Below are 115343 nucleotides of genomic sequence, written 5' to 3'. Positions count from 1 at the left end.
GATCAGCAAGGGCGCGCGGGAGCTCCCGCCGAGCAGGCGGCCGATGACGGCGGCGGCGCCCAGGGCCAGCACCAGCGAGAGCAGGTAGATCGTCAGCATCATCAGCATGCCGACGCTGATCGGGCCGAAGACGCGCGCTTCGGCGGGGAAGAGGGTGCCGATCAGCAGCGTGTAGATCGGCAGACGCGCCGAGCAGCTAATCAGCGGAATCACCATCATCGTCAGCAGGCGGTCGCGCTGGCTCTCGAGGGTTCGCGTGGCCATGATGGCGGGAATGGCACAGGCGAAGCCCGAGACCAGCGGCACCACTGCCTTGCCGGGTAGCCCGAGCGCGCGCATCAAGCGGTCCATCATGAAGGCCGCGCGCGACATGTAACCCGAGCCCTCGAGCAGGGTCAGAAAGAAGAAGAGGATCACGATCTGCGGCAGGAAGACGATCACCGAGCCGACCCCGCGCACCACACCATTGGCCAGCAGGTCGGCAGCGATGCTGCCCGGCAGCCAGGACTCGAGCAGGTTGGCGGTGGCGCCCACCAGCCTATCGATGCCGTCCATCAATGGAGCGGCCCAGTCGAAGATCGCCGTAAAGACCAACGCGAGCAGGAGCAGGAAGACCGCCATGCCGGCCACTGGATGGGTCAGCACGGCATCGACACGGGGGGTCAGCGGGCGCCGTCGGGGGGGCCCTCTGGTGATGAAGCAATCGCGGTGGGCGTCGAGGCAGGCGTAGCGTGCGCTGGCTGCCTCGAGCGCGACATCGTGCCCCTGGGCGGTGAGGGCGGCCTGGGCCCTCCGTGTGGCCTCGCGGGTGGTCTCGCCGATGCCCTGGAGGTCGTCGTGCTCGCGCAGGCTCATCAGCAGCCAGAGCGCGTAGGCGCGCTGGCTGCTGGCGTGCGGAGGCTGCGCGCTGGCAGCGAGCGTCGCCGTGATCGTCTCGAGGGCGTGGTCGACGGGCGCCGACGGCTGCCAGCACCAGTGCGCGGTCGCCGCCCGCGCCTGGCGCTCGCGTTGCAGCAGGAGCCGCGCGAGCGCGTCCCGCAGCTGGTCGAGGCCAGCTCCCGAGCGCGCGCAGATCGCCACGAAGGGGGTCTCGAGGTGGGTGGCGAGGGCCACGGTGTCGATCGCCTGCCCGGCGATGGCGGCCTCGTCGATCATGTTGACGACGCCGAGCACCGGGATACCGAGCTCCTGCACCTGCAGCAGCAGGTAGAGGCTGCGCTCGAGGGCCCTCGCCGCGAGCAGCACGACGACGGCGTCGGGTCGCCCCTGGCCGTCGCTCCGTCCGAGCATGTCATCGAGCGCGAGCTGCTCCTCGTGACTGCGGGCGTTCAAGCTGTAGGTGCCGGGCAGGTCGATCAGCTGGACGCTGCCGGCGGCGCCGAGGCTGCAGCGGCCAACCAGCCGTTCGACGGTGATCCCCGGGTAGTTACCCACACGGGCCGAGCCGCCGGTCAGGGCATTGAACAGGGTCGTCTTGCCGGTGTTCGGATTGCCCGCTAGGAGCACGCGCCATGGCCGCGGCGATCGGTGAGGTTCGGCGCCGAGGCTGGTCGGCGCGACCACCGTCGCCAGCAGGTCGCGATCGCTGGTGGTGGGTCCAAGGGCGCGGGCGCAGGGCGCGGGCGCCTGCGCCCACCCGGAGGGTCCGTTGGCGTCGGCCGCGCCCTCGGCGGGCTCGACGCGGATCGACCGCGCTTCGGCGCGCCGCAGCGAGAGGTTGTAGCCGCGCAGCTGCGCCTCGAGGGGATCGCCAAGCGGCGCGCGGCGAATGGCGCGCACGGGCGTGCCGGGGGTCAGGCCGAGCTCGAGCAAGCGCTGGCGAAAGCCCTGCTCCCCCTCGACGGCGGCGATCACACCCAGCGCCCCGCTCTCCAGCTCGGCGAGTGAGCGGCGCGCGGGGGGCGTGCCCTGGCCCGACGCCGCTCCGGCGGCGTGCGGCCAGGGCGTTTCGGGCGCGCGCTGGGAGGTGAGGGGTGTGTGGGGCGAATCGCGCATCGAGAGGAAGCCGCTGGCCCGCAGGGAAAGCTGCGCAGGTGGGTTCGTAGCGCTCTCCCTGCCCTTGTGCAAGCCCGGCCAACAAAACATCGGCCCTGGCTCGTGGTCTCCTGGTGAGCGACCGCGGCGTGCGGTACGTTGGGCGCTCTGGTGGGATAGGGCAGCGGCGAAAGCGGCGCAGCGTCGCGGGAGGAAGTTGGGTGGCCGACAGCTCAGGGTCTAGCGTGGCGGCGGGTCCGATCGGGCCAGCGGGGCCAGCCGGGAGGGCGGCCGCGCTCGGGTTGGCCGCTGTCGACGCAAACTTCCTCGAGGCGATGCTGGCGCGTTGGGAGGGCGATCCGACGAGCGTCCCGGCGTCGTGGCAGGCTTTCTTCGAGGGCGTCGCCTTCGCCGGGGGGATGGCTCGTGCGGCGCCGGGCGGCGGAGCCGCGGCACAGGCGCATCGCGCACAGGCGCATCGCGCACAGGCGCATCGCGCACAGCCGCATCGCGCGCAGGCGGCGGTGGACAACCTGATCACGGCCTATCGGCGCAGGGGCTACCGCGTCGCCAACACCGATCCCCTGGGTGGCGGGGAGCCCGCGGTGCAGCCGGCCACCCTGACGCTCGAGCATTGGGGCCTCGGCGAGAGCGATCTCGAGCGTGGCTTCGACGTCGCCTGGGCGCGGCAGCCCGCGCAGCGGCTGCCTCTGCGCGAGATCGTCGCGGGCCTGCGCCAACGCTACTGCGGGGCGGTCGGCGTCGAGTACATGCACATCGAGGAGCGTGAGCCACGCGAGTGGGTCGCCGCGGAGATCGAGTCGGCGCAGGAGCGCAGCGGTCTTTCACCCGAGCGACGGCGCGCGATCCTGCAATCGCTGACTGATGCCGAGCTCTTCGAGAAGTTCACCCATAGTCGATATCCCGGGCAGAAGCGCTTCTCGCTGGAGGGCGGCGAGACGCTGATTCCCGCGCTCCATGCCGTGGTCGAGCTCGGGCCGACGCTCGGCGTGCGCGAGGTCGTGCTCGGGATGGCCCATCGCGGGCGACTCAACGTGTTGGCCAACGTCATCGGCATGTCCTACGAGACGATCTTCTCCGAGTTCGAGGGCAACTTCCTCCCGGAGTCCTTTCAGGGCGATGGCGACGTCAAATACCATAAGGGCTATAGCGCTGATTGGGTCACGCGGACGGGCGAGCGGCTGCATCTCAGCCTGACCGCCAATCCGAGCCATCTCGAGGCCGTCAGCCCGGTGGTCCAAGGGCGGGTGCGCGCCAAGCAGCGCAGGCGGGGCGACACGGAGCTGCGCACCAGCGTGTTGCCGCTGCTCTTGCATGGCGATGCGGCGTTCGCAGGGCAGGGTGTGGTCGCCGAGACGCTCAACCTATCGCGGCTGCCGGGCTATCGCACGGGCGGCACGCTCCACGTCGTGATCAATAACCAGATCGGCTTCACGACGACGCCCGAGGAGGGGCGCTCGACCCGCCAGGCCACCGACGTGGCGAAGATCGTCGAGGCGCCCACGCTCCACGTCAACGGCGACGACCCAGAGGCGATGGTCGGGGCGATCGAGTTGGCGCTGCGCTTCCGCCAGCAGTTCCATGCCGACGTGGTGATCGACATGCTCTGCTATCGGCGTCATGGGCATAACGAGGGCGATGACCCGGCGCTGACCCAGCCGATGCTCTACGCCAAGCTGCGCGAGCGCCCGTCGGTGCGTGAGCTCTATCTGCGCCGCCTGGTCGCCGAGGGGGTGCTGACCGACGACGACGCGCAGGCGCATGCGAGTCAGTTCCGCCAGCAGCTCGAGCAGGCGCATGAATCCGCGCGGCGGCGCAGCGTGACCGTGCAGGTCCAGGCCTTCGGGGGCGCCTGGGAGGGGTTCGATGCGCCCTTCAGCTTCGATCCTGTCGCGACCGGGGTCACCGCGCCGCTCCTGCAGGAGGTCGCCGAGGTCCTCTGTCGCGTGCCTGCTGGGTTTCGCCTCAATCCGAAGGTGGCGCGCCAGCTGCCCGCGCGCCTCCAGGCCAGCGCCGGCGACGGCGCGATCGACTGGAGCTTTGCCGAGCTCTTGGCCTTTGGCACCCTGCTGCGCGAGGGCACGCCCGTCCGTTTGAGCGGTCAGGACAGCGCGCGTGGCACCTTCTCGCAACGGCACGCGGTCTGGCAGCACATGGACAGCCCGCAGCACTACGTGCCGCTCAACGAGCTCCACCCGCAGCAGGCGCATTTCTGCGTTTACAACAGCACGCTGTCGGAGGCGGCGGTGCTGGGCTTCGAGTATGGCTACGCGTTGAGCGAGCCGGGTATGCTGATCCTCTGGGAGGCGCAGTTCGGCGACTTCGTCAACGGCGCGCAGGTGATCGTCGATCAGTTCATTCTCGGGGCCGAGTCGAAGTGGCAGCGTGGCTGTGGCCTCGTGCTGCTGTTGCCGCACGGCTACGAGGGTCAGGGGCCGGAGCATTCCAACGCCTATCTCGAGCGCTTCCTCCAGGGTTGCGCGCGGCAGAACGTCCAGGTTTGTGTCCCCTCGACGCCCGCGCAGTACTTCCACCTGCTGCGCCGCCAGGTCAGGCGCGCGATGCGTCTGCCGCTCATCGTGATGACGCCGAAGAGCTTGTTACGCCACCCGCGGGTCGTCTCGCCGGCCCGCGCGCTCTGCGAGGGCGGCTTCGCCGAGCTGCTGCCGGATCCTCAACCGCCGGCCCGCACGCGCAGGCTGGTGCTTTGCTGTGGCAAGCTGTTCTGGGAGCTCTTCGCCCGACGCGAGACCGATGGTGTGACCGATGTCGCGCTCTTGCGCCTCGAGCAGCTCTACCCGCTGAATGAGGCCCTACTGCGGCGCAGCGTCGCCGATCATGCTGAGGCGACGGAGCTGGTGTGGGCGCAGGAGGAGCCGCAGAATCGCGGCGCCTGGAGCTTTCTCGAGCCGCGACTGCGCGCGCTCTTTCCCGATCGACCGCTGGGCTACGTCGGTCGCGAGGCCAGCGCGAGTCCGGCCACGGGCTCGTTGCGCCGGCATCGGGAGGAGCAGGAATGGGTGATCAAGGAGGCGCTCTACGGCCGCGAGGCGGGCGTAAGGGCGGTGGAGGTGGCCGATGACCGTTGACGTCGTCGTGCCGGCGGTCGGCGAGTCGATTCGCGAGGGCGTGCTCGTCGCTTGGAAGGCCGCGGAGGGTGAGCTGGTCGCGCGCGACCAGCCGCTCTTCGAGCTCGAGACCGATAAGATCACGATGCAGATCGACTCGCCGGCGGCCGGGTGCCTGGGCATTCGCACGGCGGCCGGGGCCCAGGTGCGCGTGGGCGAGGTCGTCGGCGTGATCGACGAGGCGCAGCAGGCGGCGGCCCCAAGCCCTGCCACCCAGCCCGACGCATCTCCCGTGGAAAGTGCGCCGGCGGAGGCTCCTGCGCCGCTGCCGTCTCCCGCGGCGACCGTCCTCCCGCCCTCACTGCGCCGGCTGGCCCGGGCTCACGGCCTCGACCGCGCCCGTCTGGGGCAGGTGGCCGCTGAGGGGAGGGACGCGCGGGCTGAGGCGTCGCGGCTGATTACTGAGGCCACGGTCGGGTCGCAGCCGGCCTGCGCGCCTCCAGCGGCGCGCGAGACGCGCCGCACCCTGAGCAGCCTGCGTCGGCGCGTGGCCGAGCGCCTCGTACAGGCGCAGCAGCAGGCGGCGATTCTGACGACCTTCAACGAGGTCGACATGAGCGCCGTGCTGGCGCTGCGCGCGCGCCATCAGGAGGACTTCGTGCGGCGCCACGGCATCAAGCTCGGGTTGATGTCCTTCTTCGTCAAAGCTGTGGTCGAGGCGCTGAGGCGCGTGCCGGCCTTCAACGCGCGGCTCGATGGGGACGAGCTCGTCGAGCAGCACTACTACGACCTCGGTGTGGCGGTGGGCAGCGAGCGCGGGCTGGTCGTCCCCGTGCTCCGCGACGTCGATCGGCTCGGCTTGGCGGCGATCGAAGGTGGTATCGCCGCGCTCGCCGAGCGCGCCGCCACGGGACGGCTCGAGCTCTCCGAGCTGCAGGGCGGCTGTTTTACCCTCTCCAACGGCGGTGTCTACGGCTCTTTGTTGTCGACGCCGATCCTCAACCCGCCGCAGTGCGGCATTCTCGGCATGCACACGATCAAGCGGCGCCCCGTGGTGGTCGACCAGCACGATCGCATCGAGGCGCGGCCGATGATGTATCTGGCGCTTTCCTACGACCACCGCATCGTCGATGGCCGCGAGGCCGTCAGCTTCTTGCGGCATGTCGTCGACGCGGTCGCGGCGCCCGAGCGGCTGCTGCTCGAGCTCTGAGCCCCGCCGCCTCGGTGCAGTCGATCGGCCTCGAGGGCGTGCTGCCGCTGGAGCGCCGGCGGCCGTGCTAGAGTGAAGGGGTCGGTCGACACCTATCGCGCGAGCTGAGCATGACGCGAGCCCCGCTTTCCCTGACGGTCGATGGCGGTGACGAGCAGGCGTCTCCGCCGATCGAGTTGCCGCCCCAGCGCGTCGTCTATTTCGGACCCTCGGAGGCTGCGTTCACGGCGCTGAAGCGGGCGCTCGGACGCGTGAGCGGCTGCAGCTGCCCCGACCCCGAGAGCTCGCGGATGCAGCTCGACTGCCTTGGGCTGCAGACGCTCTGGGAGCTGCAGCTCGACCATGAGCGCTTGCTCGAGGCGCTGCAGACGACCTATGTCAACCTGCTCGTGGTCGACCTGCGCTGCCTGGTCGACGATACCTGCATTGACGTGCGGGCCGATGAAATGGTCGGCCTGATCGACCGCCTCGACGAGCTTTCGGATATCGAGACGCGCTTCGGCTTCCATCGCATCGTCGCGCTGCTGCCGGCTGCAGACACGACGGCGGTCGATCGGTTGATTCTGGCGCTGGGACGGCGCGGCATCGGCGCCGTCTTGCGGCAACGCCAGGCGAGCACTCAGCCGCTCTCCGAGGCGGGCGCCGGCGAGCCGAGCGCCGGCCAGGTCGAGCTCGCCCAGTTGCTGCTCGCCGAGACCCACCGGCTGCTGACCGCGCCGCGCCGCGAGAAGCGCGCCCTCTGCGCGGCGGGCGGCGGCATCACCGGCATCTACTTCGAGATGGGCGCGCTGAAGTGCCTCGATGACTGTCTGGGCGGGCATGGCATCAACGACTTCGACCTCTACTTCGGTATCAGCGCGGGCGCCGTGGTTACCGGACTGATCGCCGCGGGCTACTCGATCGATGAGTTCATGGCCTCGGTCGCGGGCGTCGAGGGCGGCCGGCTCGGGCGCATCGACATGCGGCTCTTTCGGCTCTCGCACGTCGACTATCCGGCGCTGGGAAGGCGGATCTGGCGCGGCGCGCAGCTGGGAGCGGCGGCCCTACGCCGGCTGATTCCCTTCGGTGGTGGGCCCTCGTTCGAGTCGCTCTTCTTCGACTCGGCCGAGCTGATGGTGCCGCTCTTTCGCGCCGACGGCTTCGAGCGGACCATTCGCCAGGCGCTGCTGGCGCCGGGCGCGACCAACGACTTCCGTCTGCTGCCGCGCCCGCTCTTCATCGGGGTCACCGACCAGGACGAGCGCGAGCACGTGATCTTCGGCTCGACCGGGCACGACGACGTCCCGATCAGTGTGGCGATTCGCGCCTCGCTCAGCCTCAACCCAGCGTTTGGCGCGACGCGGATCGGTGGCCGCTTCTACGAGGATGGCGGCGTGACGCGCACCTCGAACTTCGTCGAGGCGATCAAGCGCGGGGCGGGGCTGATCTTCGTGCTCGATCCCTTTGTGCCCTTCGTCTCTCGCGCGCCGGGCTTCGCCAGTGCGCGAGGCATGCTCTTCAATTTCGATCAGAACATCCGCACCGTCTCGTATACGCGCTTTGAGAACACGCGCGGCTGGGTGCTGCGCCGCTTCCCAGATGTGCGCTCCTATACCTTTTTGCCCGCGAATCGCCTGCGGCAGCTGATGTCGGTCAGTCCCTTCGACCATCGGCCCTATCTCGAGATCTGGCGCGGTGCGTACCTCTCGACGCTGCAGCGCATTCAGCGCCTCCAGCACCGGATGCGCGGCGAGCTGGGGGCCTTCAGAATGCGGCTCGGGCTCGAACGCGCCGAGGCCGTGGCCGACCGCCTGGAGACGGCGCGGCAGCTCGAGTTCGCGGACTTCTATCCCAACGGCCGAGTCGAGATCAGGCGCCCGCCGCTCTGCTTGGACCGCGCGCGCGCAGAGCCCGGCGACCCCGGCGACCCAAACCCGGGAGAGCTGAACCGCTCAGCTACTGCTGCGGGCAGGTAATCGATGCGAGCGGTGTGGTGGCTGCGCCGATGGTGCGCAGCAGGTCGTAGAGATCGGGGTCGTGGTCGGCTAGCCATTGGCGGGTGAGGCCGAAGGTGGCGCTGGCAGCTGGTTCGACGCTGTAGTGGGTCACGCCCTGGGCGAAGTACTCCGCCCTGTTCGTCGCGGCGTAGGCGTCGGCGAACACGCCGGCAGTGCGCGCACGCTGGTAGAGCGTCGTGATGCAGTCCTGGAGGGTCCGCGGGGCGGCGGCGTCGAATTGATGCGCCACGTCGTGCGCCGCCACGTTGGTGGTGCCGAAGACATGTTCGCTGACGTAGGCCAGGTCGACGACGCCGAGTTGGCCCTGCGTGCGACCCGGATCCTCGTCGATCGAGTGGTCATTCGCGCCGGCCAGAGCGATTCGCGCGCGGTCGACGCCTGCAGCGGGCGGACCTTGCCCCCGGGCAGCCGCTGGCGCTTCAGCCCGCCGTGGGTCGCGGGCGGACGCCGAGGATGTGGCAGATGGCGAAGGTCAGGTCAGCGCGATTGAGCGTGTAGAAGTGGAACTGCTTGACGCCGCCCGCGTGCAGTGCGCGGCATTGCTCGGCGGCCACGCAGGCCGCCACGAGCCGTCGCGTCTCCGCGTCGTCGTCGAGTCCGGCGAAGAGCTCGGCGACCCAGCGCGGCACGCTGGCACCGGCGCTGGCGGCGAAGCGCGCCATCTGGGCGAAGTGGGTGACGGGGAGGATGCCCGGAATCAGCGGCGCGGTGATGCCCGCTGCGAGGGCGCGATCGAGAAAGCGGAAGTACACCTCGACGTCGAAGAAGAACTGCGTGATCGCCTCGGTGGCGCCGGCGTCGAGCTTGCGCTTGAGGGCGTCGAGATCCGCCTGGGCGCTGCTCGCCTCGGGGTGCAGCTCGGGATAGGCGGCGACGCTGATCTCGAAGTCCGCGACGCGGCGCAGGCCCGCGACGAGGTCGGCCGCGTAGGCGTAGCCTTCCGGATGCGGCTCGTAGCGCGTGCTCCCCGCCGGGGGATCGCCGCGTAGGGCGACGATGTGACGCACTCCCACCTCCCAGTAGTGCCTGGCGATCGCGTCGATCTCGGCGCGACTCGCGCCGACGCAGGTCAGGTGCGCTGCTGGCTCCAGCGCCGTCTCGCGGCGCAGCCGCGCGACGGTCGCGTGGGTGCGCTCGCGCGTCGAGCCACCGGCGCCATAGGTCACCGAGACGTAGGCCGGGCGCAAAACGGCCAGTCGGTCGATGGCCGCCCAGAGGCGCGCTTCGGCCTTATCGTCCTTGGGCGGGAAGAACTCGAAGGAGACCGCGACGTCCTGCGGCAGCGGTGAAGCCACCGGCATCAGCAGAGCGCTGGCCGTGGGCGCGCCCGCGGCGCCGACGGAGCTTGGATGGTGGTGCGTCACCGCTTGCCGGTTCCTGTCGCGCGCTCAGCGGTTGCGCAGCAGCTGACGCAGCACCGTGTGCAGGATGCCGCCGTTGCGGTAGTACTCGACCTCGACCGGCGTATCGATGCGGCAGATCGTCTCGAAGCTGCGCACGCTGCCGTCCTCGCCGCGCGCCTCGACGCGAACACGCTGCCGCGGCCGCAGCTTGTCGTCGATGGCGATCGAGAGCAGCTCGCGTCCGCTCAGCGCCAAGGCAGTCGGCGCGGCGTCCTCGACGAGCTCGAGCGGGAGCACGCCCATCCCCACGAGGTTGCTGCGATGAATGCGCTCGAACGAGCGCGCGATGACCGCGCGCACACCCAGCAGGTAGGTGCCCTTGGCGGCCCAGTCACGGCTGCTGCCCATGCCGTAGTCGTGGCCCGCCAGCACGATCGTCGGCACCCCGGCGTAGCGGTAGCGCTGCGCGGCCTCGAAGATCGTCAGCACCTCAAGGCTCGGGAAGTGCGTGGTGAAGCCGCCTTCCTTGCCGGGCGTGAGCCGATTGCGCAGGCGGATATTGGCGAACGTGCCGCGCGTCATCACGCGGTCGTTGCCGCGGCGCGCACCATAGGAGTTGAAGTCCTGGTGGGCGACGCCGTGCTGCAGCAGGTAGGCGCCGGCCGGGCTGCTCTTGGCGATCGATCCCGCGGGGCTGATGTGGTCGGTGGTGACGCTGTCGCCGAGCAGCGCGAGCAGTCGGGCGTCGGCGATCGGCGCGATCGGCTGCGGCGCGGGCGCCATGTCGACGAAGAAGGGCGGCTGCTGGATGTAGGTGCTTTGCGCGTTCCATTCGTAGAGCGTGCCGCCGCTGATTGGAATCGTGTTCCACTGCGCGTTGCCCTGCTCGATGCCTGCGTAGCAGCGGCGAAAGACCTCGGGATCCTGGGCGGCATCGAGGTGGGCGGCGATCTCGGCCTGGGTCGGCCAGAGGTCACGGAGGTAGACGCGCTGCCCCTCGCGGCCATAACCGAGCGGCTCCTGATCGAGGTCGATGTCGACGGTTCCCGCCAGCGCGTAGGCCACCACCAGCGGCGGTGAGGCCAGGTAGTTGGCGCGCGTGTGCGGATTGATGCGGCCCTCGAAGTTGCGATTGCCCGAGAGCACGCTGGCGACGACCAGCTTGCCCTCTTCGATGGCAGCCATCACGGGTGCCGGCAGCGGGCCGCTGTTGCCGATGCAGGTCGTGCAGCCGTAGCCCACCGTCTGGAAGCCGAGCGCGTCGAGGTGCGAGCTGAGTCCTGCTCGGTCGAGGTACTCAGTGACCACGCGCGAGCCGGGGGCCAAGCTGGTCTTGACCGTCGGCCCGACGCTCAAGCCGGCCTCGACGGCCTTCTTGGCGAGCAGGCCGGCGGCGAGCAGCACCGAGGGGTTGCTGGTGTTGGTGCAGCTCGTGATCGCGGCGATTACGACGCTACCGTGGGTTAGGGCAGCGGTGCGGCCGTCGGGGTAGCTGACGGTCGCGCGCTCGCTCGTCTGCGCCTCCGACAGCGCGAAGCCGCGCTGCTCGGTCGAAGCGCGCAGGGACTGCTGCCACGACTCGCGCAGCCGCGACACGGCGACGCGATCCTGGGGCCGCTTGGGACCGGCGACGCAGGGCTCGATCGTCTTCAGGTCCAGCTCGAGCACGGCGGCGAAGTGCGGCTCTGCGGCCTGGGCGCCGCGGAAGAGCCCCTGCTCCTTGCAGTAGCGCTCGACCTGATCGAGTCGCGCGGCTGAGCGCCCCGTGCGCCGCAGGTAGCGCAGGGTCTCGTCGTCGACCGGGAAGAAGCCCATCGTCGCGCCGTACTCGGGCGCCATATTGGCCACCGTGGCGCGGTCGGCGAGCGAGAGCGCCGCCAGGCCGGACCCGCAGAACTCGACGAACTTGTTGACCACCCCGTGTTCACGCAGGAGCTGCGTCACCCCCAGCGTCAGGTCGGTGGCCGTGACGCCCTCGGGCAGTTCGCCGATCAGGCGCATACCGACGACCTCGGGCGCGAGCAGGTAGATCGGCTGGCCGAGCATGACGGCCTCGGCCTCGATGCCGCCGACGCCCCAGCCCAGCACCCCGAGGCCGTTGATCATCGTCGTATGCGAGTCCGTGCCGACGACCGTGTCGGGATAGAGCACGGGCCCTGCCTCGCCGGAAGGGCTCTCGGTCCCTTGCTGCACGCAGGTGGCGAGGTATTCCAGGTTGACCTGGTGGACGATGCCGCTCGCCGGCGGCACGACGCGGAAGTTGCTGAAGGCCTGCTGCCCCCAGCGGAGGAAGGCGTAGCGCTCGTGGTTGCGCTCGAACTCCAGCTCGGCGTTGCGGGCCAGCGCGCTCGCTGAGCCGTAGGCGTCGACCTGCACGCTGTGGTCGATCACCAGGTCGACGGGGCATTGGGGATTGATCTGGGTCGGGTCGCCGCCGAGCGTCGCCAGGGCGCTGCGCATCGCGGCGAGGTCGACGACGGCCGGCACGCCGGTGAAGTCCTGCAGAATCACGCGCGCTGGCTTGAAGGGGATTTCGAGCTCGCCTGGGCGCTGCGGATCGTAGCCACAGAGCTTGGCCACGTCATCGCGCCGCACGGCGTGGCCGTCCTCGCCGCGCAGCAAGGCCTCCAGCAGCACCTTGATCGAGTAGGGCAGTCGCGTGACGTCCGCGACGCCGCTCTCGGCCAGGGCGTTGAGGCTGTAATACGCGACGGGGCCCGAGGCCGTCTGCAAGCTGCGTCTGGTGCCGAAGCTGTTACGGGGGCCGGATTTGAGCGCCATGGGATCTCCGCCTGAGAGCTGCCAACACAGCAGCCTATGACCCCGACGCGCGAAGGGTCAAGGCGCGCCGGCTGTCGTGTCAACGCCGGCTGTCGGCCGCGGCGACGACGAGGCGGCCGACCGAGCAAGGGTAAGGGGCGTCGTCTGCTAGGGGAGCGGCGCGAGCTGCTGGGGCCTCTGCTCGGGTCGCGCGGCTGCAGGCTCGCGCTGAGGCTGGAGCGGGGTGCCGCTCGCTACCTCGCGACCCGCCTGATAGTTGCGCTTGAGCCAGAGTCGGCCATCGGGGCGCCACCAGGTCCAGGTGTCGGTGCGTTGGCCGTCGCGGTACTGGCCCCTGCTGCTGCGTGCACCGTTCGGCCAGGTCCTCGACCAGGGGCCGACGGCCTGGCCGCCGACGTAGCTGCCCTGCTCGGCGATGCGCCCGGTGGGGTGCCATTCCAGCCAGGGTCCTTCACGCTTGCCGGCGCGGTAGTCGCCCGAGGCCGCGCGGCGGCCGTTGGGGTGGAACATGGTCCAGCGACCGATCGGCAGGCCGTCGGCGTAGGAGCCCTCGACGCGTAGCGTGCCGTCGCGAAACCAGCCGCGCCAAAGGGTAGTCTCGTGGTCCACCTCGAAGTTGCCCGCGAGCATGCGCTGACCGTTATCGAAGTAGAAGGTCCAGGGGCCCTCGCGGTGGCCGTCGACGTACTCGCCGGCGCGTTGCACCTTGCCGTTGGCGTGCCACCAGCTCCACCAGCCGACGCGTTGCTGCTGCGTCTTGCCATCGGGCAGCGGGTAGCAGCGCTGACAGCCCGTGACGCGCTCGGTGGTGTCGACCAGTGGCTGTCCGCCGCGGCTGAGACAAAGGGCCTCTTCGCGGTCGAGCGGTGTGTCGAGGCGGAAGGAAACCCTGCGCCACGGACGCCCCGACTCCCACCAGAGGGTGAACTCGCCGTCGCGCTGGCCGGCGCGATAGGGCCCCGCGCTGGTGCGCTTGCCCTCCGGGCCGAAGGTGGTCCAGACGCCATCGCGCTGGTCGGCGACAAAGGGCCCCTTCTGCCTGAGGACGCCCGTGTAGTACCACTCCTGCCATGGACCCTGGCGCAGGTCGTTTGCAAAGCGCCCGGCCCAGACCCTGACGCCGTTGGGATAGAAGGCCTCCCAATACCCCGTCCGCTGCGCCTTGGCGTAGCGGCCCTGCACCATCAGCGCGCCGTCCTCGTAGAAGCGCTGGTAGGGGCCATCGGCGCGGCCCGCGCTGTAGGTGACGCGCTCCTTGGCCGTGCCCCGTTCGTAGTAGTGCACCCAGACGCCGTCCCAACGCCCCGCGCGATAGCGGCCGCGGACGCTCGGCTTCCCGTTGGGGAAGTAGGCCAGCCAGTCGCCCTCGCCGGCGACGATTGTCGAGCTGCCGAGCACCGTGCCATCGGCGCGGCGAAAGACGTGCGTGCCGACCGGGACGTCCTCGCGGTACTCGCCGCGGTGCAGCCGATGGCCGTCGGGGTGGAACTCGCTGAAGGTCCCGTGCAGGAGGCCTCGCCGGTAGGTGCCGCGCCAGGCGAGCTGGCCGCCGGCATGCCACCCGGCCCAGGCGCCCTCGCGCAGTCCGTCGACCTGGCAGCCCTCCACCCGCTCGTCGTAATCCTGCTGCCACTTGCCGCCGCGCTCGCGGCAGCGCGCCTCGGTTGGCCCCTGGCGCTCGTCGGCGCGAAAGGTGACCTGATGCCAGGGCTGGCCGTTGGCGAACCACTCCTCGAAGGTCCCCTCTGCCCGTCCGTCGACGAAGGGTCCCTGCCGAATCCGCGTGCCGGTGGCGTCGTGGAAGCTCCAGAGGCCGACGCGCCGCCCGGCGCGATAGCTACCGGTCGCCGCCAGCGTGCCCCCGGGATGGTACTCGTGCCACCGGCCTTCGCGCTCGCCGCGCGCGTAGCGGCCCTCGAGGAGCCGGCTGCAGTCGGGTCCGTAGGAATATGCTGGCCCTTCGAGCACGCCGTGCTGGTAGTGACGGAGCCAGGTCTCCTCGGCACCGGGTCGCGAGCGCCAGACGCCCTCGCGATGGCCGCGCAGCAAACAGCCCTCACCGTCGCGCTGGGTCGTCCAGCGACCACCGGCCTTGCGGCAGGGCGGGGCTGCGGCGACCACGCCAGCGCCTTCCGCTGTGGCGCTGGCCTCACCAGCGGCACGGTCCAGCTGCACGCCGAGGCCGATCACCAGCACCGCGACCGCGACCAGGCGCGGCGGCCAGCGCGACTCTTCGCCTGCCATCGCTCAGTCCCCCAAGGCCTTCTTGATCACGTCGTCGGCCCTGCCGCCCACGGCGCTTCCGTCGAGGCCGTTGATGTCCTGCTGGGTGAGGTCGATCTTCGGCGCAAACGCTTGCCGGTGAAAGGCGTCGATCAGCGCCACGATCGCCGCTTCGTCCTGAGCGCTGCCCGGCGCGGGTCCCTGCACGCAGTCGACGCGCCGCCCGCGTGGCGCCAAGAGGCAGAGCTCCAGCGCCCTGCCGCGGGCATTGACGGCGACGACGAAGCCGAGGCCCAGGGCATCGGTGGTCAGGCGCCGCGAGTGCTCCAGCCGCGCCGCGACGAGCTGCGCTGCGGGGGTGGCGTCAGCGCGAATGCGGACGGGCAGCGGCAGGCCGAGCACGCGCAGGGCGGTCGGCCAACGATCGAGCACCTCCTCGAAGGCCTGGCGCGCCTGCAGGCGGTCGCCGAGCGCGTAGGCGCTGGCCCCCGTCCAGGCGGCGACGCGGGCCCGCAGCAGGACCTCTTCGTCCGGCAGCTGCTGAAGCGCGAGGCGCCCGCGTTTCAACGCCACGGCGTGATCTGCGCGCCGCGCCGCGCCCTCGCCCTCCACCGCAGCGTAGTACGGGTCGGTTGCGGCGCGCATCTCGATCGACTGGCGGAGCTCGCGAATCACGGTGCCGACGACCGCGTCGCCGGCGACCTCTGCGAGCAGCGGAAGATTCCAGGAGGGCAAGGGCTTGAGGTAGGGCCGCAGCAGCCCGCGGAGCAGGCCATGCTGCGCCAGCAGCCGCGCTGCCTGCCGTCGCCGGGCCCAGGCCAGCAAGCGCAGCCGCAGCAGCTCCAGCCCGCGACCCAGACGATCGCGCAGGCCCCCACGGGCGCTGCGCTCTTCGCGGAGCTGCTCGATGCGTCCCTGCAGCGCGGCGTAGTCGTCGAGCGTATAGATCGTCTCCATCAGCTCCGCCGAATAGCTGAGCAGACCGACACGGTCGGGTGCCTCCAGTACGCGCTCCGCCAGCTCAAAGGCGCGATCGAAGCGGCCGAGCGCAAAGAGCAGGCGTGTCAGCCAGGCGGTGAAGTTCATCTCGAACTGCTGCCGCAGGCGGCGCGGTACGCTCTGGGCGCGAGCCTCTTGCACGGCGGCGATGGCGCGTCGGAAGTCGCCTTGTAGCAGATAGAGGTTGGCGAGGTGTGTATGGGCCGAGGCCGGACAATCGTGAATCGGCGCCTGCAAGGAGCGGTTCGCCAGCCGCTCGACCTCGTCGAAGCGGAAGACGGCGAAGGCGGCCTCTGCGGCGTTGAGGTTCAAGATGCACGACTGATCGCCGGTGCGGCGCAGGCCCTCGAGCGCGACGCCGAAGCATTGCTGCGGTCGCTCACGCTCGAACTCGAGCGAGAGCAGGCCGTTGTAACCGGAGATCCGCCGCTCCAGGTCAGTGGCCTCGGCCGCGCGCCGGGCGAGGCGGGTAGCCTCGGCATAGCGGTGAAGCTTCATCAGCGGCCAGACGCGCCTCTGGTCGGCAGCGGGACCGTAGCGGTGGGCATAGCGCTCGAGCACCGCGAGCTGATCGCTGCGCCGGTCCATTTCGCCGAGCAGCGTCTCCTCCTCCAGCAGCAGACGCCGATCCCAGTGACGCAGCAAGGGATCGCCGGCGGCGCTGGCGAGGCGCTCGGCCAGCAGCGCTGCGGCGCGCTGCAGGTGGTGGAGCGCGCGTGGCAGGTTGCCCTCTTCCTCGCGGAAGACGTGGCTCAGGGCATAGAAGCCGACGAACGATCGCGGGTCGTCGTGCAGGAGGCGCTCGGCCTGTTGCCGCGCCTGGATCAGCTTGTCTTGCGCCAGCGTCGTGAGCAGCTCGCGCTCGGCGGGGTTACGGGCGATGTCGCGGGTCGCCGCGGCGGCCAGGTGGCTGTTGCAGCAGGCGAGCACGAGGGCGAGCAGCCAGCCAAGGCGAGGCTGGGCGGCGCGGGGTCGCAGGGCGCCGGGGGCGAACACGCCTTGCGCCCCTAGCCGCGGCCACCAGCGCGCGGGCGCAAGGTCGAGCGCGAGAGCAGCTCGAGCGGACGCTCGGCCGCCGCGAGGACGATGTCGGCCGCGTCCTCGGCCCCCGGAATAAGCTCCATGCGATGCGAGAGCAGGAGCGGCAGCAAATAGGCCACATCGTCGCTCGACACATAGTCGCGGCCGCGAAAGAGCGCGAGGGTTTGAAGCGCGGGAATGCCCTGGACCAGCGCGCGCGTCGAGACGCCCTGGACGACGCGACGGTCGGCGCGTAGGCGCGCCGCCGTGTCGACCAAGCACTCCTTATGGCGTTGCGTGAGCTGGACCCGCCCACGAATCGCCCGGCGTGCCTCGATCACCTCGTCGCGGCTGACGCGGGGCAGGCCGCACGCCGGCTTGGGGGTGCCCCAGGTCTCGAGCACGCGCAGCTCCGATTCGCGGTCGATGTGTTCCATCCGCACCTTGAAAAGAAAGCGGTCGATCTGGGCCAGCGGCAGCGGATAGGTGCCCGCGACGTCGAGCGGGTTCTGCGTGGCGATCACGAAGAAGAGCTCATCGAGTCGATGGCTGACGTTGTCGACCGTGACCTGCTTTTCGGCCATCGCCTCCAGCAGCGCGGCCTGCACCTTGGGCGACGTGCGATTGATTTCGTCGACCAACAAAACGTGCGCGAAGATCGGTCCGTGACGGAACTGAAAGGTGTTGTTGGCCGTGTCGAAGACCATCACGCCGGTGATGTCCGAGGGCAGCAGGTCGGGGGTGAACTGCACGCGCCGGAAGTCAGCGATCTCGTCGGCCGGCCGATCGTCGGAGATCGACTCCCCGAGCGCCTTGGCCAGCGTGGTCTTGCCCGAGCCCGGGTAGTCCTCGAGCAAGATATGACTGTCGGCGAGGAGCGCCACCAGCACCAGGTCGATCACCTCGTCGCGTCCCATCACGTGCTCGCGGACGCGCGCGCGTAGGCGCTCGGCGATCTGCGTCGCGCGCTCGAGGGTCCCGGCGGCCTGTCGGCCCGGCTCGGTGTCGGCGGCCAACGCGGCCTCCGCAGCCGGATCCCTGTCGTTGATGTTGCGGTTGCTCATCGTTGCATCCCATTTCCCGTCAAGCGTGCCCGGTGCAGCGTGTCAGGTGAACCATCGCCCAGATCTCGTTCATGCCGCTTGCCCCCGGCGAACGGGCTCAGCGCGTCCACAGCCAGCTCAGCGGATTGATCAGCCCGACCAGTCGCCGTAAGGGGTGTGTGTGCTGGGCGAGCTCCCGCGCCACCTGGCGCAGCAGCACCTCGACCTCCGCCCGCTCAGGCGCCCGCTGGCTGCCCCAGGTTGCGGCCAGGTGGGCGGCCGTCAGCGCGACCATATGTGGCGCCTTCGACCGCAGGCGCGCCGCGTGCCTCTCCCGCGTCTCGGCGAAGCGTCGGCCGTAGCCCAGCTCGGTCAGCCGGTCCAGCGTTGCCCGGTAGGCCAGCCGGCAGAAGGCGTCCTCGCCGGCGAAGCGCGGGGCCACGCGCCGCGCGATCTTGATCGCCCACGCGGTCAACAACGCCGCCCATAGTAGCGCGAAGGCCAGGCGCCCGACAGCGCGCCAGGGCACGAGCCAGGGCGTGGGGTGCTGCCCGACGCCGGCCGTGGGGTCGTGGCGCGCGACCTCACCGAGCAGCTTTTCGAGCTCATAGTCGATCGGCGGCGCGGCGGGGACGTCCGTGCGCTCCGGGTGAATGTCGAAGGTCACCCAGCCAATGCCCTCGAGGTGGAGCTCGGGCCACGCATGCGCGCGATCCCCCATGATCAACACCGACGACCCACCGCCGCGCTTGAGGGTCTGGACCGCGTAGCCCAGCGCCACCCGCGCGGCGAGCCCCAGGCTCCGCAGCAGGTAGACGGCCGCGTGGGCGAAATGCACGCAGTAGCCGCGCCGATCGCCGAAGAGGAACGAGGCGGTCGGATCGCTGCTATCAGCGTGATGCGAGCGGCGCGTGTAGAAGCCCTCGCGTTCGAGGAAGTGCTTGATGGCGAGCGCCTGGGCCAGCTCGTCATCGGCGAAGCGCGGATCGACCTGGCGCACGATTTCGCGCGCCAGCGCGGCGTAGCGCGGATCGTCGGGGACCGCCGTGTAGTGCTTGATCCGCGCCGCGGGCCAGTCGGTGGGGATCGAACGCTGCCCGAGCAGCCGCTCGCCCGGCGTCGCCAGGACGCGCGAAAGGACCTCGTAGGCGGCGACGAATTGGCGCGAGTTGGGGTTGTCCACGGCGCGCAGGGCAATCGCGTGCGAGAGCGCCGGCGGTTGGGGGTGGTCGACCAGCAGGTACATCGTCGTCGGGACGAGGACGTGCGCCTCGGCGCGCTGTTGCTGGCGCTGGCCCCAGGGCGCCGCGCTGGGAAAGCGCGCGGGCACGTCGAGATCGGCTCGCGGATCGGCGGTGAGGCGCACGCCATTGAAGGCCGAGAGCGCCCGCTGGCGAAAATAGAGGATCCCTCCCGGCGGGCTGAAGTCATCGCGCAGGATCGCGAGCGCGACCGGCTGGGGGGGCGCCTGCGAGCGGTAGTCGTCGCGGAAGAGCGAGTCGTCGCGCGTTCCGCTGCCCTCCTTCCGGGGCGTGTTCGCTGAGCGCGGGCGCCTTCCGCTCAGGCCCAGCGAATCGGCGCCGTCCAGGGGCCCGACCCGCAGGTTGCCCAGCGCGAAGAAGAAGAGCGTGCCCAACAGGGCCAGCAGGGCGAGCGTGGTCAAGAGCTTGAGCAGGCGCTGCGAGCGCAGGAAGAGCAGCGCGGCCAGCAGCGTGGTCACGGCGCCCACCGCGACCAAGGCGTGGGTCGGATCGATGCCGCGGCCCCAGGCCCAGTCCGACAGCCAGCGCGGCCGGTGGATCATGCCGTGGCGATGGGCCGCCAGCGCCGCGGCGGCCGACCCCGCGACGAAGGCCACCTCGAGCAACGAAAAGATCCGGCGCCGAATCGCCAGCAGGCGCAGCAGAAAGAGCGTGCAGAGGCCACCGACGCCGAAGGTCAAGACGTCCGCCGTTGCGAGCGCTCGCTCGATTCCCAGCGCGGCCGCCAGCGGTGCTCGCTGCAGCAGGCGCTCGGCAAGCAGCGCGACGACCACGGTCAGGAGCAGCGCGGCGAGCGCCGCCACACCCAGGCGCAGACGGTGGCGGTGGGCGACGGGTGCCAGGAGCAAGCCGACGGTGCCAAGCAAGATGGCGGACCACACGCCAGCGCTCGAGGCGAAGCCGCCGAGGTAGAGATAGATCGCCGAGGCGTGCAGCAGCGTGCGGAGCGCCGTTACGTGGACCGACTCGACGCGCCGCTCGCGCCCTGTGCCCGCGCCGGCGGTCAACGCGCCAACGCTTGCAGCTTGCCGAGCGGGACGAGCTCGCCGCTCGGGCGGTGGATCACGCGCACGTGCAGCCCGCAGCCCTGCAGTCGCTGGACAATCGCCGGCACCTGCGCCATGCGTCGCCGCGCCGGATCGCCCTCGGCGAAGAGCAGCCGCTTGAGCGGGTGCACTGGGGGCGGTCCCAGCTCGGCGTCGATCCCGAGCACCACTGTCCCTCCGCTGAGCAGGGGCGCCAGCTCGACGACACGGCTCAGCCAGGGGCCCTGCGTGGGCGGGACGAAGAGCAACCAACTCCGGCCGCGCTGCTGGTGGACGCGCTGGAGGAAGGCCTCGAGCCGCGCGGCGCCCTGACGACGCGCGCCGACGGAGGCGATCAGCAGCTCGAGCGCCTCCGCAGCCCGCGTCGCGGGCTGCTCGGCGTTGTCGGTACCGAAAAGAAAATGGGTGCCGAGCAGACCATCTTCGATGAAGAGCCGCGCGACGCTGGCGCTAGCCTCGTCGCCGGTGCCGGCCACGAAGAAGGCAGCCGCGCTCGAACTGGGGATCAGCGCGCGCTCGGGCGTCCGCACCAGGAGCTGGCGCGTGCGGGCATAGGCGCGCCAGAGCACGTGGCGCAGGGGATCGCCGTAGCCGTAGCCCCGCATGTCGAGCAGGTCACCAATGGGCTGGCCGACCGGATGCGAGTAGCCGTCGCCGCTGGCGAACTGCGAGACGACGTGCGCGGTGGCCGTCGCGCGACCGGGCAGGATGCGTACGCGCTGGGGGCTCGTGCGATGGAGCGCGAAGCGCGTCAGGCCAAAGATGTCACGCACGACGAAGCGCCGCTGGACGCTGGCGTAGCTCCCTCGCTCGCGCGGTCGGACCAGCTCCTCGACGCGGCCACCGCCGAAGGCCACCGAGACCGCGACCGATCGCGGCTCAGCCCACTCGAGGCGAACCTGAACCATCGGCCATTTGGCGAAGCGCGGGTAGGAGAAGCCGGTGGTCGCGCGGACGCCGCTCTCCAGCGTCAGGTTCTCGGCCGCGCCGCGGCTGCGGCGCAGGCGCAGGGCGAGCACGGCCGTTACCGCCAGCACGTTGACTGCCGCGCTGGCGACGAGCAGCAGCGCGATCAACGCCGCAGCGTGCAGCACGAAGTCGCCGCTGCGGCGGGCCAGGTGGCTGCCGATCCAGCCGGCCAGCGCCGCGACGACGAGGCCGAGCGGCGTGAGCGGTATCGCATAGCGCAGCCGGAGCAGGCGGCGGAGCCATGGGGTTTGCTCGAGCTCTGCCGCGCGCTTCCACACGATCGACTGTCCTGCCCACGTTAGATCGTCGGGTAGCGTGTCGCAGGGGCTGCGTTTCGGCAAGCCCTCGCCGGCCCGCGAGCGAGCGATGGGCTGCTAGCCGTGGTCGAGCGCGACGATGCGCTGGCGCAGCGCGAGCACGAACTTCTGCACGGCGCGGCGCAGGCCGTTGCTCAGCAGCGCCTCGGGGACGGGGAGGCGCGGCTGCAGCAGCATCTCGTAGATCACGAGGCAGCGGTTGCGACCCCAGGGCTTGACCCAAAACGCGCCCTCGTAGCGCGCGAGCGTGCCCTCGACCATCTTCCAGCGCGCGACATACACGGCACCGCGCTTGCCGTGTTGCAGTTGCAGGCGAGCGCGGGTCTTGCCGAGCGGCCAGGGCAGCCGCGCGACGAGCTCGTAGAGCCCCTTCTTGGCGTCCTTGAGCCTGCGCGCTTCGGCGATCCGCGGGGCGAAGTGAACATAGTTCGGTACGTCAGTGAGCACGGCGAAGACGCGCGCTGCGGCTGCGTCGACGATCCCGACGGCGCGCGCGCGATGCGCGCGATCGGCCGGGATCGTGATCGCTACGACCTGCCCGCTCTCGAGCTCATGCCGCAGCTCTGCCCAGGCTGCTCGTGGGTGGACCGCCGCGCCTAGCAGCAGCAAGACCGCCCAGAACCAATGTCGCATCGACGCTCCGTCAGGGGCCCTGGCATGTCCTTCGCGGCCCGCGCAGACGATCGCGCCGAGAGGGGACCGGGCAGAGGATAATCCATGCCGCGCGCTGGAGCCACGGGCACGGCGCAGCTTCCGCGCCGCAGCGCGGGCGGCCGCGCGCTATTCGCGCTGCAAGGCGAAGGACTTGAGCTTCTTGTGCAGATTCGTCCGTTCGATGCCGAGCGCCGTCGCCGTGCGCGAGATGTTCCAGTCGTGCTCCTTCAGTCGCTGGAGCAGGAACGCCCGCTCGACCTCGTCCTTGAACTCCCGCAGCGTGCGCCCAGGAAAGCGCTCGAGGTCGACGCCAGGCGCCGCGCTCGAGGCCTCGGCGAAGAGCGGCGGCAGGTCGGCCACTCGAATCGTTTCCTCGCTCATGATCACAGCGCGTTCGATCACGTTCTTCAGCTCGCGCACGTTGCCTGGCCAGTCGTGGCGGCGCAGCCGCTCGAATACCGCTGGATCGACCTGCTTGGTGCGAAAGCCGTTGGCGCGGCAGAAGTCGACCACGAAGTGCTCGACCATCTCGGGCAGGTCGTCGAGGCGCTCGCGCAGCGGCGGTGAGTGGAGCGTCACCACGTTGAGGCGGAAATAGAGGTCCTCGCGAAAGCTGCCCTGCACGACCTCGTGCCGCAGATCCTTGTTCGTCGCGGCGATGACGCGCACGTCGACGCGCACGGGGCGCTCGCCGCCGACGCGCGTCAGCTCGCCGGTTTGCAGCACGCGCAGCAGCTTGGCCTGGGCGGCCAGGCTCATGTCGCCGATCTCGTCGAGCATCAGCGTGCCGCCATCGGCGACCTCGAAGAGGCCGCGCTTGCGGTTGATCGCGCCGGTGAAGGCGCCTTTTTCGTGGCCGAAGAGCTCGCTCTCGATCAGCTCCGGGGGGATCGCCGCGCAGTTGACCTTGACGAAGGGGCCGCTGTGCAGCGCGCTATGGTCGTGAATCGCCCGCGCCACCAGCTCCTTGCCGGTGCCGCTATCGCCGGTGATCAGCACGCGCGCTCGGGTCGGCGCGACCTTGGCGATTTGCGCGAAGAGGGGCTGCATCGCCGGGCTCTTGCCGATCATCGCGAAGCGTCCGCTGACCTCTTGGCGCAGGTGCCCAACCTCGCGTTCCGCGCGCCGCTGCCGCAAGGCGTTGCGCACGGCGATCATCACCCGCTCGCGATCGAGGGGCTTCTCGAGGAAGTCGAAGGCGCCCAGGCGGGTCGCCTGCACGGCGTCCGCCACGGTGCCATGCCCTGAGATCACGATCACCGGTACGATCGTCTCACCGCTTGCGGCTGTATCGCGCAGGTGCGCCAGCGCCTCGAGCCCGCTCAGTCCGGGCAGCTTGAGGTCGAGCAGGACGCAGTCCACCATTTGGCTTTCGAGCAGCGCCAGCCCCTGCTCGGCGTTCTCGGCATCGAGGACCTGGTAGTGCTCCGACTCGAGCACCAGACGCAGGGTGCGGCGGATGTTGCGCTCATCGTCGACGACGAGCACCGTCTGCGAGGTTGCCGACTCCATCGGAAGCAGCATAGTGCCGGCCGCAGACCAAGTAAACGCAGGCGTTCCGCCCGCAGCGGCCAGCCCGTTCACATCCTCTCACCGCGGCCTTGACACCCTTGCCGCCGCCGGGGCATCGTCGGCCGCCGTGCGGCGATGGTGGCTGTGCGGAGCGGTTGCCGTCGCGGCAGCAGGTGCAGGGCGCGGCGGTCGAGGAGGGGTGGATGGCCGGAATCAACAAGGTGATTCTGATCGGCAACCTTGGTGCAGACCCTGAGCTGCGCTTCACGGCGGGCGGTCAGGCTGTTGCAGACTTGCGCCTGGCGACCTCGCGCCGCTGGCAGGGCAAGGACGGCAGCACGCAGGAAGACACGCAGTGGCACCGCGTGGTGGTCTGGGGCAAGCAAGCCGAGCAGTGCAAAGAGTTCCTTAGCAAGGGACGCCAGGTCTATGTCGAGGGCCGCTTGCAGACCCGCTCCTGGGAGGACCGCGACGGCAATAAGCGCTACACGACTGAGGTGGTGGCGCAGCAGATTCAGTTCCTCGGCGGCGGACGTGGTGGCGGTGGCGGGGACCTTGATCAATCGGCGCCGCCCGCGGATCACGACGCGCCCGGTGATCTGGGCGACGATATCCCTTTCTGAGCTGATGCAGCCCGCGGGGCGGCCGTCTAGGCACTGCGCCAGTAGGTACTGCGCTGGCCCGTTCGGCATCGACTGCCGCATTGACGTAGTGGCGCCGGGCTGTGGCGCCGATCTAGACGAGATCCTCAGCCGCCCAGCTGGACCCATTTTGACCCATTGTGGTTGTGGGCGCCGATCTCGGGCGCTTGCTCCGCTGAGCCGAGCCGAACGATGTATCGCGGCCAAGTCGTCGCCGTGGTCATGCCCGCCTTCAACGTGGCGGCGGAGATCGGCCGCGCCGTGCGAGCGGTGCCCAGCTTCGTCGATCACCTGATTGTGGTCGACGATGGCAGTCGCGACGCGACGGCGGCGATCGTCGCCGCGCTCGGACGCGAAGGGCTGTCGCTGCTCCGTCATCAGCGCAACCGCGGCGTGGGCGCGGCGATCGCCAGCGGCTATCGCGAGGCGCTGCGTCGCGGCGCGGCCGTGGTCGCCGTGATGGCGGGTGACGGGCAGATGGACGGCGCCGAGCTGACGGCGCTGCTCGACCCGGTGCTCGCCGGCCAGGCGGACTACGTCAAGGGCAACCGCTTCCGTCACCCAGAGATCTGGCGGGTCATGCCCTGGACGCGGATCGTGGGCAACGTGGTCCTCAGCCTGCTGACCAAGCTGACCTCCGGCTACTGGCAGCTCTTCGACTCCCAATGCGGCTACACCAGCGTCTCGCCGGCGGCGCTCGAGGCGATCGGCTGCCGCTTCTTCGCGCGCTACGGCTACCCCAACGATCTGCTCGCGCGGCTGCGCCTGGCGCGCGCGCGGGTCGTCGAGGTGCCGGTGCGGCCGATCTACGACGGGCAGCGCTCGGGGATTCGGCCCTGGACGCTCGTCTACCCGATGCTCTTCGTGCTGCTCGCTTCGTGGGCGCGCCGGCTCTTGCTGCGGCGCCGGTGGGTCGGCGCGACGCCCGTTGCGTCGATCGACAGGGCGCGCGCTGCAGCAGCGCCCGCCGAGGGCGCGCTGGCGGACGAATGCGCGTCGGGGTACTGACCACCTCCTATCCGCGGCACGCCGATGACTGGGCGGGCGGGTTCGTCGCCGAGCTGGCGCGCTGCCTCGCGCGCGCGGGCGACGCGATCGAGGTGCTGGCGCCCTTTCCGGCGGCCGAGGGCACGCCTGGGATCCGCTTGCGCGCGCTGCGCTACGCGTGCCGGCCGCGCCTGTGTTACGGGGCCGGCGTTCCCGACAACCTCTTCGGCGCGGCGCGCCGGCGCCCTCAGGCTGCGGTCTGGGCGCAGGTTCCGGCCTATCTCGCCCTCGCGGCGGCAGCCACCTGGTGGCACTCCCGCCGCTGGGACGCCGTGGTCAGCCACTGGCTGCTGCCCTCCGGTCTGGTCGCCGCGCGGCTGGCCCGCGGGCGCCCACACCTGGCGATCGCGCATTCCTCGGACGTGCATTTCTTGCGGCGCTTGCCCGGCGGCGCGGTTGTGCTGCGCGCGCTCGCGCGGCCGCGCTCGGCGCTGGTGTTGACCAGCGCGACGCTGCGGGCGCCGCTGCTGGAGGTGGCGCGCGACGATTCGAGCCGCCGCTGGGTCGAGCGCGCACCGGTCATGCCGATGGGGGTCAGGGCGCCGCCCTGGGTCGCGGCCGAGCGCAGGGCCCTCCCTCCGCGGCGGAACAGGTCGGCGCTGCGGGTCCTCTTCGTCGGTCGCTTGATCGCGCTCAAGGGCGTAGATGTGCTGCTGCGGGCCTGCGCAGCGGGGCCTTTCGCGCTCAGGGTCGTGGGGGATGGCCCGGAGCGCTCGGTGCTGGAGCGGCTCGCTGCCACGCTCGGCGTAGCGGTCGAGTTCCTTGGCCCGCTGGGCGTTGAGGCCAAGTGGCGAGCGCTCCTCGCCGCGGAGGTGTTGGTCTTGCCCTCGCGCGTCCTGGCCGACGGTCGCACCGACTCCGCGCCGGTGACCGTGATCGAGGCGCTGACGGCCGGGACAGCGGTGGTGGCGTCGGCGGTGGGCGGGGTGCCGGCGTTGCTCGCGGCGGGACCATGCGGCCTGCTGGTGCCGCCGGACGATCCCCCCGCGCTGCGGGCGGCGCTGCAGCGCTTGCACGAGGATGCGGCGCTCAGTGAGCGATTGGTCGCCGCTGGTCGGCAGCGGGCGCGGGCCTTCGCGTGGGAAAGCGTCGGCGCGCGCTACCGGGCGCTGCTCGCCGCGCTCTAGGGCCGGGGTGGCGCGGGGCTGCTGCTGACGGGGACCGCGCTAGGGAGCGCAGCCCTCGGTGCTGACGGTGCGGGGGACGTCGACTGTGATCACCGGATTGCTGCTGCCGGCGCCGACGAGCACGTCTTGTTCCTGCTGCCAACAGACCGCGGGGCTGTCTGAGCCGTCGTTGACGGCCCCACGCAGCTTGAGGCGGTAGAGCCCCCAAGGGAGGTTGGCGATGCGCTGCGCTTCGGCGCTGCAGGCGCGCGGCGTGCTGTCGTCGACTGGCGTGCAGAGCGATAGGCCTTCGCCGCCCGCCGGGCAGAGCTCGAGGTTCTCGACCGCCTGGCCGTTGAAGCGCAGCAAGGTGATCTGCAGGGTCACGGGCGGTCGGGTCGCCGTGCAGGACTGTCCCTCGAAGGTCGTGCGAAAGAGCAGATCGCCCCTGATCCCCGCGCCGTCGAGGAAGGAGTCGTGGAAGAAGTCGGCGATCAGCACGCCGCCTCGCGTGCCGGCGCGCACGACGGCGCTGGCCTCGGTCGTCAGATCGGCGCCGCCGGCGTCGCGGAGCTTGACCGCGACCGTGTGGCTGCCGATCTTGAGGTCGCTGATCGTCGCGGCCATCCGCCCGCCAGCCTCGCAGGGCACCGTGATCGGGCTGCCGTCGACCGTCACGAGCGCCTCGGCCGCGCCGACCTCGGCGCAACGATCCCAGCTTTGGTCGTCAGTCGTGCCGATCGTGCCGTTGAGGTTCCAGCTCACCTCGATGCGTCCGAAGAGCGCGAGGGCGACGCTGACCGGCCCCGGCCTGCTGGTCGCCAGATCGACGCTGTCGACGAGCTGACCCAGGTCGCGCTCGTCGGCCGCGCGGGCGTAGACCGTGACCGTGTAGCGCCCGACCTCGAGCCCCTCGAAGGCGCGACCCGAGGTCCAGGCCTCAGCCGCGCAGTCCAGCCGCACGCGGGCGTTCTCGGGCCCGTCGGCCACGACCTCCCAATGGTCGATGCCATAGTCGGTGCAGAAGGCGGGGGTGTTTGCGCCGTCGAGCGTCCAGGAAACCACCAGGTCGTCGACGACCACCGTCCTCCCGCTGCAAGCGCTCAGGCCGGCCACCAAGAGGCATGCTTGCGCCACTGCTCCCGCCCGCTGCCGGGTTTGCTGCCAATCGCTCATCCTTCGCTCCTCTCTCTCGCGGCGCTGCCGCGTCTGCTGCCGCCGTTTTGAAGCTCGGCGGAAGCAGTCCTAGCGCGTGCGCTAGCGTTCGATCAACACCAGGCTCACGTTGAGGTTGGTCAGCTCGCCGACCGCGACCTGCCGGAGCAGGAGCGCCGGCGTCCGGACGCCGGCGCTCGGACCGAGGGCGCGGCCATCGGCGGCGAGCAGCTCGATGCCGGTAGCATAGGTCCCGGCCGGGATCACGAAGGGCGTCACGCCGACCTCGTCGCTGCAGTCGAAGCGACAGTAGTCCGCCGTGGCGCAACTGTCGTCGCCGCTGGGTTCGGGCAGCAGGCGCAGGCGCACCTTGTCGACCGTGACCGCGGGGTCGTCGCAGCGCAGGCGCTCGCCCTGGGCGTTGCGCAGCGTCCAACGGGCCTCGATCGCGCCGCCGTTGATCGCGACGCAGCCATCGAGCGCAACGAGCGCGACGACGAGGGTCGCCCCGCGCAGGCGCGCGCTGCTGCTCCAGGTCGGCATGCTCGCTGCCCCCACTTTCCTCGACCGGCCAGTCGATCAGCGACGGGCCCGTCGAATACCGACCGGTACGGTTCTCGCCAACCGGCCCGTGTTCGGCGATCGTTGGCCGACCATGAGGTCTAGCCGGTGGCGAGTATACTCCCGGCGCGGCTCCGCGGTTGCTGTTGCTTGGCGCTGGTGGTTAATGTCCTGGCCGCCGGCTGCGCATGGGCATGCACGGGCGACCGCGGTGGCTCGCCACGGGCCGGCGGCCGGCGGAAAAAGGGGCAATTGTGGGGCAGACGATACTGGCGCTGACGGCGCAGGAACTCGACCTCTGGGCGCTCGTGCTGCAGTCGCGCGGGGTCGTGATGGTGGTGCTGGTGATGCTCGCGCTCTTCAGCGTCGTGAGCTGGTACATCATCGCCTACAAGTACTTCGCGCTGCGGCGGGCGGCGCGCCAGTCGCAGGAGTTCATGACGACCTTCTGGAACTCGAAGCGGCTCGACGCCATCTTCAAGGCGGCGGAAGGCTACCCCGGCTCGCCGATTGCACAGGTCTTTCGCGCCGGCTACGTCGAGCTGAGCAAGCTGAAGAGCGACAAGCGCGGCGAGGGCGACAAGCGCGGCGAGGGCGAGTCCGATAGCTGGCTCGGTGACATGCAGAGCATCGAGCGGGCGCTCGAGCGGGCGCGGACGGCCGAGCTCACGCACCTCGAGAACATGATTCCCTTCCTCGCCACGACGGGTTCGGCGGCGCCCTTCGTTGGGCTCTTCGGCACGGTCTGGGGCATCATGAACTCGTTTCGCAGCATCGGCGTGCAGAAGTCGGCCGGCCTCTCGACGGTGGCGCCGGGGATCGCCGAGGCGCTGGTGGCGACGGCGATCGGCTTGATGGCCGCGATTCCTGCCGTCATCGCCTACAACTACTTCACCCGGCGGGTGAAGGTGCAGGCGGCGGAGATGGAGACCTTCGCCAGCGACTTCCTGAACATCGTGAAGCGCCACTTCTTCAAGTAAGCGCGGCGGAGCTGAGCGCGGCAACAGCGTCGGCGCAGCGGCAGGGGATGACGATGGCGATGAGCGGCGGCAACGGTGGATCGTTATTGGCGGAGATCAACGTCACGCCGATGGTCGACGTGATGCTGGTGCTGCTCGTGATCTTCATGGTCACGGCGCCCCTGCTCGAGCAGGGCGTGGACGTCGATCTGCCGCGCGCCGAGGCCCAAGCGGTCGATGCCGAGCAGAAGAAGCTGGTGCTGAGCATCGACGGGCAGCGGCGTTTGTACCTTGGGCGCGCCTTCGTCCCCTTCTCCCAGCTCTTCGACAAGTTGAAGCATAACGAAAAGCTCCAGGTCGAGCGTGAGCTCTATCTTCGCGCTGACCGTCATCTGCCCTATGGGCTCGTCGTGCGGATCATGGCGCTGGCACGCCAGGCCGGCATCGAGAAGGTCGGCATGATCACCGAGGCGGCGCCCGAAGGCGAGCTGGGGGCCGAGAGCGAGGCGGGGCTGGCTATGCCGCCAGCCAGGGCTGCTGCGGGGGCGCGCCCTTGAGCTCGCCGCAGGCCTTCGCCGGCAGCGGCAGCTGGGACGAGGGCGCTGGAGCGCCGGTGCGGCGCCGCGGGTTTGCGCTCTGGGGCCTGCTCGGCACGCTCCTGGTCCATGGCGGTCTGATCGCCGCGGTGCTCTACCAGCGCCAGGTGCATGCCGAGGCCACGGCCCCGGCGCCGGCCTATGTCGTCGCGCGTCTGGTGCGCCTGGGCCAGCCGCGAGACCGACGCACTTTGCCAAAGCGCCTGGCCGCGCCGCCGCCGATGCGTCCGCCGGAGGCGCCGAGCTACGACGCGGAGGCCACCGACGCGCCGCGCGCGACGGCGCCCAAACCCGCGCCAGAGCGCGATGCAGTGGTCGGCGATCGCCTGCGCCAGGCCTTGGAGAAGGCCGCGCTGCTCGACGAGGGCGCGCGGCAAATCGCCGCAGAGGGTCAGCCCGACGGGGTCGTCGGTGGCACGGCTAGCGAGGCGAACGCGGGCGATGCCTACATCACGCGCATCGCCGACCTGTGGATTCGCGGCTGGTCCTTACCCGCGATCATTCCGGCGGAGGAGGCGATGCAGCTCTTTGCGCTCGTCGTCGTCCGCATCGACGCGGCCGGGGCGATCCAGTTCCCGATCACCTTCGACCGTTCCTCGGGCAACGTTCACTTCGATAACTCAATTCGCGCCGCCTGGCAGCGCATTGGCCGGCTGCCCGTCCCGCCGCCCGATCGCCTGGCCTCGCTGGTGGCGAATGGGTTGGCGCTCAAGCTGACCTGGAAGGGAGTCCAATGAACCCGCTGCTGTTTCTTCGTCGTGCCGCGATCGCCCTCGCCCTGGTCGCTGCTGCTCTGGTCGGGCTGCGAACGAGCGCGGCTCAGTCCGCGGGAGCGCGCCAGTATACCGAGATCGCTGGCACTGGGCAGACGCTCTATCGGATCGCCGTGGCGCCCGCGCTGCAAAGCGGTTCGGGGATGGGTGGCGACGCGCTTCAGCTGCAGCAGGTCTTGGCGCGCGATCTGACGCTGATCGGTCTCTTCAAGGTGCTGGATACCCGCGGCCTGCTCGCCGATCTCGCCGCCGAGGGCACGGGGATCGAACCCCAGCGCTGGGCCGATGTTGGCGCGCAGGCGGTGGTCAAGGCCCGACTCAGTAGCAGCGAGGGTCGTCTGGCGGTCGAGTGGTATCTCTATGACCTCGGTCGCAGTCGCGAGCCCGTGCTCGTGCGGCGCGATGTGGGGAAGAGCGCGCGCCTATTGGCACACCGCTTCGGCGATGCGATCGTCACGTACTTCACGCACGAGCCGGGGATCTTCCTGACGCGCTTGGCCTTCGTCGCGGGCAGCGCGCGTCGCGGCATCTCCCAGGTCTATGTGGCCGACTATGACGGCTACGGTGTGCAGCTGGTGTCCCGCACCGGCAAACAGAACCTGCTCCCGGGCTGGGGTCCGGGGGGCAGGCTGACCTACACCTCGCTCTTCTGGAACAACCCGGACCTCTTTCTGATCCCCTCTCCCGGTGCTCGCGCGCAGCGCATCTCGCGCTGGCCCGGATTGAACAGCGGCGCGGCGTGGTCCCCCGACGGCAAGCGCATCGCCTTGACCCTGAGTAAGGACGGCAACGCCGAGCTCTACCTGACTGATCCGCGCGGGCAGCTGCTGCGGCGGTTGACCAATCACCCGGCGATCGACACTTCCCCGACGTGGTCACCCGACGGCACGCGCATCGCCTTTGTCTCGGATCGCGGCGGGTCGCCGCAGATCTACGTGATGCCGGCGGCTGGTGGCACGGCGCGGCGGCTGACCTTCGCCGGCAACTACAATCAGGAGCCCGACTGGTGTCCGCGGCGTGAGACGCCGCTGGTGGCCTTCACCGGCCGCGACGAGCAGGGCGCCTACGACATCTTCACGATCAACGTGGTCAGCGGCGAGGTGGCGCGGCTGACGCAAGGGCAGGGCAGCAACAAGAGCCCGGCATGGGCACCGAACGGAAGGCTCGTGGCGTTTACCTCGAGCCGCGGCGGCCTCTGGCTGATGACCGCCGATGGGCTCAATCAGCAGCGGATCTTCCGCGGTGACGCGCGGACGCCCGCCTGGTCGCGCTGAGAGCCCGGCGCGGCAGCCAGCAGCCCCTAGCTCGGGTCGGGCTTCGGCGTCTTCTTCGTGCTCGGCGGGAGCTCCGGCACGGCGATGTAGGCCGTCGGAAGCTCGCCGGCGAGCGCGCCCAGCCAAACGACGATCGCCTTGGCGTCGGCGCTGCTCAGGTCGCGTCCGAGCTGAAATTCGGCCATCCGCCGCACGGCCTGTTCCAGCGAGGGCTCGCTGCCGTCGTGGAAGAAGGGCGCCGTCTGGGTCACGTTGCGCAGCGCGGCCGCCTTGAAGAACATCCGGTCGGTCTCCTGCTTCGTGACCTCGAAGCGGCCCTGATCCTTGGTGTTGGGCCAGGGCTTGATCAGCCCGAGCTTCTGAAACATCTGGCCGCCGACGTAGGCGCCCATGTGGCAGGTCGGGCAGCCCGTCGCGACAAAGGTGTTGAAGCCACGCTTCTCCTCGTCCGTCAGCGCAGTGCGATCGCCCTGCAGGAACTTATCCCAGCGCGAGGGCGTTACCAGCTTGCGCTCGAAGGCGCCGATGGCTAGCGCGACGTTGTCGAAGGTCAGAGGATCCTTGTCTTGCGGGAAGGCCGCGCGGAAGGCGGTGACGTAGCCCGGCATCGACTTCAAGAGCCGCACGACGGCCTCGGCGCTGGCGAGCGCCTGCTCGACCGGGTTGAGCAGGGGGCCCTTGGCCTGCTCCTCGACGTCGGCGGCGCGCCCATCCCAGAACTGGGCGACGTGGCCGGCTGCGTTGTAGACGGTCGGGGCGTTGCGCGTGCCCTTCTGCTGCCGATGGCCGTTGGAGACAGGACGGCTATCGACGCCGTAGCGATCGACCAGGTGGCAGTCGTTGCAGGCAACGTCGTGGTTCTTCGAGAGCCGCTTGTCGAAGTAGAGCATGCGTCCGAGCGCGATCTTCGGCTCGCTCAACGGGTTCTTGGGCGACTCGATCGCGGCTGGCAGCGCCGCGAAGGCCTGCAGCATGGACGTGTCGACCTCGGCGCTGGCGGGGGTCGCTGCCGTCGGCGTGCTGCTGGCGGCAGCAGCGGTGGACGGTGCCGCGGGCTCCGGCGGCGGCGGCTTGCGGCAGCCGAGGTCGAGCAGCAGGTTGAGCATCAGAGTGGCCGTCAGGGTGGCCGTCAGGGCGAGCGTCCGGCCGAGGCCGAGCGAGGGCTTGGGGGAGGGTAGCAAGGGGGGCTCCTTTGGCGTCAGTTGCTGACTTCGATGCGGAACTCGATGCGCCGGTTCTTGGCGCGGCCACGCGGCGTGACGTTGAGCGCGACGGGCTCGTCGCTGGCCACGCCTTCGGCGACGAGGCGAGCCCCGGGCACGCCGTGCTGCGTGAGGTAGTCGCGGACGGCAGTCGCCCGCCCGAGGGAGAGGGTCAGGTTCTGCGGGCGCGTGCCGGTGCTGTCGGTGTGACCGCGGATGCGCAGCCGCAGCGTCGGGTAGGCCAGCAGCACCTTGACCGCGGCGTCGAGTGCCGGCGCCGAGGCACGCGCGATACGCGCGCTGCCCTGCTCGAAGGTGATGCCGCGGATCGCCCCCGTGAAGCGTTGTACCGCCTGTGGCAGCGCATCCGGACAGCCGTCGTCGTCCTCGAAGCCGTTGCGCGTCTCGGCCGCTGTCGGGCAGCGGTCAGCGTCATCCGGCACCCCATCGCCGTCCGCGTCGGCCGGGCAGCCGGTGGGCGTCCGCGCGGCCTGGTCGGGGCAGCGGTCGTGATCGTCATCGACGCCGTCGCCGTCGCGATCCGCGCGGGGGCAGCCGCTGGCGGTGCGTGCGGCGACGCGCGGGCAGGCATCGCTCGCGTCCGCGACCCCATCACCGTCCGTATCGGGTTCGCGCTGGGTGCAGCCATCGCTTGAGGAGGCGGCCTGGCGCGGACAACGGTCGCGCGCGTCGGGCACGCCGTCGCCGTCGGCATCCGGCGGCGGGCAGCCGTCGGCGCCCGAGGCCGCGACCGCGGGGCAGCGGTCGCGGGGGTCGAGGACGCCATCGCCGTCGCTGTCACGCGGCTTTGGTGGCGGTGGCTGTCGCCAGCCGAGCACGAGGGCGATGCCGGCCAGCGCCTCGAAATGGTCCGCGCGGCGGTCGGGTCCCCAGCCTTTGGTGAGGGTGTGTCGCCCCTCGAGGCGCAGCGCGAGGCGTGGCGTCGCGTAGTACTTGGCGCCGACGCCCCAGTGAAAGGCCGCGTCGACATCATTCCTCATCGCGCGGCTTCCCGACTCGACGCCGATCCAGCCGCCGCCGGCGAGCACGAAGGGCGCCAAGCGGTAGGGGAGCTGACCGAGGACCTGGGCGCGAAGGTGAAAGAGATTGGCTGACTCGCCGTTTGCCGCCGAGGAGGGCATCACGCCGGCCTCGAGCTCGAGACCGAGCCAGGGTCGCGGCAGATAGCCGAGACGCGCGCCGCCGTCGAGCGCGACGTTCTTGAACTCGCGGTGCGGCACCGTCGGGAAGGCGTAGAGTTCGTGGTTGGCCGCGGGAAAGAGCGCGCCGAGGTAGAGCCCGACCTCGACGAGCTCCCCTTGCTCCGCCAGGGTGCCGCGCATCGGCCCCGCCGCCGAGGGCTCGGCCCGCGCCGGCGGCGCGTTCAGCAGGAGAGAGCAACAAGCGAGAAGGGGAAGCAGCGCGCGCAGGCTCATGGGCTGATTCTGCTCCAGTGGGGGCGATGCCGGCGTGGTATCGCGCGGATGTGTCATTTGCAAGCCGCTGTCTGCTCGACGTACCCGTCGACACCTGCCCGCTCGGCGGGCCGCTCAGCGACTACTTGCCTACTTCTTGTCGCGCGTCGGACAGGTGCTCATGCCGAAGAGCGTATAGATCGGGCAGCTTCCCAGTAAACCAGTGAGTAGGGGTACAGCGCCGATCAGCCCCCAGAGGGTCTTCGGGCCGACGAAGACCAAGCTCAGCAGGACGACGCCCGCGCCGATGCGCAGGGCACGCTCAGCGATGTGCTCATTCTTCGGCAGCAGCTTGCTCAGCATCGCGATGCTCCCTCTCCCGAGTGGGGCCTCGGACGAGGCCCGCGCATGAGGTTCTCGGCTGACGCTCCCCAGGCGGAGGGGCAGCCGCCCAACGGGCTGGAGCATAGCCCTCGCTCCGTGGCCGGTCTACGGTACTTTCGTGGCCGGCTCGCGGGGGGGCGGTTGGGGCGTAGGTGTTGACGCCGCAGGCCGCGCGCCGACAGCAGCCGGCGGTCGGCCGCTGCGCGGGTGGCGCTCGACGCGCGCGACCGGGCGCGCAAACCAATAGTAGTAGGTGGCGGCGAAGAGGGCTGCGAGCCCGGCGCCGGCGAGGCTTGCCGTCGCGAGGTGCTGGGTCGCCAGGCCGCAGTCGTCGCCAGTGATCGGCAGGGTGGTGGCGGCGTCCTTGTAGAGCCCCCGATAGGGCGCGCCACCGCCTCGGCAGTAGCCCCGGCCAGCCGCCGCGCCCGTGGGATCGTAGCGCGTGGCATGATTCGCGTCGTCGACGCGCCGCCAAGCAATGAGGCCTGCGGTCGTGCCGGCGATCAGCCCGACTGCGGCGAGCGAGGCACCGAGCCAGGCCGGCCAGCGAGGTCGCCCGAGCTTGACCTCGGCGCTCAGGGCTTCGTTGGGCAGCAAGCGCAGGGTCTTGCGCCAGCCGCTCTTGCCGCTGTGGCGCAACGCGAGCCGATGGGCACCCAGTGGCACGTTGAGGTCGGCCAGCGGCGTGAGACCGAGAGGCTCTCCGTCGAGGAGCAGCTCCGCGCCGCTCGGTTGGCTTCGCATGCTCAGCAGGCCGCCCCGCAGAGCGACCTGCACGCGGCTGGCGTTGGGACCGGCGACGACGCGCACGCTTTGCTGCAGCGGCTGATAGTCGGCGTGTTCCACCTCGAGTTGGTGCTCGCCCGGAGTGGTCTCCAGCTCGAGCGGTGTGCGGCCGGCGACGGGCTGACCATCGAGTCGCAGCGTCGCCCCCGCAGGTAGGCTCTCGACCCGCAGGCCCACGCGCAGCACCGCGTGGAGCGCCAACGCACCCGGGCCGTCGGCCTGCAGCAGCGCTTTGAAGGGCCTCCGATCCGGGTGCAGCAGCCACAGCGCGTGCCGACCGAGCGCTAGGGTGCCGTGGAAGGGCGTCTGCCCCAGCGCGGGTGTCCGGCGGACCGCGGCCGCCGTCGCGTCAGGCGCGCTCAGATAGGCGACCGCGCCGCTGGGGACCGAGGTGACGTGCAGGCCGACCTCGAGCGGAACCTCGAGGGTGAGCGCCTGGCGCGGGCGCAGCACGAATTCGCGGGTGGTCGTCGCGAACCCCGGATGCCGGAGAATCAGGGTATGCGGCCCCGGCGCCAGCGGGCCCGCATAGGGCGTGGTGCCGCGTTGGCCGCTGGCCTCCGTGTCGACGAAAACCGCGGCGCCTGGCGGTGTCGACGTGACCTTGAGCTGGGTCGCCATCGCCAGGTCGAGCTCGGCGATCGTCGCTGCGACCTTTACCGCATCCCGGGCGCGCGGGAACGCCGCGGCGTACTGCCGCAGGAGCTCGAGCGCTTCGCGATGGCGCGCGCGCTTGAGCTGGCAGAAGGCCATGCTGCGCAGGAAGACCGGGCGGGGCCATCGCCGCTGGGCCTGCGAGAAGACCTCGAAGGCCGCGCCGTAGTCACCGGCCGCGAAGAGCCGGTTGCCTTGCGCGAGGGCCAGGCGCGGCGCGGCGTTCGCCGCCGCAGTGCCGGCGAGCCACGCGAGCAGCGCCAGGATCGCGACCAGTTGGCGGAGGAGTATCACTCAGGGCTTCAATTGGGCCCGCAGGCGCGCGACATCGCGCTCCGCGCCGCGGGCGTTGTGGGCCAGCGGGCCATGGGGCGCGCGGGCGAGGTAGGCTGCGAAGTAGCGCGCGGCACGGTTCAGCTCACGGGCGGCCACCCGCGGGCGTCGGACCAGCTCTCGCTGCGCCAGCTTCAGATGCACGAAGCCCAGATCGTAGAGCGCCGCGGGACGGTCGAGCGCGCGTCGGGCGCGCTGCAGCTCGCGCAGCGCCTCAGCGAAGCGACCCTGGTTCAGGGCCAGCGCGGCGCGGCTCGTCGCGGCCTTGTAGGTCCCATAGCGCTGGTCTTCGCTCAGCTCGGCGTCGGCGCCGCGCCCAACCAGCGTGCCCCCGGCAGCGGCGGCTCGCCCGGCCGCCCGTGGCTGGCCGCGAGGGCGCGGGGCGGGTGTTTCGCGCGTCCGCGCCAGGGCCAGCGCAGCCAGCACGCGCACTGCCGGATCGGGATCGCCGGCGAGTTGTCGTAGGGCCGCCGCGGCCCGCGGTGTGCTCGAGGCGAGGCGCAGCAGCCCGTGCGCGCTGGCCCGCCGCACCTCGGCGTCGCTGTCTTGCGCGCCGCGGCGGAGCAGCGCGAGCGCGGCCGCGGGCGAGAGCAGCTCTGCTGCGGCGCGCTGCGCCGCCGCGCGGCGGCCTGCGGCGCGATCGCGCGCCAGCGGGCCCAGCAGGCCTTGAGGGTCGTCGCCAGCGCGGGCCAGTGCGCGGACGATTGCCAACGGATCCCCATGGCGGCTGCTGAGCGCGCGGCGGAGCTCGCGCAGCGCGTCCGGTCGGGCGCCCTTGCCGGCCAAAGCGAGGGCAGCGGCGTAGCGTACGTCGGCGCTGCGATCGCCAAGCGCGGCCACAATCAGCGCGCGCGCCTCGGGCCGCGGGAGGCGGGCGAGCGCGCTGATCGCCGCCTTGCGTACGCGCGCGTCCGTAGCGCGTGCGGCCGCCACCAGCGCGGCGGCGTGGCTGCCATCGCCGGCCCGCCAGAGCTGCGCGGCGGCGCTCAGGGCGATCTGGGGATCGTGGTCCCGCGTCAGCGCGCTCAGGACGGGGGCGACCGCAGCGTCGCCGGCCTCGGCGAGGGCGAGGGCGGCGGCCGCGCGCACCTCGACGGCGCGATCCTCGAGGGCAGCGTGCAGCAGGGCGCTCGCCTTGGCCGCTGGCGGCCGAAGCTCGCCAAGACGACGCGCGGCGACGCTGCGCAGCCCTGCGTCGCCGTGCTGCAGCGCCCAACCGAGCAGCTCGGCCGCCAGCTCGGGATCGAGCTCGCGCGCGACGTCGAGGGCCGCGTAACGCATCGCCCAGTCGCCGCGCTCGAGGGCGGCTTGCACCCACTGCTGGCCGCGTCGCACGAGGACCTGGGGTCTGGCGGCGAAGAGCCGGGCGAGCGCTTCGGCCGCGGCCGTGCGCACGAGGGGAGAGCCGTCGCGCAGCAGCGTGGCGAGCGCCGCAACTGCGCCAGGCGCCGTCCAGGCGGCGAGTCCGCGTGCCACCAGGGCACGCGTCGAGGGCGTGGCGTCACGCAGACTAGCCCGCAGGGTCGAGGGGCCGAGGGCGTCGCCGAGGCCGGTCAGCACCTGGGCGGCCATCAAGCGTAGGGCGGGGTCGGGTTGTTGGGCGAGGCGTCGCAGCGCTGGTGTGCCCTCGGGCCGGCCGAGCTTCACCAACGCTTCGGCTGCACCAAGCTGCACCAGCGGTCGGTCGTCGCGCTGGACGGCCTGCAGCAGCGACTGCATGGCCGGGGTCGAGCCTAGCGTCGCCAGGGCGCGAAGCACCGCGATCAGTGCCGCGGGATCGAGACCACCGGGCGCGGCCAGCGCGCGGCGCAGCACGGCTTGCGCCCGCGGCTCGCCCGCCTCCGCGAGCGTCAGGGCGGCGGAGAGGCGCAGCTCGGCGGTGTCGCTGCCGAGGGTCTGTACCAGCTCACGCCGACCCTCGTCGTGGCCGGCATGCCAGAGTGCCTCGAGGATCTGCAGCCGCGGCAGCCCCGCGCTCTGGCGTGCCGCCCCGCGCAGCGTCGCCGCGAGGTCGTCGCCCCCGACGGCGGCGAGGGCGAGCGCCGCCGCCCCGCGGACGCCCGGGTCGGGATCATCGAGCAGCGCGGCGCCGAGCAACGCCGCAGTATCGGAGTCCCGCAGCTCAGCGAGCCCCCGCACACTGCTGCGCCGCAACTCCGCCTCCGTCGCGCGCATGCCCTGGCGCAGCGCGCGGCGCACGTCGACCAGCAGCGCTGCCAGCTCGTCGGCACCTGGGTTCGGTGCGTCGATCGCGGCCGGGTCGCGGTCGCCGCCGCGTGTCGGAGCGGCGACGAGGATGCTCGCGCCCTGGCGCTGGCCGGCGAGGTGAGGCTGCCGTCGGTGCAGGGCGAGCGCCGCCACAAGGGCGGCCGCGGCGCCGGCCAGCGCGACGCCGACACCTCCGCGCCAACTCGGGCGCCAGCGGCCAAGGGACGGGCCGCCGCCGGGCCGCGCGCGGGAAGCGCCGTTGCTGGCGCGGGGGCCCGCGTTCGGCCCAGGGCGCCTGTTCCGCGCCAAATCCTCGTAGCCGATGGCCCGAGCGAAGCTCTGGGCATCGGGAAAACGCGCCCTCGGGTCCTTGGCCGTGGCCCGTGCGAGGACCTCGGTGATGTCGGCTGGCGCGCCTAGCTCGGCCGGAAGCGGTTGCAGCGGCGGCAAGGGATCCCGCAGGTGGGCGAGCAACAACGCCGTGCTGTCGGGACCGCTGTAAGGCTGCCGGCCCATCAGCGCCTCGAAGACGATCAGGCCGACGGCATAGAGGTCGGCCCGGCCGTCGATCGCCTGGTCACGGATCTGCTCGGGCGCGATGTATTCGGGCGTGCCCATCACCGAGCCTGCGGCGGTGAGCTTGGTCCCCTCGGGGCCAAGCTCAAGCGACTTGGCGATGCCGAAGTCCACCACCTTGACCAGCAGCGTGTCGTCGGGCTGGTGGCTGACGAGGATGTTCTCCGGCTTGATGTCGCGGTGGATGATTCCGTGGTCATGGGCGGCCGCGAGGGCGCTGAGGGTCTGGCCAATGATCGGCTGCAGCATGTGCCAGGGCAGCCGACCGCGACGGGCGAAGACCTCGCCGAGATTCTCGCCGGGCAGGTACTCCATCACGTAGTACTCGCGCCCGTCGGGGGTCTGGCCGAAGTCGAAGACATCGATGATGTGCGGATGGCCGAGGCGGCTGGCGGCGCGGGCCTCGCGATGAAAGCGCTCGATCACGCTCGGGTTGCTGGAGTGGGCGCTGGAGAGCACCTTGATCGCGGCCTGGCGCCCGATTAGGGCGTGGGTTGCGCGATAGATCACGCCCATGCCGCCCTCGCCGATGCGCTGGCTGAGACGGTAATTCCCGAGCTTGGTGGCGACCAAGGGGTCGACCGGCTCGTGGCTCGCGCTGCTCGGCGGCTTGGGGTTCGTCATCGTGGCTGCGAATCGTGGCCGATGGTACCAGCAAGCGCAGGCAGCGGCTATTCAGCGCCGTCGGGCGTCGGCTTCAGCGCGGCCCCGCTACTCGATGAGCTTGTTGATCGGCAGCTCGATGATGCTGCGCGCGCCGGCGGCATAGAGCTCGGGGATCAGCAGGCGCGCCTGCTTCTCCTCGACCACCGTGCTGACATCGAGCCAGCCCGCGTCAGCGAGCGGGGCGGTGGTGGGCGTCGCGAGCGCCGGAAGGATCGCCAGCACCTGCGCCAGCCGATCGCGGGGCACGTTCATCGAAAGCATCACCCGTGTGGCCGCGGTGATGGCGCCGCGCAGCAGCATCAGCAAGCGCTCGATCTGTCCCTTGCGCGCGCTATCGGCCAGCGCGGCATGGCTGGCGATCAGGCGCGGCGTGCTCTCCAGCACGACGTGGATCGCGTGCAGCGCGTTGGCTCGCAGGCTCGACCCCGTCTCGGAGACATCGACGATCGCGTCGGCGAGGATCGGCGGCTTGACCTCGGTCGCGCCCCAGGAAAACTCCACCTCGGCGCTGACGCCGTGCTCGCGAAGGAAGCGTTGCGTCATCCCCACCGCCTCGGTGGCGATGCGCTTGCCCTGCAGATCGTCGACGCTGCTGAAGGGCGAGCCGTCCTTGACGGCCATCAGCCAGCGCACGACGCCGAAGTTGGGCCACGGGGCGCGCAGGTCGGCGAGCTCGACGACGTCGGCGCCGGTCTCGAGCAGCCAGTCCAGCCCCGTGATCGCCACGTCGAGCACGCCGTGCTCGACGTAGCGCGCCATCTCCTGGGGTCGAATCAAGATGCACTGGACCGCGGGGTCATCGATCTCGGGGTAGTAGGAGCGCCCCGAGATCCGCAGATCGTAGCCCGCCAGGCCGAAGAGGCGCTGGGTCGTCGCCTGCAGGCTGCCCTTGGGAATCCCCAGCCGAAGCCGGCCGTCGGCGTCTCTCATTTGCCGTAGACCTGGCGGGGATCGAAGATCTGTACGCCGACGTCGCGAACTTCGCCCCCGTCGAGGCGGCGAAAGAAGCAGCTGCGCTTGCCGGTATGACAGGCGGCATTGCCGACCTGCTCCACCAGCAGCAGGATCGCGTCGCCGTCGCAGTCGGCGCGCACCTCGCGCACCCGCTGCACGTTGCCGCTCTCCTCCCCCTTGTGCCAGAGCCGTTGGCGCGAGCGGCTGAAGTAGACCACCTCGCCCAGCTCGAGCGTGCGCGCCAACGCCTGCTCGTTCATGTGCGCCACCATCAGGATCTCGCCGCTCTCGGCGTCTTGGGCGATCGCCGTCACCAGGCCACCGGCCTTGGCGAAATCCACCACCTCGCGCCAGGTCTTGCTCTCGCTGCTCATCGTTCCCTCGCCTCGCTGCGTTGCGCCGTTTCTTAGCCGAAGCAGGAGCGCCACACAACCACCCGGGCCTCGCGCGCGCGCTTTGGCGTTGCGCGTCGCGGCGCGAGGCGACAATCTGCGCCGAAGGAGCACGACATGGACGACCCTAGCGCGGCCAGCAAACCGGATCTGACGCTCTGGCGCTTGATCAGCATGAGCGTCGGCTTCTTCGGCATCCAGCATGGGTTCGAGATCCAGTTTGCTCGCATGAGCTCGATCTTCGAGCAGCTCGGCGCGAAGCCCGACGAGATCCCCCTGCTCTGGCTCGCCGCGCCGGCGACCGGGCTGGTGATCCAACCGATCGTCGGGTACCTGAGCGACAAGACCTGGCTGCCGCGCCTGCGCGCCCGGCGCCGCCCCTTCTTCCTCGCCGGGGCGATCCTCGGCACCGTCGCGTTGGTCCTGATGCCCAGCGCATCGTCGCTCTGGATGGCAGCAGGTCTGCTGTGGGTGCTCGACGCCGCGCTCAACGTGACGATGGAGCCCTTTCGCGCCTTCGTCGCCGACATGCAGAACAGCCGGCAGCGCCCCACCGGCTACGCGATGCAGAGCGTGATGATCGGCCTGGGCACGATCCTCGGCAACTTCATCGCCTCGATCGATCTCCCGGCGATCTTCCCCGCGCTGCGCGCCAGCGGCAAGAGCGCGATGCACTACTCCTTCTACCTCTGCGCGGCGATCTTCATCGCTGCGGTGCTGTGGACAGTGGTGAGCACGCCCGAGTACCCGCCCGACGCTAGCGCGGCAGGCCCCAGCGACCGACCCGCTGGTGGGGTCCTCGCCGCCCTCGTCGCCTGGTGGCGGGAGACCAAGAGCTGCTACCTGACGATGCCCCCGGTGATGAAGCATCTGGCTCTGGTCCAGTTCTTCACCTGGATGGGCCTCTTCTGCATGTGGATGTTCTACGCGGTGGCCGTGCCCCATAACGTCTTCGGCGCGACCGATCCGCACTCGGCGCGTTATGACGCCGGGGTGCGCTTCGCCGCGGCGACGGTGATGGCGCGCGGGCTTGCCACGCCGCTCTTCGCGCTGCTGATCCCGGTGCTGGTGCGCCGCTTCGGTCGCGCCAACACGCACGCGTTGGCGCTCGCTGTGGCTGGGCTCGGACTGCTCGCCGTGCCGCTGATCCACACGCCCGGCTTGCTCTACCTGCCGATGATCGCTGCGGGCGTCGGCTGGGCTTCGGTCGTCTCGATGCCCTACGTCATTCTCGTCGACCACCTGCCCAAGCATCAGTACGGGATCTTCATGGGCATCTTCAACATGTTCATCGTCATCCCGGAGATCTGCGTCAGCCTCGGCCTGGGTGGGCTGATCATGGGGTTGCTGCAGAATAACCGCGCCTACGGCGTGGCCTTTGGCGGCGCCCTGCTCTTGGTCGCAGCCCTGCTGACCCCGGCGCTGCGGCGCTACGAGCCGCAGGCGCGCTGAGCCCGCGCTGGGCCTCAGGGTTCGAGCAGGGCCACGGCCGCGGCCAGGCGCAGCAGAGGCAGCGGCCGCGCGAGGGCCGCCCGGAGGGCCTCACGGTCCTGCGGGCCGGCCAAGCGCCCCAGCGCCAGCGCGACCGCGACGGCGTCGTCCTCACGTGCGGGGAGCTGCAGGGCCGCGCGCAGCAGCGGGCCGGCGCGGGCGTCGCCGAAATCGCGGGCGAGCTGAACGGCCGCGCGCAGCTGAACCTCGCTCGGCCCGCTGCGCAGCGCCTGGCGCAACGCCGCCTGGCTGCGGCCCGGGACGATCGGGGCCAGGGCCTGCGCCGCCAGCAGGCGCTCCTCCCAGGCGCCGCTCTGCAGGGCTCGGAGCAGTTGCTGCTTGGCCCAGCGCCCGCGGCTCGTGCGTTCGAGCCGCAGCAGCGCCCCCAGGCGCGTCGCCCGCGTTGCCGGCGTGGTCTCGCGGAGCTGGCGCGCGAGGGCCAGGCCGCTGCGCTGGCCCGCGCGGGCGAGGGCCTCGAGGATGGCGATGCGTAGCCACGGGTTGGCGGTCTGCAGCTCGCGCTCGAGCTGGAGCACGCCGAGCTGGCTGCCGAGCTGCGCGAGAGCGGTCGCGGCGTCGAGCCGCAGCCAGGCCTGGTCCGGCTGCCCCTGCGCTGTCGCCAGCAGCCGCTGGAGTGTCTCCTGCGCCTCGGGGGGCGTCGGGCGCAGCGCCGCCAGTGCGAGGGCGGCGCTGCGCCGTACCCGCGGCTCAGCGTCGGTCGTCGCCTCGCGCACGGCGGCGGCGCAGACGGTGCGGTTGAGCTCGCCGAGCCAACCCAGCACCTGTGCGCGGGTGGCAGCGTCGCCAGCGCGCAGCGCGGCGAGCACGAGATCGAGCGGTGCGGGCGTCGCGATCGTCGGTGTCCTCGGACCCGGCGCGCGAGGGGGGCTGGACGCAGGCGCGCGCAGGGGCCGGGTCGGCGACCGGCGCGCGCTCCCCAGGCCCCACCAGCGCGCTGCGCTCAGCCCCGCCACCAGCGCCAGCAGCACCCCGGCGGCGAGGGCCGCCCGCCAGCGCGGCGAGGACGCCCGAGCGGGCCCAGCCGGGGCGAAGGGCGCGGAGGAAGCTGCTCCGGCCGACGTTCGCGCGCCCTCCAGGGCGTTGAGAAAGGGGAGGACGCCGGCAAAGCGCTGCTCGGGGGCCAGGGCCAGCGCGCGCAGGACGGCGGTGTCCAACGCCGTCGCCGTGGCGACGTTCAGCTCGCCGCGCCGCGCACAAGGAGGCGCGGGTGCGCGCTTGGCCTGCAGCAGGCGCACCGCCTTCGCGCTCGGGCCGGGGAAGGGGAGCTGAAGGCTCAGGAGCTCGTAGGTCAGCGCGCCAAGCGCATAGACATCCGTGCGCGCGTCGACGGCGCCCTGTCGGAGCTGTTCCGGTGCCATGTAGGGCGCCGTGCCGACGGCCGTCGCGGTCTCGGCCGTCCTCGCGTCGGCGCTGAGCAGCGTCGCGATGCCGAAGTCGAGCAGCTTGACCGCGGGTCGGGCAGCGCTGTCGTCGACGACGATGTTCTCCGGCTTGACGTCACAGTGGACGAAGCCCTTGTCATGGGCGGCGGCGAGCGCCTGGCCCACTTGCTCGACGATCGCGACGATGCGCTCGAGCGGCAGCACCCCGCCGCGCTCGAGCAGCTCGCGCAGCGTCGCGCCGCGCAGATACTCCATCACGATGTAGCTGGTATCGCCGGGCGCGCGGCCGAAATCATAGACGGTGACGATATTTTGATGACCGATCAGGCTGACCGCGCGCGCCTCCTGTAGAAAGCGCGCGACGAGGGATTCGCGCAGGCTCAGCTCGGGCCGCAGGACCTTGATCGCCGCGAGGCGGCCGAGCTCCTCGTGCTCGGCGGCGTAGACCAGCGCCATGCCGCCTTCGCCGACCTTGGCCCGCAGGCGCCACGGTCCCAGGCGCTGGCCGACGAGCGCCGTGGCATAGTCCTGCGGTGTAGCGCCGTCGCGCGGACAGGGCGCCGCAGTGGTGCGCAGCGCGAGGCATTGTGGGCAGAGCAGCACGGCTGGCGATCATAAGGCAGCCGCGGTGACGGAAGAAGGCTTATGGCCGCCGCGCGACGCGGTGTTTCTCGGGCAGGAGGCCGGCAAATGACGACGCGACATGAGGGTGGCGAGATCCTGACGATCGGCGACGAGCTGCTGCGCGGTGAGGTCGTCAATGGCAACGCGGCCTGGCTCGGCGCGCGCTTGCTCGAGTGCGGTCTGCCCGCGCGGCGGGTCGTCGCCGTGGCGGACGAGCCCGCCGCGATCGTTGTCGCGGTGCAGGAGGCCGCGGCGCGTTGTTCCCTGCTGCTGATCACCGGCGGCCTGGGGCCGACCGTCGACGACCTGACGGCCGCCGCCCTCGCCGAGGCCATCGGTGAAGGGCTGGTGTCGCGTCCCGAGCTCGTCCGGGCGATCGAGCAGCGCTTCGCTGCCATGAACCTGCAGTACAGCGCCAACAACGCCAAGCAGGCGGAGCTGCCGCCCTCGGCGACGGCCTTGGCCAACGCTTGCGGTACGGCCCCTGGGCTGGCGTTGGTCGTCGGTGGCTGCCAGGTCTTCGCGCTCCCTGGCGTGCCCGCCGAGATGCGAGCGATGTTCGACGAGCACGTCGCGCCGTGGATCCTCGCGCGCCTGCGGCGCGGGGCCGTCGCTCGCCGCACGATCAAGCTCTTCGGGATCGGTGAGGGCAAGGCAGACGCCGCCCTGCGTAATCTGTTGGCGGCGGTGGCCGTCACCGACTGCGTGACGTCACTCCACTTCCGCACGCACTTCCCCGAGAATCACGTGATCGTCGTGGCTCGGGCGGAGGGGGAGGCCGCCGCGGCGCAGATCCGCGCGGACCGTGCCGTCGAAGCGCTCGAAGCCGAGGTCCTTCGGCGCCTCGAGCGCTTTGTCTTCGACCGCGAGGGCCGCAGCTTCGCCGAGTCGCTGGTGGACGCTCTGCGGGGAGCCGGCGCGCGTGTGGCGGTGGCGGAGTCCTGCACCGGCGGACGGGTCGCCGAGCTGCTCACCGGCGCCGCGGGCAGCAGCGCCGTCTTCGAGCTCGGGGTCGTGGCCTATGCCGACCGGGTCAAGCGCGAGCTGCTCGCGCTACCAGCGGCGCTGCTCGCCGAGCATGGCGCCGTCAGCCGCGCCTGCGCCGAGGCGATGGCGCGCGCGGTGCGTGAGCGGGCGCCGGCCGAGTACGGGCTGGCGGTGACGGGGATTGCCGGACCCGACGGGGGCAGCCTCGCCAAGCCCGTGGGCACGGTGCATTTCGCCGTCGCCGACGGCCGCGGCGTGAGCCATCTGCAGCGGCGACTGCCCTACGATCGCGGGCGTAACAGGCTGGCCGCGGCCTATGTGGCGCTGTGGCTGCTGCGTGCCCGGCTGCGCGGCGAGGACTTCAACGGCGACGATCCCTGTGGCGGCCGCTGGGCCTAGCGGCCGCGTCGGTCGGCTGAATCGCCGCGGGCCGCCTTGACATGGCGCCGGCAGCGCGGATAACTGGCGCTTCAACCGATCGGAGCCACGCCGCAGGATGGAAAGAATCCGCGCCTTCATCGCGCTCAACCTGCCCGTGGCGGTGATCGAGCAGGTGTTCAAGCTGCAGGCGGAGCTCTGCGCCGAGGCCGAGCGGCTCGGGCTGCGGGTGGCCTGGGTGCCCGCGACGAATCTGCACGTCACGCTACGCTTCCTCGGCGAGATTCCGCAGGAGGTGACCTTCGCCCTGCGCGACCGGCTGGCCGCTGGGTTGGCGGGCCGCCGCGCGTTTCCGCTCCAGGTGCATGGGCTCTTTGCCCTGCCGACGCCGGCGCAGCCGCAGGTGCTCTGCGCCGGGCTGCGCGATGCCGAGGGCGGCCTGGCGCGGCTGGCCGAGGACGTCAACGGCTGGGTCGACGCGCTGGGCTTTGCGCCCGAGCCGCGGGCCTTTTTTCCGCACCTGACGCTTGGTCGGGTCAAGGAGGGCACTGCCGAGGTGTGCACCCCGTGGACCGATCATCGGGTGGGGTCGGCTGTGCCGACCGAGGTTGTGCTTTATCGCAGCGAGCTGCAGCGACGTGGGGCCGAGTACACGGCAATCGCCCGTTTCGCGCTGCAGCGTTCAGGGCACGACGAACGCTGAGCGCGTCGTGCCGAGGAGTAGCTAAGACCATGGCAGCAGAAGCCCCCAAGCGCGACCAAGACACCCGCGAGCGCACGATCGAGCTGACCGTCGCCTCGATCGAGAAGCAGTTCGGCAAGGGCGCGATCATGCGCCTCGGGGCCGACGGCAAGCTCGGCAAGGACATCCCGATCATTTCCACTGGCTCGTTGGGCCTCGACATCGCGTTGGGCACCGGTGGGATGCCGCGCGGCCGAATCGCCGAGGTCTTCGGTCCCGAGTCGTCGGGCAAGACCACCCTGGCGCTGCATGTCATCGCCGAAGCGCAGCGCGCCGGCGGCGTCTGCGCGTTCATCGACGCTGAGCACGCGCTCGACGTTCAGTACGCGCGCAAGCTCGGGGTGCGCACCGACGACCTCTTGATCTCGCAGCCCGACTTCGGCGAGCAGGCGCTGGAGATCGCAGACATGCTCGTCCGCTCGGCGGCGATCAGCGTGATCGTCGTCGACTCGGTCGCGGCGCTGACGCCGCGCGCCGAGCTCGAGGGCGATATGGGCGATGCGCACGTCGGTCTGCAGGCGCGCTTGATGAGTCAGGCGCTGCGCAAGCTGACGGCGACCATTCATCGCAGCGAGACCATGCTGCTCTTCATCAATCAGATCCGCATGAAGATCGGCGTGATGTTCGGTAGCCCCGAGACGACGACGGGCGGCAACGCGCTCAAGTTCTACTCCTCAGTGCGGCTCGACATTCGGCGCATCGGGGCGATCAAGCAGGGCGAGGTCGTGGTCGGCAACCGGACGCGGGTCAAGGTCGTGAAGAACAAGCTGGCGCCGCCCTTTCGCCAGGTCGAGTTCGATATCATCTATGGCGAGGGGATAAGCACGCTGGGTGACCTGGTCGACCTCGGTGCCGAGCAGGACGTGCTGGAGAAGAGCGGCGCTTGGTATGCGTATGCAGGCGAGCGCATCGGGCAGGGCCGAGAGAACGCCAAGCAGTATCTCAAGGACCATCCCCAGCTTGCGGCTCAGGTTCGCGAGGCGCTGCTGCGCAAGGCCGGGCTGCTGGGCCAGGAGCCCGCCGCGAGCGAGACGGCGACCGCCGCGGCAGCGGCCAAGGGCGAGTCCGCGAAGAGCGACGTCACCGCCAGGGGCGCCGGGGCGAGGTCCTCGAGCGCGGGCGCCGCAGCCGCCGCAGCAGCAACGGTGCCATCGATGCCGATGGGGGCCAGTGGCGGCAGTGCAGGCAACGGGACCGGGAAGAGCGCGCCACGCGCCAGCAAGTAAGGCCGCGTCAGCGAAACAACCCACGCGTCCTCGAGCGCCCCTGCGCGGTCGCGCTCAACGCGTCCTCGCTCGCACCTCGCTCGCACCTCGCTCGCACCTCGCTCGCACCTCGCTCGCACCTCGCGCTGCGAGCGAGGTGCGAGACGCCCTCGAGCCCTTCGGACGCCTTCGACTACTTCGCCTTGATCACCGCGCCGACTTCTCGCTCGAGCTCTTCGACGAGCGGCCGGCTCAGCTTGACCAAGCGCCGGGTGTGCTCCGTGCGCGCGAAGTAGTCGTGACCGCCGCCCGGGAGCGCAGCGACGGTGGCGGGGCTGAGCAGGGTCCGCTCCAGCACTTCGACGAAGCCCCTGCGCCTTCGGCCGTCGAAGTATTCGACGCGTAGCCGCAGCTTCTGGCCCTCCGTCGGCTCATCCTTGGCGACGTAATCCAGCACCTGCAGTCGCTTCAGCTTCCCGATCCAGTTATCGATCAGCTCATTGCGGCGGCTTTGATCGACGGCGCTGGCTAGCGTCCAGAAGCTCTTGTCGGGCACGCGCGCATCATGTTGCAGCAGGGTCTGCTCGCCAGTCGCCTGGTCACCCGCGCTGGCGCGGATGACGACGCGGTCGATCTCCGCTAGCTCGAAGGCGTGCAGTCGACGGTCCTGCAGCCGAAACTCGGCGTTCGTCAGATCCTGCACGGGGCCAGGGCGCACGACGTAGACGTGGCCGTCGCTCTGGTCGAGCAGGTAGACGTCGTTGTTACCGAAGGTCCGACCACCGACGACGAAGCTGCGCGTGTTGCGTCCGCTGCGCAGCGTCAACGTCGTGGCTGTGCCGGCGAGGCCCAGCTCCGCCAGCTTGTCGCTGGGCACGCGGCCGAGGGCACGCAGCGCCGCCAGCCGGGAGAGGCTCTTGGCCAACTCGGTAGCCGCCTCGTTGCCGAGGAAGCCGCGAAGTCGCTTCACGGGCGCGATCGCGGGCGGCGCCGGCGGGGGCAGCGGGGGACTTAAGGGCGGTCCTGCGGGCGGTGCTGGCGGCGCCGCCGGCATCGCGGGCGGAGGACCGGCGATCGATGCGGCGCTCCATAGACCCTGCTCGCGGCTCGTCTGGGCCCGCAGTTGGTCAGGTTGCGACTCGAGCGCACCCTGGGGCGCAGCGCTGGGGCGCGTTCGGGGCTGGCCGGGCGCCGTGGCCGGGGCCTTGACTCTCGGCGCGCGCGCGGGTCTCGGCGCGGGCGGCGCCGCGGCGGGCGCGTCCGGGGCGCCGAAGCGGGGCGGCGGGCGTTGGCCTGGCGGTAGCGGGGGAGCGCCTGGTCGCCCTCGACCGTTCGGTCCTGGTGGGACCCCGAGCGGTGGCGTCGGCTCCGGGCGCGGCGCCGAGGGTGGGGCGGCGCCGGGCGCTGACGCGGGCGGGGGCGCCGGAGGCGGCGTCATCGGCTGTGCGGGCGGCTGCTGGATCGTCTCGACGTCGACCCAGTAGTACTCGCCCTCCTCGTCGCGACCGCGCGTCAGCGCGACGGTGCGCTCGGCCGAGCGATAGGTCACGCTGTCCAGCGGCGAGAGGCTGAGGACGGCGACCGTGTTGTCATCTGCGCTCGGCTCACGCGTCCAGACCAGGTAGGCGGCGACGAGCGCCAGCGCGAGCGCAGTTGCATGAGCGGCGACCGAGCGGTTCATCCCATTCTCCTGCGCCGTTGGGTGTAGAGCAGGCCGAACCCGAGCACCAGGGCTGGCATGCCGAAGATCGTCAGATAGAACCAGAGCTGGTCCTGCTGGCGCGTGTGGGCGATCGGTATGTCTTCTTCGGACGCTGTCTCGCCGATCAGCCGCTCGTCACCGCCCAGCCACTTGAAGGCATCGAGCAGGAGATAGCGATTGCCGACCGCCCGCGAGAAGAGCAGGCCGTCCGAGGCCAGATCGGAGTCGGCGACGACGATCATCCGCGTCTCGCCCGCGCTGCCGCTGGGCGCGCTGGAGGGCTTGGGCGAGGTGATCTCGACGGCAGCAGCCAGCTCGTAGAGCTTGCGCTGCTCGCCCGGTGGGTCGAGCGCGAAGTTATTGTTGGCGTCGTTCCAGGCCAGCGGCAGCGAGTGCACCGTGAAGGAGACCCGTGGCGCTGGCTGGAGCGCGCTCGCGGGCGGCTGCTGCTCCAGGTAACCAGCGCCGGCCATCACCACCACGAGCTGAGTCGAGTGGCGGCTGAGCGTGCCGACGCTGGGATGGGTGCCAAAGCGGTTGGTCACCATCAGCTGTCGATCAGCCTGCGTAAAGCTGACCCGAGCCAAGGGGACCTCGACCGCCAGCGGCTGCGCGACGTACTTGAGGCCGAAGGGATTGAGCAGATCATCGAGGGTGACCCCCGCGTCGGGGTCGAGCATGACCAAGGCGCGACCGCCGCGCCGCAGATAGGCGGCCAGCGTCGCGCTCTCGGCCGGAAGAAAGGGCTGCTTGGGGCCGATCACCAGCACCATCGTCGCGTCGCCCGGGATCTCGGAGCCGAGCCCGTCCGCGAGGCCGAGATCGCGCACGCGATAATTGAGCCCCTCGAGCAGCTTGCGCAGGTCGCGTAGCCCGCCATTGGCCGCGGCGTTGTCGCGCTGCTGCTGCGCGCGCTCCTCGTGGCCGACGGTGAAATAGGCGACCTTCTGCGTCCGCAGCAGCCGCAGAAAGATCTGTTGGAAGTCGGCGTCGAGGCGCTTGAGCTTGCTCTTGGCCCGCTGCAAGCGGTCGCCGATGGTCAGCGTTTCCTTCTGCGTCCCGCGGACGAAGACGACGACGCCGTTTTCGGTGGCGCCGAGCTCCTTGGCCAGCTTGGGCTCGAGCACCTGATCGACGAACTCGAGTCGCAGCTGTGGCGAGGCGGCGTGGAGGTCCTCGAAGAAGGAGCGCACGTGCTGCAGTACCTCGTTGGCCCCCGGGAAGAAGAGCACGACGCGCAGCGGCTCGCTCAGCTGCTGCACCATCTTCTTCGAGGACTCGGAGGGGTGAGTGGTCTTGAAGTAGCTCAGGTCGACGCTGGTGTTGAGCTCGTTAGCGATGAAGTTGAGGGTGAAGGTCAGGGCGGCGGTCAAGGCGACGACCAGCCCGCTTTGCCACGAACGGCGGATGCGCCGCAGCTCGACGGTCCGCGAGGTGTCCATCGGCGCGTAGGAGATCTCGACGAAGATCAGCGGCGTGATCGCGCAGACCCAGACGACGACCCAGAGCGTCGCCAGCGCGGCGCTCCAGCGCTGCGCCGCCTGCGGGCTACCGAAGTGTGGCCCCAGCAGCTCCAGCGCGAAGTCCGCCTGGAGCGCATAGATCAGCAAGGCGCCGACGCCTGCTACATAGGCGATCACGATCGAACGCTCGACCGGTCGCGCCCCGTGATGCAGCTTGCGCATCCGCCGCAGGCGACCGCCGATGGCGACCGCGATCAGCGCCAGCGCCAGCGTCGCCAAGCTCGCCCGTAGCGCGAGCGACTCGAAGAGCAGGTGCTCGCCGACATAGAGCAGCAACATCGCCGCCAGGTAGGCTGCCGTCAGCGGCAGTCCGCCGGCGCCGCGCTTGCCCGAGGCCACCGCCGCTCGGTCGCTCGCCGTGGCGCTCCGATCCGTTGGGGCAGTCATCAGCGCCACCTCCGCGCCTGCAGCACGTGCGTCGTGAGCACGAGAAAGAGCCCGCTCGCCGACAGGTAGTAGAAGACATCGCGGCTGGTGATCAGGCCGGTCTGCCATTGCAAATGGCGTTGTGGCGAGAGATAGGCCAGCAGCTCGCGGAGCGGCGGCTCGACCAGGCCGGCGCCGAGGTAGAGCAGGTAGCAGGCCGTGAGCAGCGCGCCGCCCGTCACCGCAGCGACGATCTGACTGCGCGCCAGCGCCGAGGCGAAGAGGCCGATCGAGATGCTGAGGCTCCCCAGCAGCAGCAGGCCGAGATAGCCGCCGACGATGTGGCCAAGCGCGACCTTTCCGTTGACGAAGACCAGCAGCGGCAAATACAGGCTGAGCAGCGTCATGATCTTGAAGAAGACGAGGGCCGAGAGGAACTTGCCCATCACGATCTCGCCGTCGCGCACCGGCGCCGTGAGCAGCAGCGTCAGGGTGCCGAGCTGGTGCTCCTCGGCGACCAGTCGCATGGCCAGCAGCACCCCGGAGACCATCGTCATGAACGACGCGAAGGCGAAGAATAGCTGCAGCACCTCGGTCGAGAGCTTCGCCTCGCCGCCGAGGGCGTAGGCGTTGAAGAGCAGGCCGTCGACGAAGAGCACCAGGGCTACGATCACGTAGCCCATCGGCAAGCAGACGTAGGCGCCCAACTCGCGGCGCGCAATCAGCAGCATGTTGCGCATCGGTCGTTCTTCTCCTGTGGCTTGTGCCGACTCAGGGTTGAGCCGGTGCGGGGGACCCTGCCGGCGCTGGCTCGCCGCCACGGGCGAGCTGTAGAAAAACAGTCTCGAGCTCGGCCTCGGCGCGCCCCAACTCGAGGACGCCGAAGCCGCCCTCGACCAGCCGGCAACAGAGGCGCTCGCGGATGTCCTCGCTGCTGGTGACACTCAGCCGCTGGAGGCCGGTTTCGGTCGCTGCGCCATGATCGGCGCTCTGGGCGTCGCAGCTCTGGACGTGCGCAACGCTGCCGACGAGGCGCAGCAGGGGCTCCGGGTGCCCCCGCACCAGCAACGACAGCCGCTGGCTGCCGGTCAGTCGGCTCGTCAGCTCGCGCTCGGTGCCGACCGCGGCGAGGCGGCCATGCTGGAGCACCATCAGCCGGTCGCAGGTCTGGTGGATCTCCGAGAGAATATGGCTCGAGAGCAGGATCGTATGGCGCCCCTTGAGCCCGCGTACCAGCTCGCGCATCTCGACGATCTGCACCGGATCGAGCCCCTGAATCGGCTCGTCGAGGATCAGCACGGGCGGATCGTGGATCACGGCCTGGGCGATGCCGACGCGCTGGCGGTAGCCGTGGGAGAGGCTGCCGATCACCTGCCGCCGCACGTCCTCCAGACTCGTCTGGCGCAACACCTCGCCGAGGCGTTCGCGCAGGCGCGCGCCGCTCAGGCCCCGGAGCTGGCCGACGAAGCGCAGATAGCTCTCGACGCTCATCTCCGCGTAGAGCGGTGGGGTCTCGGGCAGGAAGCCGACCAGCTTGCGGATCTCGTGCGGATTGTCGACGACGTCGAGATCGTGGATGCGCACGGTGCCGCGCGATGGCAGCAGCAGGCAAGCGAGGATGCGCAAGGTGGTGGTCTTGCCGGCGCCGTTGAGCCCGAGGAAGCCGACGATTTCGCCACCTTCAATCGTGAAGTCGAGCTCATGGACCGCGCAACGGTCGCCGTAGAACTTGGTCAGGCCTCTTGCGGAAATCATACGACCTCGCCCTCTCGCCGCGCTCTCCAGTTGGCGGCGCGCGAACGGTATCTGAGCGCGCCCACGAGGGTCAAGGCGCCCGTCGACCGATCGCCGACGCCCGAGCGCTCGACGGAACGCTCAGCGCCCAGGAACCCGCATCGAGCGGCGCGCATTCCCGGGGCCGTGCGGGACGACGCTGGCGGCCGAATCCGCCTCAGCCGCTGGACGAGCTGACCGACTTGCTGCCTGCTCGAGCGCTAGGTTCCCCCGTCATCGCTGGTGCCGCCCGCGAGCGCTTGCTCGACGCTTTCGACCCGAGCGAGCCGCTGCTCGATTTGTCCCAGGCGGTCATTCAGGGTCTGCAGCTCGCGCTGCAGCGGCACCAGGGGCGACACGCTTTCGATCGCGCTATGGACGTTGGCATCGACGCGCCGATGCCATTCGTCGATCGTCTGCTGGATGTTCTCGATCAGGTCGCGCACCGTGCGCCCACCTTCGCTACTCGTCGGCCCTGGGCCTTCGCGCGCCGGGAGCGCGGTCGCGGCCAGCGGGAGCGCGGGTTGCGCGGCGGGGCTCGCCTCCGCGTCGCTGGTCGCAGCGGCGCCCGCCGCCAATCCCGGGCCGGAGGTCCCGCCGGCGGTCGCGCCCGAGATCGCCGTGGGGGTCGCAGCGGCGGCAGCAGCGGCGGTAACCTCATCACGGCGGAAGACCCGGCCGACCCGCCCCGCCGACTCCTCGAGCTTGCCCACCAGCTCGTGGAAGGACTCCTCGCTGCTCTGAATGATCCGGCGCAGCATCGTCAGCGGCACGACGCTGCGCCTGCGCTCCTCCTCGAAGATGATCTGCGCGAGGGTCATGGCCGTCAGATCTTCTTTGGTCGTGTTGTCGTGCACGCTGAGGTCCTCGCCAGCGCGGATGAACTCGGCGAGTTGGTCGAGCGTGACGTAGCGGCTATCCAGCGTGTCATAGAGCTTGCGGTTGGCGTAGCGCTTGATTACGCGCTGTTGCTTGGTCATCGGCGTCTCATCCTGAGCGTGACTGCAGCGATAGTGCCCCAGGCCACCCGCTCCGGCCAGCGCCGATCGAGCGCCAGCGCGCGGCGGCCGCTGGGCATCTTGATCTACCCGCCCAGCATCGCGGATACTTCAACAACGGGGCCGAGCGCGGCGCCGGCGTTCGCGCCGATCTCGGCTTGCTTCCTCTGGCGGCGATCGGGTCGCGGGCAGGCGTCGGCAGGCAATCACCTAGCAGACAGGTATCCAGTTCATGCAAGTCGCCTGCCCTCAGTGCAGGGCCCATCTCGTGCTCGACGGCGCTGAGCCGCAGGCCGGTGTGCAGGGCCTGACCTGCGCGCGCTGCGGCTTCGCCTTTGCCGTCAACGTGGTCGCTGCGGTGGCCGCCAACGCGCCGACCGCGCCTGGGCTTCCGGCCGCGGGACGCTTGCCGGCCCTGGTGCCGACGCTGGCGTCGGCGCCGAAGACCTCGTTTCAGGCCGAGCAGGCCGCAGGCGTGATTGGCGCGCCCGGCACCTCGGTGCATCGCATCGACACGACCTCCAGTGTCGTGGTCGATCCGCTGCTGCAGGAAGAGCAAGCAGCGTCCTCGGGCCTCGAGCCGTCGGAGCAGCCGGTGGGCGCTGGCGGTGGCTCCTGGCGTCGCGCGGCGATGGAGGCTGTGACGCAGGAGATCCGCGTGCCTGAGGCGCTTGCCCAGCTGCCGACCGTGCAGGCCTCCGCGCCGGGCGAGGTTTCGGCGGCGGCGCTCGTGACCACGCCGACGCAGACGGATCCGACGCTGCAGGCCGTGGGCAAGGGCGCCGAGGCTCTCGCTCCGCTGGTGACGGAGCCCGAGTCCGGAGGGCCGGAGCAGCAAGCCCTCGGCGGCCCTTCCCAGGACGACGCCGGCGGCGTCCCGCTCGCGGTGCTGGCGGCGCTCGGAGCGACGGCACCGCGTGGGGGGCAGGGCGCTGCCCGGCCGTGGCTGCGCGAGCGCGCGACTGCCCCCGATCATCCCGGGGTGGTGCCGGTGGCGACGCCCCCGCTGCTCACGAGCGCCAGCGGACCGGGGCGCCTGGGCCCGCCGGAGGGTTGCTACAGCGATCCGGAGTTCGACCTCGCGATGGGCATCGAGACGGATGCCACCGCCGAGCTGCGTCCCGAGTGGCGGCGGGAGGCGCCGCGAGGCCTGCGGCCCTTCGGGGCGGCCATGCTCTTGCTCGGTCTGGCGGCCGCGGCGCTCGCGCTCTTCGTGCTCGCGCGCAACGATTGGACGCTCGATGTCGGCCGGTTCGGTCGGATGTTGACCCGCGCCTTTGGGTCAGAGGAGCCGGCGAATCCCCTGCTGGCCGAGCTCCGCTTGACCGGGCCAGCGACGGAGGTCGCCGCGCTCGCTGATCAGCCGCGGGTGCTGCTCGTCCGCGGTACGGTAGAGAACGGCAGCCCCGTGGCCCGCGGATTCGTCTACGTCCGGGCCTGGATCGAGCGCGGTGGGGTGATCGTGGCCAGCGCGGAGGCGCCGCTGGACAACGTCTTTACCGTGGCGGAGCTCAGCCGACTGAGCGCGCGCGGGCTTCGCGGGGCGATCAACCCGGCGGGACGAGAGCGGCGCAACGCCCGCCTCGGTCCGGGCGAGGTGGTTCCCTACATGGTGGTGTTGACCCCTCTGCCGCCAGGGCTCGCGGCGGCCGAGGAGCAGTCCGTGCGGGTGGCGATCAGCAGGGTTGAGCCCTTCGAGGCGCGACCTGGGGCGCGCTGAGGGTGAATCCGGTGGTCGGCGAGCGGGCGCGCCGCCTCGCCCGCAGGCTCGCCGCCCTGCCGGACGGGCGGATGCGCGAGGCCGTGCTGCTCGACTATGTTGAGCAGGTGCCGGAGGACGACGTCGCGCTGGTGCTCGACGAGATCCGGCGTCGCGGCGGTCACGGTGGCCCGCCCTTCAGCGTAGCGCTGCTGGCCCTGGCCCAACTGCTCGACGGGGAGCGGCTCCTCTACGCGCGGATGGCCGAGCTCTACCGCGCGGCGAAGGAGCTAGAGCTCGAGGGGTTGGCCCGGCTGCTGCTTAGCGGGTTTCCGGCGCAGCGCAGCGAGGCCAGCGATAGGGGCCCCGAGCGCGAGCTGACGCTCGGTCATCGCAAGACGCTGGCTCGCTCGGGCAGCGGCGACGTCCTGCAGCGGCTCCTGCGGTGGCCCGAGCCGGAGGTGCTGCCGCAGCTGCTGCAAAACCCGCGCGTCGTCGAGCGCGACGTCGTGCGCCTGGCCGCGCGCCGGCCGACCGAACCCGCGCTGCAGCGCGCCATCCTGCGCAGCCGACGCTGGGGCTCGCGCCAGGCCGTCAAGCGTGCCCTCGTCCTCAACCCCTACACGCCGACCGAGCTCGCGCTGCGCCTGCTCGGCTTCTTGGCGCGCCATGAGCTGCTCCTCGTGGTGGAAACGGCCACGCTGCCCGCGGTCCTGCGCGAGGCTGCCGCGCAGCTGATGGCGCGGGGCTGAGTCGCGCCGCCGCGACGGGCCTGGTCAACGCCGCGCGCCGCGCTATGGTGTCGCGGTTGAGCGACGGGGGGCTGGTGCCGATGTCTGGATCGATGCTCTTGCTGACGCTGGTGGGCGCGGCGCTGGCATGGTGGCTCTTGCGTCAAGCGCGCCTGCCGCTGGCGCGTTGGTGGCGCCACCAGCGCGACGGCGAGCGGGTGCAGGTGGAGGACGCCCTCAAGCACGTCTACGAGTGCGAGTATCACCAGCGGAGCTGTAGCTGGCAGACGCTCTCCGGGGTCCTCGGCCTCTCCAGCGGGCGCGCCCTGAGCCTGCTCGAGCGGCTGGTCGCGCTCGGGCTCGTTGTCAGCTCCGCCGACGACGGCGCGTGTCGGCTCACGCCGAACGGGCGCCGCGATGCGCTGCGCGTGATCCGCATCCATCGCCTGTGGGAGCGCTACCTCGCCGAGGAGACGGGCGTCGCCGCTACCGACTGGCATACCGTCGCCGATCGTCGCGAGCACCGCACCACCTGGGAGGAGGCGCAGGCCCTCGCCAGCCAGATGGGGCATCCGCGTTACGATCCGCACGGCGACCCGATCCCGACCGCGGACGGCGAGATGCCGCCGCCGCTCGGCCAGCCCTTGAGCCAGCTCGCGCCCGGAACCTGGGCCGAGATCGTCCATGTCGAGGACGAGCCTCCGGCCGTCTATGCTCAGCTCCTGGCGCAGGGGCTCCAGGTCGGCATGCGCGTGCGCGTCTTCGAGTCCAGCGCCGAGCGCATCCGCTTCGAGGTTGGCGGCGAGGAGCAGGTGCTCGCGCCGATCATCGCGGCCAACCTGGCGGTCCAGGCGCTGCCCGGTGACGCCGGCGGGAGTCCCCAGCTCGCCCTCTCGCTGCTGGGCCCGGGCGAGCAGGGACGCGTGCGGGGGATCTCGCCGCTCTGCGTCGGCGTGGCGCGTCGGCGCTTCTTCGATCTCGGCTTCGTGCCGGGCACGTTGATTGGTGTAGAGATGCGGAGCCGACACGGCGACCCCACGGCCTATCGCATCCGCGGCGCGTTGATTGCGTTGCGTCGCGAGCAGGCGGAGTTGATCCAGGTCGAGCGCGAGGCGGAGGCAGTGGCCACATGAGCGCCCCCAACACCGCAGCGACGGGCTGTGCGACCTGTCCCGCGCATAACGCGGCGCATCTGGTCAAGCTCGGCGTCGAGATGGATCAATGGGACTTCGTCGTGGCCCTGGCGGGCAACCCCAACGTCGGCAAGAGCACGGTGTTCAACGCGCTGACGGGGCTGCGCCAGCACACCGGGAACTGGCCGGGAAAGACCGTGACCCGCGCCGAGGGGGGGCTGGTCTATCGTGACCAGCGCTACAAGTTGGTCGACCTGCCGGGCACCTACTCGCTGCTGTCGTCGAGTCTGGACGAGGAGATCGCGCGGGACTTCATTCTCTTCGCCCGCCCCGACGTGACGTTGATCGTCGTCGACGCGACGCGGCTCGAGCGCAACCTCAACCTCGCGCTGCAGGTGCTGCAGATCACCGACCGCGCGGTGATCTGCCTCAACCTGATGGATCAGGCGCGCCGCCTGGGCTTGGCCGTCGACGAGCGTCTCCTCTCCCGCGAGCTCGGGGTGCCCGTCGTTGCGGCCTCCGCGCGCTACGGTCGGGGCCTCGACCTGCTGATCGAGACGCTCGCCCAGGTGGCGACCGGGAGCTACGTCTGCCGTCCGCCGCAGGTCGGTGGCCAGACGCCGGCGCTGCAGTCCGCGGTCTCGGCCCTGCGGCAGCGGGTCGAGCGGGACTGCCCCGGCCTGCCGAATGCCGAGTGGGTGGCCCTGCGGCTGCTCGATGGCGATGAGCGGATGGTGGGCGCGCTGCGCTCCGGTGAGCTGGCGGCGCTCGCCGCCCCCGCCGCGGTGGCCGCCCCTGCCGCGCCCGCCGCGGTGGCCGACGCGCTGCTGGCCGAGGCGCGCCGCCTGCGTTGGCAGATCGGTCCGGACTACTATCAGGCGCTCGCGGAGCAGCTCTACACGGAGGCGGCAAGCATCGCCGATCGCGCGGTCACCCGGGCGGGCGAGCAGCCGCGCTTCGACTTCGACCGCACGGTCGATCGGCTGGTGACGAATCGCTGGTTCGGCTTGCCGCTGATGGTGCTGCTGCTGACGTTGGTCTTTTGGTTGACCATCGCTGGCGCCAACGTGCCCTCGGCCCTGCTGGCGCAGCTCTTGGTCGAGACGATGCATCCCTTGCTCAAGCAGGGTGCCGCGGCGATCGCGCTGCCGTGGTGGCTCAGTGGGCTGCTGATCGACGGCATGTATCTTTCGACGGCTTGGGTCGTCAGCGTGATGCTGCCGCCGATGGCGATCTTCTTTCCGCTCTTCACGCTCTTGGAGGACTTCGGCTATCTGCCGCGCGTGGCCTTCAACCTCGACCACATGTTCAAGCGCGTCGGCGCGCACGGCAAGCAGGCGCTGACGATGACGATGGGCTTCGGCTGCAATGCGGCGGCCGTCGTCTCGGCCCGTATCATCGAGAGCCCACGTGAGCGCTTGCTGGCGATCATCACCAACAACTTTGCGCTCTGCAACGGCCGCTGGCCCACGCAGATTCTGATGGCGACGGTCTTCATCGGGGCGCTCGTTCCAGGGCCGCTGGCGGGTCTGACGGCCGCGCTTGCGGTCGTTGCGGTGGCGCTGCTTGGGGTGCTCCTGACCTTCGGCAGCTCATGGGTGCTATCGCGGACGGTGCTGCGCGGCGAGCCCTCGACCTTCAGCCTCGAGCTGCCCGCCTATCGCCCCCCGCGGGTGCTCCAGACGCTCTATACCTCCCTGCTCGATCGCACGGCCTTCGTGCTCTGGCGCGCGATCGTCTTCGCGCTTCCCGCTGGTGCCGCGATCTGGCTGCTCGGCAACGTTCACCTGGGCGACGCCACGATCGCCGAGCACGCGATTGCCTGGCTCGATCCGCTGGGTGTCTTCGTCGGTCTCAGCGGCGTGATTCTGCTGGCCTATATCGTCGCCATCCCGGCCAATGAAATCGTGATTCCAACGGTCTTGATGTTGACCGTGCTCAGCGCGGGCGCGGCCGGCTCGGCCGCGCCGGGTGCGGGGGCCGGGGTGCTCTTTCAACCCAGCTCGAACGGAGCCACCGGTGAGCTGCTGCGCGCGGCGGGCTGGACGCTGCCACTCGCCGTCAACCTGATGCTCTTCAGCCTGGTCCACAATCCCTGCTCGACGACGATCTACACGATCTGGAAGGAGACGCGCAGCGGCCGCTGGACCGCGCTCGCCGCGCTGGCCCCGGTCCTGCTGGGCCTCGCTCTCTGCTTCGCGGTCGCTCGCTGCTGGCGGCTCTTGGCCTGATCCCGACGCGTCGCGGGCGGCCGAAAGCAAGCGGATCACCGGTTGTTGACGCGGCGTGCCGGACGGCCGCTTAATATTCCCCTCTAGCGGACGATCCCTTAGCTAGCCGGTGGTGTGGCGCGCCGCGCGCCGCGCGACCGCAATGAGTGAGCCGAAGCCCATGGAACCGGACCGTTCACCGAAGACGCCGGCGACTCGATCGCCCAACCCGACTGGATCGCCCCACCCAGGCGCGCCATGTGGCCCGGGAGTAACCGGACGCTCCTTCGTCCCGGTGATCGACCTGGACGACGCTTCGCCTCCGATGCGGCCGCCGCCCTCGTCCTCGGCGCCCCTCGCGGCCGCGGCCGCGGTTTCTTGGCTGATCGCCGACGAGCTGGGCGAGGCGCCGCCCGCTGCTTCGGCCGCCCCCGCCGCGCCCACGACGGTGGACCCGCGGGCTGTCGCTGCGGCGGCGGCGCGCGCGCCGGCCCCCGCGGCGGCGCGCGAGGGTGTTGCGGTGCCCGCGGAGGCGCCGGGCCTGCTGGCGACGGGGAGCGCGGCGCCCGTGGTCGACGTGGTCGAGCCCGCCGCGCAGGACGAACGCGCGGCCCAGCTCGCCGAGGACCTCTTCGGTGACCTCGTGGCGCCCGAGGCGCTGAATGCCGGCGCGCCCCGCACCCCAGCCGAGGTCCAGCTCGCCGAGGTGCGCAGCCAGACTGAGAGGCTCGATCGCGTGCGGCTGCGCTGGGTCGAGCAGAGGCGCGCGGCCGACGCCGCCCCGGAGAGCCAGGAGCTGCGGCAACTGCTGCAGCAGGCGCGTGGCGAGGCCCAGGCGGCGCTCGACGCGGCGTGCAATCTGATCGAGGCGATGCCGGACGACGAGGCACTCGCCGACCCGCGGCGCGACCTCGTGGACGCCTATTTTCGCCTCGAGCGTGGCATTTCGCCCGAGGGCCCCGCGAGCGAGGCCGACGAGGCTGCCGCGGCAGCGCGCGCGCGCCGGATGCAACGGCTCGGCAAGACCAGGGCGGTGGGCAGGCGCGGATGGGGCCGCTCGCGGGCCTGGAACCGCTCGGCCAAGCTGGGGCTGATGCTCGGTGTCGCCGTCGCTGCCCGCGTGGCCTACTTCTTGGCGGTCGAGGAGCCAGCGAAGGTGATGGTCGCCGATGCGCCGGTGCTGACGGTGCCGGGGGCCGTCCTCTCGCAGATCGATCCCGCGGCGCAGCGTTCGCTGAAGCCTCGGTCGATGCCGCCTCAGGTGCGGATGGTGCTCCTACGGCCGACGCAGGAGGGCCTTCAGGTGGATATCGCCGCCACCTCGGACAGCCCGGCGAGCCTGCGCTACAGCTATACGTGGTGGGAGAACGGCAAGATCTTCGCCGAAGGCCGCGACGCGACCCTGCCCATCAAGAACCTGACGGCGGGCGCCAGCTATCGCGTCGAGATCGAGGTCGCTGACGACAAGGGCCGCACGATGGCGAAGTCGGAAGCGCTGAAATACGGCGGTGCCGCCGGGCCCGGGTTGTCCGCCCAGCCGGTGGGTCGCTGAGGCGACGGAAGGAGAGGCGCCATGCATCAGTCATCGGACCGCGCTGTCGTCGGGATACGTTGGGCGCGCTCGGTCGCCCGAGTGCAGAACGATCAGGGCTTCACCGTGATCGAGTTGCTGATTGTGCTCGCAATCATCTCGGTGCTGGCCACGGCCGCCGCCCCGAAGATGCTGGAGTACGCGCAGAAGGCGCGCGACGTCGAGGCGATGGAATCCCTCTCCAAGATGGCCGACGGCGCGACCGCCTACTATCAGGCCACGGGCCACCTGCCGGTTCCTCCGGCCTGGGCGGCGCTCTACCCGGGGCCGCTGAAGGTCTCCTGGGGCTACGGACCGAGCCCGGCGGATATCTGTGCCCACGGCGGGCGGGCGACGAACGAGGATTTGGCCGTGCACTATCGGACCGCCGCGGCGAACTACAGCTGGGACCAGATCGCCTTCATGCCCGGCTTCGCCGCGCGCTTCACCTACACCTTCAGCGGTGTCAGCAACTTCGTGCCTGGCGCGCAAACCGCCTTCGCCAATCTCCAAGCGGAGCGTTCGATCGACTGCACGGGCAACGCAGGGACCTGGGTCGCCTACCGCAGCCGGCTCTTCTATCAGGATGGCGCGCTACGGCGGACTACACCCCACCAAGTTCGCTATTGACGGGTTGAGGCGCGCGCCTGCCTGCAGTTCGGGGCGGGCGGGAGACGCGCTCACTGGCCGTGGCAGACGTCGCACTCGCCTGGCACCACGCCGAAGGCCTGCTTACCGTTGTGGCAGCGGCCGCAGAGCTCCCCGTGGCGAATCCGATCCATCACCAGGCGCCCGCGTAGCGGACTGCCCTTGCGCAGCAGGCTGAACTGCTCGCGGTGGCAGTGGGCGCAGCGGGGCTTGGCGGCGTCGATATGGCTGGCGTGATCGAAGCTGACCGCGCCCGGGCTGCCGGCAGCCCGCGGAAAGCTGAAGGCGGCGGGCAAGCGTGGTTGCGCCGGCCAGGCTGCGGGGCGCACGCCGGCGAGCGATCGCCGCGCGGTCTGGGACGCCAGGGCGGCTGCCGGCGTGCGCGTCGTAGCCTCGCGATTGCGCGCCACGGTCAGCAGCGCCCAGCCGGCCAGCAGTAGCACCCAGAGGCCAGCAATGCCCCAGCCGCTGGCGGTCGGCGAGGGCTGGACGGCGGCCTTGGCTGCCGCGGCCCTCGCCGCCGCGGTCGATTTCGGGGACGGCGCGAGCTCGGGCCGCGCCGCCGGGAAGAGGTCAAGGTACCGCGCAGCCCAAGCGAAGGCGGCGAAGCCCGCGGCTACCAGCGAGAAGGTCACGCCCAGCTCCAACACGGATGGGACATAATGCGTACCGCTCGAGCGTGCCATGCCGGTGACCGCGACGTTGAGACGGTTGGCGACGAAGCCGAGCACGACCAGCAGCGCGGCGAAGAACAACGCGGTGCGGTTGCTGCGCACGCGCGGCCAGGTCAAGAGCGCGATCGGCAGCAGCACACCCAGCCCGATCTCACCCCAGAACATCACGGCCTCGGGCGTGAGCTGCAGCGCCAGCGCGAGCTGCCCGCGGTGGGTAAGGTCCTGCGCCTTCCACATCAGGTAGACGCCGAGCACGACGACAGTGACGCGCGCCAGGCCGTCGAGGAGGTCGTGCTCCAGCTCGCGGCCGAAGGCCCGCTGGCTCAGGTAGGACTCGACGATGGTCATCGCCAGGCCGGCGGCGATTGCCGTGAGGAAGAAGAATACGGGCAGCCAGGGCGTGTACCAGAGCCCGTAGAGCTTGTCCGGCACGATCACGTAGAGGGTGCCGAGCGACGACTGGTGCAACATCGACAAGAGCACGCCGATCACCACCAGCGGCACGTAGATCGCCCTTACCAGGCGTAGGGGAGCCTGCAGACCCAGTCGCTCCAGCACGAGGGGGCTGAACTCGAGCGCGAGCACGGTGGTGTAGAGCATCACGCACCAGGCGACCTCGAACATCACCGACCGCGGATTCCACATCACCAGCGGATGCCAGATATCCCAGGGTTGGCCGAGGTCGAAGAGCAGCCCGACGATCACGAGCACGTAGCCGACGAAGGCGGTGAAGACCGCCGGCCGCGCGATCGGTTTGTAGTGAGTGATATGGAAGACGTGCACGGTGGCGGCGACCGCGAAGCCCCCGGCCGCCAGACCGACCCCTACCAGCACGTCGAAGCCGATCCACAGTCCCCAGGGAAAGGCGTCCGAGAGGTTCGTCGCGGCGCCCAGCCCGCGTCCGAAGCGGACCACCGTCGCGTAGGCGCCGAGCGCGAGCAGCCCTGCGAGCACCAGGCGCCAGAAGGTCAGGCCGGCGGCGAGCCGGCTGAGTCTGCCCCTCATCGCTCGCCCTCGGGCGGTCGCGTCGCGGCCAGCTCCTGTCGCCGCCGCACGATCCACCAGATGCCGATCAGGCCGACGCCCGCGACGCTCACCACTTGGGGCAGGTTCGAGAGCACATTCCAGGTCAAGCGCGGGTAGGGGTCCTTGCGCACGGTGGTCGGAAACCCCAGCTGGTCGAAGGGCACGGCCGACAGGTAGAGCACAGCGGTGCCGCCGGCCTCATGCTCGCCGTAGATGTGCCCGATGTAGCGTTGGGGCTCGGAGGCGACACGGTGGCGCGCTTCCGTCAGCAGCGCCTCCCGCTGGCCGAAGACCGTGGCGCCGGCGGGACAGACCTGCGTACAGGCCGGCTGACGACCTCGGCTGACCAGCTCCGCATAGCACATCACGCACTTCTGCACGCGCGGGACGCGGCGGTCCCACTCGTACTTGGGGATGCTGAAGGGGCAGCCGACCATGCAGTAGCGACAGCCGATGCACTTGCTCTCGTCGTAGGCCACGGGACCCTCGGGGGTCTTATGCAGGGCCCCAACGGGACAAACCGAGGCGCAGGCGGGATCGAGGCAATGCATGCACTGGCGGCGCACGTTGACGTTGCCGTGCCGTTCCACGACGGTGAGGGTCGTCGCCGAGAGCGCGCGAGCGTCGTCACCCCGCGGTAGCCCATTGAGCTCCTTGCACGCCCAGACGCAGGCCTGGCAACCGACGCACTTCGTCAGGTCCGTGAGAATCGCGGCGGTCATGTCGTGGGTGGACCGCCGATGGGAGCCTCAGCGCCGAAGACCTCTCCGGCCAGCGCTCGCCACTCGTCGTCGGCGAGCAGCGTGCTGAGCCCCGCCTCGGGCAGGCCGCCGTCGGCGGCGGTGAGGCCCAGCTTCGCCGTGGCCGGCTGGTGGAGCGCCAGCAGCGCTTCGCGCGCGCGCCGCAGCTCGCCGCGCAGCCAGCGCGTGGCCTCCTCGGCGATCGTCATGGCACGCAGCGCCGTGCCCAGCTCCTGGGGTTGCAAGAGGCAGAGCCAGTGGGCGCCGTAGGGTTGGTCGGCCAGCGCTGCCGGCGCCGCCTGGAGGGCGAGGTTATGCTCGGCGACGAGCCCGCTGACGGGCGCGCGCAGCGTGAGCTGACGGGTGCCACGGTGCAGGGTCAGCAGCGGCTCGCCGCGAATGACGAAGGCGCCGGTCGGTCGCATCGTCACGCGGTCGGGGGGCCCGAGCAGCGCGGTGACCAGGGCGTCCACACCGACCGCAGCCAGCCCCGTGGGCCTGAGCTCGATCCAGCAATGGCTCGGGTCGAGGAAGCCAGGCATGGGTGGCCCAGCCACGGCGCTGCGCAGTGTCGTGGCCAGTGGGGCCGTGGCCAGTGGGGCCGTGGCCAGTGGGGTTGTGGCCAGTGGGGCCTCGGCCAGTGGGGCCTCGGCCAGCGTATCCCTGGCCACATCGGCGGCGGCCGTCGCCTGCGCGCTGCGGTGCCGCGCGAAGCCCAGCTTCTGCACGACGTGGTCTAAGGTCAGCGCGAGAATCAGCGTCATCAGGACCAGTAGGACGACCATGGAAGCTCCCCTTTCCCGCCTCTTGAGGCCCTGCAGTGCACGAGTAGTGCCAGTCAGGTGCGCGGGCTCATTCACAGTGGCTCCGCCCCGAGCGGTCATTTCCCGAGGGCTTGGCGCTGAACGTCCTGCCGTCGCGCCGGCATCGCCCTCCCTGCCTCGAAGGACGGCGCCTCGCGCTGCGGCCAGCCGACCAACCTAAGGTGACCTGCCGCGAGGCCGATCCGTTGTGGTGCTGCGCATTGTTGCGTTTCGCAGCGGCGCTGTGGCGAATCACCACACGGATACTACTCGGTTGGGACCTCCCGAAGCCGCCGTCGGCAGCAGGCGCAGAGGGCTGCGGACTTCAGGTCGATCTCCTCGACGTAGAGTGAGCTGTGCATCACGCAGTCCGGATCGCGACAATGCACCAGCCCAAGGGCATGGCCGAGCTCGTGAATCGCCTCCTTGGCGATCCGTGCCGCGCGGAGTCGATCGTCGCGCGCCAGGCCGTAGATGGTGTTGTCGAGGCGGTAGCTCGACAGGATCGCTCCGCGTCCATTGAGCTGCGCCTGGCCGAAGACGTAGGTCAGCATCGGGATGAAGAGGTCGACCTCGACGATCCCGAGCAGCCGCTGGCTGCCCGGCAGCGCCAAGAGGCGCTCGAGCAGCTCCAGCGCGTTGTATTGCCCGCGCTGAGGGTCGAAGCTTGCCTCGAGGCCGAAGGGCGCCGGGGCGACGATCACCTCACCGCCGAAGACGCTGCGAAGCTGCGCTGCCAGTGCCTCCGTCCACGGCAGGGCCTGCTTAAGACCAATAGGGACGATCCATAGGCGGAGCCCGCGCTCCGGTCTGGCCCGCGGCGGAGGTGCGATGTCGCTGCGCGAGCCCATCAGCCAGGCGCTGCGTGGGGCTTGAGCAGGGCGAGTTTCTCGTCGAGCAGGGCGGGCGCGATCCCCAACAGGGCGGCGGCCCGTCGGCGGTCGCCCTGGCAGCGCTCCAGCACGGCGGCGATATGCTGCTGCTCCACGGCAGCCAGCGAGAGGTCGGTCGTCGTCTCGGTCGTCGTCGTCTCGGTCGTCGTCGTCTCGGTCGTCGTCGTCGTCTCGCGGAGGGGCGCGGCAGGCGGCGCCGAGACTGGCCCGAGCAGCAGGTCCTCGGCGCCGATCAACGGCGGCCGACCGACCACCAAAGCACGCTCGATCGCGTTCGCCAGCTCGCGCACGTTCCTCGGCCAGTCGTATCCGACCAACCGTTCGAGCGCGGGTGGGGTGAAGCCCGTGAAGGGAGCTCCGCCCGGCGAGGACAGGCGCTCCAGCAGGTGCCGCGCGAGCGCCGGAATGTCGGCGCGACGCTCCCGCAGCGGCGGACAGGTCAGCGTCAATACGGCCACGCGATAGTAGAGATCGGCGCTAAAGCGGTTCGCTTGGACGAGCGGGGCCAGCGCCACGCTGCTGGCTGAGATCAGGCGGAAGTCTGTAGCGCGTGGTCGCGTGCTGCCGAGTGGCGTGAAGCTCCCGCGACGCAGCAGCTCGAGCAGCGCCCTCTGCGTCTGCGGACCAAGGCGGGCGACCTCGTCGAGGAAGAGCGTGCCCCCCTCCGCCAGTTGGAGCTTTCCCATGCGGGGGAGGGTGGTCGGGGGCAGGGAGCCGCCCTCCTGGCCCAGCAGTTCATCGTCGCCCAGCTCGCCCTCCGAGACGCCACAGGCGAGCGGCACAAATGAGAAATAGCGGCGCGGACCGGCCGTGTGCAGAACCGTGGCCACGAGGTGCTTGCCGGTGCCGGTTTCGCCGCAGATCAGGACCGGAACGTCGGCGCTGGCCGCCTCGGCGACCTGGGCCCTCAGCGTGCGCATCGCGGGGGTCTCGCCGACGATGACCGCGCCGCCGCGGTGGTCGACGGCCCGTCGCAGGCGGTTGTTCTGCGCGCGCAGCTCGCGCAGCTCGAGGGCCCGGCGAACCATTCGGCTCAGCTCGTCCGGGTCAACCGGCTTGGTCAGGTAGTCGAACGCGCCGTGCTTCAGGACCTCGACGGCGCTCTGGATCGTGCCGAAGGCCGTGACGATGATGACTGCCGTATCTGGCGTCACCTCGTGCATCCGTTGCTGCAGCGCGACGCCGTCCATACCCGGCATCCGGAGATCGATCAGGGCGACGTCGAACGAGACCTCCTGCATCCGGCGCAGCGCCGCGGCACCACTATCGGCGACCTCGATGGCATAGCCGTCGAGCTCGAACCAACGTCGCAAGGAGTCGCGTACGGCGGCCTCATCGTCGACGATCAGGATGCGGGGTTGCGAGTTGGGCATGGCGTGGCTCCCCTCCGGTCAGCTGTCGCGTTCTTCGAAGATCGCCGGCGCGCGGCGCGCGGCGCCGCTCCCACGCGGCAGGCGAGCGTGCTGCCCGAGGTCCCGCGGGGGCGAGGCTCGTGAGGTGAACGAAGCAGCGGCGCGGGATGTGGCATGCGCGTTGCTCTCCACCGAGTTGGACCGCGCCGAGTCTGGCTGCTCCAACGGAGGTCACGAAGATGTCCATTCTACTCGCTCTCGGCATGGCGATGTTGATCATCGGCGGCGCGCAGCTCGCCCAGCGTTGGCGGCGGGGCGTTGCCGCCGACCTGCCGGTCAGGTCCGCGCCCGAGCCGATGCGCCGGCCCTTCGTTCCCTCCGGCGTCTTCGTTTCGAGCAGCCACGGATGGCTCGCCTTCGACGCCGGCGCCGGCTTTCGCGTCGGCCTTGACAGCTTCCTCGTCGAGGCCCTGGGTCAGGTCGATGCCATCGAGCTGCCGCCTGTGGGTGTTCGTGTTGCCTACGGGGAGGCGCTGCTGACCCTCCGTGTCGCCGGTCGCCGCGTCGTCGTCGCAGCGCCGACCTCGGGCGAAGTCGTGGGTGTGAACGAGCTTGCGCGGGCCGCTCCGCGCCACCTGCTGGACGACCCCTATGGTCTCGGCTGGCTGGTCAGGATCATGCCAAGCGACCACAAGGCGGCCCTCGAGCCGCTCTATGTCGGTCCAGGTGCCACGGCCTTTCTGCGACGGGAGCTACGCCGGATGGTCGACTGGGTCAACCTGATCACAGCGCCGGCCGGTGTGCCGCAGCTCTCCGACGGCGGACTGCCCCAGCGCGGCGTCGCAGCTCAGCTCGGCGACGAGCAGCTCGTGCGCTTTGCGGCAGCCTTCATGCCCTGCGACGAGGGCGAGGGGGCGCGCTCGGTCCGCACGCAATAGCTCAACGGACGGTTAGCACCTCGCCGGGGTCGCAAAGCGCTTCGATCTCGGTCTCGGTCAGGGCGCCCGCCACATCGCCCGATTGCGCCCTTTCGACGCGTGACCGCACTGGTGTAGCCTCCGCCGAGCCCAACTGCTCCACGGACCCGCCGAATGCGCCGGCGCCTTGGCCACTGGTACAACTCGCTGACCTTTCGGCTGACCGGGACCCTGGTGCTGGCCCTCTTCGGCGTCTTCAGCATCACGGCGCTCATCCAGCTCGCCCTGCAGCAGCGCTACGCGCGCCAGTCGGCGCAGATCAACGGTGAGGTGATTAGCGAGGGTATCTTCGGGGCGCTGCATGCAAGCATGCTGACCAACGACCGCGACCAGCTGCGGCAATCCGTGCGCCAGATCAGTGCGCGTGCACCGGATCTGCGGGTGCGCATCTTCAACAAGCAGGGCCGCATCGTCTTCTCCTCGCAGCCCGACGAGGAGGGGACGCGGCTCGACCTCGAGGCCGAGGCCTGCTACCGCTGCCACGCTACGGGCCGTCCGCTGACCCGCCTGCCGCCCGGCGACCGGACGCGGCTTTTCCGGCTCGACGGCCACGCGGCGCTCGGCATCATCCGCCCGATCGATAACGAGCCCGCCTGCCACAACGCTGCCTGTCACGCGCATCCGCCGCAGCGAAAACTCCTTGGCGTGCTCGACACGACGCTGGTGCTGGCCTCGGCCGAGCGGGCGCGCACCGAGACCACGCTGCTCGTCGTCGTGGCCTCTTTGTTGGCGTTGGCGCTGACCATCGTCCTGGTGGTTTGGGTCGTGCGCGGGACCGTACAGCGTCCCGTCCGCGCGCTGACGAGCACGCTGGACGCGATCGGTGCGGGCGACCTCGCGGCGCGCTACGAGGAGCGGGGCATCGCCGAGTTCTCGCATCTGTCTGACGCGCTCAATCGCACGGCCGTCCAGCTCGAGCGCGCCAACGCCGAGCTCGTGGGTTGGGCTCAGACCTTGGAGCGCCGGGTCGGCGAGAAGACTGTCGAGGTCGAGCGCGCGCAGCAGCGGCTGCTACGCGCCGAGAGGCTGGCGTCGTTGGGGAAGCTGGCGGCGATCGTGGCCCACGAGATCAATAATCCGCTGGCGAGCGTGCTGACCTACTCCAAGCTCTTGCGCCGACGGCTGGCCAGCAGCGCCGAGGCGCAGGGGGCGCTGGGTGACGCCCCGGAGATCCTGGACGCGATCGCCAGTGAATCCAAACGCTGCGGCGATATCGTCGCCGGGCTGATGTCCTTCGCCCGTGGATCGGGCAGCGGGCGCCAGCCGACCGACCTCAGCCAGGCGGCGCATAAGGCGCTCTTCCTGCTCAAGCACCGCAGCGCGCTCGGGGGCGTGGACGTGCGGACCGACCTGCCATCGGCCTTGCCGCAGCCCTCGCTCAACGCCGATCAGCTGCAGCAGGCCGTGTTGGCCCTCTGCGTCAACGCGCTCGACGCGATGCCGCAGGGGGGAACGCTGGAGCTGCGAACCTGGCAGCCGAGCGCGGACAAGATCGCGCTTTCGGTGCGCGACACGGGCTGCGGGATCCAGCCCGCCGTGCTGCCGCGGATGTTCGAGCCCTTCTTCAGCACCAAGGGTGAGGAGGAGGGTCACGGCCTTGGCCTCGGCCTGACCGTGGTGGATGGGCTCGTGCAAGAGAATGGCGGCGCGATCGACGTGCAGAGCGTCGTCGGCGAAGGGACGACCTTCGTGCTCGTCTTTCCGCTCGGCGCGAGCGCCGAGGCGGCGCAGGCCTCGAGCGATCGAGAGTCCACCCATGGCGCCTGAGCTCCGTGTCCTCGTCGTCGATGACGAGCCGCATGTGCGCGCGTCGTTGGCGTCGTGGCTGCGCGAGGATGGCTATCAGGTTCAGACGGCGGAGAGCGGTGAACAGGCGCTCGATCGCCTGGCCACGACCGGCGCGGCCATCCTGCTGATCGACATTCAGATGCCCGGCATGAGCGGCCTCGAGCTTCAGGCCCGCGTGCGCGAGCTGGCGCCCTCGGCCACGGTGATCGTGATGACGGCCCATGCGTCGGTCGAGACCGCGGTGCAGGCGCTGAAGCAGGGGGCGTACGACTTCATCGTCAAGCCCTTCGACCCGGACGAGATGTCACGCCTGGTCGCCAAGGCGGCCGAGCGCCATGCGTTGATCAGTGAGAACCGCGCGCTGCGCCAGCGCGTGAGCGCGGGGACGCCGCAGCTGATTCATGGGCCGCGCAGTCCTCTGGTCGGCGTGCTCGGCCAACTCGAGCAGGTGGCCGAGACGGAGACCAGCGTCCTGATCAGCGGGGAGAGCGGCACCGGCAAGGAGCTGATCGCCAGACTGCTGCATGCGCAGAGCCCGCGACGCCATGGACCGCTGGTGGTGGTCAACTGTGGTGCGTTGGCGGAGGGCGTGCTCGAGAGTGAGCTCTTCGGCCACGAGAAGGGCGCCTTCACCGGAGCGCTAGGCCGGCGCGAGGGGAAGCTGGAGCAGGCCCGCGGGGGCACGCTCTTTCTCGACGAGATCGGCGACATCCCCCCCAAGGTGCAGGTCGACCTCTTGCGGGTCCTGGAGGAGCGTCAGGTCGTCCGCGTGGGTGGCAATCAGCCGATCGCCGTCGACTTCCGGCTGGTGACCGCGACGCACCGGGCCCTGCCCGAGGAGATCCGGGCCGGGCGCTTCCGCGCCGACCTCTACTTCCGCATCAACGTCTTCCAGCTGACGCTGCCGCCGCTGCGCGAGCGCCTCGACGACATCGGACTGCTCGCTGAGCACTTCCGCGAGCGCTTCGCCCGGCAGATGAACAGACGCGTCGCCGGCTTCTCGCGCGAGGCCCTCGCGTTGCTTTGCGCCCATGGCTGGCCAGGCAACGTCCGCGAGCTGCAGAACGCCATCGAGCGCGCCGTGGTCGTCTGTCGGGGGGCCACGCTCGAACCCGAACACCTGCCCTTCCCCTGGCAGCCACGGGAGGCGGGCGCGAGCGACGAGACGCTCGCCGCGGTCGAGGAGCGCCACGTGCGCCAGATCGTCGAGCGCTGTCAGCATAACGTGACCCAGGCGGCCAAGCTGCTGGGGATCGATCGCGTGACGCTCCATAACAAGCTCAAGCGCTACGGTATGGTGCGGCCGCAGTAGCGAAGAGCGCATCGATGGCCACGCCGACCGTTTCGGCGCGCCACCGTCCGCCAGGGGCCCGTGCAGCGCATGATCATCTCGGCGAGCCGTAGGACCGACCTGCCCGCCTTCTACGGCGAGTGGTTTCGCCGGCGGCTCAGCGCTGGCTTTTGCAAGGTGGCCAATCCCTATAACCGGCGCCAGCGCGCCACCCTTTCGCTGCGGCGGGAGGACGTCGACGGCTTCGTCTTCTGGACCAAGCAGCTCGGCCCCTTCCGCGGCGTGCTCGACGAGGTTCATCAGCGCGGCTTTCCCTTCATCGTGCAGTACACGATCAACGGCTATCCGCGGGTGCTCGAGTCGCGGGTCGTGCAGGCCGAGCGGTCGGTCGCGCAGCTCCGCGCCCTGGCCGCGCGCTTCGGCAGCCGCGCGGCGGTCTGGCGCTATGATCCGATCATCTTCTCGACGGTGACCGATCGCGACTTCCACCTGTGCAATTTTCGCCGGCTCGCGACGCAGCTCGCCGGCGCGACCGACGAGGTCGTCGTCTCCTTCCTGCAGCTCTACGCCAAGACGCGACGAAACCTCGAGCAGGCCGGTCGTCAGGAAGGTTTCGCCTGGGAGGACCCGCCCGACGCGAGCAAGCGTGCCCTGCTCGCCGAGCTGGCGACGATCGCCAGCGAGCAGCGGCTGCGCCTGACGCTCTGCAGCCAGCCGCAGCTGCTGATCGCGGGGGTGACGGCGGCGCGCTGCGTCGACGCGACGCGGCTGATGGAGGTGGCGGGGCGGGCGCTTCGCGCGCGGCGCAGGGGCAATCGCCTCGGCTGCGCCTGCGCCGAGTCCAAGGACCTCGGCGCCTACGAGAGCTGTCCCCACGGCTGCAGCTACTGCTACGCCGTCGGCCGCCGCGCCGCGGCGTTGGCGCGCTACCGCGACCACGATCCCGCCGGCGAGTACCTCTTCGCGCCGGAGCCGATGGCGACCGCCCCCGACCCTGCCGCCGCTTGACAGCCCTCCGCTGCCGCTGTTAGCGCAGTTGCAGCCGGCCGGGGCGCCGCGCGGGGGAGGGGAGCGGGTCATGAGTTGCAAGAGCATCGTGCTGGTCAAGCAGGTGCCCGACACCGCCAATATCTCTGGGCAGGTGATGCGCCCGGACGGGACGATCAACCGGGCCAAGCTGCCGGCGGTCTTCAACCCCGAGGATAAGGTGGCGCTGGAGCTGGCGCTGCAGGTCAAAGACCGCTACGGCGGCACGGTCACCGCGCTGACGATGGGGCCACCGAAGGCCTCCGAGCTGCTGCGCGAATGCCTGAGCCTGGGCGCCGACGAGGTCTGCCTGGTCAGCGACCGCAAGTTCGCCGGCGCCGACACGTTGGCGACCTCCTATGTGTTGAGTCGCGCGATCGCCAAGCTCGGCCGCTTCGACCTCGTCTTCGCCGGGCGCCAGGCGATCGACGGCGATACCGCGCAGGTCGGCCCGCAGACGGCGGAGAAGCTCGACCTGCCGCAGATCACCTACGTCGAGCAGGTAATCTCGATCAGCGAGGGAGCGATCACGGTCAAGCGCCGGATTGACGACGGCTATGAGGTGCTGCGCTCGCCGCTGCCGCTCTTGCTGACGGTGATCGCCGATGCGGCGCTGCCGCGCCCGCCGCGCGCGAAGCGCCTGATGGCCTGCAAGCACGCGCGCTCGCTGCCCGAGCTCGAACGGATGGCGGACGCCAACTCGCTGCTCTACGTCGACACCCTGGTCGACGAATATGTGCAGAAGGGGCGCTTCATCCGCACGCTGACGGTCGACGATCTCGACGTCGACCCGGAGCGTTGCGGGCTGGCCGGCTCACCGACCAAGGTCAAGCAGGTCGACTCGGTGGTGCTGACCGGCGGCGATCACCAGCGGATCGCAGCGACGCGCGAGGGGCTGGGCGCCCTGATCGATCAGTTGATGGGCGACCATGTTTTTGGCTAGCGGCACCGTTGCCGAGGGGCTTGAGTTCGTCGAAGGGGCCGGGCAGGCATGAGCAACGCGAACAGAGACGTCTGGGTCTTCGTCGAGCAGCGCGAGGGCAGCGCTGCCGAGGTCAGCTTCGAGCTGCTCTCGAAGGGGCGCAAGCTCGCCGATCAGCTCGGCGGCGCGCTCAAGGCGCTGGCGATCGGCCATGAGCTCGACGAGGTCGTGCGTCAGGCCTTCCGTTATGGCAGCGACGAGGTGCTGCTGATCGAGCATGAGGCGCTGCGCGACTACCGCACGCTGCCCTACAGCCGGGTCGTTGGCGACCTGATCGCCGAGCAGCAGCCGCGCATCGTGCTCTTTGGCGCCACCTTCATCGGCCGCGACCTGGCGCCGCGCGTCGCCTCCTTCACGCGCAGCGGCCTGACGGCCGACTGCACCGACCTGAAGATTGGCGATGCGAGCTACCTGCGGCGTGACTACACCGACCTCTTGCTGCAGGTGCGGCCGGCCTTCGGTGGCAACATCATCGCCACGATCATCACGCCCGAGGCGCCGGTGCAGATGGCGACGGTGCGCGAGGGCGTGATGGAGCTGGTGCCGCAGCCGACGCCGCGGGGGGATCGGGTGACGCGAATCCCCTACGAGCCGCGCGCCACAGACAACGTGGTGACGGTGCTCGAGCGGCATCGCGAGGAGCGGCGCAACAAGGTCAAGTCAGCGCCGATCGTCGTCGCCGGCGGCTACGGCATGGGGAACCAGAAGAACTTCGCCCTGCTGCACCAGCTCGCCGCGCTGATCGGGGGCGAGGTCGCCGGCACCCGCGCGGCAGTCGATGCCGGCTTTATCAAGGCCGACCGCCAGGTCGGTCAGACGGGCTTGACGGTGCGTCCGAAGCTCTACATCGCCTGCGGCATCTCGGGGGCGATTCAGCACCGCGCCGGGATGCAGGAGTCGACGCGCATCATCGCCATCAACACCGACGCCGACGCGCCGATCTTCGACGCCTGCCACTACGGGATCGTCGGTGACGCTGCGGCCGTGCTGCCGCTGATGATCGACGCCTATCGCGAGCGCCTGAAGTAACGAGCGCCCGCGCACTTTGCCTGGCCGAGGCCAAAAATGCCGAATTTCTTCACCGACAACCCCGATCTGCTCTTTCACTTCGACCACCTCGAGCTCGAGGAGGTGGTCGCGCTCATCGAGCATGACTACGAGCAGGCGGCGGTCTTTTCCGACGCGCCGACGGACTATCAGGACGCGCTGCATAACTACCGCGAGGTGCTGACGCTGGCCGGCCAGATCGCCGGCGACTTCATCGCGCCGCGCGCCGCGCAGGTCGACCTCGAGGGCAATCGCCTCGAGGACGATCGCGTGATCTACGCGACCGGCATTCGCGAGGCGCTCGACCGACTGGGGCAGGCCGAGCTGATGGGTGTGACGCTGCCGCGCAGGTATGGTGGGCTGAACTTCCCGACGACGATCTACATCATGGCGATCGAGATGATCTCTCGCGCCGATGCCTCGTTGATGAATATCTATGGCCTCCAGGACATCGCCGAGACGATCAACCGCTTCGGCAACGACGCCCAGCGCGAGCAATTCCTGCCGCAGTTCGCCAGCGGCGCCTGTACCGGGGCGATGGTGTTGACCGAGCCCGACGCGGGCTCGGACCTGCAGGCGGTCAAGCTCCAGGCCTACGAGGATGCCCAGGGCGGCTGGCGCCTGCGTGGGGTCAAGCGCTTCATCACCAACGGCTGCGGTGACATTCTCCTCGTGCTCGCGCGCTCGGAGCCGGGCAGCAAGGATGGGCGCGGCCTCAGCCTCTTCGTCTGCAGCAGCGACGAGACCGTCAAGGTGCGGCGGCTCGAGCATAAGCTGGGCATTCACGGTTCGCCGACCTGCGAGCTGCAGTTCAACGACACGCCAGCCCAGCTCGTGGGCAAGCGCAAGTTCGGGCTGATCAAGTACGTGATGGACCTGATGAACGGCGCGCGGCTCGGGGTCGCGGCGCAGGCGCTCGGGATCGCCCAGGCGGCCTACGAGGAGGCCCTGCGCTACGCGCGGGCCCGGCGGCAGTTCGGCCAGGTGATCGCCAACCTCCCCGTCGTGGCCAACATGCTGATCGACATGCGGGTGCTGCTCGAGAGCAATCGCTCGCTGCTCTACGCCGTCGCGCAATGGGTCGATCGGCGCGACAAGTACACGGAGCACGCGGCCCGCCTGCGCGAGCGTGGCGAGCCGAGCGCCGAGGCCAGCGAGCGCGCCAAGCAGGCGACGCAGGTGGCGGCGCTCTTGACCCCGCTGGTGAAATACGTGCTCTCGGAGGCGGCGAACAAGATCACCTACGACGCGCTACAGATCCACGGCGGCGCTGGCTACATGCGAGAGTTTGCGATCGAGCGCCTGACGCGGGATGCGCGGGTCACCAACATCTATGAGGGCACCTCGCAGCTGCAGATCGTGGCCGCGGCCGGCCCGGTGATGAAGGACCTGCTCGCGGCGCACTTCGCGGCGGCCGAGGCCAAGGACTACAAGGGCCATCTGATGGGGCTCGCCGACAAGCTGAAGGAGATTCGCCGGCTCTTCCTCGACAGCCGCGAGGCGGTGGTCGGCAAGGGGGACAAGGCCTTCGAAGAGGTCGCCGCGCGCGAGCTGGTCGACCTCTACGGCTATCTCTTCGTCGGTTACCTGCTCTTGGAACAGGCGCAGCTCGACGGCCGCAAGGTCTTCATCGCCAAGCGCTACATCGTCAGCGCGCTGGCCGAGGCGCGCAAGCGGGCCGAGCTCGTGACCGGCGATAATTTCGCCGACGTGATCCACGCCGACAAGATCCTCGTCTGAACACGAGGTGTTGCCGTCATGCGCCGCCGGCGCGCCGATGCCCGCTGAGCGCCGCCACAGGCCACCTCCACGGGGCGCGTGTTGTGGCGCCCGTTGTGGCGCCCGCGCGCCCGGGTATACTGGGACCCTACGGTCGAGCGCTGCCGCTGTCCTTTAGCCACGCGGGTTGAAATGCAGAAACAGCTTGGTGATGCGGTGGCTCGGGGCAGTGAGACGGGGCGCGCCCGGGGTCGCGCTGGCGCTTGGCTGCTGCTCCGCCTGAGCCTGCTGCTGGTGGCCTCCGCGGGCGCGCTGGGGGCCGGCTGCGGCAAGGACCAGCATGGGCTGTTACTGACGGTCACCGCGACGCGCCTCGTCGAGCGCTTCGACCTCCAGGTGCGTGAGCTGGCGACGGGCACGATCGTCCTCGACCGGCGCGACGAGCCCGTGACGACGACCGAACGTCCCAATCGCGATATCTCGGATCCCACGCAGGCGCTGCGCCTTGCCGTCGAGTTCTCGCGCCGCGGGCACTACCTGCTGCGCCTCGTCGGTCGGAGCTACACCGGTGGCGAACGGCTTCAGGTCGCGGTTCGCGAGTTCCAGGTCCGCGGCCTGCGCAAGGTGCTCGTGAAGCTGCTCCCCAACGAGCACGACGAGGACGGTGACGGCTTCCCGGATTGCGCGGCCTACCCGGACTGCGCGGGGCTCGGCGACTCGCTCTCCTGTGACTTCCTCGATTGCGACGACCACGAGGCCTCGGTCAACCGCTTCGGCCTCGAGGTCTGCGGCAACGGCCGCGACGACGACTGCAGCGCCGGCTGTGTCGCCGATCCGAGCGTCGGCGATGAGCCCTGTGAGGACGCCGACGGCGATGGGGTCGCCGTGCCGCAGGATTGCGACGACGCCGATCCCTGTCGGGCGCCGACCATCAAGGAGGACGCCAACCTCTGCGCGGCAGGGGACGTGGCGGCGCAGGCCCTACGCTACGCGCTGCCCCAGGCCTGTCGCGATAAGCTCGCGGCCTCGGGCGCCACGATGACCGCGCCCTTCTGCGGCGACGGTGTCGACCAGGACTGCAACGGGCGCGACGTCGCCTGTATCGTCGACGCCGACTGCGACGGCTACCCGCCGCCCGCTGATTGCGACGACGCGAGGGCGGACGTCAATCCAGGTGCGGTCGAGGTCTGCGACGACGCGACCGACAACAACTGCAATCAGGTCGTCGACGAGGGCTGCGTGCCCTGCGACGTCGACGGCGACGGTCACGCGGCGCTCGGCGTTCCGCCCGACGCCGCCTGTGAGCTGCCGAAGGACGACTGCGACGATTTCGACGCCGGCGTGGGCCCGGAGACGACGGCGGGCGGCGCAGGTGGGGCCGAGGGTGGCACGGTGCTCGGCGGGCTGCGCCAGCGCTGCAGCACCGCGCGCGAGAAGAATGGCCAAGCCGCGCGCGAGGTCGACCACGACTGCGACGGCAAGGCGGCAGCCGCGGATGGCTGCCCGACGACCGCCTGCGACCACGACGGGGACGGCTTCGAAGGGCTGAGGGCTGGGTGTAACCCGCCGGCGGCCAAGCTCGACTGTGATGACGACGATCCGCGGACCTTTCCTGGGGCACCCGATCTCTGCAACGACCTCGTGCGCCAGAATTGCATCGCCGACGGCGCCTGCGCAGGTGATCGCGACGGGGATGGGTACGTGGCGCCAGCGGATTGCCTCGACGACCCCGCCAGCCCCGGTGCTGCCGAGGTGCACCCATGGGCGGTTGAGCTTTGCGACGGGCGTGACAACGACTGTGACGGGCTCGTCGACGAAGGCAATCCGGATGGCGAGGGGCGGCTGATCGCGAGCACGGCGGCGACGTGCTCGGACTTCAGCCGCGGCGAGTGCGCGCCCGGTGGCGCGCTGACCGGGAGGTGCGCCTGCAGTCGCCAGCTACCGAGCCGCGATCCGCGCTATCCGCTGGATGCGGCGCGGACGGCCTGCTCGGGAGAGGATGAGCGTGCAGTGGCGTCCCAGCGCTGCTTCGGGGCGACGCAGCCACAACCCGAGCGCTGCGATGAGCGGGATTGGGACTGCAATGGCCGCAAGGACGATCCTGAGGGGCTCAACCTCGCCGACAAGGGCAAGGCCTGCAGCATCGCGACGGGCAACTGCACGGCCGGGACGGTCGCGGGCTGCGACTGGACGAAGACGGTGGCCAACGCCGACCTCGTGCGCCAGGTGGTGGCGGGGGCCGGTATCGTCTTCAACGACCACTGGCTCTGCGGGGACGCCGGGGGCGCCGCGGCGGCCCTGCCAGTGCCGGAGCTCTGCAACGGCCAGGACGACAACTGCGACGGTGCGGTGCCCGCAGATGAGCGCGACGTGGACGGAGACAAGTATCTACGCTGCAGCGGCTGCACGGCTGCGCAGGTGAGCGGGCGCTTCGCGCTCGCAGCAGGGCTCGTGGGCTGTGGCGACTGCAACGACAACGTCGCCACCGTCTTTCCGGGAGCCTCCGAGCAGTGTAACAACGTCGACGACAACTGCCGCAATGCCCTCACCGACGACGGCGCCGATCAATGCGGAGGAAGCACAGCGACCTGCTGCTCGCAGATCTCGGCCTGTATCGACCTGCAGAGCAATACCAGCCACTGCGGCGCCTGCGGGACCGTCTGCGATGCCGCGGTGGCGAGCCGCTGCGTGAGTGGTCACTGCGAGTGCGGTGAAACCGGCGCGGCCTGCGGGGCGGGTCTCAACTGCGTTAGCGGTCAGTGTGTGTGCAAGGCGGGCGCGCGCTGCGGGGGCTGCTGCGACGGCAATAGCTGTGTCAGCGTCCCCACTGCCGCGCTCTGCGGCCTCAATGGCGCGACCTGCCAGGTCTGCAGCGCGCCCGAGTGCCGCTCGCGAACCTGCAAGAGCGACGGCAGCTGCGGCAGCGATCCTCTCACCGGCACCGACTGCGCGGATGACGGCCTGAGCTGCACGCTCGACAAGTGCGCCGCCGGTACCTGCGCGCATACGCAGCTGGTCGCCAGCAAGTGCCTGATTGGCGGCGTCTGCTACGACGATGGCGCCCTCAATCCGGCCAACTCCTGTCAGGTCTGCAATGCTGCATCCAACGCGCGCGCCTGGAGCAACAAGGCCCTGCGAGCGGGCTGCGACGACGGTGCTGGTGCTGGGCGCTGCGACAACCAGAGCGTGCCCCGATGTTGCACGAAGTGCCTGCACACCGATGGGGCCTGTGAGTCCTCGCCGACGGCGATTGCCTGCGGGTCCGGCGGAGCCACCTGCTCCGCTTGCGCGGGAGGCACGACCTGCGCGCCGGCCACCTGCACCGCGGCGGGCGTGTGCAGCACGGCCAGCGCTGCCGACAACACGGCTTGCGCCAGCGACGGGAAGGACTGCACCAAGGACCTCTGTAAGTCGGGCGCATGCACGCATGCGGAGCTGGAGCCGAATACGTGTCTGATCGGGGCGCTCTGCTACGCCAGCGGCGATCGATCCAGCAACACCTGCCAGGCGTGCGTCCCGGCGACGAGCACCAGCGCCTGGACCAATAAGCTGGTGGGCGCCGCCTGCACGTCGGGCGGGGACGCGGGCCGCTGCGATGGCAGCAGCCCGCCGCCGGACTGCTGCACGGGTTGTCTCGGCGCAGGAAACAGCTGCCTGACGGGGAACACCCTGGCCGCCTGCGGCGGGGCGGGTGCGGCCTGCCAGACCTGCAGCGGGGCGGGCGAGTGCAAGGTCGACACCTGCAGTGCCGGCGCCTGCGGTATCGCCAACGCTACGGACGGAACCGGCTGCACGGCCGATGGACTGAGCTGCACGAGGGATGAGTGCAGCAGCGGCAGCTGTGCGCACCCTTTGAGGCTGAGCCGCTGTCTGATCGATGGGACCTGCTACAACAACGGTGACGCTAATCCCGCCAACCCCTGCCAGGCCTGTGTGTCGGCGACGAGCACCACGGCGTGGACGAATAACGCCGCGCAAGCCAGCTGTCCGGGCGGGCGCTGCGACGCCAGCGGCGCCTGCTGTGCCGGCTGCCTGACGACGGTCGGGAATGTTTGCGTCTCCACGCCGAGTGCCGCGCAATGCGGCGACGACGGGTCGAGCTGTGTGGTCTGCTCCGCCGCCGGGGAGTGCGAGGTCGACGTCTGTCAGGCCGACGGCACCTGCGCCACGAACACGGCGGCCGATACGACGCCCTGCGACGGCGATAACGGCCAGTGCGTCGCTGGCGCGTGCATCCCCAACTAGATGTGGGATCAGCGCTACAGCGTCCCCGAGTATGTCTACGGTACGGCGCCCAACGACTTCCTCGTCGCCGTGGCGCCGCGGCTGCCGCAAGGGCCAATGCTTTGCCTCGCGGAGGGGGAGGGGCGCAACGCGGTCTACCTGGCGGGACTCGGCCATGAGGTCGACGCGGTCGATGCCTCGGCGGTTGGGCTCGAGAAGGCGCGGCGCCTGGCGGAGAGCCGTGGCGTGAAGCTGCGCACGACCGTGCGCGATCTTGGCCAGCTCGAGATCGCGGAGGGGTACTGGGCCGGCATCATTCTGATCTTCTGCCATCTTCCCGCGGCGCTGCGGCGGCCGGTACACCGCGCCTGCGTGGCGGGGCTGCGCCCCGGCGGTGCGCTCGTGCTCGAGGCCTACCGCCCTGAGCAGCTCGCCCTCGGCACGGGTGGGCCGCCGCTGCGCGAGCTGCTCTACACGCTGGCCGAGCTGCGCGAGGACTTCACGGGACTGGACTTCGTCCACGCCGAGGAGCTGGTGCGGCCCTTGCTCGAGGGCTCCTTCCACACCGGTGAAGGCGCGGTCGTGCAGCTCCTCGCGCTCAAGCCCTGAGAACGAGGTCGGCGGGCCACTGGGCTATTGGGCGGGAGTCGCAGCCGCCGGCTTGGCGCCAGTGGCCCGCAGGTAGGCGCGGCGCGGCGCGAAGATCAGCCGGTCGGCATTGTCGTAGTAGAGCTTGCGCAGGACTGCAATCGGCAGGTCGATGCCGTCGATGCGCCAGCGGCCCTGAATCGGCGTCGGATGCTCGAATTGGCGATCGGCGCTTTCGAAGTAGCGCCGGTGGCGGCGATAGAACTCCACCGCCTCGTCGAAGCCCGGCGGCTTGGGCGAGACCGAGCCGAGCTGTAGCCCCTCGGGCGAGACAATCAGGTCTGTCCCAAAGAGAATACGGTCCTGATGTCGCAAGAAGAAGCGCCGCGCCGCAGCGGCCGGATGGTGGCCGATCTCCGGAATGCGCGCTGAGGTGTCGACGAAGAGGTTGGGGCAGGCCTCGAGCAGGCGACTGACGTAGTCGAGGCGCTCGGGATAGCCGGCGAGGTGAATCCCGAGGAAGGTCGTCCGTGGTTGCCGGCGCAGGACGCGGTCGCGCGCCGCGAGCAGCTCAGCGTGGCTGGGAAAGTCCCCGCCGTAGAAGCTCCAGTCTGGCGCCAGCGAGAGCTCGTCGTACCGCTCGTTATCAGGCGTGGGTGGCGCGAAGAAGGCGACCGGGTCGGCGATGTGCCAGGCGATGATCGCCCCGAGCTCGGCCGCACGCGCGTAGATCGGATCGAGGCGCGCATCGTCGGCGGCGAGCAGGCGGCCGTTGCGCAGGCGCACCCCGAGGCCGAGGTCCTTGAAGATCTTCAAGCCGCTGGCGCCCTCGCGCATGGCGCGGGCCAGGTGCTCGGCCTCGCGCGCACCCCAGCCGGGCTCGTCGACGCCGCTCCAGTCGAGATTGATGAAGAAGGCCATCCGCGCGCCGAGTCGCTCGGCGAACGCCCGCGTGGCGCGGTAGCGTGGGCTTCCCCAGCTGCCCGCGCTCTTGACCGCGAACTTCACGACGCCGACGGCGTCGAAGATGCGAAAGGCGAGGGCCATCGACTCGGGCAGCGGGGTGAGATGGACGTGCGAGTCGATCAGCGGCAGGTGGCCGCGCGGATCGTCCGCGGGCCGCGCCGCGCTGGCCTGCGCGCGTGCCTTTGGGGCTGGCGTTGCGACGGCGGGCGACCGGCTGCGACAGGCTAGGATGGCGAGCGGCAGCAGCCAGAGCGACGCTGGCCTGCGCGCGGGGGCCCGAGCTCTCCGGTGCTCGAGTCGGGACGGGCAGCCGCGCGCGGTCAAAGGGGGCATTCACGCCGCCCTGGTCGGGCGGTCAATCACAGCTGCCGAGCTCGATCAGCAGCGTATCTTGCAGCAGTGCGGTCTCTCGGATCTCGTGCTGGCGTAGCTGTTCGATCAGCCGCGCAACGTCATGGCGCAGCGCCGCATTCAGCTCGTTCGCCTGCGCGCGAAAGGCCACCAGGCGCTGGGCCTGATCGGCCAAGGGCACGTGCTCGCGCAGCAGCGGCGCGACGGCCTGCAGCAGGCGCGGCGCGCGCGTCTGGACGATGCCATGCAGCCCCTCCTCGCCCTCCTCGCGAGAGAAATGCCCGCGCAGCAAGGCCAGCAGCTCGTGCAGCGGAGCTGCCAGCCCCTCGGTCGTCGTCGCCCCTTCGAGAAGCACCAGCAGCGCCTTCATGCGGCAGTGCTCGCTGTCGAGCGAACGGGCGGCCTGCTCAGGATCTTTGATCGCGCTCATCAGCTCCACCTCAGCTCCACGTCAGCTCGATCTCGATGCCGTCGGCTCGCGTCGCGTGCGGCGCCCTGCCGCCGAGCGGGGCGCAGATTATTTCCCAGCGGCTGCGAGCGCAAGGGCAGCTCCCCCCGCTGCGGCCGGCGCCTCCTGGGCGCAGGCCCTCAGGGGAGGGGCCTGGCGGCTGCGCTGCGCTCGGCCGCGCTGATCGGCGCCAGATACGAAATCGTCGTGAAGGCGATGCCGGCGCGTTGTAGCAGCGGGCCCACGGTCGCGGCGCGGCCGACCACCGCGCCGACCAGCGCGTCCGAGCGCAGGTGGCTGTCGACGGCCGCCGCCACGGCGTCGGTGGTCAGCGCGTCGAGTCGCAGTGGTAGCTCGCTGACGTAGCTGTCAGGTAGGCCGTGGAGCTGTGCGCGCGCCAGCGCCGACGCAAGGTGGGCGGCGGTCTGGTACTCCAGCACATAGCCGCCGGCGAGCTGACCTTTGGCCCCGCGCAACTCCGCGCTGCTGGGCGGTCGCCGGCGCAGCTCCCGCAACTCGTGGAGCACCAGGCGCAGCGTCGCGACCAGCTCTTCATGGCGCGTGAAGCTCGCAATGCGGAAGGCGCCATCATCCCGGTGGTCGTCGAAGACGCTGGAGATGCCGTAGGTCTTTCCCCCAGCGGAGCGCACCTGCTGCATCAAGCGCGAGGAGAAACCGCCGGCTCCGAGCACGTAGTTGGCGAGGCGGAGGGCGTCGTGCGCCGGGTCGCTGCGGCGTGGGCCCGCATGGCCCAACGCAAAGAAGCTCTGGCTCAGGTCGGGCTTGTCGACGAGCAGCACGCGTAGCCCCTGAGCCAGAGGCGGCAGGGCCGGCGGCGGCGCTCGTCGTGGCGCGTGACCGCGCCAACCGCCGAAGAGCTGACGCACCTGGCGTGTCACGGCGGCCGGGTCGACATCGCCCGTGACGGCGAGCACCGTGCCCTGTGGCACGATATGGCGCTGGTGGAAGGCGATCAGCTCGGCGCGGCCGATGCGCGCCAGCGACTCGGCCGAGATCGCTCGGCCCGCCGGGTGGGCGTCGCCGTAGAGCTGGTTGGCGAAGTGGAGCGCCGCGAGCGTCGCGGGCGAGTCTCGCGCATCCTTGACCTCGCCGAGGAGGCGCCGACGCACCTCCTCGATCTCCGCCGGGGCAAAGGCCGGCGCGCGGACCAACTCGGCCACGAGGCCGAGACAGAGGGGCAGTTGTTCGCGTCGCCCGCTGCAGACGAGCTGTGAGGCCTCGTAGCCGGCGCGCGTGTCGAGGGCGGCTCCGGCGGCCTCGACTGCCTCGGCGATCGCGTCGGCGCCGCGCCGGCGCGTGCCCTGGGGCAGCATCTCCAGCGTGAAGGCGGCCAGCCCTCCCTGCGCAGCTGGGTCGTCGATGGCCCCGCAAGGCAGGTGGAGCTGCACGGAGATCAGCGGCAGGGTGTTGTCGCGCAGCAGCAGCAGGGTCGCGCCGTTCGGCAGGGCCACGCGGCTCAAGCCCTCGAGCGGCAAGCGCACGCCGGCCCGTGGGGCCGGGGGCTGCATCAGGTCCTGGCGATCGCGCCACGGATCAGGCGGCGCCGCAGCCTTGGACTGTGCCGCGCTCTTCGGCGCATTGGCCGTGGGAGGGCGCCCGCCGCGTGGTGCCGTGGCGCACGCGCCAAGCGTCAGCGCGAGGGTAACGATCGCGAGGGCTGCTGGTCCTCGCGGGTCGGCAGCCGGCCGGCTGCGTTCGCCGCCGAGCCGCGGTCGCGCCGACCCGCACGCGAGCGCTCCGCACACTAGGGCGCGGCAAGGAGAGGTGAGCTCGACGGGTCGTTTGGCCTGCTTCATTTCGCCCCCTCCGCGCCAGGGGCCTGCGCCGGCAGCGCGACCAGGCTGAGGTTGTGGCTGCGCAAGTAGGCGCGGGCGACGCGCTGGACGTCTGCGGAGGTCACGCGGTCGATGCGCGCGACGTCGCCGAGAAACGCGCGTGGGTCGCCCTGAAGATAGGTCGAGATGCCGATTTGATAGGCGAGACCATCGACGGTCTGCCGGCTTCGCAGGTGCGCCGTGGCGAGCTGATTGCGGGCCTTCCGCAGCTCCGCTTCGGTTACGCTGTCCTTTCCGAGGAATTCGACCTGCTCGAGCAGCAGGCGTCGCATCCGAGCCAGGTCCTGGCTCGGTAGGCCGTAGCCGTAGATGATGAAGAGGCCCGGGTCCTCATTCTCCTCGGCGAAGGCGCCGACACCGAGCGCCAGCTGGCCGCGCCGCACCAGCGCCTGATGCAGGCGTGAGCTGCGTCCGCTGCCGAGGATCGTCGCCAGCACCGTCAGTGCGGGCAGGTCCGCGTGGCGCGCGTTGGGAATGTGGTAGGCGCCGAGCACGACGTTGAGTTGCGAGGGCCAGTCGGCACGGCGCTCGCGCAGCTTTTGCTGCGGTGGCTCGACGGCGGTGACGGCGGGCGCGGGCGGCCCGGCGGCGATCGGCCCGAAGTGGGTCAGGGCAGCGCGGCGCGCCGCTTCCTCGCTGACGTCGCCGACGACCACCAGGGTGGCATTGTTGGGCCGGTAATAGGTGTCGTAGAAGCGCTGGCAGAGCGGCACGGTGACGCGGTCGAGGTCGGGGAGGTCTCCGGCCGGTGACCAGGCGTAGGGGTGTTGGCGGTAGGCCAGCGCCCGCAAGGCCTCGAGGGCGCGGCCGATCGGGCTGTTCTCGAGGCGGAGCCGCTTCTCTTCCTTCACGACCTCGCGCTCGCTGGCGATCGTGCGCTCGGTCAGGACCAGGTGGCGCATGCGCTCGGCCTCGAGTGCGACGGCGAAGTCGAAGTACTGGCGCGGCAGCGTGTTGTGGTAGGCGGTCACATCCTCGGCCGTAAAGGCGTTGACCTCGCCGCCGATGCCGGCGAGGAGCTGGGCGTGCCGCTCGGGCGGCACGCGCGTCGATCCCTTGAACATCATGTGCTCGAACATGTGGGCCACGCCGCGCAGCCCGGGCTGCTCATTCCTCGAGCCGACGTGGTACCAGACCTGCACGGTGACGGCGGGCAGGCGCGGCACCCGCGCATAGACCAAGCGCAGCCCATTGGGCAGCTTCAGCTCCTGGATGACGAGCCCTGCGGCGCCCTCCTGCGCCGGCGGCGGCGCGGGCTTGGACGCCGCGAGCGCGATCGTCGGGTTGGTCGCGCAGAGGGCGGCGACGCTGAGCGCTAACATGGCCTGGTGCATAGGTCCTCCCGGCGACGAGGGGCCAGGCCGCGGAACCTACCGCGGTGGCAAGCGTGATGCCAGCCCGGTGCGCTGGTATAGCGCATTCCCGTCAGGCATGCTGCCGAGCATGGCCGTATTCTCGCGCTGCTAGGATGGCCGCTCGATGCCTCCGCGATGACGCAACCTCAACTCCCCGCTGACGCATCGCGTCCCGAGAAGCCTGCTGCGGCCGAGTCGCCGTCCGCTGGCGCCTCGGCCCCACGGGGGCGGGTCGAGCGCTCGACGCAGCATGGCACGCGCCGCATCTTTCGCCGCTTCGCGGCGCTGGCGCTCGGCCTCAATGCGCTGCTCGGCCTCGGCCTGATGGCCTTTGACGTCGCCGACTCGGTGATCGCGACCCGCAGGTTCCTGGCGCAGCGCGGCGAGCTGCTGGTGGCGATCTGTCAGCGAATGCAAGCTGCCACGCCGGACCGCGCGCCCGCTGCCACCGTCGCCGAGGCAGCCCGGCTGAGCGGCGAGGCGATGGCGCTGCTCAACGCCGACGGGCGTGTGGTCTATGCGACCGATCCTGGCATCGCCGCTGCGCTGACGCGCCTCTGGGGCGCCGCGCCCCGCCGTGGCACGCGGACGGCGATCGCGCGCGAGCTGGGCGCGCTGAGCGGCGTGTGGCTGATCGCGCCGCTCGCCGCCGACCGGTGGGTGCTGGTCATCGTTGGGCATCGCCCCGAGGACGAGGGCGTGCTCGAGTACATGACGGTCAGCGCTGGCGTGCTCGGCCTCGGGCTGGCGATCACCTTCTGGCTGATGCTCTGGGGCGCCGACGGCCTGCTTCATCGGCCGCTACGCCGCTTGGTCGGCCAACTGACGGGCGCCCTCGCGCGTGACGTCGAGCGTCGCCGGCGGGCCGAGGATCAGGCGGTGCGGGCGCGGCTCGCTGCGGAGCGCTTGCTCGCCTTCCGCAACAACCTGATCGAGGCTTCGGATGCGCTGGCGATCGTCGCCACGGATGCCGAGGGGGTGATCCGCATTTGCAATCGCGCCGCCGAGCGCCTGCTCGGCTGGGCCGCCGAGGAGCTGGTGGGCTGCATGACCCTCGGCGAGCTGCGCGCGCAGCTCGGGCGGCCGCCGCAGCAGGAGGTCCAGCTCGGCCCGCTGATCGAAACCAGCGGCAACGAGGAGCTCCTCGTCGACAAGCACGGCCGCCAGCACGTGGCGGTGATCAGCCGCAGCGCCATTCTCGATGGGGCGGTGGCCGCGGGGGAGCTCTGGACCTTCGTCGACGTGACGGAGGCCAAGCGCCTGGCGGCCGAGCTGCAGCTCAACGAGCTGCAGCTGATTCAAAGCGCGAAGATGGCCAGCCTGGGCGAGATGGCGACGGGGGTGGCCCACGAGCTCAACCAGCCGCTGAACAACATCGGCCTGCTGGCGGCGCGGATGCGGCGCCGCCTCGACACGCTGCCCGACGATCAGCGCGCGTTCTGGCGCGAACGCCTGGAGCATGTCGTCGGTCAGGTCGAGCGCGCCGGGCGCATCATCGACCAACTGCGCAGCTTCGGCCGCCGCCGCGAGCGCAGCCTCCAGCAGGTGTCGCTCGCGTTGCCCGTGCAGCACGTCAGCGAGATGCTCCGCGCGCTCTTCGAGGGCGCCGGTATCGCGCTGGAGGTGACCCTGCCGCCCGCGCTGCCGCCCGTGCTCGCCGATGCGAGCCAGCTCGAACAGGTGCTGCTGAACCTGCTGATCAACGCCGTCGACGCCTGTGGCAACAGCGTGTCGCCGCGGCCGGGCGGCGGCCGCGTGCGCGTCGCCGCGCATGAGTGCCAGGGCGAGGACGGCCGCGCGGCGGTCTGCCTCCAGGTGCGCGACAACGGCCCCGGGATGGCGGCCGCCGTCAGCGAGCGCGTGTTCCAGCCCTTCTTCACCACCAAGGAGCCGGGCAAGGGCACGGGCTTGGGCTTGTCCATCAGCTATAGCCTCGTCAGCGGCTTCGGTGGCACACTGACGGTCGATTCAGCGCCGGGTGCTGGCGCCTGCTTCAACATCACACTGCCGCGGGCGCCGGGTGGCGATGACGATGGCCCGAGCGAAGATCCTCCTGGTCGATGACGAGCCGCTCGTGCGGCAGGAGCTCGGCGCGCTGCTCAGCGACGAGGGCTACGAGGTCGTCACCGGCGGCGACGCTGAGGAGGGTTGGCGCTTTTTCGCAGCGCGCAGCCCGACATGGTGATCACTGACGTGCGGATGCCGCGAGGGGATGGCCTTTCGTTGGCGGTGGCGATTCGCGAGCTCTCGCCGGCCACGCCGATCACCGTGATTACCGGCCACGGCAGCGAGCAGCTCGTGATCGTGGCGCTGCGCGCTGGGGTGATCGACTTCATCAAGAAGCCGGTGCGGCTTGAGGACCTGAGCGCGGCCCTGCTGCGGATGGAGGCCGCGCGCGAGCTGGCGCGGCGCGAGCGCGTGCGTCTCCCGCGGGCGGCGCGCCTGCTCGAGCACAGCTGGATCTTCGAGCTCGGCAATGACCTCGAGGCGATCCCGGCCTTCGTCGATGTGGTGCTCAGCACCTGCGCCGCCGACTTGCCGCAGCCGCAGCTCGTCGAGCTGAACCTGGCGCTGCGCGAGGTGGTGCTCAACGCCGTCGAGCACGGCAATCTTGGCCTGACCTTCGCCGAGAAGGCGCGAGCCCTGGAGCTGGGCACCTTGCCTCAGGTCCTGGCTGCCCGCGCGGCGGAGCTACCTTACGCGGCCCGGCACGCCCGGCTGACGATTCGGCGCCTCGTCGATAGCCTCGAGATCGAGGTCGCGGACGAGGGCTCGGGTTTCAACTGGCAGGGGCTGCCGGACCCGACCGATCCCGACAACCTGCTGGCCGCGCATGGGCGCGGGATCCTGCTCGCCCAGCTCTCGGTCGACCGCCTGAGCTTCAACGCGGAGGGCAACCGCGCCATCCTCCGCAAGCAGCTCCGTTCGCCGGCCTGGCCGACCTAGCGGCCCGCGCTTCCTCAGGCGCAGGGACCGCAGTCGGTGTTGGCGCCCGAGCAGCTCTTGCAGGTCTCTCCGGCGGCGGTGTCGCAGTGGCCGTCGTTGCATTGCAGCCGCGGCTGACAGCTACGGTTGGGGTCGCAGTCGGCCGGGCTGTTGCTGAGATCCTCCAGGAGGGGGTCGCAGACGCAGTCACCGAGCAGCGGCGTGCAGTCGGCGGCGCAGCTGCCAAAGAGCTTCTCCGCGAACTCGCAGACGCCATCGCCACACATCGAGGGTGCCGCGGGGGTGAGCGCCATCGTTCCGAAGGCGGCGGTCCCGAGCTGGCCATTCGCGCCCTGCCCCCAGCAGCGGAGCAGGCCCGTGCTCAGCTGCGCGCAGGTGTGGTAGACGCCGGCGGCGACGGCTGTTACGCGACTCAGTTGGGCGACCGCGACCGGCGTTTCGCGCGAGGTTGTCGTGCCATCACCAAGCTGGCCGGAGGCATTGTAGCCCCAACAGCGCAGGGTGCCGTTGGTCAGTCGCGCGCAGCTGTGGGCATTGCCGAGAGCGAGCGTGCTGGCGTTGCTCAGACCGAGGACGGTGACCGGCGTCGAGCTGTTGGTGGTCGATCCGTCGCCGAGTCGGCCGGAGGCATTGTAGCCCCAGCAGCGCACGGTGCCGTTGGTCAGCCGCGCGCACGTGTGGGTTTGCCCGAGCGCGAGGGTCGCCACGCCGCTGAGGCCACTGACGGCGACGGGGTCAGTCCATTGACGGTCGTGCCGTCGCCGAGCTGGCCCATGTAATTGCTTCCCCAGCAGCGCACGGTGCCGTCGGTCAGCCGTGCGCAGCCATGCGACCCTCCGAGCACGAGCTCGGCGACCCCGCTCAGACCGGAAACGGCCACGGGTGTCCGACGGTCCGTGGTGGATCCGTCGCCGAGCTGCCCCTGGATGTTTCTGCCCCAGCAGCGCACGGTGCCGTCGGTCAGGCGCGCGCAGCTATGGGACGCGCCGAGCGCGACGTCGGCGACCCCGCTCAGGCCGCTGATGGCCACGGGCGTCGTGCGGTTGGTGGTCGAGCCGTCGCCGAGCTGGCCATCGTAATTGTAGCCCCAACAGTGCACGGTACCGCCGGCTAGGACTGCGCAGCCGTGGTCGTCGCCCACGGCGAACTGGCTCACGTTGGCGAGGCTGCTGACCTGACCCGCGATGTGGCGGGCGAGCACAGAGCCGTCGCCGAGCTGACCGCGGGCGTTATTTCCCCAGCAGCGCAGCGTGCCGTCGTTGACCCGCGCGCAGCTGTGGTACCAGCCGAGCCTGCGTGGCAGCTCAAGGCCCGCGGCGCAATCGGCCGGACAGGTGAGCGGTGCTTCCTCACCGCCGCACTTCCCGTCACCGCAGCTCGTCGCCCTGCAGTCTGCTGGGCTGGTGGCCTGGTCTTCATTCTTGCCGCAGAGGCCGTCCTGTGCGTCGCAGCGGACGACGCTGGCGAGTAGGGGCGTCTTGCTGGTAAACGCCGAGCCGTCGCCGAGCTGGCCGTAGGTGTTCTGGCCCCAGCAGCGCAGCATGCCGTCGGTCAGGCGTGCACAGCCAAAGGACCCACCGAGCGAGACCTCCGTGACGCCGCTCAGACCGCTTACCGTCACCGGTGTTTTTCGGTTGGTTGTCGAGCCGTCGCCGAGCTGGCCGTAGTAGTTGTAGCCCCAGCAGCGCAGCGTGCCCGTCGCCAGCCGCGCGCAGCTATGGTGCTCTCCGCCGGCGATATCGGCGACGCCGCTCAGCCCTGCCACCGCAACCGGTACACCGCGGTCGGTGGTGGTGCCGTCACCGAGTTGGCCATAGGAATTGTAGCCCCAGCAGCGCACAGCGCCGGTCGCGAGCCGCGCGCAGGTATGGTATGCGGCGGCCGCAAGCTGGGCGACCTCGGTCAGAGCCCCGCCGACCGGGACGGGCGCGCTGCGGTTGGTGGTGGTGCCGTCGCCGAGCTGTCCGCGGGCGTTGAAGCCCCAGCAGCGCACGGCGCCGTCGCGCTGGCGTGCGCAGCCGTGGCTACCGCCAACCGTGAGTTCCTCCACGGCGGTCAGCCCGCTGACCTGCACCGCCGTCACGGAGGAGGAGGTGGTGCCGTCGCCGAGCTGACCGTAGGTGTTGCGCCCCCAGCACCAGACGGTGCCGTCCGACCGCCGCGCACAGGCGTGCAGTGAGCCCATGCTCACCTCCAGAGCGCCCTCGAGCGTCCCCGAAGCGGTGCGGATCGGCTCGCTCGGCGTTGCGCCGTAGTCTTGGCCCCAGCACCAGACCCGGCCGTCCGTCTTGACGGTGCAGGTGGCGCTGCTACCGGTGCCGAACTTTCCGATGCAGCAGGCCTGGCCGGGCTCGCAGGTGATGAAGCTCGGGCAGCGGCGCGGCGTGCTGTCGCCGAGGTTGATCCCCATCAGCGCCTGGTTGGCGGCGGTGCCGGTCGGGAAGACGCTGCAGCCGTTGCCGACGTTCTGGGCGGCCAGCACGGGGAGGCCCCAGTCCTGACTCCAGCGGCAGTTGTCCTGATACCACTGCGCCACCGAGAGGTTGAGCAGCAGGCCGTTCTCCACTGTGCCCTTCGACGCTAGATCGGGCGTGGCGGCGTAGCCCGCCTCGCATTGGTTGAGCTCGCCCGTGTTGAAGGCCTTGGCGCCCGTCGCGTTGGCCCAGTTGTAGGGGCTGACGGCCACGCCGGAGCGGCTCGTCGCCGTCTTCAGCGCCACCGCCGCCAAGTAGTCGGGCTCCTTGCTCGTCACGTTGTCGCTGTGCTTGTCGAGCGGATTGAGCCCCCAGGCGTCATCCAGGGCGTAGCCCGCCGGGCTGATGTTGTGCTGCTGGCGCTCGACGATCGACCCGATGTGGCCCTTGACGAACTGGAAGTGCGCGCCCCAGGTGTTCTCACCCCAGGTCAGCGCCTTGGCGTAGATCGGTCGGGGCGAGAGCGTGTCCTTCTTGACCGCGTAGCCGCTGATGCCGTCCGCGAGGCGTCCTTTGCCGCAGACGTAGACCTCTTTGCCCTGGGCGACGTCGTAGGTCTTCATGCAGAGGTAGCGGAAGTAGGTCTTGAAGGTGGGGATGGTCCCGTTGGCGTTCAACGCCTGCACCTCGGGGCCATTGATCGGGTGCAGCAGGAAGGGCCGGTAGGCCTTGTCGGCGCAGGCCAGCCCGATGCCGCTGAAGACCTCGTAGTTGACCGTCGTCTCGGCGGAGCCGTTGCCGTCGAAGTCCTCGCCGATCGCGACCTTGAGCGCCGGACAGCTGTTGCTGCAGGGTGGCGTCGCACAACAGGCCTCGTAGACGCGCTCGAACTGCTGCTTCATCACGATCCAGCGCGGCAGCACCACGTTCACGTCGCGGGAGCCGTCGGGCAGCGCGCTGGGGAGGGTGTAGGGAAAGCGCGTCGGCGGGCAGAGCAGGTTGACCTGCCCGAAGCTCAGCTTGCCGAGGTCGGCCACCGCGCTGCTCATCACGCCGGTCGTGCCGAGGTTGATGCTGTTCATCGCGTTCATCGCGTTCATCGCGTTCATCGCGTTCATCGCGTTCATCGCGTTCATCGCGTTCATCGCGTTGTCGCTGTTCATCGCCGTCTGGGCCGTCACGCTCACCACCGGCGGCTGCAGGGCGGCGTCGTTCTCGAGCGCCTCGCAGCCGAAGAGCGAGCCGAGCCCCAGGAGCGCGACGATCCGAGCGATGCCCGCCACACGACCCGAGAGCGAAGCGCCGAAGCGTAGAGGGTGGGACATCGTGGCCTCCATGGTTATAATCGGTAAAGCAACAGTACGGACGCTTACATTAGTGGTAAAAGAGAAAGATCGGCGCGATCGCCGCGGGGCGAGAGATCAGCGCAAGCCGACAAGTTTATTCGCGAAAGTTCGAGGCGAGCCGCGGCGACGGCGCCGAGGTCATGGCCGAAGGCATCGAGACGCCCTGACCACGCTTCGCCCGGGGCGGAGGGACGGGCCCGCGCGGCCTACTGCTCGTCCAGGAGGCGGTGCTGGCCGACGAGCTGCTGGATGCCGGTGACGTCCTGCACCGTTTCGAGGCAGCCGAGATAGCGCCCCTGCGGGTCGCGGACCGGCCAGTAGCGAATGTGGATCTTGCGTCCGTTGAGGTCGATCCAGAACGCTGCGACCTCGCGGCGCCCGGCCTTGAAATCGGCGAGAATGCGTTCGACCAGATCCACACTGTGGGCGGGGTGGCAGTCTTGGACCTTGGTGCCGATCGCACCGCGGGTCCGCGGGAAGATCTTGGGTGCCAGCTCGTGGCTAAAGTAGCGCACAGTATCCTCGTGGTCGACGAACGAGAGCTCCAGCGGCAGCGTGTTGAGCAGCGCCGCCATCACCTCTGGATCGAGGTTGAAGGAGAGGTCGCGCAGCGCGCTCGCGGCGATGATCTCGTCAGCCAGCGCGTAGTAGGACGCTCGGCTCGCCGGCGCGAGCGCCCGCTCGAGCTGCTCAATCCCGGTGACGACAGCCTCGGCGTCGCTTGGATCGAGCAGCCGCCGCGCCATCGGATAGAGGATGTCGTTCTCCTTCCAGAAGTGGCTCTTGCACAGCGCGGCGTAGTCGGTGAAGACGACGCGCAGCGGCGCGAGCTGACCGCTGTCGCCGGCGCTGTAGGCGCGGGCCAGGGGGTCGAGCCGCGCCAGGTGCTCGCGTACCTGCTCGTGCTCGGCCAGCATCACCGCCAGCGGGCCGCCGGCGCGCGGTAGCCCCCGCGCCTCGAGCCGGGGGAAGAGGTGCTCCTCCTCCTTGCGGTTGTGGCATTGCTCGACGTATTGGCATAGATACCTGCGCAGCTGCTCGACCAGCGCCGGCGCGGGCGCTTGCGGCGCGGCGAACGCCTTCTCCATCGCCGCCAATACGCGCTCTGTGCGCTCGTGATCTTCGACCAGCAGTGCGTTCCAGTCGTTGCCCATCCCTGCCTCCATCTCTCGCTGCTCGCTGCGGTTTGAACCGTTCGTGGGGGAGGTTTGACCTAGCACAGCTTTCGTGGGGCTCGCAGCGTGAAAACTGCCCCGCCGCGGATCGCGCAGCGTCAGCCAGCGGTCAGCGGGCCGTCAGCGACCAGAGCAGCGCTTCCGTGAAGCGCGCACGCAGGTAGAAGGCGCGCGGCATCGCCGCGAGCGCCTCGCCATCAGGACCGCGGGCGCTCGTCCGCGCCCGTCCGTCGGCCGCCTTGGGCCGCACCTGTAGGGCCTCGCCGAGGTGGGCGCTCAGCTCCTCGACGCCGCCGACCGCGATCAGCCCGATCAGCGCCGTCCAATCGGCCCTCAGCAGGGCCTCCTCCGCGGCGCTCGGCCGCCACAGCAGCGCGCGTCCAAGGCGCCGCAGCGCCAGCGGCGCGCTGCCCGCCGGCTCGACCGGTACCCAGAGGACGCAGCGCAGCTTGCTCCACAAGCGCGAGCCCTCCCATACTTCGTCGGCAGCCCGCAGCAGGTCGATCGTGCAGACGAAGGTCGACTCGCGCACCCGCCCCAGCGCATCGAGCGGTACCGTCTTGAGCTCGACGCCGAGCTGCGGGAAGTCGGGCAGGTCGAGGCTTTGCGCGCTGGCGCCGAGGGCGCGCTCGATCAGCTCGCCGACGCGGCCCTTATGGCCGGCCCTACCGCGCTCGAGCGAGACCCCGCAACGAGCGGCTACCGCGCCGATCGTCGCCCCCTGCAGGGCCCCGGCCCGGGTCAGCAGCGCCTCCAGGCTTTGGGGTCCGGTGACGGGCAGCTTGAGCTGGCGCACGCGTCGAGTTGGCACGACTTCCCCTCCCCCGATCGGCGAGCTCGCGGAGGGGGCGAGCGCGCCGGGACGGCCCGATCGGGATTACCGGCCGATGTTGCTGCCAGCGCCGCGAGCGCGTCAACGCGCCCCTGCGGCTGCCGGCCCGCGCGGGGCGCTCGCGAGCGCCCCGCGCGCGACACCCCGCGCGCGAGGTCCTTGCGTCGCGACCCGTGGCCCGGCAACAATGCCGCGCCGCCGGGGAGCGGTCAGCGTCCGGTGTGCGGTTTGATCATCGCCCGCGATCCGCAAGGAGCTTCGATGTCGTTAGCACCCAAGGTCTTCTCCGGCAGCTCCAATCCCGCCTTGGCGCATCGGATCGCCCGGGAGCTGGGCGTTCCCCTCGGTGACGCCCATGTCAAGCGCTTCTCCGACGGCGAGGTCAGCATCGCGCTCAACGAGAGCGTGCGGGCGCACGATGTCTTCGTGGTGCAGTCGACCTGCTATCCGGGCAACGATCACATCATGGAGCTGCTCCTGCTGATCGACGCGTGTAGACGCGCTTCGGCCGCGCGGGTTCACGCCGTGATCCCGTATTTCGGCTATAGCCGACAGGATCACCTCGATGGCAAGCGCGGGCCGATCTCGGCCAAGGTCGTCGCCACGCTGCTGGCCGCCGTCGGCGTCGATCGCGTGATCACCATCGACCTGCATGCGCGGCAGATTCCGGGCTTCTTCGATGTGCCCGTCGACCACCTGCAGCGCAGCGCGCGCATCTTGATCGACCACCTCTGCGCGCTGAAGCTCGAGGAGCCGGTGGTCGTGGCGCCGGACGCGGGTGGCGTCGAACGCGCCGGCGAGATCGCCAAGGGCATGGCCGGCTCGATCGCGATGATCGACCGCCGCCGCGGCGCGCCCTCGAAGATGAAGTCGATGCGGCTGGTCGGCGAGGTCAAGGGACGCGACTGCGTCCTCGTCGACGACATCATCGATACGGGCGCGACGATCACCGAGGCGGCCGATTTGCTCGTTACCAGCGGTGCCCGCACGGTGCGCGCGGCGGTGACGCACCCAGTGCTCTCGGGCTCCGGCGTCGAGCGCTTGAATCGCTCCAAGGTCATGGAGCTGATCACCAGCGATACGATCCCGCTGCCCCAGGAGAAGCAGATCGACAAGATCACCGTGGTTTCGGTAGCGGGCCTGCTCGCCGGGGTGATTCGCAGCGTTCATGAGGGGCGCTCCGTCGCCGCCGTGATCTGAGGCCCCCGCGTGAAGCAATGCGCGTGCTCCCGGCCGCTGGAGGGGCGGCGGCAGCCCGCCAGTCGCCGCAGCCCGCCAGTCGCGCAGCGGCTCCCGCTTGCGTCCGACCCTCAGCTCTGGAATGCTGCCGCACACGCTTTTTCCGGGAGGACGCATGCGCAAGGTCAAGTTGGTCACGAGCCTCGGCGAGATCATGCTCGAGCTCGATGACGAGAAGGCGCCCGTTTCGGCCAAGAACATGGTCGACTACGTGCAGGCCAAGCACTACGACGGCACGATCTTTCATCGGGTGATCGACGGCTTCATGATTCAGGGCGGCGGCTACGATGCGCAGCTGCGCAAGCGGCCGACGCGCGCCCCGATCGCCAACGAGGCCGCGAATGGTCTGAAGAACCTGAATGGCACGGTGGCGATGGCGCGCACCTCCGAGGTCGATAGCGCCACGTCGCAGTTCTTCATCAACGTGGCAGACAACGCCTTCCTCGACCACAAGGGCAAGACGCCGGAGAAGTACGGCTACGCCGTGGTCGGGCGCGTCAGCGCGGGGATGGAGGTCGTCGATAAGATCAAGGCGGTGCCCACGGGCAGCCGCGGCCCCTTCAGCCAGGATTGCCCGCAGAAAGACGTCGTGATCGAGACGGCGACGTTGGTCGATTAATCCGAGGAATGACCCGTGCCGGAGCCGGCCCCGGGGACGGCAGGCGGGAGTCGCGCATGGCCACGCTCAGAGTCCTCGACGAACAAGCCATCCGTGAGCGCGCCTATCAGCTCTGGATCGATCGCGGCGCGCGCGACGGCGCCAGCCTCGAGGATTGGATCGAGGCCGAGCGCCTCCTGCTGCTGCAGGGCTGGCGACGCTATGGACTGAAGGAGTTGGTCGGCGAGCCGCGCGCGCTGCCGACGGAGCGCTACTCGCTGCCGGGGAAATAGGGCGTGTCGCCATCGGCGTGATTGGTCATGTCGACCACCGCCTCCAGCTCAGGTATCTCCTCCAGTAACAGGGACTGGACACCGGCGGATAGCGTCATCGCCGCCATACCGCAGCCCTGGCAGCCGCCACCCATGTGAACGTAGGCCTTGCGGTCCTTGACCTCGACCAGCGAGATCACGCCGCCGTGCATCGCCACCGCGGGGTTAATCTGGTCGTCGATCACGCGCTGGATCCGCTGTCGAAGCTCGACCGCTCCGCCCGTTGCTACCTGCGGCGCGCCGCCGCCCTGCTCTTGCTCGATCGTGCTCATCAGGCGCTCCTCCAATGCGGGGCGACTATAGCGTGCCGACTCAGGGTCGGCCAGCGTCCGCGCGGGGCCTTGGCGCAGTGGTCGGCGGGCCCGCGCCCCTGCCGTCGCGCAGCGCTCGACGGCAAGCGCAGTGGCCAGGTCGCGAGCGCGTCGGGGCCAGGCGACCGTGGCTGGGCCCTCGCCTTGCCCTGCATTCCAGTCCCGCCGAAGGCTTCAAGCTACTTGAATAACTCGATTGAAGGGCTTGGCGCGCCAGCGGTCCGCCCTTTGCATTCAAGCCGGCCGACGGCCCTTGGAGCCGCCTGGATCAGAGCGTGGCAGGCGCAAGCGCGAATGGCCGGAGCAGCAGCGCGAATGGCCGGAGCAGCAGCGCGAATGGCCGGAGCAGCAGCGCGAATGGGCGGAGCAACAGCGATGTGGCAGGTGGCAACGCGCGGAGGGCAGGCTTGGGCACGATTGGTGGGTTTGCCACTGGTCGCGCTCGTCGTCGTCGGCTCTTGGGGTGGTTGCGGGCTCGGCGAGGGCCACGCGCCCAGCATCTTCGAGGTCGATGCCGGCGTCCTTGGCTCCCCGAACACCCCCGATACGAGCGCTGTCCTCAGCGCACCCTTGCTCGATCCGGTGGCGCAGGCCGTGACCTGCGCCGAGGACGTCGCCATCACCGGTCGGGCGCTCGCCGGGCAGACGATCGTCGGCACCACGCCGCTCGGGTCCTGGGTCACCGTCTCGAACGCGCAGACGGGTCGCTTCTGTGTCGCGGTCGGTCTGGCCCAGGGGCCGAACGCCATTTCGGTCTATGTAAACGGGGAGCACCGCCAGAGTCCGCCCGCCCGACAGACCATCACCCGCCAGGTCGGCTGTGCAGCCCAGCGTGGCCTTGCGCTTGCCGAGGCCACCGTCCTACGCACGGCTGGTGAACTTGGCGCGGCCAGCGGTTCCAGCGTTCCGGTGCGCGTGGTGAAGGTGGTCTCCGAGCACGCCCCTGCCCAGGCGCTGGCGTCGACGAGCGGCAGCGCCGAGGCGATGGTCGACGGCAATCCGGCGACCTATGCGCGTTATGAATCGGAGACGGACTGGAGTGGGTGGGGCGCAAATGCGCTCAGCGACATACCGGTGCAGATCCACCTCGCGCTGGACAAGGCCTACCCGCTCTCATCGATCGCGGTCGTCTGGAAGGACGCGCGCAGCGCCTCGGGGAGGACCTACGCCAGCGAGTACCAGGTGGCGGTGGCTTCGGGGGCCACCCCGGGCGACCTGCCGACCTCGCCCGTCTCGAGCAGCGATCCGCAGGGCTGGCAGTTCGTAGCCTCCAAGCTCATGGGGTCCGGAGGCGAGGAGCTGATCGATCTCGCCGGGGCCAAGCTGCCGACGGCGCGCGCGATCGTCCTGCGGATGGTCGAGGACGGCGATTCGTTGTCGTGGGGGGAGACCTTCGAGATCGCAGAGATCCGCGTCAACTCCACCGATTCCGCAACCATCAGCGCGGTGGATACTGGTGTTCCGATGGGCGTAATGCCAACCGCCGCGGGCGGGATCTGCGCCCAGTCCGGCTACTGATCACACCTGGCTCGCGGCTTCAGCGAGCACTCAGCGCAAGGTAGGCAGCGAGCGCGCTGGCGACCAGCGCTGCGGCGGCGAGCAGCCACTGCAGCGTCCGCTCGCCTCGCAGGCTGAGGCTTCCCGGAAGGGGCCAGCCCAGCGCCACCAGGGTACCCGTCAAGAGCCCGCCGATATGGGCGACGTGATCGGATTCGGGGCTGACGCCGATCACCAGCCCGTAAAAGGCGAGCACCATCGCGGGAATGTGCCAAAGGCGATAGCGCGAGCGCTGACCCCGCCGCAGCAGCTCGCGCAGGCGTGCCCCGGCGAGGCCACCCAGCAGGCCAAGGATCGCGCCCGAGGCGCCAGCCTTGAGCGCGAGTGGATCGCCGAAGACGTAGCCGACCCAGTTGCCCCCGCAGCCGGCGGCCACGAAGAGGAAGAGCATTCGTCCCGGTCCCCAGCTGCGTAGCGCGAGCAGTCCGAGCACCAAGAGCACGACGCAGTTGGCAACCAGGTGGGTGCTGCCGATGTGGAGAAAGACGGCGGTGATCGAGCGCCACCACTGACCGGCCTTCAGCCGCTCCGCAGTGATCGCGCCAAAGCGCAGCAGCACGTCGTGGCGGGTCGAGCCACCGGCACGCTCGAGGGCTTGCCAGATCAGCACGTTGACGAGGATCAGGCCGATGACCCAGGCGCTTGAGTTCTTGCGGCCAAGCAGCGGCGCGGGCTCCGCGGCGTCCGCGAGCTCAGGCGCGGCAGTGGCGCGTTCCTCGGCGATCAGCGCACGCGCCTCATCGACCTGGCGGTGCAAGACGGCGAGCGACCAGTGCGAGGGCGCACCGGCGCCAGCTGCGGCTTCGTCGTCGCTGAGGGAAGGGCGCAGGGAGTAGAGGATTCCCGCGCTGGCCAGCACGAGGCCGAGCGCGCGGGCCTCGGCCTCGGTGAGCAAGGGCTCTATTTCAATGAAGTGCATTCAATGCAGTGCATTCAATGCAGTGCGCGAAACCGACCACGCGCCCGCGGAGCGAGGACGCGGTAGGCCGGCCTTCAGCTTCAGCCTTCAGCGCGGGCGCTGCCGCCAGGGAGCTCAGCTCGCTGCCGTTCCCGCGCTGCTCGACGCTTTGTTGCTCGACGCTTTGCTGCTCGACGCTTTGCTGCCGGCGCCTTCCTTGGCGCTGCTCCGCTTTGCCGCCGCTTTCATCGGCGCCTCGGTCGACCCAGCGTTCGCGGTCTCCGTGCCGGTGGTCGGCTCTTCCTTGGTCCTCTGCTCGGCGCTCTCCGCGCTATCGCCCCGCGCGTCGCCCCGCTTCGCTGGTCCGCCGCTGCCGCGCCCGTAGTCGCTGATGTACCAGCCGCCGCCCTTGAGCTGGAACGAGGTCGCCGAAACCAAGCGCTCGACCCGCCGCCCGCGGCAGCTCGGGCATTTCTTCACCGGCTCGTCGTTGATCTTCTGCCACTCCTCGAACTCATGGCCGCAGCCACCGCAGCGATACTCGTAAATTGGCATGCGCAACTCCTCAGAGGGGCTTCAACTTAGGCCAGAGCCCCGACTTGTCAAGGGCCGATGATTGTCCGGAGCGTCGTCGCCCGGCCCGCCGGCCCAGCGTCCCGGCTCCACCACGAGCAAGCCTCGAGCCCCGGTCGCGGCGGCAGCGCCCGGATCAGGGCGCCGATCGGTCGCACGTGATTGGTCTTGATGAAGAGCACCGGGCCCCGTGGCGACGCCTGCGCTCGCGGCGCCTTGCCGCGGAACGAGTCGCCATCCCAGAGGGCGGCCAAGGCCTTGCCGGTATAGGTCGCCTCGAACGACAGCCCCTCCGCTTCGCGCGCCAGGCGACAGGCACGCTCTCCCGCGGGTGTCGGCACGCCGTAGCCGGGACCGGCGTGCGCGTGGTCGATCAGCCAGGGGGCTGCGCTCGGCGGCGCGCTCCCGTGGCGCGCGAGCAGGAGGCGGGTGCGCTCGATCAGGACGTGGGTCAGGGCCTCGTTGCAGAGCAACCGCTCGACGACCCGCACGCCCACCAGCTTGCTGCGAAGGCCCGCCAGCGCCGTGCCAAGCGCGAGGCCAGCCAGGGTTCCGCCAGTACCCAGGGCCATGACGATCCAGGCCGGTTCCGGCAGCAGGCCCGCCGCCACCTGTGCTCCGAGCTCGAGACCCGCGGCGACGTAGCCCAGGGTCCCGAGGGGCGACGATCCGCCCGGGCCGATCAGGTAGCCGCGATGGCCCAGCCGTAGGCGCGGATCGGCCAAGGCCAGCGCGAGACCGAGGCGATCGTTACAGGGCTCCAACCTGGCGCCGAGCCGCCAGGTCAGCTCGAGGCAGCGCCTCGCCGTCGCCGAGAGTGGCTGCGGGAAGACGAGGGCATCGCAGCGGAGACCGAGCTGTCGCGCGTACCAGGCGGTCGCGGCAACGTGGTGCGATCCGAGCGCGCCGGCGGTGACGACGGTGGTCGCACCAGCGTCACGGGCCGCGGCGAGCAGGAACTCCAGCTTGCGCACCTTGTTGCCGCCGAGGGCCGTGCCGCTCTCGTCCTCGCGCTTGACCCACAGCTCGAAGCCGAGCCGCTGGCTCAGGGCAGGGAGAGGGTGCACTCGGGTCGGCCAGACCCCGAGGCGCAGGCGCGAGAGCGCCGGTAGCGGGCCGCCCTCCCAGGCGTCGCCGCCGCGAGCGCCGCTGGGCCTGGCGCCGCTCATTCAGCGGGAGCTGGGTCCCTGGGGTCTCCCGCCGCCGCAGCAGGGTCCAGCGCGTCGACGACCAAGACCGTGATGTTGTCGCGGCCGCCGCGGTCGTTGGCCAGTTCGACCAGCGAGTGGGCCACGTCTTTCGCGGCCGCCAAGGCGAGGAGTGCACCGACCTCGTCGTCGCTGAGGTGCCCGTGCAGGCCGTCCGAGCAGAGCAGGAAGCGGTCGCCGACCCGGGCGTCGCAGATCAAGGTGTCGACTTGGACGTAGTCGCGGTGGCCAACCGCACGGGTGATCACGTTCTTCCCTGGCGCTTGACGGGCCTCTTGCGGCGAGAGCAACCCGTGTTTGAGCCGATAGTTCAGCAGCGTGTGATCCTCGGTGAGCTGGGCAGTCTCCTCGCCGCGCCGCCGATAGACGCGGCTGTCGCCCACCTGCGCGATCAACGCCAGGCCGTCGATCAGCAGCAGCGCGCTCATCGTCGTGCTCATGCCGTGGTGCGCTGGGTCGAGCTCGGCCATGCCGAAGACCATGTAGCCGGCTGATTGCACGGCGCTCTCGAACATCCGCCGGACGGCGGCGAGCTCGTCGCGCCCCGGGTGGCGGCGCAGCGCCTCGATGCAGTCGAAGGCGTCGCGGACGTAGCCGTGGACCTCCTCTACCGATTGCGCGCTGGCCACCTCGCCCTTGGCGTGGCCGCCGACGCCATCGGCGACCAGGTAGAGCCCGATCTCGTCGTCGCTGAGGAAGCTATCCTCATTGACGGGCCGCCGCTTGCCGATATCCGAGACGCCGTAGGAACGCAGCACCATCAGCTCAGCGCTTTCCCCGTAGATCGCCGCTTGACCGCATAGCGCGACATTCTACAGACTCGTGGGTTGCCAGGCCAGCGCGCGCCTTGCCGCCGCGCCACGCGGCGTGGTCGCGGGCCCAGACGGAACCCAGACGGAACCCCGACGGAACCCAGATGGAACCCAGATGGAGGAGGTGGAGCGGGTGCAACAGCTGGCAGACCAGCCCTTGATCGAGGCGTTGCGGCTGATCCTCGGCGGCGACCGCAGCGCGCTGGCCGAGCGCTGGATCGATCAGGCGGCCAGGTGCTGCTGGGCGCTGCGCCTGGCCCCAGCGCAGCGTAGTCAGCTCCAGGCGCGCTGTGTGACCGTCCTCGAGGCGCTCGCCGAGGGCCTGGCGCAGTCGTCGACGCTGGCCACCGGGACGCCTTCGTGGCGCGAGTCGATTCAGCGCCTGGCCTTCCTCGCGGGCTGGATCGCGGGCCAGCAGTGGCCGCTCGGTGCGGTCCTCGCGTTGGCGCACGCCCTGCGTGACGTGCTCGCGCTCCCCGCGCCCCTCGCCGACGATTTTGCGCTGGTGTTGGCGGAGGCCCACGCCAGCGGCCTGCGTGACCAGGCCCTGGCGCGGCGCCGCGCGCTCCTGACGAGGAGTCAGCTGGTTTGTCTGCTGCGGCCCTCGCTGGCGGCGCTCTGGCTGGTGGGCGATCCCGACGCTGCGGCGCTGGACGACGCGCTCGGCCGCTGGCTGATGCTGGCGGTGATTCACGACGCCCGCTACCTGCTGGTCGACGTGGCGCTGGGAGAGGCGCCGGCCCCCTTGCTCGAGCTTGCGCTGCGACGCTTGGTTGAGCTGGTCGAGCAGGGGGAGTCGCTCGCGGGGCGCCAGATCTGGGTCGTGATGCCGGAAGGCGATCAGGCGTTGGCCAGCTGCGCTGCGGCGACGGGCTTGCCGGTGCGCGCGGTCGAGAGCGTGGCCGAGGCGCTGGCCACGCCCGCCGCGGGGGCGTGACGCGCGCATCTCGGCGCCCGCTGCCGCTGCGCGCCGGGCCCTGGTGCAGGCCACCCCGCTGAGCGGCCTGCCGGCGCTTGGATTCGTCCGCTGCAGGTTCTCACCGATCGCCCAGCCGTGATAGCATCGCCTGCGTGGTGCAGCCCGAGACGTTCGAGCCGATCCAGTTCGGTCGCTATCGCTTAGAGCAGCGGTTGGCCGTCGGCGGCATGGCCGAGATCTTCCGCGCGCGTAGCTTCGGCGCCCATGGCTTCGAGAAGACGCTGGTGATCAAACGCATCCTGCCCGACCTGGGCCGGGATCGTGAGTTCGTCGCCATGTTCATCGAGGAGGCGCGGATGATGACGCGCCTCAATCACCCGAAGATCGTCCAGGTCCACGACTTCGGCGAGGTCAACGGGCACTACTACATCGCGATGGAGTACGTCTCGGGGATGGACCTGCTCGAGCTGCTACGCGCTTGCGCTCGGCGGCGCGTGCGGCCGACCACGGCGATCGCAGTGCACATCATGGCCGAGGTGCTGGACGCGCTCGATTTCGCCCACGGACTCTGCGACGAGGCGGCGCAGCGCTTGGGTCTCGTACACAGCGACGTCTCGCCCTCCAATATCTTCATCTCCGAGCTGGGCGAGGTGAAGCTCGGCGACTTCGGCATCGCGCGCGCGCACGGCAGCGGCAGACGCTCGGAGACGGGTGCGTTGCGCGGCAAGTACGGCTACATGTCGCCGGAACAGGTATCTGGGCAACCGATCGACGGGCGAGCCGACGTCTTCGCGGCGGGCATCGTGCTCTGCGAGCTGCTGATGATTCGGCGCTTGTTCATCGCCAAGCACGACCTCGAGGTGCTGCTGCAGGTGCGCGATGCGCGCCTCGATCGGCTCTATCAGTTCGGCAGCCGGATTCCCGGCGACCTGATGACGATCATCGAGTCCGCCTTGGCTCGCCAGCCGGCGCTGCGCTACCAGTCGGCCGGGGTGTTTCGCGATGCCCTGCACCGCTACCTCTTCGAAAATCGCCGCATGGTGCGCTCGGCGGACGTACGGCGCTTCATGCAGCGGCTGCTCGACGAGCGGCCGCTGATCGAGCGGCCGGATACCTGGGACCGACTGGCCGCGGTCGGTGGGCCGGGCCTGCCGCCGCTGGCCAATGAGGTCGATGAGCCGCCCCTGATGTCGATGGTCAGCGACCCGCGGGCGCAGGACGAGCTCGACCGCGAGGACACCACGCCGCCAATCCCGGCGATGGCGACCGCTGAGGCCCCGGCGGCGATCCAAGCCCAACTGATGGATGCGATGCACGGAGGCGATGAACGCGCCGCGCCAGGCGCGGCTGCCGCCCCCCGCCCGAGCGTGCCACCGCCGCTCGAGGCGCTGCATGCAGAGGCTGCCCGCGGTCCGACGGGGGCCGTCGTCGGGCGCAAGCGACGGATCGCGCTCGCGCCCCCGCCGACGCCGATGCCGGTGCCGCAGGGGCTGCCGCATACCGGCGAGGAGCCGCGGCTTGGCACCGAGCACGCCCTGGCGGCGGCGCCGGAGCTCGCGATCGATGGCTCGACGAACCTGGATTTCCGCACCAGCTCCACCGGTGAGCGCCAAGCGCGCGGCGACGCAGAACCATTGCCGTCCAAGCCTGCGCCCGCCCCGCGCGCCGAGGAGGTCGCCGCCGGCCGGGTCACGGCGCCGATTGGTGTTCGGCCCCCCGCCGAAGCGGTGCCCGACCTCGAGGGCAAGCTTCAGCCATCCCAGAGCATCTTCCGCCTGCTCTTCCGACTGGCCTGCGCCGAGGATAGCGGCTTGTTGGTGCTCACGCAGGGGGGCTCGACGAAGGAGATCTACCTCGCGGACGGGCATCCGCACTATGTCAGCTCCAATCAGGCCGACGAGCTCTTTGGGCAGTATCTGGTCAAGCGCGGGGTCCTCTCGGCCGGTGAGCTGGCGATGGCTTTGGCGATGCTGCCGCACTTCGATGGTCGCTTGGGTGACACGCTGGTGGCGCTCAAGCTCATGCGGCCGATGCAGGTCATTCGCCATTTGACCTTCCAGGTGCGCGAGAAGCTGCTCAACGCCTTCAGCCTGACCACCGGAAGCTTTGCCTACTACCGCGACGCGAAGTGCCTCCACGAATCGGCGCCGCTCGGCCTCGATGCCTACGAGATGCTCGGCGCCGGGGCCCAGCGCATCGACCGCCAGCTGGTGCAGAATCGCCTCGAGCTCGACCTCGATCGCTACCTGCAGCTACGCACGCCGGCGCCGGTGCCGCCGGAGGTCTTTCGGCTCGGCGAGCAGCCGCGGCGCGCGGGCGAGAAGCTGAACGGCGAGGTCACGCTGCGCCAGCTGCTGGGCCGCTTCGACGATCCAGCCGAGCAGGAAGCCTTCGAGCGGGTGGTGTTCTTGCTCCTCGAGACCGGGCTACTCACGGTATAAGTGGCGGAGCGGCGCACTCGTTGGGCGCGCTGACCTCGGGTGGGGGGCGATGACCTCCTCGCCTCTAGCGACGACAAGGCGGGTTCATGCAGATGACAGGCGTCCAGCACTCATTGGAAGGTGATCCACAGGCGGTGCAGCGTCTCGTCCGCGCCGAAATCAGCGACCCGCACGGGCTGCTTGGCGTCCATCGGCTGCATTGGCAGGGGCGGCAGGGACTGGTCGTGCGCGCCTTCGCTCCCGAGGCGCTTGGCGCGCAGCTGCACGTTGCCGGCAGCGATCCCCAGCCCATGCAGCAGGTGCATAGCGGAGGGCTCTTTGCCCGCTTCCTGCCCGACGCGAGCTTGCCGCTGAGCTACGAGGTCGAGTGGTCGCTGGCCGACGGCAGCGCGCCGCCCCTGGCAGACCCCTATGGCTTCGCGCCGACGCTCGGCGAGCTCGACCTGCACCTCTTCGGTGAGGGTACCCATTACCGCCTCTATGAGCGGCTCGGCGCGCATCCGCGCGCGGTCGATGGGGTGGCTGGAACCTCCTTCGCCGTCTGGGCGCCCAACGCCGTGCGCGTCAGCGTGGTCGGGACCTTCAACGGCTGGGATGGGCGCCGCCACCCGATGCGCCGGTTGGGGGCCTCGGGGGTCTGGGAGCTCTTCTTGCCGGGCGTGGGTGCCGGCGCGATCTACAAGTACGAGCTCAAGCTGCGCGACGGCAACCTACGGCTCAAGACCGACCCGATGGCCTTCGCGATGGAGCTGCGGCCCAAGAGCGCGTCCGTGGTTCAGGGGCTCGGCAGCTTCGCCTGGCAGGATGACGCGTGGATTCAGGCTCGTGCGGTCGGTGACCCGCGGCAGAAGCCGATGGCGATCTATGAGGTGCATCTCGGCTCGTGGATGCGCGTGCCCGAGCGCGAGGACGGCTGGCTGACCTACCGTGAGCTCGCGCCGCGCCTGATCGAGCACTGCCGGATCCATGGCTTCACGCATCTCGAGCTGCTACCGATCGCCGAGCATGCCTTCGACCTCTCGTGGGGCTACCAGACCACGGGCTACTTCGCGCCGACGGCGCGCTACGGTGGGCCCGACGATCTGCGCTACTTCATCGATCTCTGCCACCAGCACGGTATTGGCGTGTTGCTCGATTGGGTGCCCGCGCACTTCCCCAAGGACGACTACGCGCTGCGCTGGTTCGACGGCACGGCGCTCTACGAGCATGCCGACCCCCGCGAGGGCGAGCACCGCGATTGGGGCACGCTGATCTTCAACTACGGGCGCCACGAGGTGCGCGCCTTCCTGCTGGCCAACGCGCTCTACTGGCTCGATCAGTTCCACTTCGACGGCCTGCGCGTCGACGCCGTCGCGTCGATGATCTACCGCGACTACAGCCGCCCGCATGGCGAGTGGATCCCGAACCAGTACGGTGGGCGCGAGAACCTCGAGGCCATCTCACTACTGCAGGAGCTCAACCGGCAAGTCTACAGCAGCTTCCCTGGCGTGCTGACCATCGCCGAGGAGTCTACGGCCTGGGGTGGCGTCACGGCGCCGACCTACCTGGGCGGCCTGGGCTTCGGTTTCAAGTGGAACATGGGGTGGATGCACGACACGCTGCACTACTTCACGAAGGATCCGATCCATCGCAAGTACCATCACAACAACCTGACCTTCAGCATGCTCTACGCCTGGACGGAGAACTTCATCCTGCCGCTCTCGCACGATGAGGTCGTGCACGGAAAGCGCGCGCTGCTCTCGAAGATGCCGGGCGACGACTGGCGCAAGGCCGCCGGGCTGCGCGTGCTCTTGAGCTACCTCTATGCGCATCCGGGCAAGAAGCTGCTCTTCATGGGCGCCGAGTTCGGGCAGTGGTCGGAATGGCGCCACGATGCCAGCTTGGACTGGCAGCTGCTCGCCGAGCCGCGCCATAGTGGTATTCAGCGGCTGGTCCAGCAGCTCGGTCACCTCTACCTCGGCCACGATGCGCTCTGGGCTTGGGATCATGAGCCTCGCGGCTTTCAGTGGATTGACTGCACCGACTCCGAGCAATCGGTGATCTCCTTCCTGCGCCGCGGTCCGCGGGGCGAGATAATCTGCGTCTTCAACCTGACGCCGGTGCCGCGGAGGGACTACCGCATCGGGGTGCCAGCCGCGGGCGAGTACCTCGAGCTGGTCAACAGCGACGCTGAGAGCTTCGGCGGGACGAATGTCGGCAACTGCGGGCGTGTGGTCAGTGAGCCGATGCCCTGCCACGGCATGGAGCAGTCGCTCTCGCTGACCTTGCCGCCGCTGGGTGCGCTCTTCTTCGCGCGCGAAGCGACGCCGGCGGACAGCCTGCTCGCTCCGGCGCAGGACGGCGCCCCGTCCGAGGCCGAGCCCAGGTCTGAGGCGTCTGAGGCGGAGTAGGGCACCTCGCCGGGCGACAACCTAGGTCGCGGGCAGGGCGGGCACCGACACGTTGACCACCGCGGTCAGCAGATCGCAGACATCGAAGGGCTTGCGGAAGTAGGCGGCGGCGCCGAGCCGGCGGGCCACGCCCTCGAGCCGCGGGCTGTCGTCTGCGGTGATCAAGATCACCGGCAGGCGGTTCTCGGTGCCACGCAGGCTGGCGAGGACGTCGAGACCCGAGAGACAGGGGATGTGCAGATCCGAAATCAGCAGCTCGATCGGGTCGTCGCAGTACGGGCTGCTCTGGCTGCTCGCGAGCCGCTCCAGCAGCGCTGCCCCGTCGGCCACCTCGTCGACCCGGTAGCCGTGGCTCTTGAGCGCCGCGGCGAGCAAGAGCCGCAGGTCCTCGTCATCCTCCGCGAGCAGCACGCGGCGGCTGATCAACTCGAGCTGGAGCGCGGTTAGCGCTAGGCCTGCGGGAGGTGACATCGATGCTCCGCCGCCGCTCTCGCCCTGGAGCCCTCCCCCCCGCGCTTCAGCCCAACGGCGGCATCGACCTCGCTGCGCAGCGTCTCGAGGTTGAGCGGCTTCGACAAGACGGCCGATGCACCCATGCGCTGGGCCTGCCCGCGCAGCGCGTCATCCATCGCCCCGGAGATGACGATCACCGGCGGGGCCCAGGCGCGCCCCCGCAGGTCGGCGAGGACCTCGAGGCCCGAACAGCCGGGCATGCGGATGTCTGAGATCACGACATCCGCCGGCCGATGCTCAGGGCCGCCGTAGATCGCATGCTTGACCAGCACGTCCTGCAGCTCGCTGCCGCTGGTCACTGTATGGACCTCGTAGCCGCTGTGCTCGAGCGCGGCGCTGATCAACCGCAGCACATCGCGGTCGTCGTCGGCCACAATCACGCGATGAACGTCGGGGCGCTGCGGGGACTGCCAGAGCATCGGAGACCTCCTGCGCGGGCAACACCGAGGAGGCGCCTATCATACACGACGAGGCCTGCTCGTCTACCGGCTTCGCAACACGCCTTCGCAACACGCCTTCGCAACACGCCTTCGCAACACGCGAAACGACGTTGCTCGAGCTGGCGCCGGCGTCGGCGGTCAGCACCGAGCGGTTGCCGGCTAGCTATCGAGGGCTTCGTTGCGCGCTGGCGGGGTCTCCTCCGCTGGGGCGCGACCGCTGCGCGCGTACTGCTTCAGCTTGCGATAGAGCGTCTTACGGTCGAGGCCGAGCACCCGCGCCGCTTCCGTGCGGTTCCCGCCGACGACTGAGAGCACGGCGAGGATGTGACGGCGCTCGATCTCGTCCATCGGCACCAGGGGCTCGCCCGCCGCGGGTGCGTCGGCGCCAGAGCGCGTCGGGTTGCGGCGGATGGGCGGAGGGAGGTCCTCCACCGCGATCTTCGTGTGCCGCGTCAGGGCGACGGCGCTCTCGACGCAGTTGATCAGCTCGCGGACGTTGCCCGGCCAGGGGTAGGCGAGCAGGTGTTCGGCCGCGGGCCCCGAGACGCCAACCACCGCCTTCCCCGAGCGCGCGGCGATCTGATGCACGGCGTCGTTGGCGAGCAGCAGGACGTCGCTGCCGCGCGTGCGCAGGGCCGGCATCTGCACCTGGATCACGTTGATGCGGAAGTAGAGGTCGGCGCGGAAGCGACCCGCTTGCACCTCGGCGTCGAGCTGCCGATGGGTGGCCGCGAGAATGCGCGCGTCGAAGGGCACCTCGAGGTCACTGCCGAGCGGTCTTACGGTGCGCTCCTGCAGCGCGCGCAGCAGCTTCGGCTGCAGCGCGAGCGGCATGTCGCCGATCTCGTCGAGAAAGAGCGTGCCACCATTGGCCTGCACCAGCAGCCCGACGCGTGCTGCATGGGCATCGGTGAAGGCTCCCCGGGTGTGGCCAAAGAGCTGGCTCTCCAACAGCGCCTCCGGCATCGCCGCGCAGTTGATCGCGACGAAGCGGCCAGCCGACCGAGCGCTACGATTATGCAAGGCGCGCGCAGCCAGCTCCTTGCCCGTTCCGCTCTCGCCGGTGATCAGCACGGTGGCCTCGGTATTCGCCACGCGCGTCAGCAGCTCGACCAGTCGACGCATCGGCTCGCTCTCGCCGATCAGCTCACCGATGGCAGTCGAAGGTTCCGCCTGACGCGCCAGGCGCGTGATCCCCTCGGCTGCGCTATGCCGCAGCGCGCGCTCGAGCACGACGTTGAGCTCGGCGAAATCGAGCGGCTTGGTGAGGAAGTCGAAGGCGCCCGCGCGCAGCGCGTCGATGGCGGTTTGCATGGTGCCCCAGCCGGTCATCAGCACCACCGTCGTGCCAGGAAAGGCGCGGACCACGCGGGCACAGAAGTCGAGGCCATTCATGCCATCGAGGCGGACATCAGCCAGCACCGCGGAGAAGCGCTGGCGCTCGAGCGCGGCCAGCGCCTGCTCGGCCGCGGTGACGATGGTGGGCTCGAAGTGCAGGCGGCGGAGCTGCAGATCGATCAGGGCCCCGAGCGCGACGTCATCGTCGATCACGAGCACGGCGCGCGAATGCCCCGCCGCGCGAAGGGGCTGCGAGGCTCGGTCGTCGCCGGCCTCGGCTTCCGTGACGGGCCACGCGGGTGACGCGCTCTGCTGCGTTGCGGTGGGGCGCGTCACTTGGCCATCGCTTCCATCGCTTCCATCGCTCTCGGGGCCGCTGTTACGCGCAGCGACCTGTTGGGCTGCCGCACCCGGCCCACCGACTGCACGGCGAGCGAGAGCGACGAAAGCAAGCAAATAAGCAGCTACTATACGCGCAGCCCCCTCAGGCGCCAAGACCCGCTGCCGGTCCGAAGATCACGGCGGCGGGCGCCGCGAAGTGGAGGTGCCCACTTTGAGTCAGCGGCGCCTCCGGCGCGCCAGTCCCGGGAGGGCCAGCGGTCGAGAGGCGCTCCACACCCGCGCTTGGCAGCGGCAGGTCGAGGTCCGAGCGCAGCGCTACGGCGAGCGTATAGGCGCCGCGTCGCACCAACAGAGCGCCCTCGGAGGGGCTCTCGGCCTGCGCCCGTCCGCTGAGCTCGCGGCGCAGTCGAAGGAGCTTGCGGTAGAGCTGGAGCGTGCCGTCGTGCGGCGCTCGTCCGCGCTCGGCCCAAGCGAGCTTGCTGCGCTCGAAGCTGCTGGGATCCTGCGGGTCGGGAAGCGTCGTGCCGGCGTCGATCGCGAAGCGCGCGCGGGCCTCGCGCCAGCGTCCCTCACGCACCCGGCGCCCGAGCGCGGGCTTGTGATCGGTGAAGAAATGGAAGGGCGCGCTCGCCGCCCACTCCTGACCCATGAAGAGCAGCGGCGTCTGCGGGAGAAAGAGCAGCAGGGCGGAGGCGGCACGGAACAGCGCGGGGCTGATCGTCTGGTGCAGGCGCTCGCCGAAGGGTCGATTGCCGACCTGGTCGTGATTCTGCAGGAAGTAGATCAGGCTCTGGGGCGAAAGGGCGCGCGGATCGCTGCCGCGCGGCAGGCCGCTGCTCGGCAGCACCTGACCTTGGTACCACCAGCCGTCGTTGATCGTCTTCGCCAGCGCTGCGGTGGTTGCCGGGAAGTCAGAAGGCGCGCCGAGCTGCTCGCCGGTCAGGAGACGCCGCAAGAGGTGGTGGAAGTCGTCAGTCCAGACGCCGTCGAGGCCGTAGCCCCCGGCGGATGGCGCTTGCAGCACGAGGTTGAGATTGCGGTCGTCCTCGGCGAAGAGATAGCGCCGCTGTCCGGAAAGGCTCCCCACCCGCGTGCTCAGCGCCGTCAGGAAGTGGGTGGCGCTGCCGTCGTAGAGCGCGTCGATGGCGTCGAGGCGCAGGGCGTCGATATGGTACTCGGCGAGCCAGTGCTCCGCGTTCTCGATCAGAAAGGCGCGAACGGTCGCGCTGCCGCGCTGATCGAGGTTGACCGCGGCTCCCCACGGCGTGTGATGTCGGCGGGTGAGGAAGGGGCCGAAGGCGGCCACATAGGCGCCATCGGGCCCGACGTGGTTGTGGATCACGTCGAGGATCACGGAGAGGCCGAGCGCATGGGCTCGGTCGACGAAGGCCCGCAGCGCGTCGGGCGGGCCGTAGACCTGCGCCGGAGCCCAGAGCGCCGCCTGATCGTAGCCCCAGCTCCAGCGCCCAGGAAAATCCGCCACGGGCATCAGCTCGACCGCGGTGATGCCGAGCGCCTGCAAGTCGTCGAGTCGTGCGCTGGCGGCGGCGAAGGTCCCCTCTGGCGTGAAGGCGCCGACATGCAGCTCGTAGATGACGAGCTCGGACAAGGCCCGGCCCGACCACGCCGCGTCGTGCCAGCGGAAGGCCAGCGGGTCGACCACCGCCGACGGTCCATGGACGCCCTCGGGCTGGTAGCGGCTCGCGGGGTCGGGGGCGACGCGGTCGTCGTCGAGGCGGTAGCGATAGCGGGCCCCCGCGCCAAGCTGCGGCACGAAGACCTCGTGGAGACCGTCGCCGGCGCGCTGGAGGCGATGCTGGACCGTGGTGGCTGTGCCGGCGGCCGCGCCACCCTCGAGGATCAACTCGACCCTGCGCGCCCTCGGCGCCCAGACGCGAAAGCGGGTGCCTTCGGCGCTGACGGTCGCGCCGAAGGCGTGCCTTCTCATCGACTGGCGCGATCCTTCGCGGTAGCGGCGGCGTCGCGCGAGGCCCCAGTGCGCTCGGCCAAGTCACGCAGCTGCCGCAGCTCGGCGTGCGCCTCGCCGAGGGCTCGCTCGAGGCGCTCCGCCTGGCTCGCCCGTTCTTCCGCCTCGACGAGCTGGTCCATGGCGTCGGCCAGGTGGCCGTCGACGCGGCTCAGCGCGCGCTCGGCCTCCGTCAGGCGCTTGCGGCGGTGCTGAGCCTCGTTGCGCCACGCTGCGGCTTCGCGCTCGGCGCTGCTGAGCGGCTCCTTCGCGACCGGTGCCGGCGAGGTCCGCCAGCGCTTTGCGCCCAGACGCCAAGCGACCAGCAGCGTCCCCCCCGCGACCAGGAGCGCGACCAGCGGCCAGAGGCGCCACGGCACGTGTTCGCCAGCGCCGAGGTGGCGGCCCAGGCGATACGAAAGAAGGCCGCTCGCGCCGGGCACGAGCAGCAGCGCCGAGACCAAGATCGGACGGCGTCGGAAGGTGACCCAGGCGCGGCTGCGGGCCCGTGCCCAGGCCGAGCGAGGGTGCGCGCCGATGAGGACCGGCGCGTCCGTCGCCCAGGGTGGTGGCCCTTGGGCCCGCAGGGCCTCGATCGCCTCGGTGCGCGCCTCGCGTTCGATGCTCTGGCGCTCTGCGTAGCAGTCGCGCAGCGCGCCGCGCAGCCAGCCGCCGAGCGCAGCCGGGTGCGCCCCTTCGCTCTGTTCGAGGACCTGCTCGAGCCGCTCGCGCAGCGCCGCGGCTGACGAGATGCGCCGCGGCACGTCGCGCTCCAGCGCGTCCAGCACGACCGCGTCAAGCTCTGGTGGGATGGCCGGGTTGTAGCGGCTCGGTGGTGGCACCGGAGCCCCCATGACCGCTTCCAGCACCTCCTGTGGCGTGGCACCGTGAAAGAGCAGCCGGCCGGCAAGGAGCTCGTAGAGCAGCACGCCAAGGCCCCAGACGTCGGCGCGTCGATCGACCGTGCGCTGCTGCAGTTGCTCGGGGGCCTGGTGCGCGATGCGGCTGGCCAGGCGGCTGGGTGGGGTGTGCTTCCGCAGCGGGTCGGCTCGCCCGAGCCCGAAGTCGATCAGCTTGGTCTGACCGGCATAGGTCACGACGACGTTCTCCGGCGAGAGATCGCCGTGCAGCAGCGACCTCCGATCGTCGGCGCTGTCGGGTAGGGCGTGGGCGTAGGCCAACGACTCGGCCGCCTGCGCGACAATCCGACAGGCGCTGCCCAGCGGTAGGCTGAGCTCGCGTGCGGCCAGAGCGCTGACCAGCAGGCGCAACGTCTCGCCGCCGACGTACTCGGTGACGACCCGCGCACCGCCGCCCTGCGGCTCGGCGGCGAAGACGCGCGCGATGCCGTCGTGGCGCAGCGCGATTGCCGCGGTCGCGCGCGCGAGCCAGGCGCCGACGAAGGGGCGGGCGTCGTGCAGTCGCGGCAGGAGGCTCTTGATCAGCACCAGGCGCGTCACGCCAGTCGGCCCAGGCTCTGCGCCCAGCGCGTCCTCGGTGAAGTAGCCGCTGCCGAGCCGGCGCAGGATCATCCACGACGTGGTGTTGGGGCTGTGAGCGTGCGCCCGCACCGTGGCATGATGCCACAAGGCCGGCCGGATTGTCGCGTTGTCCGATGCGAGCACCCAGGAGGGCGGAGCCGCTCGCCAGCGGCGCGCGGCCGTCGCGGCGCGCACCCAAGCAGGCGTGCGTAGGGCCCAAGCAAGCGTGCGTAGGGCCCAAGCAGGCGTGCGTCGGGATTGGGTCGCGGATGGGTCGCGGATGGGTCGCGGATGGGTCGCGGATGGGGTCGCGGATGGGGTCGCGCAAGATGACGAGGGCCGGGGCAGAATCGCCGGCCTCGAGCAGGATGAAGTGTTGAGCCGATGAGCCAGGTAATCGAGCAGGGCGACGTCCGGATGACGATCGACCAGCGCGCCGACGCTGAGCTGACCGAGATCGTCCTGAGCGCGCAAGGCCCCGGGCCGCTGGTGCTGCACTGGGGACTGCGCCTGCCCGGCGACGGGCGCTGGCACGCGGCGCCGCCTGAGTGCTGGCCGGCGGGGTCGGTCGCGGTCGGTGAGGCGGCGGTGCAGACGCCGCTCGCGCCTCGGTCCGAGGAGGGGCCGCTGGTCCTGCGCCTGCCGGCGCAGGGTCCCTGGGCCGCGCTGACCTTCGTCTTGCTGCTGCCGGACCGGGGACGCTGGGTGCATCACCATGGCGGTGATTTCGTCGTCCCGCTGCGGTCAGCGGGGGTGGTCGATGGGCCCAGCGCGCCGGTGGCCTGCGCGCGGCTCGTCGAGGAGATCGTGGCCCATGAGCTCGGGCGCTCGTCGTGGACGTTGATGCATCGCTATCAGCTCT

89 protein-coding genes (2 of these 89 running past the window's edge) are annotated in these 115343 nt (G+C 70.5%); 40 read left to right on the top strand and 49 right to left on the bottom strand.

All coding sequences use genetic code 11. The features are described 5' to 3' along the window. Positions 1–1995 carry the 5' portion of a ferrous iron transport protein B gene (gene feoB / locus IPL40_10625; GenBank protein ID MBK8481617.1) on the bottom strand. The gene continues 669 nt to the left of window position 1, outside the view, so the window shows 1995 of its 2664 coding nt (coding positions 1–1995); the start codon lies at positions 1993–1995; the stop codon falls past the left edge of the window. 314 nt (positions 1996–2309) lie between these two features. Here feoB (IPL40_10625) and IPL40_10620 point away from each other — a divergent pair, with 314 nt between their 5' ends. From IPL40_10620 to IPL40_10610, 3 genes are all read left to right on the top strand, one after another. Further along, a complete protein-coding gene (locus IPL40_10620) occupies positions 2310–5084 on the top strand; it encodes a 2-oxoglutarate dehydrogenase E1 component (GenBank protein MBK8481616.1) in 2775 nt (924 codons plus the stop codon). Continuing rightward, on the top strand, positions 5074–6273 hold the full coding sequence (odhB, locus tag IPL40_10615) for a 2-oxoglutarate dehydrogenase complex dihydrolipoyllysine-residue succinyltransferase (protein MBK8481615.1): 1200 nt from the start codon (positions 5074–5076) through the stop codon (positions 6271–6273). Before IPL40_10620 ends, odhB begins: the two co-directional genes overlap by 11 nt. 110 nt (positions 6274–6383) lie before the next feature. Further along, the gene (locus IPL40_10610) at positions 6384–8228 is read left to right on the top strand and encodes a patatin-like phospholipase family protein (GenBank protein ID MBK8481614.1); all 1845 of its coding nucleotides are present in this window, start codon (positions 6384–6386) and stop codon (positions 8226–8228) included. Here IPL40_10610 and IPL40_10605 read toward each other — a convergent pair. The 10 genes from IPL40_10605 to IPL40_10560 all read right to left on the bottom strand — a co-directional run bounded on the left by IPL40_10605 (position 8209) and on the right by IPL40_10560 (position 23439). Continuing rightward, entirely contained in the window at positions 8209–8499 is a 291-nt protein-coding gene (locus IPL40_10605) for a hypothetical protein (protein ID MBK8481613.1), read from the bottom strand. The genes IPL40_10610 and IPL40_10605 overlap by 20 nt on opposite strands. A gap of 190 nt (positions 8500–8689) precedes the next feature. After that, complete coding sequence (metF, locus tag IPL40_10600; protein ID MBK8481612.1) at positions 8690–9571, bottom strand: methylenetetrahydrofolate reductase; 882 nt, start codon at positions 9569–9571, stop codon at positions 8690–8692. A gap of 87 nt (positions 9572–9658) precedes the next feature. After that, positions 9659–12394: an aconitate hydratase AcnA gene (gene acnA, locus IPL40_10595; protein MBK8481611.1), complete on the bottom strand. Its 2736-nt coding sequence runs from the start codon at positions 12392–12394 to the stop codon at positions 9659–9661. Positions 12395–12541: 147 nt separating this feature from the next. Next, on the bottom strand, positions 12542–14638 hold the full coding sequence (locus IPL40_10590) for a hypothetical protein (GenBank protein MBK8481610.1): 2097 nt from the start codon (positions 14636–14638) through the stop codon (positions 12542–12544). 3 nt (positions 14639–14641) lie between these two features. Continuing rightward, entirely contained in the window at positions 14642–16612 is a 1971-nt protein-coding gene (locus IPL40_10585) for a hypothetical protein (GenBank protein MBK8481609.1), read from the bottom strand. Positions 16613–16623: 11 nt separating this feature from the next. Beyond that, positions 16624–17700, bottom strand: coding sequence for an AAA family ATPase (locus tag IPL40_10580; protein ID MBK8481608.1), 1077 nt, complete (start codon positions 17698–17700; stop codon positions 16624–16626). Between the two features lie 97 nt (positions 17701–17797). Further along, positions 17798–19948, bottom strand: coding sequence for a transglutaminase family protein (locus IPL40_10575; protein MBK8481607.1), 2151 nt, complete (start codon positions 19946–19948; stop codon positions 17798–17800). Then, complete coding sequence (locus tag IPL40_10570) at positions 19945–21234, bottom strand: DUF58 domain-containing protein (GenBank protein ID MBK8481606.1); 1290 nt, start codon at positions 21232–21234, stop codon at positions 19945–19947. The genes IPL40_10575 and IPL40_10570 overlap by 4 nt, the downstream gene beginning before the upstream one ends. Positions 21235–21330: 96 nt before the next feature. Beyond that, positions 21331–21906, bottom strand: coding sequence for a hypothetical protein (locus IPL40_10565; GenBank protein MBK8481605.1), 576 nt, complete (start codon positions 21904–21906; stop codon positions 21331–21333). A gap of 147 nt (positions 21907–22053) precedes the next feature. Further along, complete coding sequence (locus IPL40_10560; GenBank protein ID MBK8481604.1) at positions 22054–23439, bottom strand: sigma-54-dependent Fis family transcriptional regulator; 1386 nt, start codon at positions 23437–23439, stop codon at positions 22054–22056. A gap of 203 nt (positions 23440–23642) precedes the next feature. On the opposite strand from IPL40_10560, the gene IPL40_10555 reads away from it, so the two are divergent. The 3 genes from IPL40_10555 to IPL40_10545 all read left to right on the top strand — a co-directional run bounded on the left by IPL40_10555 (position 23643) and on the right by IPL40_10545 (position 26254). Further along, entirely contained in the window at positions 23643–24062 is a 420-nt protein-coding gene (locus IPL40_10555) for a single-stranded DNA-binding protein (GenBank protein MBK8481603.1), read from the top strand. A 210-nt stretch (positions 24063–24272) separates the two neighbouring features. Next, positions 24273–25088 carry a glycosyltransferase family 2 protein gene (locus IPL40_10550; GenBank protein MBK8481602.1) on the top strand — a complete coding sequence of 272 codons (816 nt, stop codon included), beginning with the start codon at positions 24273–24275 and terminating at the stop codon, positions 25086–25088. Continuing rightward, positions 25070–26254: a glycosyltransferase family 4 protein gene (locus IPL40_10545; GenBank protein MBK8481601.1), complete on the top strand. Its 1185-nt coding sequence runs from the start codon at positions 25070–25072 to the stop codon at positions 26252–26254. Before IPL40_10550 ends, IPL40_10545 begins: the two co-directional genes overlap by 19 nt. A gap of 39 nt (positions 26255–26293) precedes the next feature. On the opposite strand, the gene IPL40_10540 is transcribed toward IPL40_10545, so the two are convergent. Further along, positions 26294–27409, bottom strand: a complete 1116-nt coding sequence (locus IPL40_10540) for a hypothetical protein (GenBank protein ID MBK8481600.1) — start codon at positions 27407–27409, stop codon at positions 26294–26296. Between the two features lie 81 nt (positions 27410–27490). Continuing rightward, entirely contained in the window at positions 27491–27931 is a 441-nt protein-coding gene (locus IPL40_10535; protein ID MBK8481599.1) for a hypothetical protein, read from the bottom strand. Positions 27932–28143: 212 nt separating this feature from the next. Here IPL40_10535 and tolQ point away from each other — a divergent pair, with 212 nt between their 5' ends. Genes tolQ through IPL40_10515 form a run of 4 tightly spaced genes read left to right on the top strand, consistent with a single transcriptional unit; the run spans position 28144 to position 31551 of the window. Next, positions 28144–28929, top strand: a complete 786-nt coding sequence (gene tolQ, locus IPL40_10530; protein ID MBK8481598.1) for a protein TolQ — start codon at positions 28144–28146, stop codon at positions 28927–28929. A gap of 53 nt (positions 28930–28982) precedes the next feature. Continuing rightward, positions 28983–29465 carry an ExbD/TolR family protein gene (locus IPL40_10525; protein MBK8481597.1) on the top strand — a complete coding sequence of 161 codons (483 nt, stop codon included), beginning with the start codon at positions 28983–28985 and terminating at the stop codon, positions 29463–29465. Beyond that, positions 29462–30241 (top strand): TonB C-terminal domain-containing protein, encoded by a 780-nt coding sequence (locus tag IPL40_10520; protein ID MBK8481596.1) that lies wholly within the window; start codon positions 29462–29464, stop codon positions 30239–30241. The genes IPL40_10525 and IPL40_10520 overlap by 4 nt, the downstream gene beginning before the upstream one ends. Beyond that, positions 30238–31551: a PD40 domain-containing protein gene (locus IPL40_10515; protein MBK8481595.1), complete on the top strand. Its 1314-nt coding sequence runs from the start codon at positions 30238–30240 to the stop codon at positions 31549–31551. Before IPL40_10520 ends, IPL40_10515 begins: the two co-directional genes overlap by 4 nt. Positions 31552–31577: 26 nt before the next feature. On the opposite strand, the gene IPL40_10510 is transcribed toward IPL40_10515, so the two are convergent. The 7 genes from IPL40_10510 to hisI form a co-directional block, all read right to left on the bottom strand. Beyond that, complete coding sequence (locus tag IPL40_10510) at positions 31578–32657, bottom strand: cytochrome-c peroxidase (protein ID MBK8481594.1); 1080 nt, start codon at positions 32655–32657, stop codon at positions 31578–31580. A 92-nt stretch (positions 32658–32749) separates the two neighbouring features. Next, positions 32750–34189 (bottom strand): OmpA family protein, encoded by a 1440-nt coding sequence (locus tag IPL40_10505; GenBank protein MBK8481593.1) that lies wholly within the window; start codon positions 34187–34189, stop codon positions 32750–32752. 129 nt (positions 34190–34318) lie between these two features. Beyond that, complete coding sequence (locus IPL40_10500) at positions 34319–34516, bottom strand: DUF2892 domain-containing protein (protein MBK8481592.1); 198 nt, start codon at positions 34514–34516, stop codon at positions 34319–34321. Positions 34517–34657: 141 nt separating this feature from the next. Further along, positions 34658–36286 (bottom strand): PEGA domain-containing protein, encoded by a 1629-nt coding sequence (locus IPL40_10495; protein MBK8481591.1) that lies wholly within the window; start codon positions 36284–36286, stop codon positions 34658–34660. Next, positions 36287–39733 carry a HEAT repeat domain-containing protein gene (locus IPL40_10490; GenBank protein ID MBK8481590.1) on the bottom strand — a complete coding sequence of 1149 codons (3447 nt, stop codon included), beginning with the start codon at positions 39731–39733 and terminating at the stop codon, positions 36287–36289. It lies immediately after the preceding gene. Positions 39734–39820: 87 nt separating this feature from the next. Next, entirely contained in the window at positions 39821–40705 is an 885-nt protein-coding gene (locus tag IPL40_10485; GenBank protein MBK8481589.1) for an ATP phosphoribosyltransferase, read from the bottom strand. Beyond that, positions 40702–41103, bottom strand: coding sequence for a phosphoribosyl-AMP cyclohydrolase (hisI, locus tag IPL40_10480; protein ID MBK8481588.1), 402 nt, complete (start codon positions 41101–41103; stop codon positions 40702–40704). The genes IPL40_10485 and hisI overlap by 4 nt, the downstream gene beginning before the upstream one ends. Before the next feature lie 135 nt (positions 41104–41238). Between hisI and IPL40_10475 the strand changes: the two genes are divergently transcribed. Next, positions 41239–42573, top strand: coding sequence for an MFS transporter (locus IPL40_10475; GenBank protein ID MBK8481587.1), 1335 nt, complete (start codon positions 41239–41241; stop codon positions 42571–42573). 14 nt (positions 42574–42587) lie between these two features. Here IPL40_10475 and IPL40_10470 read toward each other — a convergent pair whose 3' ends face one another. Next, complete coding sequence (locus IPL40_10470; GenBank protein MBK8481586.1) at positions 42588–44618, bottom strand: protein kinase; 2031 nt, start codon at positions 44616–44618, stop codon at positions 42588–42590. Positions 44619–44705: 87 nt separating this feature from the next. On the opposite strand from IPL40_10470, the gene IPL40_10465 reads away from it, so the two are divergent. The 3 genes from IPL40_10465 to recA all read left to right on the top strand — a co-directional run bounded on the left by IPL40_10465 (position 44706) and on the right by recA (position 47972). After that, entirely contained in the window at positions 44706–46025 is a 1320-nt protein-coding gene (locus tag IPL40_10465) for a CinA family nicotinamide mononucleotide deamidase-related protein (protein ID MBK8481585.1), read from the top strand. Positions 46026–46122: 97 nt separating this feature from the next. Then, positions 46123–46707, top strand: coding sequence for an RNA 2',3'-cyclic phosphodiesterase (gene thpR / locus IPL40_10460; protein ID MBK8481584.1), 585 nt, complete (start codon positions 46123–46125; stop codon positions 46705–46707). Between the two features lie 29 nt (positions 46708–46736). Then, the gene (recA, locus tag IPL40_10455; GenBank protein MBK8481583.1) at positions 46737–47972 is read left to right on the top strand and encodes a recombinase RecA; all 1236 of its coding nucleotides are present in this window, start codon (positions 46737–46739) and stop codon (positions 47970–47972) included. A 172-nt stretch (positions 47973–48144) separates the two neighbouring features. On the opposite strand, the gene IPL40_10450 is transcribed toward recA, so the two are convergent. The 5 genes from IPL40_10450 to IPL40_10430 form a co-directional block, all read right to left on the bottom strand. Further along, complete coding sequence (locus tag IPL40_10450) at positions 48145–49632, bottom strand: DUF4340 domain-containing protein (GenBank protein MBK8481582.1); 1488 nt, start codon at positions 49630–49632, stop codon at positions 48145–48147. Beyond that, positions 49629–51563, bottom strand: coding sequence for a Gldg family protein (locus tag IPL40_10445; protein ID MBK8481581.1), 1935 nt, complete (start codon positions 51561–51563; stop codon positions 49629–49631). Before IPL40_10445 ends, IPL40_10450 begins: the two co-directional genes overlap by 4 nt. Next, positions 51563–52273, bottom strand: a complete 711-nt coding sequence (locus IPL40_10440) for an ABC transporter permease subunit (protein ID MBK8481580.1) — start codon at positions 52271–52273, stop codon at positions 51563–51565. Before IPL40_10440 ends, IPL40_10445 begins: the two co-directional genes overlap by 1 nt. A gap of 40 nt (positions 52274–52313) precedes the next feature. After that, complete coding sequence (locus IPL40_10435; GenBank protein MBK8481579.1) at positions 52314–53297, bottom strand: ABC transporter ATP-binding protein; 984 nt, start codon at positions 53295–53297, stop codon at positions 52314–52316. A 239-nt stretch (positions 53298–53536) separates the two neighbouring features. Continuing rightward, positions 53537–54295: a polyhydroxyalkanoate synthesis regulator DNA-binding domain-containing protein gene (locus tag IPL40_10430; protein MBK8481578.1), complete on the bottom strand. Its 759-nt coding sequence runs from the start codon at positions 54293–54295 to the stop codon at positions 53537–53539. Positions 54296–54545: 250 nt separating this feature from the next. On the opposite strand from IPL40_10430, the gene IPL40_10425 reads away from it, so the two are divergent. The 6 genes from IPL40_10425 (at position 54546) to IPL40_10400 (ending at position 62286) form a co-directional block, all read left to right on the top strand. Then, positions 54546–56033 (top strand): hypothetical protein, encoded by a 1488-nt coding sequence (locus IPL40_10425; GenBank protein MBK8481577.1) that lies wholly within the window; start codon positions 54546–54548, stop codon positions 56031–56033. 11 nt (positions 56034–56044) lie between these two features. Further along, positions 56045–56764 (top strand): hypothetical protein, encoded by a 720-nt coding sequence (locus IPL40_10420; GenBank protein ID MBK8481576.1) that lies wholly within the window; start codon positions 56045–56047, stop codon positions 56762–56764. Between the two features lie 80 nt (positions 56765–56844). Beyond that, positions 56845–57876, top strand: a complete 1032-nt coding sequence (locus tag IPL40_10415; GenBank protein ID MBK8481575.1) for a DtxR family transcriptional regulator — start codon at positions 56845–56847, stop codon at positions 57874–57876. After that, the gene (gene feoB, locus IPL40_10410) at positions 57873–60107 is read left to right on the top strand and encodes a ferrous iron transport protein B (protein MBK8481574.1); all 2235 of its coding nucleotides are present in this window, start codon (positions 57873–57875) and stop codon (positions 60105–60107) included. Before IPL40_10415 ends, feoB (IPL40_10410) begins: the two co-directional genes overlap by 4 nt. A 304-nt stretch (positions 60108–60411) precedes the next feature. Beyond that, complete coding sequence (locus IPL40_10405; protein MBK8481573.1) at positions 60412–61638, top strand: hypothetical protein; 1227 nt, start codon at positions 60412–60414, stop codon at positions 61636–61638. A 21-nt stretch (positions 61639–61659) separates the two neighbouring features. Beyond that, entirely contained in the window at positions 61660–62286 is a 627-nt protein-coding gene (locus IPL40_10400) for a prepilin-type N-terminal cleavage/methylation domain-containing protein (protein ID MBK8481572.1), read from the top strand. Between the two features lie 50 nt (positions 62287–62336). Here IPL40_10400 and hybB read toward each other — a convergent pair whose 3' ends face one another. The 5 genes from hybB to IPL40_10375 form a co-directional block, all read right to left on the bottom strand. Continuing rightward, positions 62337–63983, bottom strand: coding sequence for a Ni/Fe-hydrogenase cytochrome b subunit (gene hybB / locus IPL40_10395; protein MBK8481571.1), 1647 nt, complete (start codon positions 63981–63983; stop codon positions 62337–62339). Then, a complete protein-coding gene (locus IPL40_10390) occupies positions 63980–64726 on the bottom strand; it encodes a 4Fe-4S dicluster domain-containing protein (GenBank protein ID MBK8481570.1) in 747 nt (248 codons plus the stop codon). The genes hybB and IPL40_10390 overlap by 4 nt, the downstream gene beginning before the upstream one ends. Further along, on the bottom strand, positions 64723–65529 hold the full coding sequence (locus tag IPL40_10385) for a hypothetical protein (GenBank protein MBK8481569.1): 807 nt from the start codon (positions 65527–65529) through the stop codon (positions 64723–64725). The genes IPL40_10390 and IPL40_10385 overlap by 4 nt, the downstream gene beginning before the upstream one ends. 284 nt (positions 65530–65813) lie before the next feature. Then, a complete protein-coding gene (locus IPL40_10380) occupies positions 65814–66398 on the bottom strand; it encodes an archaemetzincin family Zn-dependent metalloprotease (GenBank protein ID MBK8481568.1) in 585 nt (194 codons plus the stop codon). After that, on the bottom strand, positions 66398–67813 hold the full coding sequence (locus IPL40_10375; protein ID MBK8481567.1) for a sigma-54-dependent Fis family transcriptional regulator: 1416 nt from the start codon (positions 67811–67813) through the stop codon (positions 66398–66400). The genes IPL40_10380 and IPL40_10375 overlap by 1 nt, the downstream gene beginning before the upstream one ends. Positions 67814–68031: 218 nt before the next feature. Between IPL40_10375 and IPL40_10370 the strand changes: the two genes are divergently transcribed. The 9 genes from IPL40_10370 to IPL40_10330 all read left to right on the top strand — a co-directional run bounded on the left by IPL40_10370 (position 68032) and on the right by IPL40_10330 (position 81455). Then, positions 68032–68730 carry a glycine cleavage system protein H gene (locus IPL40_10370; protein MBK8481566.1) on the top strand — a complete coding sequence of 233 codons (699 nt, stop codon included), beginning with the start codon at positions 68032–68034 and terminating at the stop codon, positions 68728–68730. Between the two features lie 153 nt (positions 68731–68883). After that, entirely contained in the window at positions 68884–70536 is a 1653-nt protein-coding gene (locus tag IPL40_10365) for a HAMP domain-containing protein (protein ID MBK8481565.1), read from the top strand. Then, positions 70526–71869, top strand: coding sequence for a sigma-54-dependent Fis family transcriptional regulator (locus IPL40_10360; protein MBK8481564.1), 1344 nt, complete (start codon positions 70526–70528; stop codon positions 71867–71869). Before IPL40_10365 ends, IPL40_10360 begins: the two co-directional genes overlap by 11 nt. Positions 71870–71938: 69 nt before the next feature. After that, complete coding sequence (locus IPL40_10355; protein MBK8481563.1) at positions 71939–72856, top strand: DUF1848 domain-containing protein; 918 nt, start codon at positions 71939–71941, stop codon at positions 72854–72856. Positions 72857–72926: 70 nt separating this feature from the next. Then, positions 72927–73817: an electron transfer flavoprotein subunit beta/FixA family protein gene (locus tag IPL40_10350; GenBank protein MBK8481562.1), complete on the top strand. Its 891-nt coding sequence runs from the start codon at positions 72927–72929 to the stop codon at positions 73815–73817. A gap of 48 nt (positions 73818–73865) precedes the next feature. Then, entirely contained in the window at positions 73866–74885 is a 1020-nt protein-coding gene (locus tag IPL40_10345) for an electron transfer flavoprotein subunit alpha/FixB family protein (GenBank protein ID MBK8481561.1), read from the top strand. Positions 74886–74921: 36 nt separating this feature from the next. Continuing rightward, positions 74922–76643: an acyl-CoA dehydrogenase family protein gene (locus IPL40_10340; GenBank protein MBK8481560.1), complete on the top strand. Its 1722-nt coding sequence runs from the start codon at positions 74922–74924 to the stop codon at positions 76641–76643. 171 nt (positions 76644–76814) lie between these two features. Beyond that, positions 76815–80867 (top strand): hypothetical protein, encoded by a 4053-nt coding sequence (locus tag IPL40_10335; GenBank protein MBK8481559.1) that lies wholly within the window; start codon positions 76815–76817, stop codon positions 80865–80867. Beyond that, a complete protein-coding gene (locus tag IPL40_10330) occupies positions 80868–81455 on the top strand; it encodes a class I SAM-dependent methyltransferase (GenBank protein MBK8481558.1) in 588 nt (195 codons plus the stop codon). Between the two features lie 24 nt (positions 81456–81479). Here the strand turns inward: IPL40_10330 and IPL40_10325 are convergent, their stop codons facing one another. The 4 genes from IPL40_10325 to IPL40_10310 all read right to left on the bottom strand — a co-directional run bounded on the left by IPL40_10325 (position 81480) and on the right by IPL40_10310 (position 86377). Further along, the gene (locus tag IPL40_10325; GenBank protein ID MBK8481557.1) at positions 81480–82733 is read right to left on the bottom strand and encodes an amidohydrolase family protein; all 1254 of its coding nucleotides are present in this window, start codon (positions 82731–82733) and stop codon (positions 81480–81482) included. A gap of 22 nt (positions 82734–82755) precedes the next feature. Continuing rightward, positions 82756–83181: a hypothetical protein gene (locus tag IPL40_10320; GenBank protein ID MBK8481556.1), complete on the bottom strand. Its 426-nt coding sequence runs from the start codon at positions 83179–83181 to the stop codon at positions 82756–82758. A 158-nt stretch (positions 83182–83339) separates the two neighbouring features. After that, positions 83340–84728 carry an insulinase family protein gene (locus IPL40_10315; GenBank protein ID MBK8481555.1) on the bottom strand — a complete coding sequence of 463 codons (1389 nt, stop codon included), beginning with the start codon at positions 84726–84728 and terminating at the stop codon, positions 83340–83342. A 284-nt stretch (positions 84729–85012) separates the two neighbouring features. Next, positions 85013–86377: an insulinase family protein gene (locus IPL40_10310; GenBank protein ID MBK8481554.1), complete on the bottom strand. Its 1365-nt coding sequence runs from the start codon at positions 86375–86377 to the stop codon at positions 85013–85015. Between the two features lie 168 nt (positions 86378–86545). Here IPL40_10310 and IPL40_10305 point away from each other — a divergent pair, with 168 nt between their 5' ends. Genes IPL40_10305 through IPL40_10295 form a run of 3 tightly spaced genes read left to right on the top strand, consistent with a single transcriptional unit; the run spans position 86546 to position 89356 of the window. Next, positions 86546–88474: a PAS domain S-box protein gene (locus tag IPL40_10305; GenBank protein ID MBK8481553.1), complete on the top strand. Its 1929-nt coding sequence runs from the start codon at positions 86546–86548 to the stop codon at positions 88472–88474. Continuing rightward, positions 88443–88595, top strand: coding sequence for a hypothetical protein (locus IPL40_10300; protein MBK8481552.1), 153 nt, complete (start codon positions 88443–88445; stop codon positions 88593–88595). The genes IPL40_10305 and IPL40_10300 overlap by 32 nt, the downstream gene beginning before the upstream one ends. Beyond that, positions 88589–89356, top strand: a complete 768-nt coding sequence (locus tag IPL40_10295; GenBank protein ID MBK8481551.1) for an ATP-binding protein — start codon at positions 88589–88591, stop codon at positions 89354–89356. The genes IPL40_10300 and IPL40_10295 overlap by 7 nt, the downstream gene beginning before the upstream one ends. A 14-nt stretch (positions 89357–89370) precedes the next feature. On the opposite strand, the gene IPL40_10290 is transcribed toward IPL40_10295, so the two are convergent. The 4 genes from IPL40_10290 to IPL40_10275 all read right to left on the bottom strand — a co-directional run bounded on the left by IPL40_10290 (position 89371) and on the right by IPL40_10275 (position 95072). Then, a complete protein-coding gene (locus tag IPL40_10290) occupies positions 89371–90063 on the bottom strand; it encodes a hypothetical protein (protein MBK8481550.1) in 693 nt (230 codons plus the stop codon). After that, the gene (locus IPL40_10285) at positions 90018–93095 is read right to left on the bottom strand and encodes a hypothetical protein (GenBank protein ID MBK8481549.1); all 3078 of its coding nucleotides are present in this window, start codon (positions 93093–93095) and stop codon (positions 90018–90020) included. Before IPL40_10285 ends, IPL40_10290 begins: the two co-directional genes overlap by 46 nt. A 227-nt stretch (positions 93096–93322) precedes the next feature. Beyond that, complete coding sequence (locus tag IPL40_10280) at positions 93323–94270, bottom strand: DUF438 domain-containing protein (GenBank protein ID MBK8481548.1); 948 nt, start codon at positions 94268–94270, stop codon at positions 93323–93325. A gap of 130 nt (positions 94271–94400) precedes the next feature. Then, positions 94401–95072 carry a DNA mismatch repair protein MutH gene (locus tag IPL40_10275; GenBank protein MBK8481547.1) on the bottom strand — a complete coding sequence of 224 codons (672 nt, stop codon included), beginning with the start codon at positions 95070–95072 and terminating at the stop codon, positions 94401–94403. 312 nt (positions 95073–95384) lie between these two features. Here IPL40_10275 and IPL40_10270 point away from each other — a divergent pair, with 312 nt between their 5' ends. The 3 genes from IPL40_10270 to IPL40_10260 all read left to right on the top strand — a co-directional run bounded on the left by IPL40_10270 (position 95385) and on the right by IPL40_10260 (position 97253). Further along, positions 95385–96323 (top strand): ribose-phosphate pyrophosphokinase, encoded by a 939-nt coding sequence (locus tag IPL40_10270; protein ID MBK8481546.1) that lies wholly within the window; start codon positions 95385–95387, stop codon positions 96321–96323. 121 nt (positions 96324–96444) lie between these two features. Next, positions 96445–96981 (top strand): peptidyl-prolyl cis-trans isomerase, encoded by a 537-nt coding sequence (locus IPL40_10265; protein ID MBK8481545.1) that lies wholly within the window; start codon positions 96445–96447, stop codon positions 96979–96981. Between the two features lie 56 nt (positions 96982–97037). Further along, a complete protein-coding gene (locus IPL40_10260) occupies positions 97038–97253 on the top strand; it encodes a DUF2934 domain-containing protein (protein MBK8481544.1) in 216 nt (71 codons plus the stop codon). Here the strand turns inward: IPL40_10260 and IPL40_10255 are convergent. After that, positions 97232–97564, bottom strand: a complete 333-nt coding sequence (locus tag IPL40_10255; GenBank protein MBK8481543.1) for a NifU family protein — start codon at positions 97562–97564, stop codon at positions 97232–97234. The genes IPL40_10260 and IPL40_10255 overlap by 22 nt on opposite strands. A gap of 459 nt (positions 97565–98023) precedes the next feature. On the opposite strand from IPL40_10255, the gene IPL40_10250 reads away from it, so the two are divergent. Further along, positions 98024–99121 (top strand): discoidin domain-containing protein, encoded by a 1098-nt coding sequence (locus IPL40_10250; protein MBK8481542.1) that lies wholly within the window; start codon positions 98024–98026, stop codon positions 99119–99121. Positions 99122–99140: 19 nt separating this feature from the next. Here IPL40_10250 and IPL40_10245 read toward each other — a convergent pair whose 3' ends face one another. The 4 genes from IPL40_10245 to IPL40_10230 form a co-directional block, all read right to left on the bottom strand. Continuing rightward, positions 99141–100079, bottom strand: a complete 939-nt coding sequence (locus tag IPL40_10245) for a rhomboid family intramembrane serine protease (GenBank protein MBK8481541.1) — start codon at positions 100077–100079, stop codon at positions 99141–99143. Positions 100080–100193: 114 nt separating this feature from the next. Beyond that, entirely contained in the window at positions 100194–100613 is a 420-nt protein-coding gene (locus IPL40_10240) for a zinc ribbon domain-containing protein (protein MBK8481540.1), read from the bottom strand. A 47-nt stretch (positions 100614–100660) separates the two neighbouring features. After that, the gene (locus IPL40_10235) at positions 100661–101800 is read right to left on the bottom strand and encodes a pyridoxal-phosphate dependent enzyme (GenBank protein ID MBK8481539.1); all 1140 of its coding nucleotides are present in this window, start codon (positions 101798–101800) and stop codon (positions 100661–100663) included. Then, the gene (locus tag IPL40_10230) at positions 101797–102600 is read right to left on the bottom strand and encodes a serine/threonine-protein phosphatase (GenBank protein ID MBK8481538.1); all 804 of its coding nucleotides are present in this window, start codon (positions 102598–102600) and stop codon (positions 101797–101799) included. Before IPL40_10230 ends, IPL40_10235 begins: the two co-directional genes overlap by 4 nt. A gap of 184 nt (positions 102601–102784) precedes the next feature. On the opposite strand from IPL40_10230, the gene IPL40_10225 reads away from it, so the two are divergent. From IPL40_10225 to glgB, 3 genes are all read left to right on the top strand, one after another. Next, complete coding sequence (locus IPL40_10225; GenBank protein ID MBK8481537.1) at positions 102785–103588, top strand: hypothetical protein; 804 nt, start codon at positions 102785–102787, stop codon at positions 103586–103588. Positions 103589–103725: 137 nt separating this feature from the next. Beyond that, positions 103726–106011 carry a serine/threonine protein kinase gene (locus IPL40_10220; protein MBK8481536.1) on the top strand — a complete coding sequence of 762 codons (2286 nt, stop codon included), beginning with the start codon at positions 103726–103728 and terminating at the stop codon, positions 106009–106011. A gap of 92 nt (positions 106012–106103) precedes the next feature. Continuing rightward, the gene (gene glgB / locus IPL40_10215; GenBank protein ID MBK8481535.1) at positions 106104–108401 is read left to right on the top strand and encodes a 1,4-alpha-glucan branching protein GlgB; all 2298 of its coding nucleotides are present in this window, start codon (positions 106104–106106) and stop codon (positions 108399–108401) included. A 21-nt stretch (positions 108402–108422) separates the two neighbouring features. On the opposite strand, the gene IPL40_10210 is transcribed toward glgB, so the two are convergent. From IPL40_10210 to IPL40_10190, 5 genes are all read right to left on the bottom strand, one after another. After that, positions 108423–108872, bottom strand: coding sequence for a response regulator (locus IPL40_10210; protein MBK8481534.1), 450 nt, complete (start codon positions 108870–108872; stop codon positions 108423–108425). Then, entirely contained in the window at positions 108851–109333 is a 483-nt protein-coding gene (locus tag IPL40_10205) for a response regulator (GenBank protein MBK8481533.1), read from the bottom strand. Before IPL40_10205 ends, IPL40_10210 begins: the two co-directional genes overlap by 22 nt. A 180-nt stretch (positions 109334–109513) precedes the next feature. Beyond that, positions 109514–110911 (bottom strand): sigma-54-dependent Fis family transcriptional regulator, encoded by a 1398-nt coding sequence (locus IPL40_10200; GenBank protein MBK8481532.1) that lies wholly within the window; start codon positions 110909–110911, stop codon positions 109514–109516. A 265-nt stretch (positions 110912–111176) separates the two neighbouring features. After that, the gene (gene treZ, locus IPL40_10195) at positions 111177–112982 is read right to left on the bottom strand and encodes a malto-oligosyltrehalose trehalohydrolase (GenBank protein MBK8481531.1); all 1806 of its coding nucleotides are present in this window, start codon (positions 112980–112982) and stop codon (positions 111177–111179) included. Continuing rightward, entirely contained in the window at positions 112979–114532 is a 1554-nt protein-coding gene (locus IPL40_10190) for a protein kinase (GenBank protein MBK8481530.1), read from the bottom strand. Before IPL40_10190 ends, treZ begins: the two co-directional genes overlap by 4 nt. Before the next feature lie 333 nt (positions 114533–114865). Here IPL40_10190 and IPL40_10185 point away from each other — a divergent pair, with 333 nt between their 5' ends. Then, positions 114866–115343, top strand: the start of a protein-coding gene (locus IPL40_10185; protein MBK8481529.1) for a hypothetical protein. The gene runs 2633 nt beyond the window's last position; 478 of the gene's 3111 nt are visible here — the first part of the coding sequence; its start codon is at positions 114866–114868; its stop codon lies off the right edge, out of view.

The sequence above is a fragment of the Pseudomonadota bacterium genome, assembly GCA_016711215.1.
Lineage (GTDB): Bacteria > Myxococcota_A > Polyangia.
The sequence above is the reverse complement of the archived record's forward strand: the minus strand, read 5'-3'. Positions and strand labels throughout refer to the sequence as shown.

Coding starts and splice junctions, on each gene's coding strand:
- IPL40_10620 (MBK8481616.1), top strand. CDS start 2,310: ATGCTGGCGCGTTGGGAGGGCGATCCGACGAGCGTCCCGGCGTCGTGG.
- odhB (MBK8481615.1), top strand. CDS start 5,074: ATGACCGTTGACGTCGTCGTGCCGGCGGTCGGCGAGTCGATTCGCGAG.
- IPL40_10610 (MBK8481614.1), top strand. CDS start 6,384: ATGACGCGAGCCCCGCTTTCCCTGACGGTCGATGGCGGTGACGAGCAG.
- metF (MBK8481612.1), bottom strand. CDS start 9,571: ATGCCGGTGGCTTCACCGCTGCCGCAGGACGTCGCGGTCTCCTTCGAG.
- acnA (MBK8481611.1), bottom strand. CDS start 12,394: ATGGCGCTCAAATCCGGCCCCCGTAACAGCTTCGGCACCAGACGCAGC.
- IPL40_10590 (MBK8481610.1), bottom strand. CDS start 14,638: ATGGCAGGCGAAGAGTCGCGCTGGCCGCCGCGCCTGGTCGCGGTCGCG.
- IPL40_10580 (MBK8481608.1), bottom strand. CDS start 17,700: ATGAGCAACCGCAACATCAACGACAGGGATCCGGCTGCGGAGGCCGCG.
- IPL40_10565 (MBK8481605.1), bottom strand. CDS start 21,906: ATGCGACATTGGTTCTGGGCGGTCTTGCTGCTGCTAGGCGCGGCGGTC.
- IPL40_10560 (MBK8481604.1), bottom strand. CDS start 23,439: ATGGAGTCGGCAACCTCGCAGACGGTGCTCGTCGTCGACGATGAGCGC.
- IPL40_10555 (MBK8481603.1), top strand. CDS start 23,643: ATGGCCGGAATCAACAAGGTGATTCTGATCGGCAACCTTGGTGCAGAC.
- IPL40_10550 (MBK8481602.1), top strand. CDS start 24,273: ATGTATCGCGGCCAAGTCGTCGCCGTGGTCATGCCCGCCTTCAACGTG.
- IPL40_10545 (MBK8481601.1), top strand. CDS start 25,070: ATGCGCGTCGGGGTACTGACCACCTCCTATCCGCGGCACGCCGATGAC.
- IPL40_10540 (MBK8481600.1), bottom strand. CDS start 27,409: ATGAGCGATTGGCAGCAAACCCGGCAGCGGGCGGGAGCAGTGGCGCAA.
- IPL40_10535 (MBK8481599.1), bottom strand. CDS start 27,931: ATGCCGACCTGGAGCAGCAGCGCGCGCCTGCGCGGGGCGACCCTCGTC.
- tolQ (MBK8481598.1), top strand. CDS start 28,144: ATGCACGGGCGACCGCGGTGGCTCGCCACGGGCCGGCGGCCGGCGGAA.
- IPL40_10525 (MBK8481597.1), top strand. CDS start 28,983: ATGGCGATGAGCGGCGGCAACGGTGGATCGTTATTGGCGGAGATCAAC.
- IPL40_10515 (MBK8481595.1), top strand. CDS start 30,238: ATGAACCCGCTGCTGTTTCTTCGTCGTGCCGCGATCGCCCTCGCCCTG.
- IPL40_10510 (MBK8481594.1), bottom strand. CDS start 32,657: ATGCTCAACCTGCTGCTCGACCTCGGCTGCCGCAAGCCGCCGCCGCCG.
- IPL40_10505 (MBK8481593.1), bottom strand. CDS start 34,189: ATGAGCCTGCGCGCGCTGCTTCCCCTTCTCGCTTGTTGCTCTCTCCTG.
- IPL40_10490 (MBK8481590.1), bottom strand. CDS start 39,733: ATGACGAACCCCAAGCCGCCGAGCAGCGCGAGCCACGAGCCGGTCGAC.
- IPL40_10485 (MBK8481589.1), bottom strand. CDS start 40,705: ATGAGAGACGCCGACGGCCGGCTTCGGCTGGGGATTCCCAAGGGCAGC.
- hisI (MBK8481588.1), bottom strand. CDS start 41,103: ATGAGCAGCGAGAGCAAGACCTGGCGCGAGGTGGTGGATTTCGCCAAG.
- IPL40_10475 (MBK8481587.1), top strand. CDS start 41,239: ATGGACGACCCTAGCGCGGCCAGCAAACCGGATCTGACGCTCTGGCGC.
- IPL40_10465 (MBK8481585.1), top strand. CDS start 44,706: ATGACGACGCGACATGAGGGTGGCGAGATCCTGACGATCGGCGACGAG.
- thpR (MBK8481584.1), top strand. CDS start 46,123: ATGGAAAGAATCCGCGCCTTCATCGCGCTCAACCTGCCCGTGGCGGTG.
- recA (MBK8481583.1), top strand. CDS start 46,737: ATGGCAGCAGAAGCCCCCAAGCGCGACCAAGACACCCGCGAGCGCACG.
- IPL40_10450 (MBK8481582.1), bottom strand. CDS start 49,632: ATGAACCGCTCGGTCGCCGCTCATGCAACTGCGCTCGCGCTGGCGCTC.
- IPL40_10445 (MBK8481581.1), bottom strand. CDS start 51,563: ATGACTGCCCCAACGGATCGGAGCGCCACGGCGAGCGACCGAGCGGCG.
- IPL40_10440 (MBK8481580.1), bottom strand. CDS start 52,273: ATGCTGCTGATTGCGCGCCGCGAGTTGGGCGCCTACGTCTGCTTGCCG.
- IPL40_10435 (MBK8481579.1), bottom strand. CDS start 53,297: ATGATTTCCGCAAGAGGCCTGACCAAGTTCTACGGCGACCGTTGCGCG.
- IPL40_10430 (MBK8481578.1), bottom strand. CDS start 54,295: ATGACCAAGCAACAGCGCGTAATCAAGCGCTACGCCAACCGCAAGCTC.
- IPL40_10425 (MBK8481577.1), top strand. CDS start 54,546: ATGCAAGTCGCCTGCCCTCAGTGCAGGGCCCATCTCGTGCTCGACGGC.
- IPL40_10415 (MBK8481575.1), top strand. CDS start 56,845: ATGTCTGGATCGATGCTCTTGCTGACGCTGGTGGGCGCGGCGCTGGCA.
- feoB (MBK8481574.1), top strand. CDS start 57,873: ATGAGCGCCCCCAACACCGCAGCGACGGGCTGTGCGACCTGTCCCGCG.
- IPL40_10405 (MBK8481573.1), top strand. CDS start 60,412: ATGCGGCCGCCGCCCTCGTCCTCGGCGCCCCTCGCGGCCGCGGCCGCG.
- IPL40_10400 (MBK8481572.1), top strand. CDS start 61,660: ATGCATCAGTCATCGGACCGCGCTGTCGTCGGGATACGTTGGGCGCGC.
- hybB (MBK8481571.1), bottom strand. CDS start 63,983: ATGAGGGGCAGACTCAGCCGGCTCGCCGCCGGCCTGACCTTCTGGCGC.
- IPL40_10390 (MBK8481570.1), bottom strand. CDS start 64,726: ATGACCGCCGCGATTCTCACGGACCTGACGAAGTGCGTCGGTTGCCAG.
- IPL40_10385 (MBK8481569.1), bottom strand. CDS start 65,529: ATGGTCGTCCTACTGGTCCTGATGACGCTGATTCTCGCGCTGACCTTA.
- IPL40_10380 (MBK8481568.1), bottom strand. CDS start 66,398: ATGGGCTCGCGCAGCGACATCGCACCTCCGCCGCGGGCCAGACCGGAG.
- IPL40_10375 (MBK8481567.1), bottom strand. CDS start 67,813: ATGCCCAACTCGCAACCCCGCATCCTGATCGTCGACGATGAGGCCGCC.
- IPL40_10370 (MBK8481566.1), top strand. CDS start 68,032: ATGTCCATTCTACTCGCTCTCGGCATGGCGATGTTGATCATCGGCGGC.
- IPL40_10365 (MBK8481565.1), top strand. CDS start 68,884: ATGCGCCGGCGCCTTGGCCACTGGTACAACTCGCTGACCTTTCGGCTG.
- IPL40_10360 (MBK8481564.1), top strand. CDS start 70,526: ATGGCGCCTGAGCTCCGTGTCCTCGTCGTCGATGACGAGCCGCATGTG.
- IPL40_10355 (MBK8481563.1), top strand. CDS start 71,939: ATGATCATCTCGGCGAGCCGTAGGACCGACCTGCCCGCCTTCTACGGC.
- IPL40_10350 (MBK8481562.1), top strand. CDS start 72,927: ATGAGTTGCAAGAGCATCGTGCTGGTCAAGCAGGTGCCCGACACCGCC.
- IPL40_10345 (MBK8481561.1), top strand. CDS start 73,866: ATGAGCAACGCGAACAGAGACGTCTGGGTCTTCGTCGAGCAGCGCGAG.
- IPL40_10340 (MBK8481560.1), top strand. CDS start 74,922: ATGCCGAATTTCTTCACCGACAACCCCGATCTGCTCTTTCACTTCGAC.
- IPL40_10335 (MBK8481559.1), top strand. CDS start 76,815: ATGCAGAAACAGCTTGGTGATGCGGTGGCTCGGGGCAGTGAGACGGGG.
- IPL40_10330 (MBK8481558.1), top strand. CDS start 80,868: ATGTGGGATCAGCGCTACAGCGTCCCCGAGTATGTCTACGGTACGGCG.
- IPL40_10325 (MBK8481557.1), bottom strand. CDS start 82,733: ATGCCCCCTTTGACCGCGCGCGGCTGCCCGTCCCGACTCGAGCACCGG.
- IPL40_10320 (MBK8481556.1), bottom strand. CDS start 83,181: ATGAGCGCGATCAAAGATCCTGAGCAGGCCGCCCGTTCGCTCGACAGC.
- IPL40_10315 (MBK8481555.1), bottom strand. CDS start 84,728: ATGCAGCCCCCGGCCCCACGGGCCGGCGTGCGCTTGCCGCTCGAGGGC.
- IPL40_10310 (MBK8481554.1), bottom strand. CDS start 86,377: ATGTTAGCGCTCAGCGTCGCCGCCCTCTGCGCGACCAACCCGACGATC.
- IPL40_10305 (MBK8481553.1), top strand. CDS start 86,546: ATGACGCAACCTCAACTCCCCGCTGACGCATCGCGTCCCGAGAAGCCT.
- IPL40_10300 (MBK8481552.1), top strand. CDS start 88,443: ATGGCCCGAGCGAAGATCCTCCTGGTCGATGACGAGCCGCTCGTGCGG.
- IPL40_10295 (MBK8481551.1), top strand. CDS start 88,589: ATGGTGATCACTGACGTGCGGATGCCGCGAGGGGATGGCCTTTCGTTG.
- IPL40_10285 (MBK8481549.1), bottom strand. CDS start 93,095: ATGTCCCACCCTCTACGCTTCGGCGCTTCGCTCTCGGGTCGTGTGGCG.
- IPL40_10280 (MBK8481548.1), bottom strand. CDS start 94,270: ATGGGCAACGACTGGAACGCACTGCTGGTCGAAGATCACGAGCGCACA.
- IPL40_10270 (MBK8481546.1), top strand. CDS start 95,385: ATGTCGTTAGCACCCAAGGTCTTCTCCGGCAGCTCCAATCCCGCCTTG.
- IPL40_10265 (MBK8481545.1), top strand. CDS start 96,445: ATGCTGCCGCACACGCTTTTTCCGGGAGGACGCATGCGCAAGGTCAAG.
- IPL40_10260 (MBK8481544.1), top strand. CDS start 97,038: ATGGCCACGCTCAGAGTCCTCGACGAACAAGCCATCCGTGAGCGCGCC.
- IPL40_10255 (MBK8481543.1), bottom strand. CDS start 97,564: ATGAGCACGATCGAGCAAGAGCAGGGCGGCGGCGCGCCGCAGGTAGCA.
- IPL40_10245 (MBK8481541.1), bottom strand. CDS start 100,079: ATGCACTTCATTGAAATAGAGCCCTTGCTCACCGAGGCCGAGGCCCGC.
- IPL40_10240 (MBK8481540.1), bottom strand. CDS start 100,613: ATGCCAATTTACGAGTATCGCTGCGGTGGCTGCGGCCATGAGTTCGAG.
- IPL40_10235 (MBK8481539.1), bottom strand. CDS start 101,800: ATGAGCGGCGCCAGGCCCAGCGGCGCTCGCGGCGGCGACGCCTGGGAG.
- IPL40_10230 (MBK8481538.1), bottom strand. CDS start 102,600: ATGGTGCTGCGTTCCTACGGCGTCTCGGATATCGGCAAGCGGCGGCCC.
- glgB (MBK8481535.1), top strand. CDS start 106,104: ATGACAGGCGTCCAGCACTCATTGGAAGGTGATCCACAGGCGGTGCAG.
- IPL40_10210 (MBK8481534.1), bottom strand. CDS start 108,872: ATGTCACCTCCCGCAGGCCTAGCGCTAACCGCGCTCCAGCTCGAGTTG.
- IPL40_10205 (MBK8481533.1), bottom strand. CDS start 109,333: ATGCTCTGGCAGTCCCCGCAGCGCCCCGACGTTCATCGCGTGATTGTG.
- treZ (MBK8481531.1), bottom strand. CDS start 112,982: ATGAGAAGGCACGCCTTCGGCGCGACCGTCAGCGCCGAAGGCACCCGC.
- IPL40_10190 (MBK8481530.1), bottom strand. CDS start 114,532: ATGATCCTGCGCCGGCTCGGCAGCGGCTACTTCACCGAGGACGCGCTG.